This window comes from Arthrobacter sp. 10N43, from assembly GCF_056394525.1.
Genome location: NZ_JBFTIA010000003.1, coordinates 284,181 through 397,089, shown reverse-complemented (window position 1 = coordinate 397,089; position 112,909 = coordinate 284,181). Strand labels below are relative to the sequence as shown.

The window sequence follows — 112,909 nt, the reverse complement described above, 5'->3', positions numbered from 1 at the left end:
ACTGTCTGACACCAGGGCAATCAGCAGGAAGACCACGCCCAGGGTTCCGAGCTGGACAGGAATCGCGCCGGCGGAATAGTCCACAAACTGCGGAAGCACGGCCACGAAGAACACAATCGACTTGGGGTTGGTCGCACCCACAATGAAGCCCTCCCGCAGCACCCGCGCGGTCGAGGACGGCCCGGCGGAGGACGCCCCCGCCGTCCCGTTGCCACGGTGCCGGATTGCCTGGATTCCGAGGTAGACAAGGTAGGCGGCGCCGGCGAATTTCACCACGCTGAACAGCAGCAGGGACTGGGCCAGCACCACCCCGACGCCCAGGGCCACCGCGGCGATCTGCACCAGCTCGCCTGCCGCATTCCCCGCAACGCTCAACAGGCCGCCCCGGCGGCCCAGGGCAAGGGTCCGTCCGATCACGAACAGCACGCTGGGCCCCGGGATGGCGATCAGGACGAAGGCGGCAAGGGCAAAGGCCAGGAGGTTGGCGACTGGAACCATGCCTGATCTTAACCCCGCGGGGCCGCTCGCGGCAGGCGCGCCGGGGGATCTCCCGGCAGACCGCCCGGCAGACCGCCCGGCAGGCTGCCGGGCAGCGTGCCGGGCGGCCGTGCTACCGCCCGGCGGGGACCTGCGGCAGCTGGGCCGTTTCGTCGGTGAGTTCCGCCCGCACCCGGCCGTGGCCGCGGACCCAGAGCCGGTAGGCAACCACCAGGACGCCCAGCCACACGGCGCCCACATACAGCGCCACCCGCGTGTCCTCGAAGGCGCCAAGGATCACGATCACCAGGGCCATGAACGCGATGGTCAGCACCGAAGCGGCCGGCCACCACGGTGAGGGGAACTCCGACGCCGGGAGGCCCTTGCGGGCGATCTCGCGTTTCATGGCGACATGGGAGGCGAGGATCATGGCCCAGACCCACACAGTGGCGAAGGTCGCGATCGAGGCGATCAGCAAGAAGACATCCTCCGGGATCACGGCGTTCAGGACCACGCCCACCAGCAGGATGCCCGTCATCATCACCACGGTCATCCACGGCACCCCGTGGCGGGAAACCTTGCCGAAGCTCGCCGGGGCGTGGCCCTGCCGGGCCAGGCCGAAAAGGATCCTGCCGGCACCGAAGATATCGCTGTTGACGGCCGAGAGCGCCGCTGTGATCACCACGGCGTTGAGGATGTGGGGCGCGGCCGGGATGCCCAGGCCGCTGAAGATCTGCACGAACGGGCTGCCGTTGCTGCCAATTTCGTCCCACGGGAACAGGCTCATCAGCACGCCGAGGGTCAAGACGTAGAACAGCAGGACCCGCACGGGCACGGTGTTGACGGCCTTGGGGATTACCTTTTTGGGATCGGCGGCCTCACCGGCGGTGATGCCGAGGGTTTCCACGCCGCCAAAAGCGAACATGACCACCGCGAAGGAGGCGAGGAGCCCTTCGAACCCGTTGGGGAACAGGCCCCCGTGCTCCACGAGGTTGCCCAGCCCGGGCGCCACCGTCGCGCCGCCGGCCTGGAAGCCGAAAACGATGATCGCCGCGCCGCCCGCGATCATCGCGATGATGGCCGCCACTTTGATGATGGAGAACCAGAATTCGAGTTCGCCAAAGACCTTGACGCTGAGCAGGTTCAGGGCCGCCAGGAAGAAGATGATGGCCAGGATCCAGACCCAGCGCTCCACGCCGGGGAACCAGAACCCCATGTAGATGCTGAATGCCGTGACATCCGCGATGGCCACGATTGCCATCTCGAAGACATAGGTCCAGCCGGTCACGAACCCGGCCAGCGGGCCCAGGTAGCGGCTCGCGTACTGGCCGAAGGAGCCTGACACCGGATGCCGCACCGCCATTTCACCCAGGGCGCGCATCACCATGAAAACTGCGGCGCCACCGATCATGTAGGCAAGCAGGACGGCGGGCCCGGCCTTCTGGATGGCGGAGGCGGAGCCGTAGAACAGCCCCGTGCCGATCGCCGAGCCCAGCGCCATGAAGCGGATGTGGCGGACGTTCAGTCCCCGGCTGAGTACGGAGTCGACGGCGGCGCCGACGGCGGTGACGGCGCCCCCGGCGTTGCCGTTGCCTGCTGCGTCGGGTGCCGTCTTCGTGGCGGTTTGGGCTTGTTGCATGCGAATACCTTCTCGTCATTGGGAGGGGGATCGCTATCCAGCAGACCATGTCCGGCCGTGCTGTGATGAGGCTCACGAGGACTTCGTGTCTTTGATTTCAGACTGTGCAGTGCCACGGCACCCGCTGCACGGCACCGGCACCGGCGGCGCCGGCCGCCGTCGTCGCCGGACCCCACCGGAAGTGAGCCGAACCTCTTGACACCGCGTCAGGTTTTCCTTAGAGCTTGAAGCCGCCGCTCGACCACGTCCTCCGGTACCCGACCTTGAAGGAGAAGCACCATGAAAGCGATCGTTCAGGATGTCTACGGTTCCGTTGAGGTGCTGGAACTGCGCGACGTCGAGGTCCCCGTCCCTGGCGATGACGACGTGCTGATCCGGGTCCGGGCCGCCGGCGTGGACCAGGGCGTCTGGCACCTCATGACCGGCCTTCCGTATTTGACCCGCGTGGTGGGCTACGGGCTGAGGAAGCCGAAGACCCGCATCCGGGGACGGGCCGTGGCGGGCCTGGTGGAGGCCACGGGGCGGAACGTCGTCGGTTTTCGGGCGGGGGACGAGGTGTACGGCACCTGCGAGGGATCGTTTGCCGAGTACGTGTGCGCCAAGGAGGACCGGCTCGCGCAGAAGCCGAAGAACCTCAGCTTCGAGCAGGCCGCCGCCGTCCCGATCTCCGCTGTCACGGCCCTCCAGGCGCTGCGCGACTCCGGCAGGGTCCGGGCCGGGCAGGAGGTCCTGGTCATCGGCGCGGCCGGCGGCGTCGGGGCATACGCCGTGCAGCTCGCCAAGGCGTTCGGGGCACAGGTGACCGGGGTGTGCAGCACCGCCAAAACAGACCTGGTCCGCTCGATCGGCGCGGACCACGTCATCGACTACAAGCACGACGACTTCGCGGACGGGGCCCGGCAATTCGACCTGATTGTCGACACGGCCGGCAACCGCCCGCTCAGCGTCCTCCGGCGGGCGCTCAAGCCGAAGGGAACCCTCGCGATCGTCGGCGGGGAAGGCGGCGGACGCCTGGCTGGCGGTATTGGACGCTCGCTTGGCGCGGCAGCCCTGTCCGTGGGTGTCGGCCAGCGGCTGCTGGGCGTCATGTCCACGGAGCGCGCAGAGGACCTTCGGGTCCTGACCGGGCTCATCGAGGCGGGCGCCGTGACCCCGGTCATCGGCAAGGTCTACGCCCTGGCGGACGCACCCGCGGCCATCCGGGACCTGCGCGAGGGCAAGGTGCGGGGGAAGGCCGTCGTTACCGTGTGATCGTCTTTGGGTGTGACCGTCGTTGGGTGTGACCGTCATTTTGGTGGCCGCGACGGCTACGGCGTCCCCGCCCGGAACCGGGCGACGTACTGCCGCTGCCACGGAGTCTCCACCGTCCGGCGCCGGTACTGGCGGCGCACGTAGGACACCGCCTGGCCGGGAGGGACACCATCCAGGATGGCGATGCAGGCCAGTGCAGTGCCGGTCCTGCCGATGCCCCGCCAGCAGGCCACTTCGACGCGTTCGGCCTCGGCCCGGCGCCAGGCCTCCCGGAACGCCTCAAGGGCATCCGGATGGTCGGCCGGCAGACGAAGGTCCGGCCAGAGCACCCACCGGGACTCCCACCCCACGGGCGGCGGCTTCTTGCCCAGCAGGTACACGCCGAACTCGGGCGACGGCCCCGCCGGAACCGGGTCGTGCAGGCCGCGGCCACGGATGAGCCGGCCGGAGGGAAGGCTCATGACGCCGTCTGCGGAAGCTTCCCACGTCTGCTTCATGTTCCAGATCGTAGTCTTTCCCGCCTTGTGTTGTCCGTGGGCCGCACCTGCCGCACTCTGGCCGGCAGTCAGCGGTAGCCGGTGGCATCTGCGGCGAGTCCGGCTTCCTGGACTTCCACGAGGTATCGCCAGCAGTCCGGCTGCGAGCCGTCGGCGTCGGTGAAGCCGTACTCGCGTGCCAGGGCCCCGGAGGAATAGGAGCCGCCCGCGCGGCCTTGCACGTTGGGGTCCGCCGCGAGGGCCGCGACCGCGCGCCCGACAAACAGCGGGCTTTCCGAGATCGCCGCAAAGTGCGGTTGCGTGCCTGCCGCCTCCCGCCAGTTCGCCTCGGTGACGCCAAAGTGTTCGAGCATCATTTCGGAGCGCATCCAGCCGGGCGTGAGGGCCAGTGCCGTGCACCCGGAGGACTTCAGTTCCTCGGCCTGGCTGAACGCCAGGCGGAGCACCGCGGACTTGACGAGGTCGTAGAACACGGAGACCCGGTAGTGCCGCGCGTTGTATTCGCGCGTGCCGTCGGTCATCTCCACCACGAGGCCGCCGGGCACGCGGGCAAGGAGCGGAAGCGCGAAGTGGCTCGTTATGAGGTGGGTGTCCAGGCCAAGGTGGAGCATCTCCAAGCCGGCGTTCAGATCGTGGGCCCAGAGCGGAGTGTTCCATTCAATGAGGTCCTCCCCGCCCCAGATGTCGTTCACCAGGATGTCCAGCCGGCCCTGCTCGGCCTCGATCCGGCGCACGAGGGCTTCCACCTGGGCTGCCTCGCGGTGATCGACCCCGACGGCGATGCCCTTGCCGCCCGCGGCGCTGACGAGGCCAGCCGTTTCCTCGATCGTCTCGGGCCGGTTGTAGTCGGAGCGGTGGCGGGAGGTCGTGCGGCCGGTGCAGTACACCACCGCTCCCGCTTCGCCGAGGGCGACGGCGGTGCCGCGGCCCGCGCCGCGCGTGGCCCCGGCGACGAGCGCGACCCTGCCCGACAACGCTGAATCCATGAACTTCCCTTCCCTCCGGACTATCCCTCCGGACTATCCCTCCGGACCGTCCGGCGATGGAGCGAATGGACTGCCAAGGTACTGCCTTGACCCGTCTCCTGGCCCATCCGAACATCGAGAGCCGGGCGGCGCCAGAGGCAGAAGGCCCCTGCCCTGGCAACAGGAGCTTGTCCGGAATCCCAGACAATGGATCCCGTGCGGGACTGTCAGCGGACCGCGGTAGGGCGCATGCTTAAGTACGGGATACCGGACACCGCCCGAACCCTGAAGAAGGATCCATGCCAGCCACCAGCACCGCCGAGAGCACCGCCGCAGCGACACAGCCCGCGGCAATGCCCGTTTTCCAGCCCGCAGTTCAGCCGCCAGTTCAGCCCGCCGCTCAGGCGCCAGCTCAGCCCGCAGTTCACCCCGCTGGGCCCGAAGCGCTTGGGGCGCCTGAGGCGCCGGCTGAGTCCGCCGTCGTCGAAAAGCCTGCGCCCAAAGCCGTGCACAGGACCGCCGGGGCGAAGGTGGCGTCGAAGGTGCCGGCCGCCGAAAACACCCTGCGCATCCTGAAGCTGCTGGCTTCCAAGCGCGGCCCGATGGCGGCGTCGAACATCGCCACGGCACTGGGGCTGCCGCGCTCCAGCGTCTACCACCTGCTCGGCGTGATGGAGGCGAACGGCTTTGTCCTGCACCTGCACGAGGAGCAGCGCTACGGCCTGGGCATCAGCGCCTTCGAACTCAGCTCGGCCTATTCCCGGCAGGAGCCTCTGTCCCGGCTGGGCCGGCCAATGCTCGCCTCGCTTGTGGATGTGATTGGCGAAAGCGCCCACCTGGCCGTGCTGCACGGCCGCGACGTGCTCTACATCGTGGAGGAGCGGGCCAAGAACCGGCCGTCCCTGGTGACCGACGTCGGGGTCCGGCTGCCGAGCCACCTCACCGCGAGCGGCCGGGCGATTCTTGCCGCGCTGCCGAAGTCCCAGGTGCGGGCTCTGTACCCGAACGCGGCAGCGTTCTCGGCCCGGCACGAGACCGAGTCGCCCATCATGAAGTACTCCGCCCTGTCCTCCCACCTGGACCAGGTGCGGCAGCGCGGCTACGCCACCGAGCATGGCGAGGTGACGCCCGGGTTCGGCTCGATCGCCGCCGCCGTGACCGACCACGTGGGGTGGCCCACGGCCGCCGTCGCCGTGACCTTCCTGGAGGAGAAGCTGCCCGCGGACCAGTGGCCGGTCCTGGCCGCCCGGGTCCGGAAGGTCGCCGACGAGCTCTCGATCCGGATCCACGGCCGCCCCTCCTGACCCCACCCTCTGACCGCCACCCCAGGTTGCGCTATCACTTAGAGCTCCCATTCGCCCGTTTTAGCAACCGGAAGTGATAGCGCAACGGGGGAGAACGGGGGAGGGGGAGGGTCTGGGATCCCGGACAGCACCCCTGCGATCGGTCTGTTTCCAAGGCCGTGAAGGGGCTTTAGTTGATACAGAACCTCATTCCTCCCGATACACCCGGCACAGAAGCAAGCTGGCACAGACGCCAGCCATCCAGACACCATCCAGCACCATATCCAGCAACAAAGGAGACCCTCATGGCACCCGCCGATTTCACCACCGGTGCCCGCCCGGTCAAAGCTGCCCGCGGCACCGAGCTCACCGCCAAGAGCTGGCAGACGGAAGCCCCGCTGCGCATGCTCATGAACAACCTCGACCCCGAGGTCGCCGAACGCCCCGATGACCTGGTGGTCTACGGCGGCACCGGCCGCGCCGTCCGGTCCTGGGCCGCGTTCGACGCCATCACCCGCACCCTGGAAACCATGGAAAAGGACGAGACCCTCCTGGTCCAGTCCGGCAAGCCCGTCGGCGTCTTCCGCACCAACGAATGGGCCCCGCGTGTGCTGCTGGCCAACTCCAACCTCGTCGGCGACTGGGCGAACTGGCCGGAATTCCGCCGGCTCGAGGCCGAGGGCCTGATGATGTACGGCCAGATGACCGCCGGGTCCTGGATCTACATCGGCACCCAGGGCATCCTGCAGGGCACCTTCGAGACCTTCGCCGCGATCGCCCGCAAGCTCACCGGGGACGAGAACGGCACGCTCGCCGGCACCCTGACCCTCACCGGCGGCTGTGGCGGCATGGGCGGCGCCCAGCCGCTCGCCGTCACCCTTAACGAGGGCGCCTGCCTGATCGTCGACGTCGACGAGACCCGCCTGCGCCGCCGCGCCGGCAAGCGCTACCTCGACGAGGTCGAAACCGACCTCGACACCGCGATCGCCAAGGTCCTGGCGGCCAAGGAAGAGCGCCGCGGCTGGTCCGTGGGCTACGTCGGCAACGCCGCCGAAGTCTTCCCCGAGATCCTGCGCCGCCACAACGCCGGCGAGCTCACGGTGGACATCGTCACGGACCAGACCTCAGCCCACGATCCCCTGAGCTACCTCCCCGAGGGCATCACTGTCGAGGAATGGCACCGCGAAGCCGCGGCGGACCCGGAAGGCTTCACCAAGAAGGCCCAGGCCTCCATGGCCAAGCACGTGCAGGCCATGGTCGAGTTCCAGGACGCCGGTGCCGAGGTCTTCGACTACGGCAACTCCATCCGCGACGAGGCCCGCATTGGCGGCTACAACCGTGCGTTTGAGTTCCCCGGCTTCGTCCCGGCCTACATCCGCCCCTTGTTCTGCGAGGGACTCGGGCCGTTCCGCTGGGTTGCCCTCTCCGGTGACCCCGAGGACATCGCCGTCACGGATGCGGCCATCAAGGAACTCTTCCCCGAGAACAAGCACCTGCACCGCTGGATCGACGCGGCGCAGGAACGGGTCGAGTTTGAAGGCCTGCCCGCCCGCATCTGCTGGCTGGGCTACGGCGAACGCGCCAAGGCCGGCCTGCTGTTCAACCAGCTCGTCAAAGAAGGCAAGGTCAAGGCGCCCATCGTCATCGGCCGCGACCACCTCGACTCCGGCTCCGTCGCCTCCCCGTACCGCGAAACCGAGGCCATGGCCGACGGCTCCGACGCGATCGCCGACTGGCCGCTGCTGAACGCCCTGCTCAACACCGCCTCCGGCGCCACCTGGGTCTCCATCCACCATGGCGGCGGCGTCGGCATCGGCCGCTCCATCCACGCAGGCCAGGTCTCCGTCGCCGACGGCACCGACCTCGCCGCGGAAAAGCTGGAGCGCCTGCTCACCAATGACCCCGGCATGGGCGTCATCCGCCACGTCGACGCCGGCTACGACCGCGCCGTCGAGGTCGCCAAGGAACGCGGCGTCCGCATCCCCATGTCCGAGTCCCGCTAACAAAGCCCGCGAAACCTCGTCGATTGCTCCGTAAGTGCCGTTTTGAGCCTTGAAAAGGGCCATTACGGAGCAATCGGCGGGGGCGCCCGGCTCAACCATCAGATTTAGGTAGATAACAATGACCATCACCACCCACTCACCGCTCACCGTCACCCTCGGCTCCAGCGGCGTGACCCCCGAGGACGTCGTCGCCGTCGCCCGCCACGACGCCCAGGTGACCATCGCCCAGGACGCCCTCGATACGGTCGCCAAAGTACGCGCCCACATCGACGACCTCGCCCACAGCGAGGTCCCGGCCTACGGCATCTCCACCGGATTCGGGGCGCTGGCCAACCGGCACATCCCCAACGCGCTGCGCACCCAGCTCCAGAAGTCCCTCATCCGCAGCCACGCTGCCGGCATGGGCCCGGCCGTGGAACGCGAAGTGGTCCGCGGCATCATGTTCCTGCGCGCCAAGACCCTCGCCTCCGGCCGCACCGGCGTCCGCCCCGTGGTCCTGCAGACCATGGTGGATGTCCTCAACGCCGGCATCACCCCGGTGGTCCGCGAATTCGGATCGCTCGGCTGCTCCGGCGACCTCGCGCCGCTCTCGCACTGCGCCCTGGTCCTCATGGGCGAAGGCGAAGCGACCGGCCCCGACGGGGAACTGTACGGCGCCAAGGGCGGCCGCACCGTCGCGGAACTCCTCGCCGAACACGGGATCGAACCCGTCACCCTCGCCGAGAAGGAGGGCCTGGCCCTGGTCAACGGCACCGAGGGCATGCTGGGCATGCTCCTGATGGCCATCGCGGACATCCGCCAGCTGCTCACGACGGCGGACATCACCGCCGCGCTCAGCGTCGAGGCGCTGCTCGGCACGGACCAGGTGTTCCTGCCCGAACTGCACGCGGCGCTCCGCCCGCACCCGGGCCAGGCCGCCTCCGCGGACAACATGCTCCGGGTCCTGTCCGACTCCCCGATCGTGGCTTCACACCGGATCAACGACACCAAGGTCCAGGACGCCTACTCGCTGCGCTGCGCACCCCAGGTGGCCGGCGCCGTCCGCGACACCGTGGACCACGCCGCCCTGGTCGCCTCCCGCGAACTGGCCGCCGCGATCGACAACCCGGTGGTCCTGCCCGACGGCCGCGTCAGCTCCAACGGCAACTTCCACGGCGCCCCGGTGGCCTACGTGCTGGACTTCCTGGCGATCGCCGTCGCGGACCTCAGCTCCATCGCGGAGCGCCGGACCGACCGGATGCTGGACCCGGCCCGCTCGCACGGGCTGCCCGCCTTCCTGGCCTCGGACCCCGGCGTCGACTCGGGCCTCATGATCGCCCAGTACACCCAGGCCGGGCTGGTCTCGGACAACAAGCGGCTGGCCGTCCCGGCGTCGGTGGACTCGATCCCGAGCTCGGCGATGCAGGAGGACCACGTCTCCATGGGCTGGCACGCGGCCCGCAAGCTCCGCCGCGCGGTGGAGAACCTGCGGCGCGTCCTGGCGGTCGAACTGGTCACTTCGGCGCGGGCACTGGACATCCGCACCCAGCTCTCCGACGGCGAACTGACGCCGGGTCCCGCGGGCGCGGCAGTGATCGCGGCGCTGCGCGAGGTCGTCGACGGTCCGGGCACCGACAGGTTCCTGTCGCCGGAACTGGAGGCGGCGGACGCCCTGGTGGCGTCGGGCAAGGTCCGGGCGGCGGCCGAATCCGCCGTCGGAAATCTGGCCTGATAAGAAACAAAGTGCACGGCAGCTGAACAATTCCCGGCGTCCCCGAAATCTTTGGCGACACGGAAGGCGGGGGCCCGGGAACTGTAGTACAAATGGAAAGTCACACCAATGAAGTTGTGGCAAAGAACACATACAAAGGGGTAAAAGTTCTATGAAAGCACGCGGCACGGTTCTGTCCAGGCGCCTTGCATCCGCAGCGACGGTTTCCGACTGGAGCGGCCTCCGGGTCGGCGAACGGGTCGAAATCGTCAAGCACGCTCAGGTCATTGCGGCCGGCGAGGTCGAAGAAGTCTCACTGAGCGGAAATGTGCTCTGGCTGGTCCCCGCGGGGCCGTCCGAGACGCAGCTTTTCCTGCAGTCCGACGGCGTGCAGGTGCGCCGGGCGTAGCTTCAACACTTCAGCTTCAACACTTCAGCTTCAAAACTGCAGCAGGGAACCGGGGCTCGTTCGCCGTTCCGCACCAGGTGGTGCGGTCAGGCGAGTGGGCCCCGGTTTTCTCTGTGGGGCCTGCCTAGCGGCTGACCACGGCCCGCAGGGACAGGGAATGGGCCAGCAACCCCAGACGTGACGGCGGGATTCGAACCCGCGTGCGCTGCTTTGCAGGCAGCTCCCTGGCCGCTCGGGTACGCCACGTACATCGAGAGTAGGCAGGCCAAGGGGTCCACTCCAAGATTGGTTTCGCCCGGTTGCCCGCCATTGAGAACTGTGACCTTCCGCGACACCCGGCCGACCACGCTGGGCCGGACGCCGGCCGGCACCGGGCCGGTGCCTCCGGACCCCTGCGGGCCTAGCTCAGCAGCGTATTGACCAGCCGGGCGGCCACCTTGGCGGTGCGGCCGTCGATATCGAACTCCGGGTTCAGTTCAGCGATATCCAGGTGCAGGAGCTTCCCGCTCGCGGCCACCTGCCGGCACACGGCGCTGATCACCGGCAGCGGCACACCGTAGGCCGCCGGGGCGCTGACACCGGGGGCCACCGAGGCCGGCAGCACGTCCAGGTCGATGGTCAGGTACAGCGCGTCCACTTGCGCCAGGAACTCCGCGACAAACGTCTGTGCGGCCTCCGCCGAGCAGTCCTCGTCCAGCAGGTAGTCGACGCCGAGCTCCTCCGCCGTTCCGAACAGCGCCCGGGTGTTGTTCGGCTCGGAAATTCCGACGACGGCGTACCGCAGTTCGCGGCCGGCCGCGGCTTCCGCCCGGGCCATCTGGAGGAACGGCGTGCCGGAGCTGGGCACGGCTTCGTCGCGGAGGTCGAAGTGCGCGTCGAGGTTCAGCACCCCGACCGTGAGGCCTTCCCGGACTGCGGCGGACCCGGCCACGCCGAGGTAGCTCGCAAAGGCGGTCTCGTGCCCGCCGCCCAGCACCACGGGGAGCCTGCCGGCGTCCAGCAGCCTGGTGATGGCCAGCCCGGCACGTGCCTGGCCAGCCTCCAGCGCGTCGCCGGCCACGGTGACGTCACCGGCGTCGAGCACGTCCCGGGACAGGTGGAAGGCCAGCGGGCCGAGCGCGGCGCGGATGGCGGCGGGGGCGGACGCGGCGCCGGTCCGGCCCTTGTTGCGCCGCACGCCGGCGTCGCTGCCGAAGCCGAGGATGACTGCAGGCCGCCGGCCTGTGCCGGCCGCCGCCGGATCCGCCGGGGGAGTGAGCGTTGGGGGAGTGAAGGGTGTGACGGCCTGCCACCAGCGCCGGTGCTCGTCGCCGTCGCCGTCGAACCGGCCCGTCCAGGGCTGCGGCGGGACATCAACGGGGAGCGCGGGAGAAACCATGCCCCTAGCTCACCGCAGCCCGGGCCGGAAAACCAGCGGCGCCGCCGTCGGGCTGTCCGGAATCCCGGAAACTGCCCTTAAACGCCGCCGAGGGGGCCCATGCCCGCAGGGTTCCCTGACCGAGCTTGCGAGGTTAGGGCGCGGGTGGGGAGGCACTTCGCGGCAGTGTTTTCGATAAACGTCGAAAACGTTGCGCGCGAAGTGCCATCTCGGCGGGCGGAGGGGGCTGGCCGGCGAACGGACCCTAGTGGATGCCGAGGGCCGCCTCGATGGGACCGATCGCGAAGAATAGCAGGAACGCGCCCGCGACAGCCCACATGAGCGGGTGCACCTCGCGGGCCCGGCCCTGGAACAGGCGGATCAGCACGAAGGAGATGAAGCCCGCGCCCAGGCCGTTGGCGATCGAGTACGTGAACGGCATGAGGGTGAATGTCAGGAAGGCCGGGATCGCGATGCCCCAGTCCTGCCAGTCGATCTTGCCCACCTGGGAGACCATCATGAAGCCGACGATCACGAGCGCGGGGGCCACGGCCTCGAACGGCACGAGGTTGATCAGCGGGGTGAAGAACATGGCCACGAGGAACAGCAGGCCGGTCACGACAGAGGCCAGGCCGGTGCGGGCGCCTTCGCCGATGCCGGCGCCGGATTCGACGTAGATCTGGTTCGAGGACACGGAGGCTCCGCCGCCGATGATCGCGCCCAGGGCGTCGACCTGCAGTACACGGTCGACGTTGGGGATGTTGCCGTCCTTGTCGATGGTGCCGGCCTCGGTGGCCAGGCCCACCATGGTGCCCATGGCATCGAAGAAGATGCTGAGCAGGATTACGAACGCCAGCAGGGTCGCCGCGACGAAGCCGAGGTGCTCAAAGGCGCCAAACGGGTTGGCCTGGCCGAGCAGGGACAGGTCCGGGGCCGCCCATTCGGAGAATTTCGGCGCCACCAGGGACCAGCCCTGCGGGTTGTGGTTCGTGCCGTCAAAGCTGGGGCCGATGTGCAGGGTGGCTTCCAGGATCACGGACAGGATGGTCGAGGCGACGATGCCGATCAGGATTGCGCCCTTGACCTTGCGGACCACCAGCGCGATGGTCAGGACCAGGCCGAAGACGAACACGAAAGTGGGCCAGCCCAGGAGCTTGCCGTCGAAGCCCAGGCCGACCGGGACGGTGGTGCCGGCGACATCCGGGATGCGCCGCACGAAGCCCGCGTTGACGAGCCCGATCAGGGCGATGAAGAGGCCGATTCCGACCACGATCGCGGTCTTGAGCCCCTCGGGGACGGCCTTGAACACGGCGGTCCGGAAACCGGTGAGGACCAGGATCAGCATGGTGACGCCCGAGAGCATCACGAGGCCCATCATGTCCGGCCAGGACAGTCCGGGGTTCGTGGCCACGGTGACGGCGACGAACGCGTTGACGCCGAGCCCGGTGGCCATGGCGAAGGGATGCTTGGCCCACGCGCCCATGAGGATGGTGAGGATGCCTGCCACGAAGGCGGTGACGGCGGCGACAGCGGGGAAGCCCAGCGTTGCGCCCGTGGAGTCGGGCCCGGAGAGGATCAGCGGATTCAGCACCACGATGTAGCTCATGGCGAAGAACGTGGCGAACCCTCCGCGGATCTCGCGCGAGAAGTTCGACCCCCGTTCGGAGATCTTGAAATACCGGTCGAGTGCGGAGCCCTGCTTGAGCATTAGGTCTTGCATTAGTCCTCCGGGGGTGATGGGTGTTGCCTTAATCCTATTTGGAGCCCAACGGCCAACCCGGCGTTTTCGCCTAGTCTGTAAGGAAGCCAACACTAGGAGTAGCCTGCCCATGCGCCGTTTCCGCCAGCTTCGCAGTGCCCTGCTGGGCGCCGTCGTCCTCATGGCCGTCCTGTTGGGAGCAGTGAGCCCGGCGTCGGCGCACGACACCCTGGAGTCCTCCAGCCCGGCCGACGGAGCAACCCTAGCGGCGCCGCCGGAGCAGGTCGCGGTCACGTTCAACCACAATCCGCTGGCCCTGGGCTCGCAGATCCTGGTCAACGACGCCACGGGCGCCAACTGGGCGGACGGCCCGGTGGAGATCGTGGACAACGTCGCCGCGCAGAAGCTGAAGTCCGGCGCCCCGGCCGGGAAATACACCGTGCACTGGCGGGTCGCCAGTTCCGACGGCCACCCGATCGAGGGCAGCTTCACCTTCACCGCGACGGCGGCTGCGTCCAGTACGACGACGGCGGCCGCGGTCCCCACGATGGGAACCGCCCAGCCGGGCACCACGCCGGCGGCCGCCCCGGCGCCGGCCGGTTCACAGCCGTTCCCGTGGAGCGTCATGGTCTTCGTTGCCGTCGCGGTCGGCATCCTGGTGGCCCTGGGCCTGATGGCCAAGCGCCGGCTCACGCCGGGCAACGGCAGCGACGCAAGCGACACCGAGGTCTGACCCCGCGTTGGGGTAGGAAGCTGGAGTCAGGCCGGGGCCGCCAGGGCGAAGCCGCCCGGCAGCAGCGTGGGGACGCCGTGCGGGTGGACCTTGGCTGAGATCGCCTGGCCCACCACTTTGGCCTGGCGCAGGACTTCCTTGGGCGTGGGGGTAATGAGCTCACCAACCCCCACGAGGTACATCCCCAGGGCATGCATCGCGGCCATGAGGTTCGCCCCGGCGGCCATGCCCAGGTCCGAGAGCATGCGGCGCAGCTGGCTGTGCGCGCAGCGGGTCAGGACAAGGTGATCGGCCAGCAGGACGCCGCCCGGGGTCTGGACGGCCCATTTCTCGGTGGGTGCCCCGTCCGTGCCGGCCTCAAGCAGGTCCAGCTGCAGGGCCCGGATGTTGTTCCGCACGTCGAGCTTGTGGCTTGCGGCGTAGTTCCGAAGATGCCGCAGGATTTCATTGCGCTCCCGCAGGCTGGCGGCGTCCGCCGCGTCGCAGCGCTGGAGCGAGGAGGTGTTGGCGGGGTGGCCCGCACCCAGGAGGTCGAGACCGTCCACAATGATGGACGCGACACCGCGGCGCTGGAGCTCGCTGGCCACGGCCAGGCCAGAGAGCCCCGTCCCGATGACCACGGCGGTGGTCCGCTCAATCCCGCCGTACAAAGGCATGCTCGACACTGCAGGGTCCCTCCTCGAAATGGTGCCAGTCGCGGGGAAAACCCCGGACGCCAACCCAGGCCTGGTCAGGCAGCCTCAGCGGCTGCGTTCTGAAATACCAGTCTCGGTTCAGCAGTGCCTCGAAGGATACCTAAGATTCCCGCCCGTGGATAGAGGAGGTAGGACATTGGCCGTGGTGCCGAATTTCTGGGGTTTTCGGGCCCTGAATCCCGTCGAAACCGTCCCGAAAGCCCGGGATTCCCGGCCGCTGAACGGCGTGTTAACTCTGCGTAAATCCTTTTGCCGCCGCCCGGCGGGGACGCCCGGGGGCCGTCTTGAATGTTGGCAATTAACCGAGAATAGTGAGAAAAATCAGGGGTTCTAGCGCACAAATTCCGGGCCGCCTCGCCGGTGGACGCCGGGCGCCGGTACTTCTGGCAGAATAGCCGAAACATCAGGCAAGTATCGCGAGGAGGCGGACCCAATGGGCCGTGAACAGGTGCATCCGGACCCGGCATGGGAGGCCGGCGGCGAACCGGCGCCTCCCCGGGGAATCGTCGTGGGAGTGGATGGCTCGGACCACAGCCACTGCGCCCTCGTGTGGGCAGCCCGCGAGGCAGAGCGCCGCCGCCGCCCGCTGCACATAGTGACCGCCTACTCGGTTCCGATTTTCGCCGCTTCCGGGCTCGACGGCGGCTACGCCACCGTGGACGACTCCGTGATCCGGGAGGGCGCCGAAGCCATTCTCAAGCACGCCCTGGACAAAATCGCCGGCTACAACATCGACGTCGACGCGTCCGTCGAAAACGGGGACGCCTCAGGTGTGCTGCTGGAAATCAGCGAAACCGCCGAGCTGCTGGTCTTCGGAACCCGCGGCCGCGGCGGCTTTGTGGGCCGGCTGCTCGGTTCCGTCAGCAGCGCCCTGCCTGCCCACGCCAAGTGCCCCACGGTGACTGTGCCACTGATCTGCGCGGACCGGCTCGGCGAAACCACTGACGACAAACACGTCCTGGCCGAACGCGCGAAATCCGGCCGCCAGCCGGTCGAAAACGTTGTGGTGGTCGGCGTCGACGGTTCCGAACAGGCCCGGGTCGCAGTGCTGGAAGCGGCAGCCCAGACCGAACGGCTCGGGGCCCGGCTGCGGGTCGTGTGCGCCGTGCCGCAGTACACCGGCTCGCTGGCCTGGGTGCCCACGCCGATGGACCGCGACGCCCTGTTCGCCGACATCAAGGTCCAGCTCGACGCCGGCGTGGCCTGGCTGCGGAGCCACTTCCCCGCGCTGCAGGTGGAGACTCAGCTCGTGGACGGCTCTCCGGTCGACATCCTGGTCGAAGCCAGCCGGCACGTGGAGCTCGTGGTGGTCGGCACGCGCGGGCGCGGAGGCTTCGCCGGAATGCTGCTCGGATCCACGTCCGACGGCGTCCTCCACCACGCCAAGGGGCCGGTCATGGTGGTGCCGGACCGCGACGACCCGCGGCTGGCTGACAGAGCCAGCTTCGGCCCGATGCTCGGCGACTCCTAGGTCCCGGGCCCAGATCCGGCGTCGGAAGGACGGTTTGCAGATGGAGCACCGCGAGACGCCGGATCCGGGCGAGGTCGGCCCGGTCCTGGCCTTGGAGCGCCTGAGGCAGGACATGCTGGCCCAGGCCGGCGGCAAGGCGGCCAACCTGGGCGAGCTGACGCGGGCCGGACTCCCGGTTCCCCCCGGCTTCTGCCTGACCACCCGCGCGTACCTGGACGCCACGGCCTCCCCGGCGCTGGCCGACGTGCACCGCGCCCTCGCCGCGACGGCCCCCGATGACCTGGCGGGGCTGGCCGCACTCGCCGCGAAGGCCCGCGCGCTGGTGCTCGACGCCGACGTCCCCGCCGGCATCGACGCCGCCGTCCGTACCGCTTATGCCGCGCTGGGCACGGACACTCCGGTCGCGGTGCGGTCCTCCGCGACCGCCGAAGACCTGCCCTTTGCCAGTTTCGCCGGCCAGCAGGACACCTACCTGAACGTCGTCGGCGCGGACGCCGTACTGGCCGCCGTCCGCCAATGCTGGGCCTCCCTGTGGACGGACCGCGCCGTGACCTACCGGGCAGTGCAGGGGATCGATCCGTCCGCGGTGTCCCTCGCCGTCGTCGTCCAGCGCATGGTGGACGCGGCCGTGGCCGGAGTGCTGTTCACGGCCAACCCCGTGACCGGCCGGCGGCACGAGGCCGTCATCGACGCCAGCCCGGGGCTGGGGGAGGCCGTGGTCTCCGGGGCCGTCAACCCGGACCACTTTGTGCTCGACGGCGCCACCGGGCGGATCCTCGAGCGGCGGATAGGCGACAAGGGCCTGCTCATTCGCCCCCTGCCTGGGGGCGGCACCGAGCGTGTGGCACAACCCGACGCCGGATCGGTGCCCAGCCTGGACGATACCCAACTGGCGGCGCTGGAGCTCTTGGGCCGCCGCGCGGAACTGCACTTTGGCTCGCCGCAGGACCTCGAATGGGCCATCGGCCAGGACGGCGCCGTGTGGCTGACCCAGTCCAGGCCCATCACAACGCTCTATCCGATGCTGGACAAGCAGCCGTCCGGGCCCGGACCGCGGGTCTATCTGTGCTTCAGCCTCGCCCAGGGACTGACCCGGCCGCTGACGCCGATGGGTCTCGCCGGCATCCGGCTGATCGCCTCCTCCGTCGCGGAGGCGGCGCATTTCCCGGTGCCGGCGCGCCGGGAGGGGCCGGCTCCGTACCGCGAGGCCGGACAGCGCATCTTCTTCGACCTCACGCCCGTGGTCCGCAGCAGGGCCGGCCGGGCCATCGTCCCCCGGGTTTTCGACGTCATGGAGGCCCGCTCCGCGGCCGTGCTCCGCAACCTCTTCGCCGACCCCAGGTTCTCCGTCACCATCAAATCGCCCTGGCCGCTCCTGCGCCACGTCGCCCCGGTGGCGGCGCGGGCCAGAGTTCCGGAGACCCTGGTCCGCGCCCTCATCCGGCCCGAGGAGGCGCTGCGCCGGGCTGACCGGGTGGGCGAAGAACTCAGGGCCGCACTCGAGGTCCCGGCCGGCGCCACCGCCACGCAGCGCCTGGACCACGTGGAGCGGATCCTCAGCCGGAGCGTCTTTCGCGTGGTCCCCGCCGTCCTGCCGCTGCCCGCCCTGGGGTTCGCCCTGCTCGCGGCGGCCGGAAGACTCGCGGGGAGCCCGGGGAACGGGGCGCTGCAGGAGGTCCTGCGGGGCCTGCCCAACAACGTGACCACTGAAATGGACCTGGACCTCTGGTCGCTGGCCACGGCCATCCGGACGGACCCGGCGTCGGCGGCCGTGTTCGAGGAGGCCGAGCTGCACGAGATAGCCCGGCGTCACCGGGCAGCGGAGCTTCCCGGGGTCGTGCAGTCCGGGCTGGCGGACTTCCTGGGCCGGTACGGCCACCGCGCCGTGGCCGAGATCGACGTCGGCATGCCCCGCTGGTCTGACGACCCGACCCACATCCTCGGGGTCCTGGCCAACTATCTGCGCATGGACGATCCCGTGCTCGCCCCGGACCGGCAGTTCGCCAAAGCGGCTCGCGATGCCGAAGCGCAAGTGGGGCGGCTCGTGGCAGCGGCGGGGCAGCGCAGCCGCCTTCGTGGAGCACTTGCGAAGGCCGCGCTGCGGCGGACCCGGATGTTCGCCGGGCTGCGTGAACTGCCAAAGTTCTATCTCGTGGAAGCCCTGGGCGCCGTCCGGCAGCAGCTTGCGGCCGTCGGGGCCGAACTCGCCGCGGCGGGGGCCATCGATGCGGCGGACGATGTTTTCTTCCTTGACCTGACCGAGGCCCACGTGGGGCTGCGCGGCGCCATGCTGCAGGGTCTCGTGGCACAGCGCCGGGAGGCCTACGGGGCTGAACTTGGCCGGCGGCACATTCCCCGCGTGCTGCTCTCGGACGGCACCGAGCCCGAAGCGGTGCAGACCGGCGGCCGTGGCCCGGCGGACGCGGACGGTTCGGCAGGACGGCTCGCCGGGACGCCGGCCTCGGCCGGCATCGTCACGGCCCGGGCCCGGGTGATCCTGGACCCCCAGGGCGCGCACCTGGAGCCCGGCGAGATCCTCGTGGCTCCGTCCACGGATCCCGGCTGGACGCCGCTGTTCCTGACGGCCGGTGGCCTGGTGATGGAAATGGGCGGCCCCAACTCCCACGGCGCCGTCGTCGCCCGGGAATACGGGATCCCCGCGGTGGTGGGGGTTCCCGACGCAACCGCGCTGATCGCCACCGGCCACAACATCACGGTCGACGGCGCCGCCGGCACCGTTACGCCGGAAAGCTGACCCCGGAATGATGGAGCCGTAATGAAGGCGACGGGGCGGCCCGCCGGATCGCTACAGTGGGGCCATGAGCGAAGTGCGCGGTTCCGAGGGTAAGGATCCCGGAGCCACCGGACGTCCCGCCGCGGGCAGCCCGGAACCTGATGCCCGGCCGCCCGAAAACCCCGGTGCCGCGCCCGGACCGGCCGCGCCCGGACCTGGCGCTCCCGGATCGGGCACTCCCGTCGCCGCCGGGGCGGAAGAGCGGGACGCGTGGCTGCCGGCGTGGCTTGTGCAGCGTCCGCTCACGGCCGGGTGGGCCTGGACCGGGGCCTGGGCGGTACTGATCGTGGCCGATGAATTCCTGGATCTGGCCGGCTGGTCCTGGTACGTGCTGGTCGGCATGGCCGCGCTGCCCACTCTGCTGGCGAGCCTGGCCCTGCTGCACGCCACCCCTCGCCGGTACCTGAAGCCGAGCAGGGACACGGTCCTGGGCCACTTCTTTGTCCGCTTCCTGGCCCTGATCGCCGCCTTCCTCGTGTGGGGCGTATCCATTGTCATGAGCGCCTCGATCTCAACAACAGTCCAGTCGCTCGTTGGCGAGTCCGAACGCGAGGTCACGGCGGTGGGCTTCAACCTGCTGCTGGCCGGGATCCCGCTGGTGGTCTCCGTGCTGTGGCTGGCCTTCATCATCCGCTGCGCCTGGTTCCTGCGGCGCCTCCGGGGCTGGAAACAGACGCCGGAACTGGGGACCGTGCCCAAGAAGTTCCTGCGGGACAGGCCGCGGCTGAAACGGGTGGTGGTGGGCCTCGCCCATCCCGGCCTGCTGCTCGTGGCGGGCCTGGGCACCTCGGTGCTCGCGCTGGTGCTGGGCGCCGTGGAACTGACCATCAATGTGCTGAAGTAGGCCAACCGGGCCGGCCGGGCCAGGCGTACTGTTGACCTATGAGCTGCACTGAAGCGAGCACCCCTCAGGCACGCATTTTTCAGACACGGATATTTGGCCCATCTCTTCCTGGGGCGCGGTCACTATGACGCGCACATGGCTGCGCTGGCTGCCCGCCGTCGCCGTGCCGGCCGTGATAGCCGCCGGCGCCCTGGCCGGATCCCTGCCCGCCAGCGCCGGGGATCCGCTGCCGTCCAAGACACCGGAGCAAGTGCTGCAGCTGATCGCCCAGCACCGCGAACCGGCCCTCTCCGGAACACTCGAACAGTCCTCCGAGCTCGGTCTTCCGGAGCTGCCCAAGACCGGTGCCGGCACGGACTCTTCCAGCACCGCCTGGCTGGAACTGCTGACAGGTCCGCACACCGCACGGGTCTACCGAGACGGCCCGGACAACGCCCGCATCCAGATCATGGACCGGCTGGCCGAACGCAACGCCGTCCGCCACGGCAACGACGTGTGGTTCTACAATTCCAAGGACAACACCGCCTCCCACCTCCAGATCCCCGCTGACGCCGCCAGCCACACCGGCCGCCATGACGCCGGCAAGGAGGCCACGGCCACGCCCGACGAGCTCGCCGCGATGCTGCTGGCCAAGATCGATCCCAGCACGGACGTGACGGTGGGCGCCGACGTCCAGGTGGCAGGCCGGCCCGCCTACAACCTGGTGCTCACGCCGAAGACCGAAGCCACCTTGGTCGCGTCCATCGCGGTAGCCGTTGACGGCCAGACCGGGCTGCCGCTGGGCGTCGAAGTCAAGGCGCGCGGACAGTCCGAGCCGGCCTTCCGCGTCGCCTACACGAGCCTGGCCCTCGGCGCACCGGACGCGTCGGTCTTCACCTTCAGTCCGCCGCCCGGCGCCACCGTCAAGGAGATCCAGGTACCGCAGCACAAGCACGGTAACGACGCCGCGAACGCCACACCGCCGGCCGCCAAGGACAGCGCGGGCAAGCCCGCCGTCACCGGCTCCGGCTGGGACTCGATCGTGGAGTTCCCGGCGGGAACGGCAAGTCCGGCGTCGGACGCCACGGCCCTGCTCCAGCAGGCCACTGTTCCGGTCCAGGGCGGCAGGCTCCTGTCCACCGCGCTGGTGAACGTGTTGGTGCTCGACGACGGCCGGGTCTTCGCCGGCTCCGTCCCGCCGGAGCGGCTCCAGGCCGCCGCAGCGCAGAAGTGATTGCGGGCGCGGCATCGGGCCGCCATCCAGTGACGGCCGCGTGAGCGCCGCCGGGCCGGGTGCGGCGCCGGATGTCGAACCGGGTGCAGCGCCGGATGTCGAACCCGGTATCGAGCTGAGTATCGAGACCAGAGGCCTGACCAAACGGTTCGGCCAGCAATTGGCGGTCGACGGCGTCGATCTGGTCGTGCCGAAAGGCGCGGTCTTCGGCTTCCTGGGCCCGAACGGCTCGGGGAAGACCACCACCATCAGGCTCCTGCTCGGACTTGCCACGGCCACCGGCGGCTCCATGCGTGTCCTGGGCAAAGAGATGCCGAGAAAGCTGGATGACGTGCTTCCGCGGGTCGGAGCGCTCGTCGAGGGGCCGGCGTTCTACCCATTCCTCTCCGGCGCCGCCAACCTGCACCGGATGGACGCCGCGGATCCCTACGGTGCGGCCGCTACCCGGCGCGCCCGGGTCCACTCAGCCCTGGAACGGGTGGGCTTGACCCACGCCGCGGACAAGCTGGTCCGGGCCTACTCGCTGGGCATGAAGCAGCGCCTCGGGATCGCCAACGCCCTGCTGGCCCCGCGGGAGCTCCTGGTGCTCGACGAGCCCACCAACGGACTGGATCCCCAGGGCACCCGGGAGGTGCGGAACCTGGTGCGATCGCTTGCCGCGGACGGCGCCACGGTGTTCGTCTCCAGCCACTTGCTGGCCGAAGTGGAACAGATCTGCACGCATGCGGCCATCATGAGTGCCGGCCGGCTCGTGGCGCAGGGAACCCTGGCGGAACTGCGCGGGGCGGGCCAGGCAAGGATCCGCGTGCTGACGCCGGACCCCGGTACCGCGGTGCAGGTGCTGGCCGGCCTGGGCCTGGCCGCGACGATGACCCCCGACGGCGGCACTGCTGATGCAGGCGGCCCGGACGGCCGCGGCGGCCCGGGACGGGACGCTGTCCTGTTCGCGTCGCTGGTGGGGGCTCCGCCAGCCGGGCCGGACGGCGCGGGGCCTGGCCGGGACGTGGCACCGGAAGCCGTCGTTGCTGCCCTTGTGGCGGCGGGGGTCCGGGTCCGCGGCTTCGCGACCGAACAGGCCAGCCTCGAGGACCGCTTTGTGGCGTTGACGGGGGAGGGGTTCGACGTTGTCCAGTAGCAGCTCACCTTTGCACGATCCATCGGACGCACCCCCGGGCGGCGCGTCAGCCCGGCGCGGGTCCCAGACCGCCGGGCTGCTGGCGTCCGAGATCGGCGTGCTGTTCCGCCGCCGCAGGACCTGGGCCATGTTGTGTGCGCTGGCGGCGATCCCGGTCCTGATCGCCGTGGCCGTGCGTGTCTCCTCGGCCGTGCCGCCGGGCCGCGGGCCTGCCTTCCTGGACCGGATCGCCCAAAACGGCCTGTTCGTCGGCGTCACCGCCATGGTGGTCTCCGTTCCGCTGTTCCTGCCGCTCACCGTCGGCGTGGTGGCCGGTGACACGATCGCCGGCGAGGCCGGGCAGGGAACCCTGCGGTACCTGCTCGTGGCTCCGGCCGGGCGGATCCGGCTGTTGATCGTCAAATATGCCGGCACGGCCCTGTTCGTCGTCGTGGCGCCGCTCGTGGTGGCCCTGACGGGGGCGGGAATCGGCGCCGCGCTTTTCCCGGTGGGGCCGGTGACCCTGCTTTCCGGCGACACTATCGGCACCGGCGAGGCCATGATCAGGCTCCTGCTGATCGCCGCCTATCTGGCGGTATCGCTGCTCGGGTTGTCGGCGATCGGCCTGTTCATCTCCACCCTGACCGACGTTCCGGTGGGGGCCATGGCGGCCACCGTAGTGCTCTCAGTCGTCGCGCAGGTCCTGGACGCGCTGCCGCAGCTGGACTGGCTGCACCCGTGGCTGTTCAGCCATTACTGGCTGGACTTTGGCGATCTCCTCCGGCAGCCCGTTTCCTGGGACTCCTTTGCCGTCAACGCCCTCCTGCAGGGCGGCTATGTCGCCGTGTTCGGGGCGCTGGCCTACGGCAGGTTCATCACCAAGGACGTGCTCTCCTAGTCTCCGAAGAGAACGGCCACGGGCCGAGCTTTAGGAACGGCGCGCCGGGGACGGGGCTCAGTAGCGGGCCACGTAGCCGTAGAGCTGCATCCCTGACATGGCGGCAACATCGGTCACCGTAATGCCGGCGTCGGGATTGAGGGCCTGGACCACGCGGCCGCCGCCCAGGTAGATGGCCACATGGTAGAAGCCCGGTGCCGAACCCCAGACCAGCAGGTCGCCGGGGCGCGCCTGCGAGAGCGGGACGTGGACGGGGGCCTGGGCAAACTGCTGGGATGCGGTGCGGGGCAGGTACTTGCCGGCGGCGGCAAACGCGTTCTGCACCAGGCCTGAGCAGTCAAAGCCATAGGCTCCGGTTCCGCCGTACTGGTAGAAGAACGGCGATCCGGTCTTGCCGAGTGCGACTGAAATGGCGGTCTGGTTTGACCCGCCGGAAATCGGCGCGGGAACGGGAACCGGCGCGGGGACGGGAATGGGCGCAGGAACCGGAACCTGAATCGGGACAGGAGCAGGAGCAGGAGCCGGAGCAGGCGCAGGAGCGGGATCCGGCGCGGCGACGGGTGCCGGTTCGGGAGCGGGCGCCGGTGCTGCCGGCTGCTGCGCGGCCGAATCGTCACGCCCCGGTGATGCAGGAGCAGGCTCCGGGCCCGTGGCGGGCTGCGGCGCGGCGGCGGCCGCAGCGGTCAGCGCCGCCAGCCGGTCCTGCTGACGTTGACGGTCCAGGGCATCCACGCGGGCCGATTCCAGTGCCGCGGTGGTGTTTTTCAGGGTTGCCAGCTGGTCCACGAGCGCGCTCCGCTGGGCTTTGGCATCAGCCACGGCCTGGCGCTGGGCCGCGGTGGCGCGGTCGGCATCGGTCTTGCGCGCTTCCGCCATCGTGGCAGCTTCATCGGCGGCACGGTTGGCGTCCGCCGCTGCTTCGGTCAGCGACTTTGCGGCGGAGGCCGCGGTTTCTGCCGACTGGAAAGCCCGCGCGCGTCCGGCCGTCACGGCTTCGAGGGTCGCGGCGTCTTCGAGCGCATGCCCGGTGCCGCTGACAAAGCTGCTGAGGGCAGGATTCAGGCCGCCGTTGCGGTACAGATCGCCGGCCAGCTGGCCCACCTGCTTGCGGGTCTTGGCCTGGTCCGCCTCGGCGGCGGCAGCCCTGGCGGCCGCCACAGCCGCCGCGTCACGGCGCGTGGCCAGCTCCACGAGGGCCTCGCCATACGCGTTGTTCGCCTGCAGGGACGCGGCGAGGCTGGCTTCCTGGCCGGCCGACGCATCGGCCAGAAGCCCATCGATCCTGGTGACCTCCGCCGCCGTCGCGCTTTCACTGGATTTGGCCGCTGCGATCTCTTCCGGCGAGGGGATCTCCGGCGACGCCGGAACGCGGACTGCGGCCGCCAGCGGCGCGGAAGCAAGCGGTGCGGCCTTTGCCGGGAGCGCGAGCGTTCCAAGAAGGACGACGGCGGTGCAGAGCACAGCAGTCTTGCGACCGGATCCGATCCAGCTCATGGGCAAACCTCGAAGTCTCAGGCTGGAATGAGCGAGGTCGGAATTTGACACATGAAAAGCCCCTCTGCGGATCACCCAGCAGGCATGAGGCTACGTGCCAAAGACCACTTTGGCAACACGAGTCACATTAATAACATAAACAACACTGGTGTCATTTGGCCACGTCCGCGCGGGGTGTGTCTCGCGAGCGGCGCAGTGAAGTCTCCGCAGCCGGCCCCCGCAGATCGGCGCCGCCGCTCAGGCGTGCTGGTGGGCCTCGTGTTCCGAGTGGGTGGCCGGCTCGAGCTGGAAGGTGCAGTGCTCGGTGTCGAAATGGGAGCCCAGGCAGGTGGTGAGTTTGTCCAGGACCCGGTCGGCGCCGCGGGCTCCGAGGGCCGCATCCTCCACCACCACGTGCGCGGAGAACACGGGGACGCCCGAGGTGATGGTCCAGATGTGGATGTCGTGGACGGACACCACGCCGTCCACCGCGAGGATGTGCTCGCGGATCATCTGGACGTCCACGCCCTTGGGGGTGGCCTCGAGGAGCACGTCCACCACGTCGCGCAGCAGGTGCCAGGCCCTGGGCAGGATCATCAGGGCGATGAGGATCGACGCAATGGTGTCGGCCGCCTGGAACCCGGTGACCATGATGACCACCGCGGCCACGATGACGGCAAAGGAGCCCAGCAGATCGCCCAGGACCTCCAGGTAGGCGCCGCGGACGTTCAGGCTTTCCTTCTGGGCGCCGCGCAGGATCAGCAGGGACACCAGGTTGGCGACGGCGCCGAGGACCGCCGCGGCGAGCATGATGTCGGTGTGGACCTCCGGGGTGGAGCCGAGCCGGCGGATGGCTTCGGTGAAAATGACCACGGAGATGACGATCAGGACCAGGGCGTTTGCCAGCGCCGCCAGGACTTCTGCGCGCTGGTAGCCGTAGGTGCGCTGGTCGCTGGCCGGCCGGGCGGCGATCCACGCGGCCAGCAGGGCGATGAAGACGCCGGCGGCGTCGGAGAGCATGTGCCCGGCGTCGGCGAGCAGGGCCAGGGATCCCGAGACCACCGCGCCAATCGCCTGCACGAGCACCACGGCCAGCGTGATGGCCAGGACGGCGACCAGACGCTTCCGGTGTTTTGCTGTGCCAGTGCCAGAGGCGGAGATGCCGTGCGAGTGGCTGTGGTCGTGTCCCATGCCTACAAGGCTATCCCCAGCCGAGCTCGTGCAGGCGCGCGTCGCTGATGCCGAAGTGGTGGGCGATCTCGTGCACCACGGTGACGGTGACTTCCTCGATCACGTCCTCGCGGGAGGCACAGATGTCCAGGATGGGCTGGCGGAAGATGGTGATGCGGTCCGGCAGAGAACCGGCGTCCCACCAGGAATCCCGCTCGGTCAGCGGGACCCCCTCGTAGAGCCCCAGCAGCACGGTGTCCGGATCCTCCCCGGGCTGCGGGGTGTAGTCGTCCTCGATGAAGATCGCCACATTGCTCATGGTCTTCGCCAGCTCCGGCGGGATCCGGTCCAGGGCGTCGGTCACCGCGGCCTCGAAATCGGCGTCGGACATCGGAAAGGGTCCGTCGCCATCGGCATCGCCGCGTCCGTCGCCTTGACCCTCTCTTTGACCGTTGAAGGGCCCGTCGTCGCCATTTGGAACGATCGGCAGGCCAGGCGGGAGCGACGGGGACATAGGGAAACCCTAGCGGGACCGGCGCCGGGTCAGGGCCACGCCCACCAGGCAGATCACGCCGCCCACCAGACCCCAGATGGTCGGAATCTCGCCCAGCACCAGCCAGGAGATCAGGATGGTGGTGCCCGGGACCAGGTAGGTGGTGGCGGCGAGGCGCCCGGCGTCAATCAGCGAGAGCGCATAGGCCCAGGTGGTGAACGCGATCGCCGTCGGGAAGATGCCCAGGTAGACCAGGCCCAGCGTGGCCGGCAGTGGCGCGGCCTGCAGTTCGGCGATCAGCTGGCCGCTGAAGGGCAGGCAGCAAAGCGCCCCCACCATGATGCCGAACCAGGTGGCCTGGGCGGCCGGGAACTTGCGGAGCACCGGCTTTTGGACGATCACGCTCACCGCGGCAAGAGCTGCAGCAAGCAGGCACAACAGCACGCCGGCCACGTCCGCCGTCGACTTCTGGCCGGAACCCAGCGCAATCACGGCGACGCCGCCGAACGCTATCAGGCTGCCGATGATCAGCCAGCGGGGGAACCCCTCTTTGAGGATGATCCCGGCCATCACGGCGACAAGGATGGGGTTGACGTTGATCAGCAGGGCAGCGGTGCCGGCGTCCAGCATGTGCTCCGCCGCGTTGAGGGCCACGTTGTAGCCGCCGAACCACATGACGCCGTAGGCCAGGATGGGCCACCATTCGCGGCCCCGGGGCAGCCCCTTGAGCTTGGGCACCACCAGGAGGCCCAGCGCGACCGCGGCAACCGCCAGCCGGCCGAGGGTCAGCGGGCCGGGGGAGAAGCTCGGGCCCACGGCCCGGATGCCCACGAAGGCGGAAGCCCACAGGACCACAGTGACAACGACGGCGGCGATGCCGAGCCTGCTGATCGTGGCCGGCTGTCGGGGAGGGGTTGGTGCGGGTTGCGGGGCGGGAGCGGGGGCAGCGTGCGGAGACCCTTCGTGGGGGCCTGCGGACGGAGTGGGGCCGGATGCGGCGGTGGTAGCCATGCTGCCAATCTAGCCCGTGCCGCGCCCTCCCGGCTGGCGGGAATCGGCCACGTCTAGTCGAGATCCTGCCAACATGCCGGATTGCCTCAGCGCAGGAGCCGCGCCGCCGCGCGGACAGCGTCCGCGACCTCGGTCAGCGCTACCGATCCGCGACGCCATTGCTGCCAGTAGAGGGCAACGTCCACCTGAGCGCGGGGCGAGAGCCGCTCAAGCGTGCCGTTCGCGAGGTCTTCACCGATTTCGATCTCGGGCATCATGCCCCATCCCATGCCCCAGCGGATGGCATCGCCAAACTCCTGGGAGGCCGGAACGTAGTGCCGCGGCGGCTGAAGGGTCGCGCGGCGGAACCGGCGCAGCCAGCGGTCCTGCAGATCGTCTTTGCGGTCAAAGAGCACGACGGGTGCTGCGGCCAGGGTCGCGGCGGTGACCCCGGCCTCAAACCAGCGGGTGGCGAACTCCGGAGCGCATACCGGCAGATAGCGCATGACTCCCAGCCTGGTGGAGGAGCAGCCGGGCACAGGCTTGGCTGTCTCGGTGATGGCGGCGGCCGCGGCGCCCGCGCGCAGGAGGTCCAGCGAGTGTTCCTGGTCTTCGCGCAGGATCTCCAGCTGGATGTTGCTGCTGGCCGCCGCGAGGCCGGCCAGCGCCCAGGTGTGCAGTGAATCGCTGTTGATCACCAGCGTCAGGCGCGTCCCGCCCCGGGGTTCCGCCGGCTGCAGTTCCTCGGCCAGGTCCGCGGAGAGCAATTCCAGCTGCCGGGCGAACCGAACCACGGCCTGGCCGGACTCGGTGAGTCCGGGCGGACGCGCACGGGTCAGGACGGGCCGGCCGACGGCGGTCTCCAGGGCCCGGATCCGCTGGCTGATGGCCGACGGCGTGACGGACAGGTGGGCGGCTGCGGCGTCGAAGCTTCCGTGCGTGAGGATGGCGGCCAGGGTCCGGGCCTGCTCGGGGGCTATTTCCATCATTAGATCATCTTATGTATGACCAAGAACTTTAACTGGTTTCATCTCCGGCCGGAGCCTACCGTGGAGTGGTGATCCTCCCCCTGTTCTCCGGCCTTTCCGCCGGACTGTCCCTGATCGTTGCCATCGGCGCGCAGAACGCCTTCGTCCTGCGCCAGGGCATCCAGCGCTCGCACGTCGCCATGGTGGTGGCGGTCTGCGCCGTGTCGGACCTCGTGCTGATCCTGCTGGGCGTCGCCGGCATCGGAGTCCTTTTGGACCGGGCGCCCGCCGCGCTGGTGGTGATCAGGTGGGTCGGCGCCGCGTTCCTCCTCGCCTACGGGGCGCTCGCGGCTCGGCGTGCGGTCCGGGGGGAGCAGATGGAGCATCCGGGCGACAAGCCGCCAGGCAGCCGGGCGGCTGTGCTGGGCACCTGCCTGGCCTTCACGTGGCTGAACCCGCACGTCTACCTGGACACGGTGCTGCTGCTCGGATCCCTCGCTGCCGCCCAGGGCCCGTCCGGACGCTGGTGGTTCGCCGCCGGGGCCGGCCTGGGCAGCATTGCCTGGTTTGCCGCCCTCGGCGCCGGCGCGCGTTTGCTGACCACCCTGTTCCGGCGCCGGGCGGCCTGGCGCGTGCTCGACGCCGGCATCGCCGTCGTGATGTTCACGCTGGCAGTGCTGCTGCTCGCCTGAGTGCCCGTGTGCGGAACCGGTCCCGGACCATGGGCCGGCGGGCCCTTGTCCGCCCAGCGTGGCGGGTTCACGATGGGCGGTATGGCAATATCCCCAGCTTCGGCCCGCGAAAGACGGCGTGCGGCCATCGGTACCGCCGTCTTCGCTGTTGCCCCCGCAACGGCCGCCGGCGTGGTGCCGTGGCTTCTGACCCGCTGGGAAGTGGAGGACCCGGTCCCTGGAGGGGTTCCCGCACAGATCACGGGCGCCCTGCTGATCGGCGCGGGCGCCGCGGTGATCGCGAACTCCTTCGTGCATTTCGCCGTGGAGGGCATCGGGACTCCGGCGCCGTTCGCCCCACCCAGGAAGCTGGTGGTTGGCGGACTCTACCGGTACGTGCGGAATCCGATGTATGTGTCCATTGCCGCGGCCATCGCCGGGCAGGGACTCCTGCTCGGTCAGCCGAAGCTCTTCGTGGCCCTGGGCATCGGCGCCGTCCCGGTGGTGGCCTTCGTCCGGCTGTACGAGGAGCCGGCGCTGACCCGGAAGTTTGGTGCGGACTACGAGGAGTACCGCAGTAACGTCCCGCGCTGGCTGCCCCGGCTCACGCCGTGGCGGCCTGAGGATCCGGAACGGGCGCGGGGCTAGGCCGCTATTTGCCTCGTCCGGCCCACTCCAGCAGGCGATCCAGCGGCCAGGTGGTGACGATCCGCTCGGCGGGCACGCCGTTCGAGGCCGCCCGCTCGGCGCCATACTGCAGGAAATCCAGCTGGCCCGGTGCGTGGGCGTCACTGTCGATGCTGAAGAGGCAGCCGGCATCGAGGGCAAGCCGGATCAGCTCGTCCGGCGGATCCTGCCGTTCGGGGCGGGAATTAATTTCGACCGCTACGTCATTCTCGGCACACGCCGCGAACACCTGCGCAGCGTCGAACTCGGACTGCGGCCGGGTGCCCCTCGAGCCCTGCAGCAGCCGGCCTGTGCAGTGGCCGAGGACGTTCATCTGCGGATCCTTGATGGCGCCCAGCATCCGCTCGGTCATGGTGCGCCGGTCGGAGCGGAGCTTCGAATGGACACTTGCCACCACTATGTCCAGCCGCTCCAGCATGTCCGGGGACTGGTCCAGGGTCCCGTCCTCCAGGATGTCCACCTCGATCCCGGCCAGGAGCCGGAAGCCCCCGCCGTCCGCGTTGATGTCCGCGAGCACGTCCAGTTGTTCCAGGAGGCGTTCGGCGCTCAGTCCGTTGGCGATCTTGAGGCTGGGGGAGTGGTCCGTCAGGGCGAGATACTCCCGGCCCAGCGTCCGGGCGGCGTCAGCCATGAGCCCGATCGGGGACCCGCCGTCGGACCAGTCGCTGTGGCTGTGCAGGTCACCGCGGAGGGCGGAGTGCAGTTCCGCGCCGCCGTCCGCGAGGGGCTGCTGCCCGCGTTGCCGCAGGCCCTCAAGGTAGTCGGGCACGCCGCCGTCGACAGCCTGCCTGATGACTTCGAAGGTCCTGTCCCCGATCCCCTTCATGCTTTTCAGCCTGCCGTTGCGGGCCCGGGCCGCGACCTCGTCCGGTTCCAGGGCGCCGATAATCCCGGCCGCCTTCCGGAACGCCTGGATCTTGAACGTGGGGGCCAGTTCCCGTTCCAGCCAGAACGCAATCTCATTGAGGGCATCAACGGCATCCATCCGTCCATCTTGCACCCACCGTGCGCCCGCGCGTGGCCCGCGCGGGGGCGATTTTGGATAACCGGGGGTCTGCCCTTATAGTTTTATAGTCCCGTTCGGAGGAACCCGAGAGGACAAAAACGAAAGGCTTCGGCCCTTAATTTTTGCCCTGATGAGTTCAACCGGATGGCGTTCTGGCCCCCATCGTCTAGCGGCCTAGGACACCGCCCTTTCACGGCGGCGGCACGGGTTCGAATCCCGTTGGGGGTACGCAAGGAACTGGTCAAACCGGATCAAAAAGTCTGGTAGGCTAAAGGCCTTGAAAAATTGCGGAAGCGAAACCGCAGGCGGCAAGAAACGCAGTACAAGCAGTAACAAGCAAGGCCCTGTAGCGCAGTTGGTTAGCGCGCCGCCCTGTCACGGCGGAGGTCGCGGGTTCAAGTCCCGTCAGGGTCGCTCTGATTGCCGGAAGAAATTCCGGCCTTCAAGGTGACACGTCACCTAGGCTCTGTAGCTCAGTTGGTAGAGCGTTCGACTGAAAATCGAAAGGTCACCGGATCGACGCCGGTCGGAGCCACCAGCTAGAACCCCGCAGTTCCCAGTGTTTACAAGGGATCTGCGGGGTTTTTTGTTGTTGCGGAAAGCTGGCGATTCAGTCTGAATCAGGCGGAATCAGCCAAGATCGTGGGCAAACCTCTGGTATCCCTCTGGTAGATGCTCGCACTCTGTGTAGTACCGCTGGCGTAGACTCACGAGCGGCTCGTCTCATTACGTCTCGTGGCGTAGGTCCGTCCCTGCTGGAACGGGAGAGGGCGCGAACATGGCGACAGGCGCTCCCCCATCGACTATTGCCCTTCTAGAAGGCGAACCGACTCCGCAGCTCTCTTTTGCCTAGACCGGAGAGCCTTGGCGCAATCACCATGTCTATGTTGGCCCGGGCGGCTTCCGTCCATTCCGAGCCCGCAACGGCTGCCAGACGTTTGTCCAGCCGCACGAGGACGGAAAAGTGGGTGTACGGGAGCAGGACCGACTCGACGCCGAAGTGGCGCGGAATGCCAACCGTGACACCCAGGAACTGTTCATCGAAACCGGGACGGGCGGAAGGATCCTCCAAATTCAATGCGAGCTGGGCTTGCACCAGGTCATCCATCGCCAGACCGTACCCCTGCCCAGGGCAGAAGGAGGTACATGTCGCGATCACTTTCGGGGCTTCAGTGCTTCTTCTCGAAACTTGATTGGGTCTGGGGTGCCCCGTGCCCTGGAGCTCCGGTGGTGGGAGTCGCAGATAAGTGGATTCGCCGCCAACGGCGCTGCGGCCGATTCCCGATTCGGAGTGCGCTCCAAATTCCTTGGTTTGCGGCCGCCGCGGCGGCACGGACGAATGTATCGTCGGGGCCATAGTGCCTTGCTTTGGGCTACCAGAGACTACGACAATGACCAGCGAGCCGGGCCTCCGCCACCGTTCTGAAGGATTAGCACCCAGAGGACACGGGGCGGGAGCAGGCAGGGGAGATGAGGTTCGGGCCGGCGCTCAAGGGTTGCGATGTCCCAGGTCCTGAACCACTCAAGGTACGCAAGACACTCCAGCCCTCTACGGGGCTTGCAGTTGTATCGGGGATGACCATTTACGCAGGCCGACTATGAGGCTTCGGCCATCTCCAAAAGCGGGTGCCAGGAAAACCAGGTGCAACAGGAACCAATAGTGCACAGACAGTCCAGGCGCTGTGAGCAACAATAGGGCCCCTGCCAGGCAAGACGAGAAGGGGCCCACCAGAGAAATCAGAGCAACCTGCCAGCCGAACAGGGTTCCTACCGGGGAGAGCGAAAAGCGAAAGATGTTGACAGATACGTGGAGATCGACCACGCCCGGGCAGATCCGGGCGGTGACCGCGTGGCCAAGCTCATGGATGACGAAGCCGGCCAAAAGGCAACCGAAGTGCAATGCCAGCCACACACCCATCTCGAACAGATAGGAGTCGGCCGTTAGTAGTGCCGCCACAAGACAGGCGGACATCATTGCCGTGAGTCCCAGCAGGGGCCATTTACACCATGCCAGAACCTGCCGCAGTATCAACTGCGGCGAGGGCCTGACTGGCGCGATACTAGGCAGGATGTGAACTCTGCCGCTGTAGAGACTTTTTGTAGGATTTCAACCGATCGAGCATCACGGCAGTGGCTATTGAAAATACCGTGATGACTACAAAGAGGACAAGGATCGGCAGACCATTGGATACGCCGATTTCCAGTCCGGTGGCTCCGTTTTCCAGCTGATGTGGCTCAAAGAATAGTGCACCAAAAAGTCCGGTTTTTCTTACACCGATCTCGGTAGCAGAGAACATAGTCATGATGAAACTGACGACCACCACGGCCATGGTCAGAAAAAATGACACGGTAATGCCTGTCAGGGATCTAAACAGCCACTTCATTGCGTGAGATCAACTCCATTCTTTTCATTCCCAAAATACTGTAGAACACAACTGCGGCATTCAATAGAGCGAGAATCACAATATTGATGGTGATGCTCAGATTAAATATATTCAGACCCAGGGCGACAATCATGATGATAATTAATGCCAGGACAACACCGATGAGAACCGTGAAGGGATTTCCCTTCTCGGGAGGGAAGGCTATGCCGATTAGTGTCGATATAAGGATGTTGCTCAGGCAGAAACCCACAATGGTCAGGATCAGAGTAAATTCTATCCCTTGGAACAATGAGAGGGCCACTACAGGAATCGCTACCGCCATGAAAAGCACGGCTTGGGAGCCAATGAGGCACAAATAGTTATGGCTGAGTTTTCCGGTATGTACTGCCATGCGCCTCAATGGTTCGGAGTTTGAGTAGGCATATATCCCCTGAAAGGTAATCAGAGCCAGGACGAAGGGCGGGATGACAATGTTCTGCAACAGCGTAAACAGTGCGTAGATGATCAAGAATGACACAGCGACTGTGGTCTCGAAACTGCGGACGAGCACGAGCAGGTACGCGCCGAACCTATGCCGGGCCAACCCCGAGGGCAGCACCTTGAAGAACCGTCGGACGGCCACATAGCCCTTGGGGGCGGCGGCAACTATCAGCGCGAGAAAGGCTGTCGATGAGGTGAGGAAAACGAGAATCGCCAGCCAGATACCTTGGTGGGCCTGGAGCGCGGCGTAGACGAGAGGCGGGGCGAAGACGTCATTGTTGTACAAGTAGCTCTCAACGATCCGGTTGCTCAGCTCAGTCGAGTACGGGAAGAGCAGAACCAGCGCGAGTGCGAGAACCATCGGTACCAGAAGGCCGCGGAGACGCGCCAAGCCGGTGACCAGAAGTAGGCGTTCGAGCAGGAAGTAGCCCAAGCTTATGGCAAGGTATGTGGATACGGCCGGGAGCCATATGGATGCCAGGACCTTGGGTATGTAGCTGGCTCCTTCGAGGAGCACTGTTGATAGTGAGAACGCACCGAAGATGAATACCGTCAGACACAATACGATGGTGGATTCGAAGAGGGTGAACGCGAGCGTTCTTTCCTTATTTGTCACCGGCAGCGTGAATGTCAGGCGAAGAAGCTCGTCTGCTTTGAGGAAGAGCACGCGAATCAGTGTGTAGACGATGAGTACCCAGAACCCGACTGATGCGTTGGCTACCTGGAGGACCGGATCCAGCAGTCCTGTTCCGCCAAGATACTGCCGGATTATCACATAGCTCATGAGGCAGAAGCCGGCAAAGGCGAACACCACCAACAGTGCAGCAGACAGCCGGGCGGCCCGGCTTCTGAGCACTCCGCGTCCAAGAACCCGGCGCAGTATAAATTGCCAAAACATCTTAGATAGCAGCAGAACGCTTGTGATTCTCATCTAGGCGATGTCCATTGCTTGAATCAATTCGCGTGTCAGGGCGCCTAGGGATCCACTGGTCTCAAGAATCTCGCGGGTCGGGGACTTCGTGATCAGTGCCCCCATGTTCAGGACCATGACCTCGTCCGCCACATGCTCGAGCATGGCGAAGTCATGACTGCAGAGCAGGACGGACCTGCCGTCGCTCGCAAGGGCCTCAACGTCCTTTTCGAAAGTGTAGACCGCATCCAGATCCACGCCGTTGAGGGTCTCGTCGATCACTGTGAGTTTGCGTTTCAGCGCAAAGGCGCCGATCAACTGGACCTTCTTTCGCATGCCGTGCGAGTAGTCCTCGATGAGATCGTGCTGCCTTCCGTTCATCGAATAACGCTCGAACTGGTCCGCGATATCAGGAAGGTTCATCGGGACGCCGTAAAGGCCGTGGATGAAGCGCAGGTATTCTTCGCCGGTCAGGAACTCGGGGAGGTAGTCGTTGCTCGACAAGTAGATCGAAGCCATTTTTGCACCGCGGTCCTGGCTGCTGCCGGCGTCGATGGTGATCTTCCCATGCTGTATCTTCAGCAAGTCCAGAATGACCTTGATCAGTGTTGATTTGCCGGATCCGTTGGGCCCGATCAGTCCTACAATCTGGTTCTCACGGATATCGAAGGAGACGTCGTGCAGCACCTGCGTGCGGGAGTTATATGAATAGTCGAGATTCTTCACGCTGAGAAGCATTGATTTCCTTTGTTAGCCCACCGTGGTGGCACCCGTAATGCTGGCAGATGCCACCACGACGTTCAGGCTATGAGCGAGTTAGCGGCATTCAACTAGGACGGATACGCCCCACTGGCTCCACTGCCAGTTGCCAGTGAAGCGTCCCTTCCCCTGCGCCAGGCACCAAATTGCCATGGCTGCGAGCAGTACGAAGGCCAGGACCATGAGGACGGCGAGGAGGACGAGGAACCAGGCGTCATACCTCACAATCATGCCGTCAAGCTTAGCCCGCGCCATCGTCATTGTTGCGTCCAGATTGCCTGCAGTTGCTGCGAGCATTGTTCCCCCATTTTTCGGTTTTCATCAAATGCCACGCCATTGTTGATGTGGCAAAGAGGAGCATAGCACCTTTTAATAAATACGGTAGATTAACATTTTGCGAACAACTCTCATGAGTCGATAGCAAAGGTTGGAGACGGCATCGACCGCAGTTCCGGGGACGTGGGGCGGTATATCACTCTTTAACACAATGCCAGATTTATATTGGTCGTCACTGTCGATTCATCCGCCGTATGCCGCCAACATGTGATCTGACCGCACAGTCTAAGAGCAGGGAATACCTGAAAAAGGATTAGGGTTCGGCATCTGTGATCCGGGGCGACTTATTGCGCGTATTCGGGAAGCCGCAAAGGCGACCTGGTCCCGTCAGATATGGTCCGGGCTCACGGCGACGATCGCTTGCTTAAGATCCGGTTAGCTGAAATATCCATTTGTCCCCCAAAGAAAATGTTGCTCGAAATCTAGCCGAAGGGCCGAAGGGTGGTCAAGTCAAACAGACCGTTCCCTGCGCTTGAACGCGCACGGCCATGGAAGACCGTGATCCTTTCGCGGCCGCCTTGGTGCCGTTGCCCGGACCCTATCGATGCTTATGCCTAGCCGGGCGCGATGGTCCGGTTGTCGAGTCCGCGCTAGATTCTGGCGGATTTGTGACGGAACAGGTCGCCGACTTGACACTCCAGGACCTCGCAGAGTGCCGTCAATGTAGAGAACCGGATAGCCCGTGCCCGGTTGTTTTTCAGAACCGAGAGGTTCACCAAACTCACGCCGACCCTGCGGCTCAGCTCCGTCAGGCTCATATCGCGTTCGACAAGCAATTCGTCGAGTCGGCAGTGAATGGCGGAGTAGTCCTCGGCCGGCATCAGACAAGTCCCTCGGTATCCTCTTGCAGCCCACGACCGAACTGGAAGATTCCTGCGACAAGGACAAGGGCAATTCCGGCGAGGAAGGGTGCGACGTTGAAGTTGGACGCGAAGAGAAGAGTTTCGCCGGTGGCTACCTGGCTCGCACCAATGAGCTCTGCGATCCGGCTTCGAGCAGCCGCATCCAGCGTCTGAGCAGCGCTTGCCGAAACGGCGAGGACTATGCCGCTGGCCCCGACAATCCATGCCGACGCCGGGGTAAACAGATTCTCTCTGCGGAGCCGAAAAGCTAGGAGGAAAAGCAGGCCCGCGACAGCGATGAAACTTACCTGATGCAGAACGCCGGCCCAAGCCAAAAGCGCTGCTTCGCCCGATGGAACAAAAGGAAGGGTGGCTTCCATCGCGCTGAATCGTGCGACTGCGTCTGTTCCCAGCCCTGTCGGAAGTTGAGGGGAAGAACGTAGGGGCAGAGTCAACGTCACCGGACCGGTGAACGTTTCAATGATCCCGCAGACAGTCGTGACGGTCGTGACGACAGCTGCCGCGGCACTGGCGATCATGATCACAAGAGCCTCAATCCTGGAGACGATTTTCTTGCTTCTGGCACGCGGGCGCTTCTTGGTCAACTTCACGTCTCCCCCAGTTTTTATCGATGATCGTTAATAACGAATATCGATACCATAGCGGCTTTTTGATGCATGCGCCAGGCCGTGACCATGGGCGGCCTCCCGTCCGGGAAGCGCTCAAAGACCGGCCGTGAACAACTAGGCGCCAATATGAGCTAGGGGCCAAGTCGAAGATTCACCAGTGCTTAGCTCCGAGGGCGGCTCAATTCCGAGGACCAGGCGCATGGATTTCCAGCACTGCCCCATGGTGAGGTCTCGAGCAAGGGCTGGGCTGGTGCGCGCGGACTACCGGGGGCAGGGCGTGGGGCAACAACTGCTGAGAATACTCGGAGCATCGCTGGCGGGAACGGACCTCGAAGGAATCTACGCCTGGGGTAAAAACCCAGGGCTCACCGGCAACGCATGGGAACAGGGGAACGAGCTGACGCTGCGTCAGCTTCGTCTTGATGAATCGGAGATGTCGTCGCCCTATTCCGTCGATGCAAATGTTCCAGTCCTGGATTTCTGCAACATACAGCAGCAGCTGGCTGCAGAGGTCCCGGGTGGTCTGTTCTTGGATGCCACCTACTACGCCAGTCTTTGCTGCGGCCCAAGTTCGGAGATTACCAATTTCGTCGTCCGGTGCGATGGCTCAGTGATCGCCTGCGGATGGGGTATCTCGTCAATCACCGCTGGATCCATAACTGTCAGTGATATTTTTGTCGCTCCCGGGCATACGGTGCGCAGTGTCCTTCTAGCTGTGCACCGAAGCGGAAGCTACGTGACCATGCGCATTCTCGACGGCGGCAACTGGGGGCACCTTGACGATTACGAGACGGAACGGGTTTTTGTGGCATACCTATACAGTCACTTCACCCGAGACGAATCGGGTGTCCGGGGCATTCATCTGAGGACACCCTTCTACTTTTAAGGCTAGGGCTGAGGGGCTACGGTGCCGGGACGGGTACTACCGCTTCCGGGTTGTCTTGTGAGTGGACGTCGAGTGCCTCGGGAAATTTCGTCCAGGACCGAATCGGTGAGAGAAGGATGGGGGTGGCGGACGCGGCGGCAACCAGCGCCCATACCCAAAGCACGGGAATGACGCCGGTTGCGAGTGCCAGGACTCCGCCGCCGATACTGGCCACAGGCATGATACCTAGGGAGAAGAGCCGGTAGGTGGACATAACTCTTCCCATCAGGTGGTGCGGAACGAGCCGGGGAATGATGCCGGCCCCCGCCAACCCGGACAGAATGACGAAGAAGGACCAGCCAAATCCCGAGACACCAATCCACACGACCGGAGCCAGCCCCAGAAAGGGTGCCACAGGGACGAGGATGACGAATCCGGCGCTGGCCAGGCTCGCGGCGATCTTGGTTCTGCCGACGCCGAGACGTCGTGTGATGCGAGTGGCCGTCATGGAAGCGACCAGACCCCCTGCTGCTGACAGTGCGCCCAGCAATACGAATTGATCCATGGGGATGTTCAGGATTTGCAGGGCGAAAATGACTTTGGCAGCGGCGCCGAACATACTTGCGGCATTGACCAGCGCAACGGAGATCATCAAGGAGCGAATCAAGGGATGGCTCAATGTGTAGCCGAGGCCATCGCGTGCCTCGGTCCAGAACTTGTCGGGGGCTTCTGCTCGTGACGACCGATCTTGTGGGAGTCTGCCGGTCATGACCGCTGAGAACAAGTAGGCTGCGCCCGCAATGAAAAGCAGGGCAGGAGCGGACACGACTTTGACAATCAGTCCCACAATCCCAGGCGTGGCTATGGCCAAGCCGCTCTGCACGGACTGCACTTTTGCGTAGCCGTCTCCCAGTTCGCTTCCTTTCAGCAGCGTCGGCATCATAGCGGACTGCGCAGTCGTGAAAACGACGTCAGCTACGCTGACGACGGCAGCGACTGCAAAGAGGTGCCAAATGCTGAGCATTCCAAGGAAATAGGCGATCGGCACCGAGGCAACTGCAGCGGCACGGAAAACATTGACTATGACCAAAGTCGATTTCTTCGACCACCGGTCCACTAGAACGCCGGCCGGCACTCCGAGCAGCAAGAATGCCGCCATGCCCAGCGCGTTCAGAACACTGGTCTGGAACGCCCCGGCGCCAAGAACGCCAACGGCGATAACCGGCAACATCGAACGAAGCACGTCGTCGCCGATTCCGTCGCCGATGCTCGCCATGAACAACTTTCGAAAAGCCGCAGGCATAACGAATTTGGCCTGTCGATCATGCCCTCCCCAGGCGCTGCTTCGATTGGCCGTATTCTTGATGAAAGCTATGAGACGTAAGGTCATACCTGACTATAGTCAGGCTGAACCTGACATTCATGCCAGGAACCCGCTTGTTTGGAGAACGTGTCGATGCCCGGAAATAACCGTCCTCGCGATTTTTGCGCCTTCTGCGGGCTGACGCCGTCCGAGCACCAGCGCCTCGTGGCCGGACCGGGCGTCACCATATGCGAACCGTGCGTGGCCGCAGCCGTCAAGATCCTCAGCGACACCAGCACCCGACGGTTACCCCAATCGATAGGTCCCGTCTGGGAACAAATGTCCGACGGGGAAATACTGCAGCACTTGCCAGAAATTTCTCGGGTAAGCGTCAAAGTCGAAGAGCAACTGCGGATCTGGGTCCGAGCCGCCCGAGAACGAAAGATTACCTGGTCCCAAATAGGAGAGGCTCTGCACATCACTCGCCAATCGGCTTGGGAGCGATTCAAGGACCATCTATGATCGCCCGAAGCAGCAGAAGCGTCGCCCCGCCAATTGCGTCAACTCTGATTAGTACTATCCGGAAATTGCCCGTTTGAAGCTGTGTGCGAGTCAGTAGGAGTGTGTGCGGGTTTCGATGATGGTGCCATTCGGTCGGCCGGTTTCTTGCTTGAATATGGGGACATGGATTTCCGGCCGCCGGTGTTCCATGATCTGAGGCACACGGCCGTCAGCCTGTATCTGTCCGTGACCAAGAACGTCAAGCATGTGCAGCGTATAGCCGGTCACAAGGACGGTACGACGACGATCAACACCTACGGCGCACTGTTCGATGACGACTTCTTCAAGGCCGCGGCCGGGCTGGATTCGCTGATCAAATGACGAAAGCCGGGAAACCTCCTCTGGTAAACCTCTGGTAGGCCGAGGGCGTTCCTTTAACGCCATCGATTGCTCCGTAGGTGCCCTTCTGACGGGTCGAAAGGGCGCTTACGGAGCAGCCGATGATGAGGCGGGCGGCGAATTCCACGGCGGCCGCCGGTTGGGGGCCGGGCCGCCGGCCGGGCTAGACTCGCACGCTGGGGAAAGAACACCAAGGCCGCCGGCAGCCCGGTCCGGGCGGGCGGCGCAATCTCAACCGAAAAGTGATTCTGCAACGTGACTTCGAAGAAAATTGCCCGTCCTCTCACAGCAGCCGCCCTCCTCGCAGCCCTGGCCCTTGCCGGCTGCTCGGCCCCGCAGGCCGGCAGCGCGCCGTCGTCCGCCGCGGCAACGTCCAGTGCCTCGGCGTCCGCTACGCCGACCCCCAGCAAGACCTCCGGGCCGTTCGGCGGTTTCACCAGTGCCGCGGAGGCGTGCGCCAAGATCTCGGAGCAGGCCACCGGTGCCACGCTCCTTCCGATGTCGGCGGCCCAGGGCAAGACGGCGGAACTGGAACAGTCCAAGGCGGAACTGGCCCAGACCGCGGAGCTCGTCCCGGACAGCCTCAAGGCCGATTTCGCCAACCTCAAGGACGTGGCCATTGCCGGCGTCACCGACCAGACTGTCTTCTCCAGCGGCAAGCTCCAGACTGCAATGGCGCCCGTGACAACCTGGATCGCCACGAACTGCAAGTAGCCCGCCCGGGGCGTCGGCGCTGATCCGCCCCCGCTGCTGACAGGCGGACGCTGATCGTGCTCCCCGCCGCACACCGCCCGCTCCCACGGCCCTCACCTGCGACGGCTGTGGGGACGGGCGCTGCAAGATTCCCCCGCGCGGCCCAAGTCAGGGACTAGGGTTGTGTCAAAAGAGAAGGGGGAGTGCGTTATGGAATACCAGAATTCTCAACCCGGGGCCGGACCTGCGGCTCAACCCGGGGCCGGACCTGCGGCCGAACCCGTGGCCGGGCTGCCGGCTGCAGCCGGTGTCCACGTTGCCCGCGCCGAGGCCGAACCCGCGCCCGGGCTGCCCGTTCCGGTGGGCACCGGGCGCACCGTCATTTCAGAAGCCGCCGTCGCCAAGGTCGCGGGCATTGCCGCCCGATCGGTACCGGGCGTCTACTCGCTCGGATCGGGACCCTCTCGCGCCCTGGGCGCCATCCGCGACGCGGTCGGCAGCGCCGACCACGCAGCGGGCGTCCGCGTGGAAATCGGCGAAACCCAGGTGGCCGTGGACATCGACCTCGTCGCGGTGTACGGCACCCCCCTGCATTCCCTCGCCAACCAGATCCGCGCCGCCGTCTACTCCGCCGTGGAGGAACTGGTGGGGCTGGAGGTGATCGAGGTAAATATCGAGATCAATGACGTTTATGTGCCCGGCCCGGCCAAACCGGCCGCGCCCGCCGAGGTCCGGCCGGTCAGGGAGGCCATCCAATGAGTCTGACGGTAGTGGGAATCGCCATCGGGGCCTTCGTGGCTTTCATGTCCTTCCAGTTCGGTGTGTGGGGCTTCCTCGGCGCCCTGTTCTTCATGGGCATCGGCGCGCTCTTTGGCCGGGCGGCCGAGGGGAAGCTGGACCTGCGCAGTGTGCTCGACGCCCTCACGGGCCGGCGTTCCTCTTCATGAGCATCACGGCTGGGACGCCGACCCGCGGCGCCGCGTTGGCCGGGCATAACCGCATCAGCACCCAGGCCCTGACCAGCGTGGCGCGGGCGGCGGCGGGTGAGGCCCTGGGTGTACCGGCGCACGACGTGCGCGCCGCGTGGTCCGACGACGACGGGCTGCTCGCCCTGTCCCTGGTCATGCCCGTCGCCGTCCCGCCCCTCACAGTGGTCCTCCGGGATCCGGGCCGTGTCGCGGGCTTCGGCGGTTCCATTTGGGAGCGTGCCGTGGCCGCCAAGGCCGAAATCCTGAGTCGCGTGACCGAACTGACCGGAGCGCAGCTGAGCCGCGTGGACATCCGCATCAGCGGTGCAACTGTGCGCGGGGGAGGTCGGGTGCATTGAGCCAGGACACCCAGAACGCCGGCATCGGCTCCGGCCCGGACGGCGCCGGCGCGGCGCCGGAGAGCGGACCGTTGGGTTCCGGTGCCGCGGGCATGGACCGGGTGCTGAAACGGGAGATGCACTCCTCGCGGGCCGTCGTCTCCGTGATCGCGGCAGCCCTGGTCATGGCCGTCTGCGCTTATGCGCTGCTCGAGACGGCGGTCCGCGCGATCGGGCAGCCGCCGTGGCTTATCGATCCGCAAACGGCAGCCGAACGGGTGGTCGCCCTCCCGGCGGGTGTCCCGCCGCTTTTGCTCTTCGTCACCGGCGCGGTGATCGCGATGGTGGGATTGTTTTTCTTCCTCAACGCCGTGCTGCCGGGCCGGAAGGCACGGCACCTGCTCCCGGACCGCCGGGCCGCCGTCGTGGTGGACGATGAGGTGATCGCCGCCGCCCTGGCCCGCCGGGCCCGGCTGGCTGCCAACGTGGCACGGGAACAGGTGATGGTGACCGTGTCGCGGAACCGGGTCATGGTCAGCGTCCGGCCAACCTCCGGTGTGCCGCTGCGCCCGGACGCCGTCCTTGAGGCCGTGCGCCGGGAATTGCAGGAAATGGGGCCATGGCCCATGCCAGAAGTGCGGATCCAGGTATCCACCGCCGGGGTGGTGGGGGCATGAACAACACTCCCCGGGTCCTTAACCGCATCCTGATCGGCATCCTTGGCATCAAGGTTTTCGCCGTTGGCATCCTCCTGATTCTGCTTGTCAGCGTCCCCGCCGTCGCCGCGTGGTGGCACGTTTGGGCGGGCGGCGTCTTGATCTTCTGGTTCGATTTGTTTGAACGGACGCAGTTGCCCCGCAGCCAGGAGAGCTGGCTGTGGATTGCCATCTGCCTGGGGCTGGTGGTGGTGCTTGGCCTGATGGTGGCTTGGGTGGCCCAGCAGGGCAAAGGCCGGACCAGCCTGATCGTGGCCGAGGAGGACCCGGGATCCGTTCCTGGCAGCGTCGGAATCGGCGGCGGCGTAGCTGAGCAGGCGATCCGTGCGGCCCTCGCGGACCGGTCCGATCTGGCCGGCGTCACGGTGGGCGCCTACGAAATCCGGGGCGAGCCGGCCCTCAAAATTTGGGTGGAGCCACGCCAGGGGGTCGCCCCGCACGCGCTCGCCGCCGAACTCTCGGCCCTGGTGGAGGCGCTCGACGCCGTGATCGGCAAGCGCACCCCGGTCCTGATCCACATCGGATCCGGGGCGAGATCGCGGTTCGGCCGGGCCGAACGGGTCCGCTGAGGCGGGTCCCGACGGGTCCCACGCAATCTCCTTTGCATAAAGGTTTCATGTAAACGCTTGCATTCCTCGCCATCTGTTGATTACTGTGATGGTCGGCACACAGACTACACGGCCGTTTTTCACCGGTACTCAGCGAGGAGCACTCCAGTATGAAAACCCGCAATTTCCTACTTCCCGTCGCCACGGCAGGCATTTTGGCTATTACCCTCTCGGCATGTGGCGGCGGCGGTGGCGGCACTACTGGCGGCAGCGACGCCGCCTCGCAGGGCCTGGACGGACGCGGCCCCATCACCTACGTTCAGGGCAAGGACAACAGCAACGTTGTCCGTCCGCTGATCGACAAGTGGAACGCAGCCCACCCGAATGAGAAGGTCACCTTCAAGGAGCAGACGGACCAGGCCGACCAGCAGCACGACGACCTCGTCCAGCACTTCCAGGCCAAGGATGCCGGCTACGACGTCGCGAGCGTCGACGTCGTCTGGACTGCGGAATTCGCTGCCAAGGGCTGGCTGCAGCCGCTCAAGGACAAGATGGCGCTGGACACCTCGGCCATGCTGAAGCCGACCGTTGACGCCGCCTCCTACAAGGGCACGCTCTACGCGGCACCGGAATCCTCCGACGGCGGCATCCTGTACTACCGCAAGGACCTGGTCCCCACGCCCCCGAAGACCTGGGACGAGATGGTCAGCATGTGCTCAGTAGCCAAGGCCAACAACATTGGCTGCTACTCCGGCCAGTTCAAGAAGTACGAGGGACTGACCGTCAACGCCTCCGAGGCGATCAACTCCGCCGGCGGGTCCGTGCTGGACAAGGACGGCAAGCCCAGCCTGAACACCCCCGAGGCCAAGGCCGGCCTGGAAAACCTGACCAAGGCCTACGCCGACGGAGACATTCCGAAGGAAGCCATCACGTTCCAGGAAGAGGAAAGCCGCCAGGCATTCCAGGACGGCAAGCTGCTCTTCCTGCGCAACTGGCCCTACGTCTACAACCTGGCCACCACTGAAGGCTCCTCCAAGGTCAAGGACGTCCTGGGCATGACCGCCCTCCCGGGCAAGGCCGGCCCGGGCGCCTCGTCCCTCGGCGGCCACAGCGCCGCTGTCAGCGTCTACTCGAAGAACAAGGCCACGGCCCTGGACTTCCTGAAGTTCCTCACCACGGAAGAGACCCAGAAGTTCTTCGCCACGCAGGGTTCGCTCGCTCCGGTGCTCGGCAAGCTCTACGACGACAAGGAACTCGTCGCCAAGCTGCCGTACCTGCCGGTCCTGAAGACCTCGATCGAGAACGCCGTGCCGCGTCCGGTTACCCCGTTCTACCCGGCCGTTACCAAGGCCATCCAGGAAAACGCGTACTCGGCCATCAAGGGTGAGAAGACCGTAGACGCTGCCCTGTCCGACATGCAGAAGTCCATCGAGTCCGCTAGCGCGGGACAGTAGGTCCATCATGGCAACTGAATTAGGCCCGACGTCGGTCAAGGCACCGACGTCGGGCGGGGCCCCGATCCACCACGCACCCAAGGGTGTTGGGGAGGACAACCGCATCGCGACGCAGGGGCGCTGGGCAGCCTGGCTCCTGGCGCCGACCATCCTCGCACTGTCGGTCGTGATCGTCTACCCGATCATCACCGCCATTGTGATGTCATTCCAGAAGGATGCCGGCCTGGACCCCGCCACGGGTCTCTTCACCGAAGGCGGCCCGGCCGGCCTCTCGAACTACTACAACTGGATTTTCCAGCAGTGCCCGGCTCCTGGCGGCGGAACGGTTGACTGCCCGCCGGGTACCCTCGGCGCACAGTTCTGGTCCGCCACCGGCACCACGTTCTTCTTCACGATCGTCACGGTGGCACTGGAAACGGTGCTCGGCTTCTGGATGGCCGTCATCATGGCACGGGCCTTCAAGGGCCGCAGCCTGGTCCGTGCAGCCGTCCTGGTGCCGTGGGCCATCCCCACCGCCGTCACGGCCAAGCTGTGGCTGTTCATCTTCGCCTTCGAAGGCATCGGCAACAAGCTCTTCAACACCACAGTCCTGTGGACCGGCAGCGAATGGCCGGCCCGGTGGGCAGTGATCATCGCGGATGTCTGGAAGACCACCCCGTTCATGGCGCTGCTGATTCTCGCCGGCCTGCAGATGATTCCCGCGGAGGTGTACGAGGCAGCCAAGGTCGACGGCGCCTCAGCCTGGCAGCGGTTCCGGATGATCACCCTGCCGCTGGTGAAGCCGGCGCTCATGGTGGCCATATTGTTCCGCACCCTGGATGCACTGCGCATGTTCGACCTGCCGTACATCCTGACGGGCGGAGCCAACAACACCACCACTTTGTCCATCCTGGTGATCAACCAAATCAGGCAGGGCTTCAACGCGGCGGCGGCCTTGTCCACCATCACGTTCATCATCATCTTTCTGGTGGCTTTCATCTTCGTACGCTTCCTTGGAGCGAACGTGGTGGAGCAGCAGACCGGCGCAGGTAAGGGGAAGAAATGACCGCCGCGACGAGCGCCGCAACCGAGCTGCGCGCAGAGCAGGACCGGGGGCGGAAGGTCGCGCAGAACCGCGAGAAGTGGGCCCAATCACGGACCTATATCAGTGCGGTCGTGATCCTCTTCTGGTGCCTGGCTCCGGCCTACTGGATGGTGGTGACGGCGTTCCGCGATGTCGGCTACACATACGACACCTCGATCCTGCCGACCCACGTGACGCTGGACAACTTCAAGACGGCGTTCGACACCTCCTTCGGCAACCACTTCGGCCAGGCACTGCTCAACAGCCTCTTCATCGGTACCGTCGTCACCATCGTTTCGCTGGTGATCGGCGTGTTTGCCGCCTACGCCCTGGCCCGCCTGAACTTCAAGTTCAAGTACCTCGTGCTGGGCTTCATCCTGGGAGCGTCCATGTTCCCCGGCGTCGCCCTCATCACACCGCTGTTCCAGCTGTTCACGAACATCGGCTGGATGGGCACCTACCAGGCCCTGATCATCCCGAACATCTCGTTCGTGCTGCCGCTGACCGTCTACACCATGACCTCCTTCTTCCGGGAGATGCCCTGGGAGCTGGAAGAATCGGCGCGGGTCGACGGATGCACGCAGGGTCAGGCCTTCCGGAAGGTCATCATGCCGCTGGCCGCCCCGGCAATCTTCACGACGGCCATCCTGGCATTCATCTCCTCGTGGAATGAGTTCCTGATCGCCAGCCAGCTCTCCAGCGACGCAACGCAGCCGGTCACCGTGGCCATTGCCAGCTTCGCCGGTGCGCAGCCCAACCAGATCCCGTACACCGCCATCATGGCGGCGGGCACCATCGTGACCATTCCCTTGGTCATCCTGGTGCTCGTCTTCCAGCGTAAGATCGTCGCCGGTCTCACCGCCGGTGCGGTTAAATGACAGAGGCGACATGACGGACGAGCAGAACCAGGGCCACGTCCCGGCGACGCGCCGGAAGGTGCGTTCGGGCGAGGACTTCGACATCATCATCGGGTTCCTCGGCTTCTGGGCCGTCGTGCTGCTGGTGGTCACCGTCTGGATGGAGGTGACCGCCCAGCCGGCCCTCTTCTGGGCCCTGGGTCTGCTCGCCATGCTGCTGGCCCTCTACGGGATGATCCGGCTGCGCCGGCGCTTGCCGCGCCGGACGGCCAGCCGGCGCGGCTAGGCAGCCAAGAGCAGGGACTATCTAACTGCCGCGGGGCGGCAGGGCGCAGCACGTCTGCGGGCAGCCGCCAGGCTCCCGCGGACCGTCAATAAGGGGATAAAAGGTGGCACGGACAGAAAGGGCGCAGCGCGGCGGCCATTCCGGCGTCAGCATTGAGGATGTTGCCGCCGCTGCCGGCGTATCCACGGCCACCGTCTCCCGGGCCGTCCGCGGGCTGCCCCGCGTATCCCCGGCGACCCGGGAGAAGATCCTCGCCATTGCCGAGTCCCTGGGCTACGTCGCCTCGTCCTCGGCGTCCGGGCTGGCGACGGGGCGGACCAAAACGATCGGTGTGCTCGCCCCGTTCGTCAGCCGTTGGTTCTTCTCCAAGGCCATCGAGGGCGCAGACCGGGAACTGCACTCCCGCCAGTACAACCTCTCCCTCTTCAACCTCGGGGGCCACGGCAGCCACCGGGAGCGGCTGTTCAGCAAGACCATGGTCTACAAGCAGATCGACGCCCTGCTGGTCCTCTGTATGGCGCTTACCCATGAGGAAATCGATCATCTGCAGAAGATCGACATTCCGCTGGTGGTGGTCGGAGGCCACGTCGAGGAGTGCCCCTATATCGGCATAGACGACTACGCCGCGGCCGCCACCGCGGTCCGGCACCTGATCGGGCTGGGCCACACCGACATCGCGCTCCTGCACGGCGACGACGAAACCGACCTCAACTTCGACGTCCCCAGGGTGCGGATCCAGGCCTTCCACGACATCATGCGCGAGGCCCGGCTGCCCATCCGGCCCGAATGGGATGTGTGGGGGGACTTCACCGTCCGCAGCGGCCAGGAGGCGTTCCGGCGCCTCTGGACCGCCGCCGGGTCCAAGCCCACTGCAATCTTCTGCGCCTCGGACGAGATGGCCATGGGCGTCATTTTTGAGGCCAACAAAGCCGGTGTGCGGGTGCCGCATGATCTGTCGGTCATCGGGATTGATGACCACGACTTCGCCGAGGCCATGGGGCTGACCACGGTGGGGCAGCGCCCGGACCTGCAGGCCGAACTGGGCACCAAGATGCTGCTGGACGAGCTCGACGGCATTCCCGGGGCCGTGCAGTCCGCGGTGGCGCCGCACCAGCTGATCGTGCGGACCACGACGGCGCCGCCGCTGCGCCGGTCGGCCGGCGTGGCCTAGGGATCTGGCCCAAAGCGCGGTCTAGGAAGCGCGGGCCTAGGAAGAGCGGGCCCAGGAAGCGCGGGTCTAGGAAGCGCGGGCCAGCTGCCGGATCGGCACCCAGCGCGAGGCCAGCCGGCGGTAGGCCGCGGCGGCGCCGGTCATGTCGCCCTCCGCCAGGCATTCGATGCCGAGCCGGACGTCCAGCGGCGAATCGTCCGGATAGACCTTGTCCGCCACCCCGCCATAGTCCAGTTCCACCGCCGAATCCGGGTGGAAAAGCTCAAGCCATTCCGTGAGCTGGGTGAGGTCCTCGAGCATGTCCAGATCGGGCGCGGCCAGGGCCAGGTGTGCCACCGCGTAGCTCACCCGCTCCAGCGCCTTGCCGATGCCCGCGCGCATGCGGACGGTCACAATGTGGCCTTCGGATTCGACCACGTCGGTGGGATCCGATTCCTGGAAGAGGCAGAACCAGCTGAAGGGAATGCCCCACGTGGACGCCCGGGTGTGGACCCGGCTCAGGCCATCGTGGGCCCGGACCTCGTCGATGCGTTCCTGGTGTTTGTCCCGCTGTTCTTCCGGGATCAGGAGCTGCGCCAGGGGCCCGTGGATGCCTTCCATCAGGGCATTGGCGGCCAGTCCGGCGCGCAGGACCAGTTGGCTGGGGCAGTACAGCAGCTTGTCGGCCTGTCGCGGGGCAGCCCCCGGGCCGGGATCGGCGGCGTCGCGCGCTGCGCCCGAGGACGCCTGCCGCGCCGGGCCCGGGACGACGCGCACGAGGTCGGTCCGGCCGGTGGGAAAAGGGTCCCCGTCGGAACGGGTGATGCGGCCCAGGGAGGCCAGGAGCTCGGCATTCTCCACGGCGGCACGGGAGGCCTGGCCGGCGCCCGCGGCCCGCAGGGTGACCTGCTGCTGCTCGGGGAACGCCTCGAGGGGCTCGTAGATCCGGAGCGCTGAAGAGAACGGCAGACCGACCTGTCCGCGGTAGATGTTCCCGGTCATTGGATCACGACGCTTCCCTGGGCGGCAGCCACTAGCCCGCCAGTTCCGCAATCACCGGAGCATGGTCCGAGGCGCCCTTGCCCTTGCGCTCCTCGCGGTCGATCATCGCACCGGTGACCCGTGCCGCCAGGGCCGGGGAGCCGAGGATGAAGTCGATCCGCATGCCCTCCTTCTTCGGGAAGCGGAGCTGCGTGTAATCCCAGTAGGTGTAGACGCCAGGTCCCGGGGTGTGCGGGCGGACGACGTCCTGGAAGCCGGCCTCCTCAAAGGCGTGGAAGGCGGCGCGTTCGGGCTCGCTGACGTGGGTCATGGCGTTGGCGCGGAAGAAGTCGATGTCCCAGACGTCCTCGTCCTGCGGGGCGATATTGAAATCTCCCATCAGCGCGATCTGCGCCTGGGGATCTTCCTTCACCCAGGTCCCGGCGTGGGTTTTCAGGATGTCCAGCCAGTTGAGCTTGTAGGGCATGTGCTCGTCATCGAGGGAGCGGCCGTTGGGGACGTAGAGGCTCCAGACCCGGACGCCGCCGCAGGTGGCGCCGATCGCGCGGGCCTCCTGCACGGCGTCCTTGCCGTTCTTGCCGAACACGGGCTGGTCCAGGAACGTGCGTTCGACGTCGTCGAGCCCCACCCGGGAGGCGATCGCGACACCGTTCCACTGGCTCAGGCCAAAGTGCGCCACCTCGTAACCCATGCTCTCGAAAAGCTCCCACGGGAAGTTCTCGTCCTTGCACTTGGTTTCCTGGATGGCCAGGACGTCACAGTCCGTGCGCTGGAGCCAGGCCTCCACACGGTCGGCGCGGGCACGGAGGGAGTTCACATTCCAGGTAGCAATCTTCACAGTCCCTAACTTACCGAACTTGGCCCCCGGGCGAAGCAGCCGGCCGATTCTGTCCTCTGGAAATTAGTAGGAAGTCCGAGTATATTCGGCTTCAGAGATGATCTGGGTCACATGCAAAGGAGCAGTTGGTCATGGTTCGAGAGCTATCCCATTACATTGGCGGGCAGCGGGTGGAAGGCACCTCCGGCCGGTTCAGTGATGTGTACGATCCCTGTACGGGCGAGGTCCAGGCACGGTTGCCGCTGGCAAGCGCCGAGGAAGTGCGCAACGTGATTGCCAACGCGGAGAAGGGGCAGGTGGAATGGGCTGCGATGAATCCGCAGCGCCGCGGCCGGATCCTGCTCAAGTTCGTGGACCTGGTCAACGAGCACATCGATGAACTCGCCACCCTGCTCTCATCTGAGCACGGCAAGACCTTCCTCGATGCCAAGGGCGACATCCAGCGCGGCATCGAAGTCGTCGAATTCTCCGCCGGCGCCCCGCACCTGCTTAAGGGCGAGTTCACCGACAGCGCCGGAACGGGCATCGATGTCCATTCGATGCGCCAGCCGCTGGGCGTCGTTGCCGGCATCACGCCGTTCAACTTCCCGGCCATGATCCCGCTTTGGAAGTCCGGACCGGCGCTCGCCGCAGGCAATTCCTTCATCCTCAAGCCCTCCGAACGGGACCCGTCTGTTCCGCTGCGCCTGGCCGAGCTCTTCACCGAGGCAGGCCTTCCCGACGGCGTCTTCAACGTGGTCAACGGGGACAAGGAAGCCGTGGATGCACTCCTGGAGGACCCGCGGGTCCAGGCCATCGGTTTCGTCGGCTCCACGCCCATTGCGCAGTACATCTACGCGACCGCCGCAGCCAACGGCAAACGCGCCCAGTGCTTCGGCGGCGCCAAAAACCACATGGTGATCATGCCGGACGCGGACCTGGACATGGCCGCGGACGCCTTGATCGGCGCCGGCTTCGGCTCGGCCGGAGAACGTTGCATGGCCATTTCGGTTGCAGTGCCCGTCGGCCGGAAAACCGCCGACGTGCTGGTGGAGAAGCTGCAGGAACGGATCGCGGACCTCAAGGTCGGCCACAGCCTCGCCAAGGACTCGGACTTCGGCCCGGTGGTTGCGGCTTCCGCGAAGGAACGGATTGAAGGCTACATCGCCTCCGGCGTCGAGGAAGGCGCCAGCCTTGTGACCGATGGCCGCGGACTGAAAGTCGAAGGCTACGACGGCGGCTTCTGGATCGGCCCGACGCTCTTCGACAACGTCACCAAGGACATGAAGATCTACAAGGAAGAGATCTTCGGCCCGGTCCTCAGCGTGCTCCGCGCCGAAGACTACGACGAAGCACTCCGGCTTTGCAGCGAACACGAGTTCGGCAACGGCGTGGCCATCTTCACCCGCGACGGCGACGCCGCCCGCGACTTCGCCAGCCGGGTCCAGGTGGGCATGGTGGGCATCAACGTGCCCATTCCGGTGCCGATCGCCTACTACACCTTCGGCGGCTGGAAGGCGTCGGGCTTCGGGGACCTCAACCAGCACGGCGCGGACGCCTTCCGGTTCTACACGAAGACCAAGACCGTCACCACCCGCTGGCCCTCGGGCGTGCGCAGCGGCGCCAGCTTCGTCATGCCGGAAGGCAGCTGATGAGGGCGGAAGTTGCGCGGGGAGTGGCCAGTGGAGCAGCGGCCGCCGAACGCGTGCCCGGGGAAGCAGAGGAAGTCCTGTTTGAGCGGCGCGGCAGCCTCGGCGTCGTGACCCTGAACCGGCCCGCGGCCGTCAACGCCCTGACGGCCGGGATGGCTGCCGCCATGCTGGAGCAGCTCGCGCTTTGGGCCGACGACGACGCCATCGCCGCGGTGCTGGTCCGCGGCGCCGGCGACCGGGGCCTCTGCGCTGGCGGCGACATCGTCGCCATCTACCGGGACATGCTCGACGGCGGGGATGCCACCGCGGACTTCTGGGCGGTCGAGTACCGGCTGAACCTGCTGATCTCCGAATACCCCAAGCCGTACGTGGCGTTCATGGACGGGCTGGTGCTGGGCGGCGGCGTGGGGATCTCGGCGCACGGCTCGGTGCGGATCGTCACCGAACGTACCCGCATGGGCATGCCCGAAACGACCATCGGCTTCGTGCCCGACGTCGGCGGCACTCTGCTGCTCGCCGGCTCACCCGGAGAGACCGGCACGCATGCGGCCCTGACCGGCGACCACCTGAGCGGCGCGGACGCGCTGTTCCTGGGCCTTGCCGACACCTTCGTGCCCTCCGAGCGGTTGCAGGAACTGGCGGCAGCGCTCGAAAACGAAGATGCGGGGGCCGCCGTCGGCCGCTTCGCCGAGCCGGCTCCTGCGTCAGTGCTCGCCGCACAGCGTGAATGGATCGACCCCTGCTACTCCAGCGACGATGCTGAGGAGATCCTGGGCCGGCTGCGCACGGTAGGCGGAGAAGCCGCCGGGGCCGCCGACACGATCGAGGCGAAGTCGCCGACAGCGGTGAAGGTGGCGCTGGAGTCCCTGCGCCGCGTCCGCGGGCTGAGCCTGGCGCAGGCGCTCGAGCAGGAGTACCGCGTGGGCCTGCACTTCCTCGCCGGACCGGACTTCCGCGAGGGGATCCGCGCCCAGGTGGTGGACAAGGACCGTAACCCGCACTGGAAGCCCGCCGTCCTCGCGGAGGTCACTCCTGGCGACGTCGCTGCCTACTTCGCCCCGCTGGACGGGCGCGAACTGAAGCTCTCTCCGAAGGAGAAGAACACGGAGAAGAACAGGGAGAAGAACAATGTCTGACGCAGGAGCCCCTGGTACGGGGACCATCGCCTTCCTGGGCCTGGGGCACATGGGCGGGCCCATGGCCGTGAACCTGGTCAAGGCCGGCTACCGGGTGACCGGCTTCGACGTGGTTCCGGCGGCCCTGGACGCCGCCCGGGAGCACGGCATTCCCACCGTCGGGACCGCAGCCGAGGCCACCGCGGGCGCAGCTGTCGTGCTGACGATGTTGCCCAGTGGCAAGCACCTTCTGGACGCCTACCGCGGCACCGGCGGCGGGCCGGGCCTGCTTGAAGCCGCCGCCCCGGGCACTATGTTCCTGGACTGCTCCACCATCAACGTGGACGAGGCCCGCGAGGCCGCGGAACTCGCCGTCGCGGCCGGGCACCGGGCAGTGGACGCGCCCGTCTCCGGAGGCGTTGTGGGAGCCGAGGCCGGGACGCTGACGTTCATGGTCGGCGCCCTGCCCGAGGACTTCGAGGCCGTCAAACCGATGCTGGAAGTCATGGGCAAACGGGTGGTCCACTGCGGCGCGCACGGAGCGGGCCAGGCGGCCAAGATCTGCAACAACATGATCCTGGGCGTCTCGATGATCGCCGTCAGCGAGGCTTTTGTGTTGGGCGAAAAGCTCGGGCTGACCCACCAGGCGCTGTTCGACGTCGCTTCCGCCGCCTCCGGGCAGTGCTGGGCGCTGACCACCAATTGCCCGGTGCCGGGGCCGGTCCCGGCCAGCCCCGCCAACCGGGACTACCAGCCAGGCTTCGCCGGGGCGCTGATGGCCAAGGACCTGAACCTGGCCCTCAACGCGCTCCAGAGCACCGGCGTCGCGGCCCGGCTCGGTCCGCTCGCCGCCGAAATCTACGATACGTTTGCCGCGGAAGGCGGCGCCGGCCGGGATTTCTCCGGCATCATCACCGACATCCGAGAAAAGTCGGAAGCAGGCAAGTCCGAAGCAGGCGAACCGGGGTCCGGCACCGCCGGGCAGTAGCCTCCCGGCGTCGCGGGCTTAAGCCCGCCACCGAGAACAAGGGTCCGGCGCCGGGCCCGCAACCAGCACCACCGAAGGGGACCACTTTCATGACGGAACAGTACGCGAACATCCTGGTGGAGCGCCGCGGCCGGGTGGGCCTGGTGACGCTCAACCGTCCCGAAGCCCTCAATGCCCTGAACCAGGCCACCATGGTCGAGCTGGTGCGGGCCGTCACCGCCATGGATGCGGACCCGGGAGTTGGTGCCGTGGTGGTGACCGGTTCGGCGAAGGCGTTCGCCGCCGGCGCGGACATCAAGGAAATGCAGTCCAAGGGCTACATGGACATGTACGCGGCGGACTGGTTCCGCGGCTGGGAGGACTTTACCCGGCTCCGCATCCCGGTGGTGGCAGCCGTGTCCGGCTTTGCCCTGGGCGGCGGCTGCGAGCTGGCGATGATGTGCGATTTCATCATCGCGGGCGACAACGCCAAGTTCGGCCAGCCCGAAATCAACCTCGGCGTGCTCCCGGGCATGGGCGGCTCGCAGCGGCTGACCCGGGCGGTGGGCAAGTCCAAAGCCATGGACATGATCCTGACCGGACGCTTCATGGACGCCGAGGAAGCCGAACGCGCGGGCCTGGTCTCCCGCGTGGTCCCGGCCGCCGACGTCGTCGAGGAAGCGCTGAAGGCCGCCGAAGTCATCGCCTCCAAGTCCAAGCCCGTGGCGATGGTGGCCAAGGAAGCGGTGAACGCGGCCTTTGAGACCGGGCTGGCCCAGGGCGTGCTGTTTGAACGGCGGGTGTTCCACTCGCTGTTCGCCACCGAAGACCAGAAGGAAGGCATGGCCGCCTTCACCGAGAAGCGCCAGCCAGAGTTCAACCACCGCTAGCCCCACGTGCCCTTCGCTCCGGGGGGCCGCCGCGGGGCCGGCAGGAAGGCAGCCATGAACACCGGATTCCTGGGCGTCGCTGCGTCCCCGGCGGAGGTTAGCGCCTTAGTCCCGGGCGACGCGCTGGTCCCCGCCCCGGACGTGGTGATGGACCGCGGCTTCGACCTGCCCGGCCCGCCCGGCGCCGTCTGGCCCTGGATCATCCAGCTGGGCAAGGAGCGCTCCGGCTGGTACCTGCCCCGGTGGGTCGAAGCCCTGATCCCGGCCAGGCGCCGGGCCCTGCGGACCATTGACCCGGCGCTCCAGGACCTCAGCGCGGGTGACGTCATTGCGGACTGGGGCGGGCCCGGAGCCACCTTCGAGATCGTGGCGGTCGACCCGCCGCGGGCACTGGTGCACCGATCGCAGCGCGGCGCGCTGGCCGTCAGCTGGGCGATCATGCTGCGGCCGGCGCCGGACGGGGTGGCCGGAACCCGTGTTCACCTCCGGCTCCGGCTTGCCGGCGTCAAGCGCCGGCGCCTCGTGGAGCTCGGCGGCGGCCTGTTCGACCTCCTCACCATCGCAGGGCTCGCGGCCGGGCTGCGGGAGCGGCTGAGCCGCTAGCCGGATGCAACCGCCAGCCGGATACAACCGCTAGCCGGATACAACTGTGGGCGGGGCGGCGGCCCACAGGCCAAGGCGGCCGTCACGTGAAGATGTCTGCGACGTACCTGCCGTGCGTGCGTTCCACTTCGTCCATCCACGCCTCGGCGTCGGTCTTTGAGGCACCGGTCGCTTCCTGATAGATCAGGATGCACGTGTCCCGGACCTGCGGCGCCATGTGCTTGCCGTCGCCGCAGACGTAGACCGTGGCGCCCTGCCTGACCAGTTCGACGACGTCGGCGCGGTCCGCCCACAGCCGGTCCTGGACGTACTTCAGGCCGTCTTCGGGCGCTGTGGAGAAGACCGGCCGCAGGTCGAGGCTGGCCTGCTCGGCCCACGACGCCAGTTCCCCGCGGTACAGGAAGTCGGTGTCCGGTGCCCGGCAGCCGAAAAACAGCAGGGCGGGCGCCGGCGTCGTGTCCTCCGCCTCGGCCCGCAGCGCCCGGTCCTGGACGAAGCCACGGAACGGTGCCAGGCCGGTCCCCGCACAGACCATGATGAGCGGGACCTCCAGGGACGATGGCGGGTGGAAGGCCGCGTTCGAGGGGCGGACCGTCACCGCGACCCGTGACCCCGGCCTGGCCTGGGCCAGATAGGTGGAGGAGGCTCCCTCGAAGACGCCGCGGCCAGACCAGGCCGGAGCCTGGATGACGGCAAAGGTCAAGGTGGCGTGGTCGGGGCTCCACAGCGGGGACGAGGAAATGGAGTAACGCCGCGGGGTCAGCTGGGTCAGCAGTTGCAGGAACGAGGTGAACGACAGCTGGCAGGACGGATACGTTTCCAGCAGCTCCAGGAGTGAGACCCGTTTGTCGAGGATCTCCGCCGCGTACCGCGCGCGGTCCTGGGCCAGGGCCTCAAGTTCGGTGCGGTGTGCCGGATCCGCCGCGACATCCGCCAGGTCCTCAAGCTGGATCCGGGTGGCAGGAATTGCGAGCTCGACGTAGCTGCCGAGCAGTTCGCCCACGGCCACGGGGGCGCCCGTGGGCAGGAACGTGTCTCCCCGCTCCATGCTCAATTGGACGTGCGAGTCGTAGTCGAGGTTGAACCGGGCCAGGGCGCGCTGCACGAGGTCGCTGGGATTCAGCGGCAGCACGGCCAGGTAGTCCCCGGTCCGGTAGCTCATCCCCTCGGGCAGGGCGATCTCGACGTGCCGCTTGGACCGGGCGCCGGGTTTGGCCAGATCGACCAGTTCCCGGTTCGCCACGACGGTGCCCAGGGCCAGCCCGTTCTGGCGCAGCAGCGGGTCCCTGACGTTGCCGACGAACTGCAGTTCAAGCTGGGGCTGCGCGGTTGGGTTGCTGGTCCTCTGCCCGAGGGCGGCGTCCACGGCCGGCCAGAATCCGGCATACCACTCTTCAAAATCGCCGAAGAAGTCCCCGCGGGCGTTGGCTTCGCCCCGGGCATAGATCCGCGCGGCACCGGCCGCCTCGAGCCGGGCGTCGAGGGCTTTGGGCACTTCCTGGTACGTTCGCGCCCAGTCCTTGTTGCCGTTGCCGAAGACCGCATACCGCACACCGGCGAGGCTGCCCGGCTGCAGGCCCTCGGTCCAGGCCACGAATTTCCGCGCGTTGTCTGGCGGCTGCCCCTCGTAGGAGGACGTCACGATGGCGACGAGCCCCTCCGACGGCAGCCCGCCGGCCGCCTCGTCGAGCGGACCGATGGTGGGGCTGTAGCCGCGCCGTCCGGCGTCGTTGGCGATGCGCTGGGCGAAGTCCTTGGACGTGCCTGCATTGGAACCGTAGAGCACGCGGATGGGAACGCCGTTGGGCGTTGCGTCCACCGCTGCAGCTTCCGCCTGCGCGGCTTGTTCGACGGCGGCCTGCGGTCCGGCCGCGATGGCGATGTCCCGCCGGCGCACGTGGATGAACAGCCCTTCAGGCTTCATGGTCAGTGTGTGCTTGATGTGCAGTTCATAGCCCGGGTCCGCGGACGTGACCTCGAATCGCTGCAGGAGTTTGGCCAGGAACAGCATGGCCTCCTGCAGGGCAAATCCCCGGCCGATGCAGGAGCGCTGCCCGTTGCCGAAGGGTTTCCAGGCGTTGGCGGGGATTTCCGCGGCCCGTTCCGGGGAGAACCGGTCCGGGTCGAACATCTCGGCGTCCTCTCCCCACGCCACCTTGTCCCGGTGCAGCCGCGGAATCAGGACCAGGATGGGCTGGCCGGCCGGGAGGTCATAGCGGCCGCCAAGCGTGGTGTCCTGGAACGGCGCGAGGTTGAACGCCGGTGCGGTGGGCCACAGCCGCAGCGTCTCCTTGAGGATCTGGTCCAGGTATCCCAGCCGGGGGAGGTGCTCGAACCGGGCGCTCTCGGTGCCGAGCACCTCGTCCACCTGGGCGCGTGCCTTGGCCAGGACGGCGGGATGGCGGAGCATTTCGTAGAGGGCAAAGGAGAGCAGGCCGCTGGTGGTCTCATGCCCGGCCACGAGGAACGTGACCATCTGGTAGCGGATGTTTTCCTCGTCCAGCCGCTCGCCGGTCACCGGATCCGCGGCGTTGAGCATGGTGTCCAGGATGTCTTCGCTCCCCGCCGGGCTGGGGTTGCGCCGGCGTTCGCTGATCATCTGGTCGGCGACCTCGAACATGAGCGCATGGTCTTCTTCGAGCTGGTGGCGCCTGCGCAGCATGATCTTGTTCTGGACCGGGAGCCTACGCGCCCGGCTTCCGGATTCGACCAGGGACCGGACCATGGCCCCGACGAAGGGATGCAGCTCTTCGCGGTAGAGGCTGTTGAAGCGGTAGCTGAACGAGCACAGGGCAATGGTGTCCAGGGTCAGCCGGGTGGTGTTGTCCGGGACGTCGATCCGGGCCGTGGGGCCGAGCCGCTCCCACTTCAGGAGCAGCTGCTCGGCGATGTCGTCCATGCCGCTGAACATCCGCTTAAGCGCCGCGGGCCCGAACGCCGGCATCAGGATCCGGTGCGCCTTTTGCCAGTTCGGTTCTTCTGTCCTGGCGGTGAACAGGCCGTCGCCGATGAAATCCCGCACCTCCCGAAGGGACACGCCCAGCACCTTGCCGAAACGGGACTCGTCGCACACTTCGTTGACGAGCTCCTGGGAAGAGATGGCGATGACGCTGCGGTTGAAGAACTGGATGCGGACTATGGGGCCGTACCGCTCGGCCACCTCGACTATTCCCAGAATCCCCTTGCTGGAGTCGATGTCCGGCAAGTTGCCGACCACCGGCTTCGGGGGAGGCTGCGGTATGGGGACGCTGGGCGAAGTCATGGCCCCTCCTAGGCGATTGCCAATCGACGCTCCGTGAGCACTAATTGCTGCCTGGCCGGACGGCACTGTCCGGCTCCGAACCACGATACTCCCGTCGGATTCAGGGCAACATAGGCTCCCGCCGCAGTGTGGTCCTGGCGGCAGTCGCAAGGTTGTGACGGATGATTTCCCTGTGACAGATGATGCTCATGATTCCCTGCTAGCATCCGGTCGATGGGCAGAGGACAACTTCACCGGACAGTAGGACTGGTCATCGCAGTGATCGCCGGCACGGCCGCGGCGCTCCTGTGGGCCGCCGTCGCCGCGGGCGGCCACGCCCAAGTGGAGGGCCCGCCGCACGACGTCGTCCTCGGTGTGTGGAACCTGCTCTACAGCACGAACGCTCCTGAGGCCCGGATCCTTGGCGCGGCGGTTGCGCTGGCTGTGCTCCTGGCCGCCGGCGTCGCGCTGCTGGAGCGCCGGATCAGCACCCGGTCACGGAGGTCGGCGAATGTGCGGATCGCCCCGCTGGCCCCAAAGATCGTGATGGAGGCCACGCGCGGACTCTATGCGGGGCCGGTCACCGTCACGGTGCTAATCCCGGCCCACAACGAGGAAGTCTCGCTGCCTTCCACGATCGCCTCGCTGCGGGCGCAGTCCCACAGCCCCGAGCGGATCATCGTCGTGGCGGACAATTGCACCGACAGCACCGTGCAGATTGCCCGCGACGCCGGCGTCGAGCTCTATGAATCGGTCGGCAACACGAAGAAGAAGGCAGGCGCGCTCAACCAGGTGCTCACCCGGATTCTCCCCTCCCTCGGGGCCAATGACGTGGTGATGGTCATGGACGCCGACACCGCGCTCGACGACGGCTTCCTCGACGCCGCCGTGAGGCGCTTCGTGGATGACCGGGCCCTGATGGCGGTGGGCGGCCTGTTCTACGGCGAGGAGGGCCATGGTGTCCTCGGCCAGTTCCAGCGCAACGAATACCTCCGCTATGGCAGGGAGATCAAGCGCCGGCGGGGGAGGGTGTTCGTGCTGACCGGTACCGCGTCGCTCTTCCGGCCGGTGGCCCTGCGCACCATCGCGGAGCAGCGCGGCGAGTCGATTCCCGGGACGAAGGGCGACGTTTACGACACAGCGGCGCTGACCGAGGACAACGAGCTGACCATCGCGCTCAAGTCCCTCGGCGCCCTGATGATCTCCCCGACGGCGTGCACCGTGGTTACCGAACTCATGCCCACTTGGTCCACGCTGTGGTCCCAGCGGCTGCGGTGGCAGCGGGGGGCGCTGGAGAACATCGGCGCCTACGGCGTCACGGCCCAGACCACGCGCTATTGGGTGCAGCAGCTGGGAATCGGCTACGGCGTGATCGCCCTCAGCGCCTACCTGCTGCTGATCTTCCTCATGGTCTTCTCCCTGGACGTGTGGGTCTGGTTCCCGTTCTGGCTGGGCCTTGGCGGGGTGTTCATGATCGAACGCGTTGCCACGGTCTGGAAGGGCGGCTGGCGGGCCCGGATCCTGGCCCTGACCCTCTTCCCCGAACTTTTCTTCGACATGTTCCTGAACATGGTCTACGTCAAGGGCATCATCGACATTTCGCTGGGCCGGACCGCGAACTGGAAACACGTCACCCACACCCCTGCCGCCGACACTGTCAAGGAGTCAGCATGAGCCTCACCGGCGTGCCCGTCCCCACGGGCCTTCTCTTCCCGCAGACCCTCCTGAACACGGAGTGGTTCGCCATCCTGGCGACCTTCGTCGCGATCAATACCGTCATGTACGCGGCCCTGGCCGCGGCGAAGGTGCTGCCGAAGATCTACCGCCCCAGTTGGCTGCGCTCCCGGCATGAGCGCGGCGAAACCCGCAGCATCCACCCCGACGCCCCGCGCTGACACACCGGCAACCCGGTGGTCCCAGCCGGGCGGCTGCCGCAGTACGGGCCATTCGTTGGCCTCGACGAGGGCCAGCACGGGACGTTGTCCGGCCGGCCTGATACCTGCATGCGGCCTTGACGTTCCGCGGTGCCATGGCGGCCAGACTCTGGGCACCGGACACGGATTTTCTGTCTAGGTTTTTTCAACCCATTGGGCACGCCACTCTGGTGGGTCGAATGCCTCGCTCCAGTAGGCCGTCTCCTTGGCTATTTTGCCCTCGCGAAATTCAAAGATGAACACCGTTTCGTACTGTGGGCCGCCGTAGTCCAACAACGCCTCGGCGACTACCAGCTCCCCGCCGCTGGTCAGCCGGCGCGGGGTGATGGTTGGCAGCTGTGGGAAGGCATTGTAGATTCCCCTCCGGTTCTCGGCGCCGCGCACGAGTTCTCCGGATTGTGGCCAGTGCATGACCGCGTCGTCATGAAACAACTCGTCCATGACCGCAACCTGACGGTCATTGATACAACTGATCAGCCGGTTGACTACCTTCTCGTTTGCATTCGTTTCATCCACAGTCTTGACCTGATTTCTGGGGGAGCATCAGTTTCTGCATTGGGCTCGTGTCATGGAGGGGCGGATGTGGCCCCTGTATGAATCCTGTCGTCTTCATGGTCGGAGGATCAGCCGATGGCGGCCAGTGCCCAAAGTCCCCCCGTCCCCGGACCTGCCGTGTCCAGGGGGCACTTCGGCGCCGATGCCGTAGCTCCAGCCAGAGTCGAGGGCGCTCGAGCCCGTCGAGCTGGCCGGGCTCGAGCGCCCTCCGGACCTGAGGGCCGATTGTCTGGGGCGGCCTCAGCCGCTGAAATCCCCGGCGTTCTGGCGGAACGTGCCCAGGATCCGGATCAGCTGGTCCACGTCCTGGTCGCCGAAGCCGGACTGGCCGAAGACCTCGGAGTTGAGCACCGCCGTCGCCCGCTTGGCCAGGGCGCGCCCGTCCGGCGTGAGCTCGATCAGGGTGGTCCGGCCGTCCGTGGGATGCGGCGAGCGGACCACCAGCCCGGCGTCCTGGAGCCGGTCCACGGCATTGGTGACCGAGGTGGGGTGGACCTGGAGCAGTGCGCTCGCCTTGTTCATGGGCAGTGCCCCGCTGCGGGCGAAGCTGAGCAATGCCAGCAGCTCGTACCGGGCAAAGGTCAGCCCAAAGGGCTTGAGGACGGCCTCGATCCGGCCCAGCAGTATCTGCTGGGTCCGCATGATGGCAGTGATGGCGGCCATCGGGGCAGCGACGTCGGACCAGCCGTGGCGCTCCCAGTTCAGCCGGGCGTCGGCGATCGGATCCCGCGGGAGAGGTGTTCCCATGCTCAACCCTGAGCCTTGAGCCCGGGGAAATCGGAGTCGGAGTACTCGACGCCGAAGCCCTCGGGAACGGGTCCGCCGCCGTGCCGCAGTTCCTCGCTGTGCCGCAGCTCCACGCGCCGGATCTTGCCGGAGATCGTCTTGGGAAGCTCGGCAAACTCCAGCCGTCGGATGCGCTTGAACGGTGCCAGGTGCTCCCGGCAGTACCGCAGGATGTCCTCGGCCAGCTCCGGGCCGGGCTGGTGCCCGGCCGCCAGGACCACAAACGCCTTCGGCACTGACAGCTTCAGCGGGTCGGGGGAGGGGACGACGGCGGCCTCCGCCACCGCCGGGTGTTCAATCAGCACGCTCTCCAGCTCGAAGGGGGAGAGGCGGTAGTCGGAGGACTTGAAGACGTCGTCGCCGCGGCCCACATACGTGATGATGCCGCGCTCGTCCCGGCTCGCCATGTCCCCCGTGTGGTAATAGCCGTCGCGGAAAGCCTCCGCCGTCTTGTCCGGGTCGCCGTAGTACGCCTTCATGAGCCCCACGGGGCGGGGGTCCAGGCGCAGGCAGAGCTCGCCGTCGTCGGCCTCCTCGCCGGTGGCGGGATCCACGAGCACCACGTCATAGCCGGGCAGCGGCTTGCCCATGGCGCCGATCTTGATCGGCTGGCCCGGGGTGTTGGCGATCTGCACGGTTGATTCGGTCTGGCCGAAGCCGTCGCGGATGGTCTGGCCCCAGGCGCGGTGGACCTGGTCGATCACCTCGGCGTTGAGCGGTTCGCCGGCGGACACCACCTTGGTGGGCGGGTTCTTTAGCAGGGTGAGATCGGCCTGGATGAGCATCCGCCAGACCGTGGGCGGGGCGCAGAAGCTGGTCACGGATTCGCGGTCCATCTGTTCCATGAGCGCCCGTGCGTCGAAGCGTTCGTAGTTGTAGATGAACACGCAGGCCTCGGCGATCCAGGGCGTGAACACGTTGGACCAGGCGTGCTTGGCCCAGCCCGGCGATGCCACGTTCAGGTGCACGTCGCCCGGTTCCATCCCGATCCAGAACATGGTGGAGAGGTGCCCCACCGGGTAGGAGGTGTGCGTGTGTTCCACGAGTTTGGCCTTGGACGTGGTGCCGGAGGTGAAGTAGAGCAGGAGGGTCTCATCGGCCAGGGTGGGGGCGTCCGGGGTGAAGTCCACGCCGGCGGCGGCAGCGGCCGCATACTGCAGCGAGTCCGGGGCCCCTGCGGGATTCCCGGCCGGATTGGCCGCGCCCGTGCCGATTTCAATCAGCCTGTAGTCACCCGCGACGTCGGCGAACTTGGCGATGTTGGCACTTCCGACGGCGGCCCAGGCCGCGCTGCCGCGCTCCACCCGGTCCTGGAGGTCGGCGGGGCCCATCAGGGTGGTGGTGGGGATCATGACGATGCCCAGCTTGATGCCGGCCAGCATGAGTTCCCAGAGCTCCACCTGGTTGCCGAGCATGATGATCATCCGGTCCCCGCGCCGCACGCCCTGGCCGCGCAGCCAGTTGGCCACCTGGGAGGAGCGCCGGGAAAGGTCCGCGAAGCTGCGCCGGGTGGCGGATCCGTCCTGTTCGACGATCACCAGCGCCGGCTTGTCCGCCTTGGCCGGGTCTGCCGCGAGCTGGTCGAACCAGTCCAGCGCAAAGTTGAATTCCTCGAAGCGCGGCCACTGGAACTCGCTGCGGGCGGCCTCGTAATCCCCACGGAGGGCCAGCAGCCGGTCCCGCGCGGCCCGGAATTCTTCAGTCACGGTCATGGTGCACCTTTCGAAGTCCTCTGGCGCAGCCCTTCCGGAAAATCCGGCGCCGGCGCCGTTGCCTGGGATCCCGCCGGCCCGGCGGGCGCCTGCCTAGTGATCCCCGTCACTGTGCAATATACTAGGACATCCAAGGGTTTGGAAGAGCGGCGCTGCTCTGCGGACAGCGCATGAGGAAGGGATACGTGCCCGTGCAGCCACAAGGACGTGCCGGCGGAGCGCCAGTGCTAACGGAATCAAACACAGCCGTAGCAGACACCGCATCAGCTGCAACACCGGCGGACCCGGCGCCGCCGCCGTTTCCGGACGCCGACCTCATGTACATCGTGGACCTGCTGCCGCCGGAGGAACAGCTCCGCTACCAGGAGGTCCGGGAGTTCCTGCAGTCCCGGGTCCGGGCCGCGTCGATCGACTACTGGAACCGCGAGGAATTTCCCTTCGGCCTGCTCGCGGAACTCGGCAAATACGGCCTGGGCGGGCTGCAGACCGACGGCACGTCCAAGCTCTTCAAGGGGCTCATGTACGTCGAGGTGGCCCGCGCCGACGTATCCCTCTCGGCGCTCGTGGGCATCCACAACGAGCTGATCGTCGGCATGATCGATGAGCTGGGCTCGGAGGAGCAGAAGGCACGCTGGCTCCCGGGCCTCACCGCGTTCACCCAGCTCGGAGCCTTCGCGTTGACTGAGCCGGACCACGGCTCGGACATCGCAGGCGGCCTGGAAACCACCGCCCGGCTGGAGGACGGCGAATGGGTCATCAACGGTGCCAAGCGGTGGATCGGCGCCGGCACCATCGCGGACTTTGCCCTCGTGTGGGCCCGGGACGTCGCCGACCAGCACATCAAGGGCTTCATCGTCGAGACCGACCGTCCCGGCTACACAGCAACGAAGATCGCCAATAAGATCGGCCTGCGCATCATGCAGAACGCCGACATTGTCCTCGACGAGGTCCGCATCCCGGCGGCCAACCTGCTGCCCGGCGCCACCGACTTCTCCAAGGCCAACGAGCTCCTGCGCGACTCGCGGGCCTGGGTGGGCTGGCAGGGCGCCGGCATCCAGCTGGCCGCGTTCGACGTCGCGCGCGCCTATTCGCTGCGGCGCCGCCAGTTCGGCAAGGAACTGGCACGCTTCCAGCTCATCCAGCAGCAGCTCGCCGAGATCCTGGGCAACGCGACCGCGTCCCTGGCCCTGATGGCCCAGCTGGCGAGAATCCAGGAGGACGGCAAGCTCGAGATGGTCCAGGCCGCCATGGCCAAATCCACCACCACGCGGCTGGCGCGCGCCTCGGTGGCGATGGGCCGGTCCCTCATGGGCGGCAACGGCATCAGCAGCGACTACGAGATGGGCAAGCTCTTCGGCGACGCCGAAATCCTCTACACCTACGAGGGCAGCTACGAAATCAATTCACTGATCGTGGCCCGGGCCGTGACGGGAAAGTCCGCCTTCGTCTAGGCTCCCCGCGTGGTCTGGGCTTCCCGCGCGTCAGCGGCGCCGGGCGCCTGTTCCCGGGCGGCGGCGGTGGGGTGGCCGTACCGGGACGTGCGGTTGCGGCCACCGTTTTTGGCCTCGTACAGGGCCCGGTCCGCACAGTCCAGGAGGGAGCCGGCCTCGGCGTCGCGCTGCTCGCAGACCCCGGCCGAGATCGTCAGGTAACCGACCTCGCCGAACGGCTCGGACGCGATGGCCTTCCGGGCACGTTCGGCGGCGAGCAGGGCCTCGGCGCCGTCGGTCCCCGGGAGCAGCCACACGAACTCCTCGCCGCCAAACCGGGCCACGATCTCCTTCGTGCGGGCGACCGTCCGGAGCCGCGCGGCGACCTCCGCCAGGACGACGTCGCCCATCAGGTGGCCGTAAGTGTCGTTGATCCGCTTGAAGTGGTCGATATCCAGGACGATCGCGCTCAGGTAAGTCCCGCGGCTACCGGCCAGCGCAATCTGTTCGGCGAGGTGCCGTTCCAGGGACCGCCGGTTGGGCAGGCCGCTCAGGGCATCGGTCGTGGCCTGCTGCTCCAGGTCCGTCCGGGCCTCCGTGTTGCCGATGGCGATTTCGACGAGCTCCGCGAACTGGGCCAACCGCTCCATCATGGCTTCCGTGACCCCGGTGCGCGACTTCGAGGTCAGGGTCACCGCGCCCCACAGGCCGCCGCGGACGCGGATCGGCGCCGCCGCGGCGGACTGGAAGCCGCCGGCGCGCATCTGCTCCGCTGCCGGTCCGCCCTCCGCCCCGTAAACGACGAGGGCCGGTTTGCCGGTCACGGCCACCCGGACGGTGGCGGATTCGTCTGTCGGGGCGAAGATCTGCCGCCGGCTCAGCGTCGGCGGGAGCGTCGGGGCCATCGCAACGATTTCCGCCGAGGACGCGCCGGTGAAACGAACGACGGCGGCCGAATCGACGTTGAACAGCTCCCGGACGATCGCGGCGACCCGCTCCGAGATGGCCTCGGGGGCTGCGTTGCGGGCGACTTCGGTCGCCAATTCGTGCAGGGCCTGCCACACCTGCTGTTGCTGCAGGCGCTCGGTGACGTCGACCGCCACCACCATGCCGGCCGCGGCGCCGTCGTCGTCGGAATAGACCGGGCCGGCCTTCAGCCGGTATGTGCGGTGGCCGATCTGCCGGCTCCAGGAGACCTCGCGGCCGGCCAGGGCCGCACGGTAGCGGGGCTCGAGCTCGCTGGCGAGGTCGCCCTTGAGCACGTCCTGGATGCGCTGGCCTTCGAGCTCTTCCCTGCGGTAGCCGAAGGTCTCCAGCTCCTGGCCCTCGGCGATCAGGTAGCGCAGCTCGGCGTCGAAGAGGAGTACGAAGACGCCGGGAACGCTGCGCGCCAGCGCCCGGTACCGGTCCATGTCCCGTTGCCGGCGCCGGTCGGCCAGCACCCGTTCGGTGATGTCGGTGATCACGACGAAGTAGCCCTGTACCGCGCCATCGCGGGCATCGGGGGTGTACGTGACCTGGGTGTGGCGCGACTCGCCTTCAGAATCCACGAGGGTCCGCTCAAACTGCTGCGCCTCTCCGGCGAGCACCCGCTCGATGAGCGGCCGGGTCGTTTCGAAGGCCACATCCCCGATCACGTCCCGGACATGCAAGCCATTGAGCTGCTGGGGTTCGAACCCGAACCACTCGCAGTAGGCGTCGTTGGCCAGGCGGTTGCGCAGTTCGTTGTCCCAGTAGCCCACGAGGGCCGGTATCCCGTTGAGGACGGCCCGCAGCTGCGCCGGGATCTCAGGCAGTGGCGACGGATCGGCATCGTCCCTGCTGAGCGGGCTGCAATTAGTCATTGCCCCAGTATCCATTGCCGGTCACGGCATCGGAAAACCAACAGGCGAAGCTGCCGGAAAAACTGTCAGGGCATGAACCGGTAGCCGATTCCGGCCTCGGTGAGCAGGTGGCGGGGGTTGGCCGTGTCCGGTTCCAGCTTGCGCCTCAGCTGGGCCATGTAGACCCGCAGGTAGTTCGTCTCCTTCGCGTACGCCGGCCCCCAGACCTCGGAGAGCAACCGCTGCTGCGTGATCAGCTTTTCCGGATTCCGGACCAGCACGTCCAACATTTTCCACTCCGTGGGGGTCAGCCGGACGTCGTGTCCGTCCCGGACCACCCGGCGCTTTCCCAGATCCACCGTGAAGTTCTCCGTGCTGACCACGGCCTCGTGTTCCGGTTCCGTGGTGCGGCGCAGCAGCGCGCGGAGCCGGGCCAGGAGTTCATCCAGGCCAAAGGGTTTGGTGATGTAGTCGTCCGCGCCGGCGTCGAGGGCCTGGACTTTGTCCTCGGAGCCGTGGCGGGCGGACAGCACCAGGACGGGAACGCTGCTGAATGCGCGCAGCTCCCGGATCACCGCCGTGCCGTCCAGATCCGGCAAGCCCAGGTCCAGGATCACCACCGACGGCGGCTCCTGCCTGGCCTTGAGCAGCGCGGACCGGCCGTCCGCCGCCGCGGAAACGTCGTAGCCGTGGCCCTGCAGAGTGATGCGCAGTGCCCGCAACAGATGCGGATCGTCGTCGACCACCAGGACGGCGGTCATGGCGCGTCCCGCCCGGCCGCCGACGGCGACGGTGCCGGGGACGATGCTGGGGACGGCGGCAGCGGGCGTCCATGGTGGCGGCCGGTCAGTGCCGATTGCGGTTCCAGCGGGGCCTGGCCCGTTTGGGCGTCGAAGGGTTCGCCGCTGGAGAGCGGGAGCGTGATGACCATGGTCAGGCCGCCGCCCGGCGTCGGCTCAGCCGTCAGGCGTCCGCCCATCGCCTCGGTGAAACCCTTCGCCACCGCAAGGCCGAGCCCGACGCCGGCGGCCTGGGCGGCGTCGTCGAGGCGCTGGAACGGGCGGAACATGTCCAGCACCCGCTCCGCCGGGACGCCGCGGCCGTGGTCGATGATGCGCAGCTCGCCGGCCGGGCGCCCGGCGAGCGTCGCCTGGCTCAGCCCGCCGGCGGTTCCCGCCACCACGATGTCGGAGTCGGGTGCGTACTTGACTGCGTTTTCGACAATGTTCGCGACGACCCGCTCCAGCATGCCCTGGTCGGCGTCGATCTCGGGCATGTTGGCGGGAAGCTCCACGCGCACCCGGCCCGGCGGGACGCCGTGCAGGGCGCCCGGGATGACTTCGTACCAGCGGAGGGGACGCAGCTGGGGGCTGGCCGAGTCCGAGGTGATGCGGGACATGTCCAGCAGGTTGCCGACCAACAGGTCGAGCCGGTCGGAGCATTCCTCGATCGTGGCCAGCAGCTCCTGCTCCTCCTGTGGGGAATAGCGGGCCCCGGGCTGCCGGAGGCCGCCGACGGCGAGCTTGATCCCGGCCAGCGGGGTCCGGAGATCGTGGGAGACCGCGCGGAGGATGGAGGTGCGCATGGTGTTGCTCTCGGCCAGGCGCATCATTTCGCGCCGGCTGGCCACGAGCTGCTGGCGCTCCAGCTGTGCGGCCACGTGCACGCCGAACGCGGCGAGGAGCCGCCGGTCGCTGGCCGGCAGGATCCGGCCGTAGAGGACCAGCCGGGTGGTGGAGTCGATGTCCTCGATGTTCTCGCCGTCGGGACCTTGACCATCTTGACCTTGACCATCTTGACCTTGACCATCTTGGCGTTGGCCGTCCGGGCGGTGGCCGTCGGCCGGGACCTCGCCGGCGGAGGCCAGGAGCCGCCAGTCTCCCTCGCCGTCGGCCGCCTGGCCGAACAGGGCCGTCCCGCGGACCTGGAAGACTGTCCTGGCCTGCTCGAGCAACGCCTGGACAGTATCGTCCGAGCCGGCCGCCCCACGGGTGAGGTCACTGAGGGTGGTGGCCTCGGCCCTGGCCCGGGCGGCCTCCTTCGAACGGCGGGCGGACAGGTCCACCACCACGGCCACGGCCGCCGACACCCCGAGGAAGACGAACAGCGCCAGGAAGTTCTGCGCGTCGCTGATGGTCAGGTTGCCCAGCGGGGGAGTGGAGAAGTAGTTCACCAGCAGGCTGCTCCACAGAGCGGCCAGGACTGCAGGCCACAGGCCGCCCACCAGGGCGACGGCCACGGAGCCGCTGAGCTGGACCAGCATGGCGGTGGCCAGGCTGTGGTCCGGATTCACGATGGAGAGCAGCAGTTGCAGGACCGCAGGCACGAGCACGGCCAGGATGAAACCCACGGCAACCCTGGCCCTGCCCAGATCGCGGGGGCGCGGCACGCCCGTGCCCTGGCCGCCGAGCGGATGCGAGACCATGTGGACATCGATGTCCCCGGAGCCGCGCACCACCCGGGTGCCAACACCGCCGCCCAGGAGGCCGCCCAGCAGGCTGCCCAGCAGGCTGACGATGTTTTTGTGCCGGGAGATGCCGACCACGATTTGGGTGGCGTTGACGCTGCGGGCGAAGTCCAGCAGGGCGGTGGCCGGGTCCTCTCCGGCCACGACGTGGTAGCTGCCGCCCAGGTCCTGGACCAGCCGCCGTTGCCGTTCCAGCGCCTGCGGCGACTCCGAGGCGACACCATCGGCGGCGCGCACATGCACTGCCAGGAGGTCCCCGCCGCTGACGCGGGTCAGGATGCGCGCCCCGCGCCGGATGAGCGCCTCGCCCTCAGGTCCGCCGGTCAGGCCCACGACGATGCGCTCGCGGGCGGGCCAGCTGTCCTGGATCCCGTGCTCGGCCCGGTACTTCGCCAGGCCCTCGTCCACCCGGTCGGCCAGCCACAGCAAGGCGAGCTCGCGCAGCGCGCTGAGGTTGCCGAGCCGGAAGTAGTTGGAGAGGGCCGCGTCGATCTTGTCCGCGGCGTAGATTTTTCCGTCGCTGAGCCGTTGGCGCAACAGCTCGGGCGGGATATCGACCAGATCGATCTGGTCGGCGCGCCGCACGACCTCGTCCGGGACCGTCTCTGCCTGCCGGACATCTGTGATGGCGCTGACGACGTCGCCGAGGGACGCCAGATGCTGGATATTGACAGTGGAGAGGACATTGATCCCGGCGGTGAGGAGTTCGTCCACGTCCTGCCAGCGCTTCTGGTTGCGGCTGCCCGGGACGTTCGAGTGGGCGTATTCGTCCACCACCGCGGTTTCGGGGGCGCGGGCCAGGACTGCGTCCACGTCCATTTCCTCGAAGTCCGCGCCCCGGTAGCTCAGCGCCCGGGGCGCAATGACCTCCAGGCCCGCCATGAGGGCCCTCGTGTCGGCACGGCCGTGGTCCAGCGCGAAGGCGACGGCAACGTCCTCGCCCCGCTCACCGAGTCTGTGGGCTTCCTCCAGCATCTCGTAGGTTTTGCCCACTCCGGGCGCGGCCCCCAGGAAGATCCGCAGCGTTCCACGTGCCATGTCGTCATTCTGTCACTTGGAGGCGGACACGGGCGACGCGGCGGCAACTGCCAGGTTCAGCGCGGTCACGTTCACGGCGGGCTGCCCCAGGAATGCCGCGGGGCCGGTACTGGTTTGCCGCGCCACGAGCTCTGCCACGGCCTCGGTGCTGAGGCCGTGTGCGGCGGCCACACGTGGGACCTGGAGGCGGGCGTAGGCCGGGGAGATGTCCGGGTCCAGTCCGGAACCGCTGGCGGTGACGGCGTCGGCCGGGACCTCTGCTTCGGGGACAGATTCTGCCTGTGCGACGGCTGCGCGGTTGGCCGCGATCGCCTCCGCCAGTTTGGAGTCGTTGGGGCCAAGGTTGCTGGCCGAGGACGACGCAGGGTCCCACTTTACGGCGGAGGGCCGGGCATGGAACCAGCGCGGGTCCTGGGCGCCGGCGTCGTCGGCCGGCGCCTGGGCGATCAGGGAGGACGCGGCGGGGTGTCCGGCCGGGTCCTTGATGATGGAGCCGTTGGCCTGCGCCGGAGCGATCAGCTGGCCCGCGCCGAAGACGGCCAGGGGATAGCAGAGGCCAAGGACCACGGTGGCGAGCGCGAGGAACCGCAGCGCAGTCCCGGCCTGCCGGAGATAGCCGGTGAGTGTATTCATGGGGAGTTCCTAGCCGATTCCGGGGATGAGGGCGATGACGAGGTCAATGATCTTGATGCCGATGAACGGCGCCACAAGGCCGCCCAGGCCGTAGATCAGCAGGTTCCGGCCGAGGGCTTTGTTGGCCGAAACCGGGCGGTATTTCACGCCGCGGAGCGCCAGGGGCACCAGCGCGATGATGATGAGGGCGTTGAAGACCACGGCGGAGAGGATCGCCGAGGACGGCGAGGCCAGGCCCATGATGTTCAGCAGCCCCAGCCCGGGGAATACCCCCGTGAACAGGGCCGGGACAATGGCGAAGTACTTCGCGACGTCGTTCGCCACCGAAAAAGTGGTGAGGGCACCGCGGGTGATGAGCAGCTGCTTGCCGATCCCGACGACGTCGATCAGTTTGGTCGGATCGGAGTCGAGGTCCACCATGTTGGCTGCTTCCTTGGCCGCGGGGGTGCCGGAGTTCATCGCGACGCCGACGTCCGCCGCCGCGAGGGCGGGGGCATCGTTGGTGCCGTCACCGGTCATTGCGACCAGGCGGCCCTGGGACTGTTCCCGTTTGATGACCGCGAGCTTGTCTTCCGGCGTCGCCTCGGCCAGGAAATCGTCCACCCCGGCCTCGGCGGCGATTGTGGCGGCCGTAATGGCGTTGTCTCCGGTAATCATGACGGTCCGGATCCCCATCTTCCGCAGCTCGGCGAAACGTGCGTGCATGCCTGGCTTGACGACGTCGGCCAGGTGGATCGCGCCAAGGACTTCCGCGCCGTCGGAGCCGGCCCGGGCCACAAGCAGCGGGGTGCCGCCCTGTGCGGCGATGGCGTCGACGTGCCGGAGCATGTCGGCCGGCGTGGATCCGCCGCGGTCTGCCACGAAGGCCGACACCGCCGACGCAGCGCCCTTGCGGATCTGCCGGGCATCGGTGTCCAGCCCGCTCATGCGGGTGCTCGCGCTGAACTCGACCACTTCGAAGACTCCCGCGCGCGCCTGCAGCTGCGCGAGGCTGGGTCCGGCCAGCCCGCGGCTGGCGGCGAGGTCGGTGATCGACCGGCCCTCCGGTGTTTCATCGGCCAGGCTGGACAGCCACGCCGCCTCGGCAAGGGCAGCGGGTTCCGTGCCGTCCGCCGGGAGGAAGTCAACGGCCCGGCGGTTGCCGAAGGTGATGGTCCCGGTCTTGTCGAGCAGGAGGGTGGTGATGTCGCCGGCAGTTTCCACCGCCCTGCCTGAGGTTGCCAGCACGTTGTGCTGCACCAGGCGGTCCATGCCGGCGATGCCGATGGCCGGGACCAGGGCCCCGATGGTGGTCGGGATCAGGCAGACGAGAAGAGCGACCAGCACGATCGGCGACGGCGTGGCCCCGGCGAGGGACGCGAATGGCGCGAGCGACATGGTCACGGCCAGGAAGACGATGGTGAGAGAGACCAGCAACACGTGCAGGGCGATCTCATTCGGGGTCTTCTGGCGTACCGCGCCTTCCACGAGCTTGATCATCCGGTCCACGAATGTCTCGCCGGGGGCGGCGGTGATCCGGATGAGGATCCGGTCCGAGAGGACCCTGGTTCCGCCGGTCACGGACGACCTGTCGCCGCCGGATTCGCGGATCACGGGCGCGGATTCGCCCGTGATCGTGGATTCGTCCACACTGGCGACGCCGTCGATGATTTCACCGTCGGAGGGGATGACGTCGCCCGCCTCGCAGACCACCACGTCACCGACGCGCAGCTCCGTGCCCGGGACATCCTTGAAGGACCTGTCGGCCTGCCGGAGCCGCGCCATGACGCCTTCCCGGCTGGCGCGCAGGCTGTCGGCCTGTGCCTTGCCGCGGCCTTCGGCGATGGCCTCGGACAGCGTGCCGAACAGCACCGTGAGCCACAGCCAGACAGTGACGGCGACGCTGAAAACGGAGGGACGGAACACGCAGATGATGGTGCAGAGCAGCGCCCCGGCTTCGACGACGAACATGACCGGGGAGTGGACCATCTGCCGCGGGGCAAGCTTCTTCAGGGCCAGCGGCAGGGCCGTGGCCACGCTGGCAGCGGTCAGTTTCGCGGGGGCCTTGGTGTGGTGCTTGTGCTCGCCCGGGGTGCCGAGCAGGTTGCCGTCAACCAACGTGGCGGCGGTTTTCGAAGGGGTCGGGGTCATTGGAGGAGTCCTTCTGCGAGGGGGCCAAGTGCCAGCGCCGGGAAGTAGCTCAGTGCTGTCAGGATGACGGTGACGCCGAGCAACAGGGCCGCGAACAGCGGTCCGTGGGTTGGCACGGTGCCGGAGGAAACGGGGACTTTGCCCTGCCGGGCCAGCGAGCCGGCAAGGGCCAGGACCAGCGCGATCGGCAGGAAGCGGCCCAGCAGCATGGCCACGCCCAGCAGGGATGAAAGGTATGGGCCGGAGCTGGTGATCCCGCCGAACGCGGAGCCGTTGTTGTTGGCCCCCGATGTGAAGGCGTACAGCACTTCGCTGAACTGATGCGGTCCGGAGGCCGGGGCATTGGCCATGACGTCAGGCAGCAGCACCGTGACTCCGGCGAGGGCGAGCACCAGCACCGGGGTGACCAGGATGTACATGGCGGCAAGCGTCATTTCCGTGGGCCCGATCTTCTTGCCCAGGTATTCGGGGGTGCGCCCCACCATCAGGCCCGCGATGAACACCGAAATGATCGCGAGGACCAGGATGCCGTACAGCCCCGAGCCGGTCCCGCCGGGGGCAACTTCGCCAAGCATCATGTTCACCATGGCCATACCGCCGGCCAGCGGGGGCAACGAATCGTGGGCGACGTTGACGGCGCCGGTGGAGGTCAGGGTGGTCGACGCTGCGAAGATCGCGCTCGGAGCGCCGCCGAAACGCTGTTCGAAGCCTTCGCCCAGCCCGCCCGCGGCAGCGGTGGCGGCACCCTGTGCGCCGGCGACCGCCCAGCCGGTCATCGTCGTCGACATGAGCCACAGCGTGCCCATGACGGCGACCACCGTGAAGCCCTGGCGGCGGTCGCCGACCATGCGGCCGAAGGTGTACGGCAGCGCCGACGGGATGAGCAGGAGCAGGAACACCTGGAACAGGCTGATGACGGCGTTGGGGTTTTCAAAGGGGTGGGCGGAGTTGGCGTTGAAGTAGCCGCCGCCGTTGGTTCCCAGGATCTTGATGGCTTCCTGGGAGGCCACGGGGCCGCCGGGAATGAGCTGGGAGACACCGGTGGCCTGGTTGGTGACCTCGGTTGGCCAGAAGTTCTGGACCACGCCGCCGAGGACCATCAGGATGGCCGCCACGAATGCCAGGGGCAGCAGGACCCGGAAAGTGGTCCGGGCGAGGTCCACCCAGAAGTTCCCCAGCCGGTCGGTGCGGGTCCTGGCGATGCCGCGGATCAGGGCGACCGCGACGACCATGCCGACGGCGGCGGAGAGGAAGTTCTGCACGGCCAGCAGCGCCATCTGCACGAAAATGCCGACGGTCGTTTCGGGGACGTACGCCTGCCAGTTGGTGTTGGTGACAAAGGAGATGGCGGTGTTCATGGCCACCCACGGGTCGACGCCGGGCAGGGCCCCGGCCCCGGGCAGGACGGCCTGGGCGCGCTGGAGCCCGAAGACGGCCAGGATCGACACAGCCGAAAAGACCAGGACGCTGCGCAGGTACACGGACCACGTCTGTTCGGTGCCTGCGTCGACACCGGACAGGCGGTAAAGGATCCGCTCCGCCCGGGTGGACGTGGTGGATTCATAGACGCGGGCAAGGTAGAGGCCCAGCGGTTTGTGGACGGCGGCGAGGGCAAGGACCAGGGCCCCGAGCTGGAGGAGGAAGGAGGCGGTGTTGAACGTCATGCCCGGCTCACCACTTCCCGGGTTGGATCAGGGCTGCCACCAGATAGCCGAGCAGGCCCAGCCCGGCGAGCAGCAGTGCCAGCCACATGAGTGCGTCGGCGTTCACTGCCTTCCCTCCCGACGTTCGCCGGTCCCGCCGACCATTCGGGGGAGCAGTTGCCCTATCCACATCACGAACCCCATGGAAGCCATGAAGATCCCGATCACAGCCATGTCGGCCATTGCGCGTTCCTTTCCTCGGTACCCCGCTGCGGGGGACAGCACCAGTCAAACCCCGCCAAAGGCGCGAAGCGCCGGTTTTAACGCTTCTTTGATGGTTATGGCCCGGATCTTGACGCGGCCTTAGCGCTGCCCCGCCGCGGGCTGGGGCATACCCGAACCCCGGCCCGGACGGGCCCCGCGCAGCCGCGTTAAGCAGCCGCGTTAAGGAAGCATCAGGATTGCCCGCCGGAGGGCTGCAGAGGTTGCGGGCGCTGGTACTGTCCCGGATGGAAGCGGTGCTGTGCGCCGCGTGGAAAGGACATCATGACCACCCTCAGCCGGCCCCCGGCAGACCCGTCGGCGCCGAGGCCCGGCGCAGGAGAGCACTTCAGGAACTGGCTGCTGTTCGGCCTCCAGGATGCCAAGGGAGTCCATCAGGGCCCCGGGGCCGTGAGTGACAGCCACCTGAAAAAGCACACGTGGTGGCAGGTCATGTGCCTCACCGGCGTGGACTACTTCTCCACCCTCGGCTACCAGCCCGCCATCGCCGCGCTCGCGGCCGGCGTGATCTCCCCGCTGGCCACCCTGGTGCTGGTTGCCGTGACCCTGCTGGGCGCGCTGCCGGTGTACCGCCGGGTGGCCGGGGAAAGTCCGCGCGGCGAAGGCTCCATCGCCATGCTGGAGCGGCTGTTGCCGCGCTGGGGCGGGAAACTGCTGGTCCTGGTGCTCCTCGGGTTCGCCGCCACGGACTTCATGATCACCATGACGCTTTCCGCCGCCGACGCGACGGCGCACGCGATTGAGAACCCGTTCGCCCCCGCCTGGATGCAGGGCCAGAACGTCGCGGTGACGTTGTTCCTGCTGGCGCTGCTGGCAGCGGTGTTCCTGCGCGGCTTCAAGGAAGCGATCGGCGTCGCGGTCGTCCTAGTCGGCATCTACCTGGGCCTGAATGTCGTTGTCGTGATCACGACCCTCTTCGAAACGTTCACCCATCCCGTTGCCGTGGATGACTGGTGGGTGGCCTTGACCACCCAACACGGCAGCCCGCTGATGGTCGTGGGGATCGCGCTGCTGGTGTTCCCGAAACTGGCCCTGGGCCTCTCGGGGTTCGAGACCGGCGTCGCCGTCATGCCGCAAATCCGCGGCCGCGCCACGGACACCGAGGAGAACCCCGCGGGCCGGATCCAGGGCGCCCGCCGCCTGCTGACCACGGCCGCCGTCATCATGAGCGCATTCCTTGTCACCACGAGCTTCACCACGGTGGTGCTCATCCCGGCGCAGGACTTCCAGCCCGGCGGCCCGGCGAACGGGCGTGCCCTGGCATACCTCGCCCACGAATACCTCGGCAACGGCTTCGGCACCGTCTATGACCTGAGCACCATTGCGATCCTGTGGTTCGCCGGCGCTTCCGCCATGGCCGGGCTCCTGAACCTCGTGCCGCGCTACCTGCCCAGGTACGGCATGGCCCCTTCATGGGCCCGCGCCGTGCGGCCGCTGGTCCTGGTCTTCACACTCGTGGGGTTCATGATCACCTGGCTGTTCGACGCCGACGTCGACGCCCAGGGCGGCGCCTATGCCACCGGCGTCCTGGTCCTGATGACCTCGGCGGCGGTCGCGGTGACCTTGTCCGCGCGGAGCCGGCGGCAGCGCAAGCGCAGCATCGGGTTCGGCGTCATCGCCGTCGTGTTCATCTACACCACGGTGGCCAACATCTTCGAGCGGCCCGAAGGCATCCGGATCGCGGCGTTCTTCATCCTCGGGATCATCGTGATCTCGCTGCTTTCGCGCCTCCGGCGCTCCTTCGAGCTCCACGCCACGCACGTGCGGATGGATACGCCGGCCCTGGAATTCCTGGCCGCGAACGAGACCGGACCCATCGCGATCATCGCCCACGAGCCGCTGTGGCTCACCGCCGAGGCGTACCGGGACAAGCTCACTTCCGCCATCGAGGTCAGCCATCTCCCGGTGGATTTCCAGGCGCTGTTCCTCGAAGTCGTGGTGGATGATTCCTCGGACTTCGAGACCGCACTCGAGGTCCGCGGGGTGGTCCGGCACGGGTATCAGGTCCTGGAGGTCCACGGGCCCGTGGTGCCGAACACGATCGCCTCCGTGCTGCTGCACATCCGCGACGTCACCGGCCTGATGCCGCACATCTACTTCCGCTGGACCGAGGGAAACCCGTTCACCAACCTCCTGCGGTTCCTGGCCTTCGGCGAGGGCGAGATCGCCCCGGTGACCCGGGAAGTCCTGCGCGAGGCCGAACCGGACGTCACACGCCGCCCCTGGGTCCACGTCGGCTGACCCTGCCGGGAACGCGCAGGCCATGGAACACCAGCGCCCGGGAACACCAGCGCCCGGGAACACAAACGCCCCTCCGGAGGAGTCCTCCGGAGGGGCGTTGTGGTCTTCGGGGAAAGTGTCCCGGCCGGGCGGCCGGGGCAAATCCTGAGTACTTAGAGCGGGCGGATGTTCTCAGCCTGCGGGCCCTTCGGGCCCTGCGTGACGTCGAATTCAACCTTCTGGTTCTCGTCCAGCGAGCGGTAGCCGCTGGTGGCGATTGCCGAGTAGTGGGCGAAAACGTCGGCCGACCCGTCATCCGGGGCAATGAAGCCAAAACCCTTTTCGGCGTTGAACCATTTAACTGTGCCTGTAGCCATGCCTTTATCCTTCTGAAATGCTGCTGATCTCCGGCGGCCATGAGGCCAACGGCTGCGGAGACATTCGTCCGCTGTCCCCAACGTACGGTGCGACGGGCCGCGGTGCAAGGGTCTAATGCGGGTCTTCGTCTCGGTAGTTTGCATTCGTCATGCCGAAGCCGAGGCTTCGAACAGCGCAATCAGGTCCCGGCTGATCTGGTATGGCGACGTCTCGCTGGGGCTGTGGCCGCCGCGGTAGACCGCTATCCGTGCCCCGATCGACTGCGCGAAGTGGCGGTGCAGTGGCAGGGGCCAGAGGTCATGTTCGCCGACGGCGACGAACTTCGGCACCGTCGCCGCGGCCAGGACCCGGCGCAGATCCGGGGTGTGCTTCATGAGGCCGATGATGTCCACCACCGAGGAGCGGCGCGTGAACGCGAACCGGCTTCTCACAAACCGCAGCCGCTGGGGCGCCACCCTGGCCACGTTGCTCCGGATGCCCCAAATCATCAGGGCGGTGCCGACCCTGCTGTTGACCAAGCCGCTGAACCAGCCGATGAACCGTAGCCCGCGGAAACACTGCCCGGGCTCCGGCGGGCAACTGATCAGGGTCAGGCTCAGGAACTTCTCCGGCCGTTGCCTGAAGGCCAGTTGGGCGACGGTTGCGGCGAAGGAGTAGCCCACGACGTGCGCCGAGCCTTCCGCGGCGTCCAGCATGGCCAGGAGGTCGTCGCGGAAGAGCTCGTAGTCGTAGCGGCACCGCGGTGGAACGAGGTTTTCGGGCCCGGCCCGGGCGGATTCATACTGTCCGGCAATGTCGCAGCTGAGCGCAAAATATCCGGCCGCGGCGAGTTCGGGCAGCATCAGGACGAAGTCTTCCTTGGAACCGGTGGCGCCCGGGATGAGCACGACGCGCGGATTCCCGGGATCTCCGGTGGCAATGGTCGCCAGGGTGCCGCTGGGCGCCTCGAACTCCCCCCGCACCACGCCGTCGGGGAGGAGGGACCAGTCGAAGTCGGGCAATGCGGCGTCCCGGCGGGCGGCGCCATCCACCAGCCCCGAACCGAAACGCTCTGGCTCTGGGTGGGGCGTGCCGTGTGGGTTGCTGCCAGCAGACACCATGAACTTAACATAGCCCCTTCGTCGGGTCAGCCGGCCAGGCTGCCGGCGGTTGCCGCAGGGAGCGGGGCGTCCACGTGCCGCACCGTTCCGGCGGATCCGTCCACGGTCACCCGCTGGCCGGTCCGCAGCCGGGTGGTCGCGTCCGGCACGCCCACGACGGCCGGGATGCCGTATTCGCGGGCCACCACGGCGCCGTGCGAGATCACCCCGCCCATTTCCATCACCAGGGCGCCGGCGGTCATGAACAGCGGTGTCCAGCCCGGGTCGGTGGAGGGTGCCACAAGGATTTCCCCGGGCTCGAGGCGGGCTCCCACCGGATCCAGGATGACCCGGACCGTTCCGGTGGCGGTGCCTGCCGACGCCGGTGTCCCGGTGAGGGCGCCTGAAGCGGGGGACTTGGCCATGACGGCGGCCTCCACGTCCGTTCCGTCGGAGAGCAGGAGCCGGGGAATCCGGCGTCGGCGCAGTTCGACGTCGTAGAGCCGGCGGCGGTCCGTGACGATGCCCTGGAGATTGGCGCCCCGCAAACCCACGCGGACCTCGTCGGCTTCCAGGAAATACACATCGTCCGCAGCGGCGATCGCACCGGAGCGGGCCAGTTCGGTGCCGATCGCGTTGAATTGGCGGTGCATCTCCGCCAGCGCGAGGACGATGTAGAACTTGGGCAGTTCGCGCAGCCCGGACAACTGCCGGGTCCGGTGCAGGCAGAATTCCACCAGCCGGGCGCGGAAATGGCTCCGGGCCCGGGTCCGTTCCACCAGGGTGCGGATCCTGGCCTCGGCATGTTCCTCGGCGCGGGCGAACTGCCGGTCGGGGGCCTGCTCGGGGTCCTCCACGTGCAGATAGTTCGAGAGCATGCCGAGGATGTGGTCCGGTTTCTCCGACCACCGCGGCATGCCGAGGTCGATCTCCGCCACGGCGCGGTGGCCATAGCGCTCCAGGAACCCGTGCAGGCCAGTCTGTGCCACCCCGGGCAGCGTGCCGGCCGCGTACATGCCGGCGAGCTCTTTCGGGCCGTGGGCCAGGAACGCCTCACGGGACGCATCATTCGAGCGGATCGTGACGGCCAGCTGCCAGAGTTCAAGGTCCATCTCGGTGGTGACGTTGTTGGGCAGCCCCCGCAGAACAGCCTCGAGTTCCCTCGGTTCGGCGATGCCGCGCAGCAGCCTGCGGGCCCCGGCCAGCAGGAGGTAGCCCACGGACGGCCCGGGCAGTGTCGCCGTGATCAGCCCGTCCACGGTTTGGTCCAGGATGCGCTGGGTATGGTCGAGCCGGCCGAAGGCGGTGGCCGGCTCGGGAAGGGCGAGCTCGGCTTCGAGCTGCTTTCCGTAGTCGAAGGCGTGGCGCAGTTCGGCGGCCGGCCGCACGGCGGCCCTCACCATGGATGGAACCAGCCGGACCGTCAGGCCCAGGCCTCCCAGTGCGCTGGGTCCGCGCGCTGCGGGCTTCCGTGCCGCGGGGCTGTCCGCTCCCGGCTTTCGGAGTGTCCTGCTCGCGGCTGCGCCGGGTCGTGCCCGCCTCGGCCGCCGCTCGCGCACGCCGAACCGCGGATCCTCCAGGAGCGCCGGGAAAACCGCGCCCGACCTCCCGTCAGCGAGCGGGAGTATCCGCAGCAGGTAGCGGCGGCCGTACTTGCTGCGCACCATGGCCGTCACGTCCACGTACATGCGCAGTCCCGGGTTGACGTACTGCCATGGCCCGTTGCGGTTTCGCATGGAGCCCAGCGCGGAGAGCCCCATGGGGGTCAGCGGCCGGGTCAGGCCCTGGAGCAGGCTGCCGCACAGGTACACGCGGGGTTCGACGGCGGCCCCCGACTCGGCGCCGAGGGGTTCCGCGGCTGCCGGGTCCGGCAGCGGATACAGCGTGGTGATGGGCCGCGATTGTGTCACCCAGATCTTGCCCGCGCCGTCGATCACCCATTCCACATCCTGGGGTGCGCCGAACAGCCGCTGGATGGTCTCGCCCAGGGCCGTGAGTTCGCGGATCCGGGCGTCGTCCAGGCTCGGACGCCGCCTTCCTGCGGTCCCATGCAGTGAGCGGAGCAGGACGCGTCCGGTGGCCGTGTCCGCGACGAAATGGTCCGGGTTGACGCTGCCGGAGACCACTGCCAGGCCCGGACCGGCGCTCGCATCGATGACCGTTTCGGTCCGCGTGCCCGTCACGGGGTTGGCCGTGAACAGCACGCCGGCTGTGGTGGCGCCGATGTAGTCCTGGACGACGACGGCGAGCCCGGCGTCGCCGTGGCTGATCCCGTTCGCGGAGCGGTAAGCCACGGCCCGTTCGGTCCACAGTGAGGCCCAGCAGCGCCGGGCCGACTCGACCACGGCGTCGGCCCCGGAGATGTTGAGGAAGGAATCCTGTTGCCCGGCGAAGCTGGCGAAGGGCAGGTCCTCGGCAGTGGCGGAGGACCTGACCGCCACGGTGGCCCTGCGGCCCAGCCCGGCATACGCGGCGCGGAGCGCGGCGTCGACATCGGCGGGAATAGGCGCGGTCACGATCATTTCCCGAGCCTGCCTGGCCAGTTCGCCCAGATCGGTTCCGGGGTCCAAGCCCGTGTGGCCTGGGCTGCCATTTTCTGGTGATTGCGGTGCTTCCTGCTGTGCGGCGTCCAGACGTGCGGCCAGTGCGTTCAGTTCTGCCGGGGCAGCCTTCCGGTAGGCGGCCGTGGTGAGGCAGAAGCCGCGCGGCACCGGGAATCCGGCCGCCGTGAGCCTGCCGAGGTTCAGGGCCTTGCCGCCCACGAGCGGCAGGGGAGCGGATCCCAGTTCGCTAAGATCCACGACGAGGCTTTCCGGTGCCCTGCCCTCTGCAGAACCCATATCCCTGCTCCCACGTCCCGTCCGCATGCCTAGGCCGCGTATTCAAGCCACGTCAATCAGCCAAGTTAGCCAAGATTCCAAGCCGCGGCCGGTCCGGTCCCCGGTCGCGTGTCCGGTGCGGCGCCTGTTCGGCTTCCGGGCCGGCGCGGCCACCTGTACCGGGCGATACTGCAGGCCTACTGGCCGGCGTCGTCCCCGCCGGTGTCCTCCCACATGACATCGAGGTTGCGGAAGACCGGCGGCCCGTCGCACAGGGCGGCCATCTTCGCGGCGAACTCGGAGGTCTCGGGCCGGTTGGAGTTCTCCATGGCCGACTCGTAGGACTCGAATTCAACGATCGTGAGGTAGGTGCCGGGGCGGTCGCGGTCCGCGGTAGCAAAGATGCGGCCGAACGTGGGGGCCGTGCTTCCCTCCGTTCTGGAGGGCCGGCCGAGTTCTTCAATCTCCTCGATGCGGGAGGTCTGAAATTCGATGATCTGCACAAACCTGGCCATGACGGCTCCTCGACGGCGGCGGATGCTGATGCGCTTCACGCTAGACCCTCGTCCTTGACCGTGCAAGGGCGGGCGCAAGGGCAGGTGGAAGAGGCACCTGTAAGGCAGGGACAAGCGGCGGCGCAGCAACCGGCGCCGCCGCCGTCGAGGGTCCTGCTACGGGGTCAGCAGGACCTTGATGGCGCGCCTCTCGTCCATGGCGCGGTAGGCCTCGGGCGCCTCTTCAAGGGGCATGACCGAGTCGAATACCCGGCCCGGATTGATGGTGCCGTCCAGCACGTCCGCCAGCAGTTCCGGGATGTAGGTCCGGGCCGGGGCCATGCCGCCGCCGATCGAGATGTTCGTGTCGAACAGGAAGCGCAGCGGGGCCTCGGCGCCGCCGGTGGGGACGCCCACAAAACCCAGGGCGCCGCCGGGACGGACACTGTGGAGGGCCTGCTCCATGGATTCCTTGGTCCCCACGCACTCCAGCACCGAGTCGGCCAGGACGCCGCCGAGCAGTTCGCGGACCTTGGCGACGCCTTCGTCCCCGCGTTCGGCGACGATGTCCGTTGCCCCGAATTCGCGGGCGATCGCCTGGCGGTCGGCGTGCCGCGACATGGCGATGATCCGCTCCGCGCCGAGGCGCTTGGCGGCCAGCACGCCGCAGAGCCCGACGGCGCCGTCGCCCACCACGACCACCGTGCGGCCGGGGCCGGCCTTGGCCGCGAGGGCCGCGTGGTGGCCGGTGGCCATGACGTCGGAGAGCGTGAGCAGGCTGGCGCGGAGGGCGTCGTCCGGGTCGGTGACGCCCGGGACCTTGACCAGCGTGGACTCGGCGAGCGGCACGCGGACGGCCTGGCCCTGGCCGCCGTCGATAGCCAGGCCGGTGTCATCCTTACCGCCCCAGCCGGCCAGGTGGTCGCAGGCGACCGTAACGCCGTCCAGGCACTGGGGGCACGCGCCGCAGCTGACCACGAACGGAGCGATCACGAGGTCGCCCACGGCAAGGTCTGTGATGTCCTCGCCGATGCTTTCAACGGTACCGATGAACTCGTGCCCGATCGCCGACGGCTTGTGGGTCGGCTTGACCCCGCGGTACGGCCACAGATCCGAGCCGCAGACGCAGGCGGCGGTGACCTTCACGACGACGTCGGTGGGCAGCTGGATGGTGGGGTAGTCGCGGTCTTCGACTCGGATGTCGCCGGGACCGTGGATGATGGTGGCGCGCATGGGTGCTCCTCGCATTGTGGTGGATGGGCTGGGAACGAGTTTAGTCCTCCCTGCCCGGCTGGCCATGTCGAGCCCTGCCTGCGTCCCTGGCCGAGGACGGCGCTAGCGCATGCCCTCTCGGCGGATCGCGGTGGCGATCGCCGCGGCCCGGGTTTCCACTCCGAGCTTGGCGTAAATGTGCGCCAGGTGCGTCTTCACGGTGGCCTCGGAGATAAACAGCCGCTGGCCGAGCTCACGGTTGCTGAGGCCTTCGATCAGCAGGCTCAGCAGCTCCGCTTCGCGCGGCGTCAGGATCTCGTCCGGGTTCCGCAACTGCTGGAAGAGCCGCGATGCCACCGGGGCGCTCATCACACTTTTGCCCTGGACCGCCCCGCGGATCGCGGCGAAGATCTCCTCCGGCGCGGCATCCTTGAGCAGGTAGCCCATGGCGCCGGCGTCGACGGCGCGGACAATGTCAGCGTCCGAATCGTAAGTGGTGAACACCAGCACGGCCTGCGTGCTGTTGCGGCGGCGCAGATGCTTGATGGCCTCGATGCCGTCCATGCCCGGCCCCATGGCGAGGTCCATCACCACCACGGCCGGGCCGAGCTGGTCCACCTGGACCAGCGCCTCCTCGCCGGAAGCCGCCTCGGCCACCACCTGGATATCGGGCTGCGTTCCCAGCAGTGCCCTGAGCCCGCTGCGGACTACCAGATGGTCGTCCACCAACAGCACGGTAATCGGACTCACTGTTCCTCCGCTGCAGGCAGTTGCGCGGCCACGATTGTCCCAACGCCTGGGGTGCTTTCCACCGAGAATACGCCGCCCAGTTGCTCCACCCGCTGGCGCATGGCCCGGAGCCCGTAGCCTCCGGCATCCGACGGCGGTGCCAGCGACTGCGGGTCGAAGCCGGCGCCGTCGTCGTAAACATCCAGGGTGACGGCGCCGGGCAGGAAGCCCAGCGTCACTGTGGCGCTGGCCGCCGCCGCGTGGAGCTTGGTGTTGGCCGCGGCGCTCTGGACCACGCGGAGCAGCGCGTGCCGGACGTCCGCGGGAACAGGGCGCGGCTCGCCCGTGACCAGCAGGCGCGCGCCCGGGACGTACTGGGACGCCGCCTGAAGCAGGGCATCGGGCAGCGGTGCCGTGTCCAGCCCGGGGGAGGCGAGCTCGTGGACCAGGCTGCGGGTGTCCGCCAGGTTCCGGCGCAGCATTCCGCTGGCATTCAGGACGTCCGAGCGGGCCGCCGGGCTGGGCCACGACCTGTTCGCGGCTTCCAACAGGAGGAGGCTGCTGGCCAGGCCCTGCGTCACGGTGTCGTGGATTTCCCGGGACACTCGCTCGCGCTCCTCGATGGTGCCGGCCCGGCGCTCGCTGGCGGCCAGCCGGCCCTGGGCCAGCGACACCTCGGCGTGCAGCCGGCGCTGCTCGGCGGTGTCCTGCTCGATCCGGTCGTAGATCAGCGTCAGCATGACGCCGACGGCCAGCGGCCCCAGGAGCATGGCAATATCGCTGCCGCCGCTGAGCCGGAACAGCCCCACTGCGGTGGCCGCCGCCGTCGCGCCGCCCGCCAGATAGGCGACGGTGCCGCTGAAGGCGGTCCGGCACAGGAAGAACAGCGCGAACGAGCACCATGCGAAGCTTGGCGCCGCGATCACCAGCACCGCCCACAGCGCCACCAGGACGAACATCCACACCGCCCACGGCCGGCGCCGCTGCGAGAGTACGGCGATCACGGCGTACAGCGAACACACCGCCGCGGCGAGGGCCAGCACCCACAGGTTGTCCGCGGGGCTGTGCCGCATCACGTAACGGACCGCCGACGCCACCAGCAGGACGGCAAAACCAAGATGGACGACGGCGTCAATCCGGCCCAGCGGCCCGCTTCCGGCAGCGGTGTTGTGCGGGACGGGCGCGGGGTCCGGTGCGGGGAGGGCTGGTGGAGAGGAGGGCGTGGGGAGGGCTGGCGGAGTGGAAGTCATGGGGTCCGGTTCGGGTGGGGGAGTGCTACCCACCATGCTAGGCGGGCCTGCCGTTCCTGGTCTCTCATCCATTCGGCTGATACGCCCAGCCCGATGGGGGAGGCTGCGGCAGACTAACGCCCGATGCCCTGCCAGGGTCCCGGGCGGAAGCATGGATTTCAGGCCCGGGGCACGAATCCGGGCAGTCCCCAGAACCTGATTCCAAGGAGTACCCGTGAAGATGTCCAAGAAAATCGCCGCATCCGCTGCTGTGGGAGCGCTGCTCCTGACGGGCGGGCTGACGGCCGCGGCCAACGCCGGCACCTCAGCCGTTGCTCCTGCGGAGGCGGCCGCTCCCGCCGCCGCTCCCGCCGTCGACATCCAGCCGGTTCCCGAAACCGTGGTTGCCCAGAACCGGATCAGCGTCGGCGCCTCCGCGGACGCGGTCAAGGCCGCGCTGGCCAAGTGCCAGGCGGACAAGCTGCCGTTCGTCACGGTGGCCGTGGTGGACAGGTTCGGGACCGTGCAGGCTTTGCTCCGCGGCGACAACGCTGCCGAGCACACCATTGAAGCGGCGCAGCAGAAGGCCTACACGGCTGCAGCCTTTGGCACGCCCACCAGCGAACTTGCCAAGCGCATTAACGGCAACGGTCCCAGCATCGCGGACCTCCCCGGCACACTCTTCCTGGCCGGCGGAGTCCCGCTCAAGGTCAACGGGGTCTCCGTGGCCGGGATCGGCGTGGGCGGCGCCCCGGACGGCATGCTGGACGAAGCGTGCGCAACGGCCGGCGCCCAGGCGATCGCTGCCGGGACCTCGAAGTAGGCTCCGGGTTCATGAAGCGGTTCCGGACATGGCGGCGGGTGCGGAAGGCATCCGTGGCATTCATCGCACCGGCAGTCCTGGCCGCCTGCCTGGCATCGTGCCGGGCCGGCGGAGATCCCGGCCCGCTGGAGTCACCGCCGTCGTCAGGTCCTTCAACGGTGACGGCGCCTTCAACGGTGGCGGCGCCGGCCGCCAGTACGCGTCCCGCCCTGTCACCAGAGGCGCAGGCTGACCTCGACCAGCGACTGATCCGGGCCGCAAAGTCCAATGATGCCGGGGCCGTGGCGGAGCTCATCCGGGCCGGGGGCAACGTCAACGCCAAGGACGCCATCCAGGACTCGGCGTTCCTCTACGCCGGGGCGGAGGGGTTCAACGAGGTGCTCCGGCTGACGTTGGCCGCCGGCGCGGACGTGCGGAGCACCAACCGCTACGGGGGAACGGCACTGATTCCGGCGAGTGAACACGGGCACGCTGACACCGTACGGATCCTGATCGCTGCGGGCGTGCCCGTGAACCACGTCAACAATCTGGGCTGGACGGCCGTGCAGGAAGCCATCCTGCTCAACAATGGCGGGCCACCCCAGCAGGAAGTCGTGCGCCAGCTCCTCGATGCCGGCGCGGACCCCGGCATCCGCGACCCCCAAGGCCGCACAGCCCTGGACAACGCGGAACGGCTGGGGTTCCGGGCCATCGCGAAGCTGATCCGGGAACGGAGCCAGCCGCGGTGAGTGCGGAATCTCCCCACCTTCGCGGCTCCGGTCCGCCCGGCGACGCGGAACACGCCGGTGGAGTGCGTCAAAAGGTGGGGATATTCGGCGGCGCCTTGGTGTCCGCGGCCCAGTCCCTTAGGCGGCCGAGTCCTTAGACGGCTTCGAGGACGCTGACGTAGTTCGCGATGCCCACACCGCCCATGTTCTGCACCGCGGCCCGGCGCGGGTTGGCCAGTTGCATGGCTCCGGCGGTGCCGGTGAGCTGCATGGCGGCGATGACGTGCTGGGAGACGCCGGTCGCGCCGACGGGGTGGCCTTTGGCCTTGAGCCCGCCGGAGACGTTGACCGGCAGCTTGCCGTCCTTGAAGACCCAGCCTTCCTCGAGCGCCCGGGCGCCCTGGCCGCGTTCGGTCAGGCCCATGGCCTCGTACATCAGCAGTTCGGCGATGGTGAAGCAGTCGTGGACCTCGGCGAAGTCGAGGTCATCCAGCCCGACGCCGGCCATCGCCAGGGCGCGCTGCCAGGAGGCGCGCGTGGCGGCGAATTCGGTCGGGTCCCGGCGCTCGGCCGGGAAGAAGTCGTTCGCCTGGCCGAAGCCGGCGAGCCGCACCGGGGCGGTGGTGCCGCCGGTGGGGGCAACGCTGAGGACGACGGCGGCGGCGCCGTCGGACACGGGGGAGCAGTCGGTGCGGCGCAGCGGGTCTGCCACCATCGGGTTCTTGTCCGAGACGGTGCGGCAGAATTCCTCACCGAGGTCCTTGCGGAGCTGGGCGTAGGGGTTGTCGACGCCGTTGCGGTGGTTCTTCGCCGCGATGGTGCCCAGGACGTCGCCGAGGGAGCCGTCGCCGAGACTTCCGTCGCCGTAGCGTTTCCCGTAGTGCTTGGCGACCTCGGCGAAGAGTCCGGTGAACCCCGTGGTGGAGGCCTTGCCGGCCATGTCGTAGTCCGCGCCGAGCAACGCCGCGCCCACGACGTCGGCCCCGGCCTGGGTCATCTTTTCGGCACCGATGACGAGCAGGGTCTTGGCGGTGCCGGCCAGCAGGGACTTGGTGCCCTGCTGGAACGCGGCGGAGCCGGAGGCGCAGGCGTTCTCGACCCGGGTGGACGGGACGTTGGCCAGCTGCTCCGAGACCTGGAGCGCGAGGGAGGAGGGGAAGGCCAGCGGCATCATGCCGGAGTTGAACTGGCCCAGGTAGATTTCGTCGATCTGGCCCGGCTCGATCCCGGCGTTGCCGATCGCCTCCGTGGCCACCTGCACGATCAGGGATTCCAGGGTCTCGTCCGTGAGTTTGCCGAAGCGGCTGTGTCCCCAGCCGGTGAGCAGGACGTCCTTGCCGAACTGTTCCTTCAGGCTCATGCCGTGGCTCCTTCGAATGCTGTTGTCTCTTCGGTTACTTCAAGTGCTTCGAGGGCGACATCGAACGCCGCCTCGGTCTTTTCGCGGATCTCTTCGACGGTGACGCCGGGCGCGAGGCGGGTGAGCGTGAGCTGCCGGCCGCCGCCTGTTTCGTTTTCAGGCTTGTCCAGGTCGAAGACCGCGAGGTCGCTGATGATGCGGTCCACGCAGCTCAGGCCGGTGAGCGGCAGCGTGCATTCGGTGACGATCTTGGCGGTGCCGTCCTTGGCGTTGTGCTCGGTGAGCACCACGACGCGCGGGGTGCCGGCCACCAGGTCCATGGCGCCGCCCATGCCCTTGACCATCTTGCCGGGGATGGTCCAGTTGGCGAGGTCGCCGTTCCCGGAGACCTGCATGGCGCCCAGGATCGCGACCTTCACGTGGCCGCCGCGGATCATACCGAACGAGGTTGCGGAGTCGAAGATGCTGCCGCCGGGCAGGACCGTGACGGTCTGTTTGCCGGCGTTGATCAGGTCCGCGTCTTCCTCGCCCTCATAGGGGAACGGGCCCATGCCGAGCAGCCCGTTCTCGCTCTGCAGGACAACGCGGACGCCGTCGGGCAGGTTGTTGGCCACCAGCGTGGGGATGCCGATGCCAAGGTTGACGTAGTCGCCGTCGTTCAGTTCTGCGGCCGCGATTGCAGCCATTTCATCTCGGGTCCAAGCCATGGTGGTTCTCCTAAAACGTGGGGTTGGGGGCGGCGCTCAGGCCCGGTTAGACGGCGACGGCGGATGCGGCGTGCGCCGCTTCCGCTGCCGCTTCAGGGCGGGCGCGGACGGTCCGCTGCTCGATGTCCTTGACCCGGGCGCTGGCCTGGACCAGGCGCTGGACGAACACGCCGGGGGTGATGATGTGGTTCGGGTCCAGCTGGCCGGGCTCGAGAATCACCTCGGCCTCGGCGACCGTCACCGCGCCGGCCGTCGCCACCACCGGGTTGAAGTTCTGCGCGGTGTAGCGGTAGATCAGGTTGCCGTCGGTGTCGGCCGTGTGTGCGTGGACCAGCGCGACGTCGGCCTTGATTGCGCGCTCCAGGACGAACGTCTCGCCGTCGAACTCCGCGAGCGGCTTGCCTTCGGCGACGAGGGTGCCCACGCCGGTCTTGGTGTAGAAGGCCGGGATGCCGGCACCGCCGGCGCGCAGCCGCTCGGCCAGGGTGCCCTGCGGGGTGAACTCCACCTCCAGCTGGCCGGCGAGGTACTGCTCCGCGAAAAGCTTGTTTTCCCCGACATAGGACGCGATCACCTTGCGGACCTGGCCGCCTTCGATCAGTACGCCGAGGCCCTTGCCGTCCACGCCCATGTTGTTGGATACCACCGTCAGGTCCTTCACCCCGGAGTCCCGCACGGCCTCGATCAGGTCAGCGGGGATCCCGCTGAGGCCGAAACCGCCGACGGCGAGCGTCATACCGTCCCGCAACACGTCCTGCAGCGCGGCCGCCGCCCCGGATTTCACCTTTGACATTGCATCTCCTCATTGAGCTCTTCTTGATTCCACTTGGTCCCACGTTGCAATCCACTTTGTGGACTCCATGTCTGATGAAGGAGCCTATGGTGTGTCGCGGACCACTGTCAATGCGAAAAATTCCCGCAAAATGGCGGAGTTTTACAGTGTGGACGCTATGCTTGCGAGTATCCACTATGTGGATATTCGCACGATGAGTTCCCGAAATGACGTGAGGTCAGAAATGAATGCGACACCGATCCAGGGCGCCCAGGTGGTCAGCCGGGCAGCCAGCCTGCTGCGCCTGGTCGGCCGGAAACCCGAGGGCTGTCCGCTGGTGGAGCTCGTGCGCGAATCTGGACTGACCCGCCCCACGGTGCACCGCCTGCTGAGCTCCCTGGCAGCCGAGGGCCTGCTGGACCAGGATCCGGGCAGCGGCAACTGGGTCCTGGGCCCGGAGATCCTGCTGCTGGGGTCCGTGGCCTCGGCGCGTTTCCCCCTGGAAGAGATCGCAAGGCCGAGTCTTCGCCGCCTCGCCGAAGAGACCGGCGAGAGCGCGTTTTTCTCCATCCGCCGCGGCAACGAGACGGTGTGCCTGCTGCGGGAGGAAGGCAGCTTCCCGGTCCGATCGTTCGTGCTGCACGAGGGCGTCCGGTTTCCGCTGGGCGTGGCCTCCGCGGGCACCGCCATTATGGCGTTCCTGCCGGACGAAGAGCAGGAAGAACTGCTCGGGAACTGGGCAGTCCACGCCGGCAGCTTTGCGGCCGCGCACACCGAAGCGCTCGTCAGGGAGAACCTGGAAGCGACGCGGCAGGCCGGCTATTCGGTCAACCCCGGACTGGTCCTGGAAGGCAGCTGGGGGATGGCCGCGGCGGTCTTCAACCAGCGCGGGCTTCCGGCCTGGGCGCTCTCGCTGACCGGCATCGAGCCGCGCTTCCGGGAAGACCGGCGCCCGCAGCTGGGGCGGCTGCTCATGGACGAGGCCCACCGCATCTCGACGCTGCTGCAGGCCTAGCGGTCAGCAGGAGCCCGGCGTCGCGGGTCACAAGCCGTCCCGGGGCACATTGGCGCGGACACGCCAGAGTGGGGCGCTTCAGCAGGTTATCCGGGGCTCAAAGTGCCCCCGGATCGCCGCCGCGCCACGAGGCTCTGGCTCAAAGTGCCCCTGGAACGACGGCTATTTCCACCAGGTGTCGAAAATCGTCACCGGGACGGTGCGCTTGTGGCGGGTCCGCAGGTACATCGCCTCGATCCGTTCGGCAGCGGCGTCGGGTACGTCGCGGCCCTCGAGGTAGTCATCGATCGTGTCGTAGCCCAGGCCGAGCTCGTCCTCGTCGGTGCGGCCGGGCTTGCCGTCCAGCAGGTCCGCGGTGGGGATCTTTTCCCAGATCCGGGCCGGAGCGCCGAGATCGGCCAGCAGCGCACGGTTCTGCCGCTTGTTCAGTCCGAACAGCGGCAGGATGTCTGCTCCGCCGTCGCCGAACTTGGTGAAGAAGCCGGTCACGGATTCGGCGCCGTGGTCCGTGCCGATCACCAGGTAGTTGTGCTCGCCGGCCAGGGCATACTGGGCGATCATCCGGGTCCGGGCCTTGGTGTTGCCCTTGTGGAAATCGGAGATCTCCGCGCCTACGGTCTTCTGGAACTCGTCCTCGAAGCCGTCCACGGCCGCGGAGATGTTGAACGTCCATTCGGTCTTTGCGCGCACGAAGTCCAGGGCAGCCTGGGCGTCGTCCTCGTCGTGCTGGACACCGTAGGGGAGCCGTACCGCCACGAAGTTGGCCTCGACGCCCTCGGCCTCCAGCTCCTCGACTGCCAGCTGGGCCAGCCGTCCGGCCAGGGAAGAGTCCAGGCCACCGGAGATGCCCAGGACGAAGCCCTTGGTGTGGGTGGCCTTCAGGTATTCCTTGAGGAACGCCACGCGTTTGCGCACCTCCCCGGCGGGGTCGATCCGGGGCTGCACGCCCATTTCCTCGATGATCTTCGCCTGGAGTTCACGCATGCCTCACAGCCTAGCCAGCGCTGTCAACAACCCTCAACTGTTGCGGCCGGCTCGGCGCGGGCTGCGGATCCGGGTGGCCGCTACGTTTTCGGACACGCGCTGCCCGGGTCCCCTGCGCAGCGGTCCGAAGCCGGCGCACCTGGCCGGAACCGCCGTGAAAACGGGGCCCCGCCGAGCCCGCCCACTCGAATCGGACTAGCGCTCGTCCTGCCGCGCCGGCCCAGTCGAGCCGCGGACCGTCAGGTGGGTGGGCATCACGGACCGGTTCCGGATGCCGCCGCCGGCGAGCGGGTTCAGCTGGGCCAGCAGCATGGAGACCGCCACGCGGCCGGCCTGTTCGATCGGGGAGGCCATGGTGGACAGCGGCGGATTGCAGAAGTCCGCGCCAAAGATGTCGTCGCAGCCCACGATGCTCATGTCCTCGGGTACGCGGATGCCGCGCTCGCGCAGGCGCTGGAGCATGCCGATGGCGATCAGGTCGTTGAACGCGATGCATGCCGTGACGCCACTGTGCACCGCGGCGTCCGCTGCCGCCGCGCCGGACTGTGTCTTGGGGGCGAACGGGCCGAGCCGGCGGACCTGCACGCCGCGCTCCTCGGCCGCCTCGGACAGCGCAGTCCACCGCCGTTCGCTGGATTGCGATGTCAGCGGGCCCGCCACATAGGCCACGTGGGTGTGTCCGAGTGAGATCAGGTGGTCCAGGGCCTGGCCGGTGGCGGACGGAGTGTCGATCAGAACCGCGGGAACGCCGGGAACGTCACGGTTGATGGCGACCATGGGCATCTTGGCCGCCGCGTCCAGGAGGGCGTCGTCGGTGAGCCGGGATGCGGCGACGATGATGCCGTCGGCGCTCTTGCGCAGCTGCTCCACGGTGCTGGCCTCGACCTCGTCGGATTCCTCGGTGTCCACCAGCAGCTGGGTGTACCCGGCCGCCTTGAGCTGGAGCTGGGTGCCCCGGATGAGGTCGAAGTAGAACGGGTTGGTGATATCCGGGACCAGGACCCCCACCGCGCCGGTGCGGCCGGAACTGAGCGCTTTCGCCTGGCTGTTGGGCGTGTAGTGCAGCTGGGCCGCGGCCGCCTCGATCCGCTGCCGCGTCCTGATGTTGACGCGGTCCGGGGTGGAAAGCGCCCGGGAAACGGTGGAGGCCGCCACACCACAGAGCGCGGCGATGTCATGGATGGTGGCCGGGCGGTCCACTGCTGCTGGTTGCGTCGTAGCCACGGCGCTCCTCTCTGAACGTGGTGGCCGGGCCGTGATGGCCGGGTCGGATGGGCGCTCCTGTGACTGTCGCCACAGAGCCGCTCAGCCAAGAATGCCACAGATTGTCAAAGTTTGGCAATCGGTTGTCAATCAATGGCGGCCCTAGCTAGACTGGGCCTTACACCGTTTGTGAACTGCGTCACCGCGCTGGAGCCGGCTGGAGCCGGAAGCTGCCCGCGGCGGCCGCGAAACCCAGGAGATCCGCGTGAGCAAAACCCCAACAGTCTGGCCACTCTCAGGCTTCGGCGACGAAATAGATCCGGATCCGGCAGTTCAGGCCGCCGTGCTGCTGGCACTGGGCGCCAGCCACATCGAGGTGCGCAGCGCGTGGGGCACCAACGTCTCCGAACTGGAGCCAGAACAGGTTGCCCGGCTCAAGGAAATCCTCGATGAGAAGGGCCTGAAGGTCTCGGCCGTGGCCAGCCCCATCGGCAAAGTGGACATCAGCTTGCCGGTGGAGCACGAACTCGAACGGCTCCGCCAGATCATTTCCGTGGCCAGGGGGCTGGAGACCAAGTACGTCCGCATCTTCTCCTTCTTCCGGGCGGAAGACCGCAGCGCTGAAGACATCCGCGGGGACGTCCTGGTCCGCATGGGCGCCCTTGCGGCGCTCGCCGAGGAATCCGGCGTCGTCCTGCTGCATGAAAATGAAAAGGGCATCTACGGCGATACCCCGCAGCGCGTTCTGGACATCATGGAGTCGGTGAACTCACCCGCGCTGCGTATCGCATGGGACAACGCCAACTTCGTCCAGGTGGGCGTTAAGCCCTTCACCGAGGGCTACGCCATGCTCCGTCCCTACCTCGAGTACTTCCAGGTCAAGGACGCGCTCGCCACCACCGGTGAAGTGGTGCCCTCCGGCCAGGGCGACGGCGAGCTCGACGCCACCATCGCCGCCCTCGCGGCGGACGGGTACTCCGGCTTCGCCTCGCTGGAACCGCACCTGGCCAGCGCGCACGAGCTGGGCGGCTTCTCGGGTCCGGTGGCGTTCGGCGTCGCGGCGCGCGCCTTCGCGGCGCTCGCGGCAAAAAACGGGGTTGAACTCTCTTGAATAAGACGGCGGCGGTCATCGGCTGCGGCGATGTTTCCGCAGTGCACTTCGAGGCGGTGGCAAAGCTCGACGGCGCCACGCTGGTTGCTGTCTGCGACTCGGATCCGCAGCGGCTGGCCGCCGCGGAGGCCGCGTACGGGGTCCCCGGATTCGCCGACCACCTGAGCCTGGTTGAGGCGGTTCGGCCGGACGTGGTGCACATCTGCACCCCGCATGACCAGCACGCCTCGGTGGCGGCGGACTGCCTGGAACGCGGCGTCAACGTCATCGTCGAGAAGCCGCTGGCGCATACCCTGGCGGAGGGCAGGCGGCTGGTTGAGGCAGCCTCGGCAGACCGGGCGAAAATCGCGGTGTGCTTCCAGAACCGCTACAACGCGACGGCGCAGGCCATGCACGCCCTGCTGTCCTCGGGCGAGTTGGGGGCCGTGGTGGGGGCGTCCGCAACGGTGATGTGGCAGCGCTCCGCCGAGTACTACCAAACCCGGCCGTGGCGGGGGACCTGGGCCGGCGGTGGCGGCGGGCTGATGATGAACCAGGCCATCCACACCGTGGACCTGCTGCAATGGCTGGTGGGCGACGTGGTCACCGTGACGGGCAATACGTCCACGCGGTTCCTGGGCGGCACCATCGAGGTCGAAGACACCGCTGAATTCGTTGCGGAGCACGCCAACGGTGCCCGCAGCGCGTTCTATGCCACCCTGGCCAATGCCTTCAACGCGCCGGTGACACTCGATGTGGTGACCGAGAATGCCGTGCTGAGCCTGCGGGGAGACCTCACGGTGACGCATGCGGACGGGCGGGTGGACCTCATCCCGGAGCGCCAGAGCGAATCCGGCGGCCGGTCCTATTGGGGTGTCTCGCACGAGCTGCTGATCAACGACTTCTATGGCCGGCTGGACGAGGCGGAGCCCTTCTGGATCAGCCCGGCAGAGGCCGAGAAGTCGCTGCGGATCATCAAGGATGTCTACCGGCAGAGCTACCCGGAGTCCGTGGCGCAGGTTTCCTGAGCCTTCAAATACAACCGGTTGCGCTTCCCTTGTGCCCCATTTGAGCTGTCCCTTTGCACATTTTCAAAAGTAATGTTGCAACTCCTTTGACAATCGGTTGCCAAGATCGGCAACACTGCGTACTCTGAATCTCACAAGGCCGGTGTGGCCCACGCCACACCGGCCTGATTCGTAAACATCAGGTCCCACAGATTCAAAGGAGCCAACAATGAAGTTAGGTCCCAAGGCGGCAGCGTCCGCCCTCATCCTCAGCGCGGCGATGGCGTTGACCGCGTGCGGTGGCACCGCCAATTCCGGCGCGGCCTCAGGCACTGCGGCAACAGCCCTGACGATCGGCACCATCCAGGACGTCCGGTCCTGGGACCCCGCCCAGGCACACGTCGGACACGTCCTCCAGCCCTACCAGGCCGTCTATGACACCCTGATCCTGCGCCAGCCGGACGGAAAGCTCAGCCCGATGCTGGCCACGGCGTGGAAGTACAACGCCGCCAACACCAAGCTGACCGTGGATCTGCGCACCGATGTCACCTTCAGTGACGGGGCCAAGTTCGACGCAGCGGCCGCCAAGGCCAACATGGACCACTTCAAGAAGGCCAACGGCCCGCAGATGGCCCAGCTTGCCTCCGTCCAGGACGTCGCTGTTGTGGACGCGGACACCATTGACATCAACCTCACTGCCCCGGACCCGGCCCTGGAATACTTCCTCAGCCAGGCCGCGGGCCTGATGGGCAGCCCCAAGGCGCTCGGCACCGAGGGCATCAAGACCGAACCGGTCGGATCCGGCCCCTACGTGATGGACAAGGCAGCGTCCGTCAAGGACTCCCAGACGGTGTTCACGGCCCGCAAGGACTACTGGAATAAGGACCTGCAGAAGTACCAGAAACTCACGTTCAAGATCCTGACCGACCTGACTGCCCGCACCAACGCCCTGGTCTCCGGCCAGGTGGACGCCACCATCCTGGACCCGAAGACCGGCAAGCAGGCCGAGGGCGCCAAGATGCAGCTGGCCGCCAACGAGGTCGACTGGCAGGGCCTGCTCCTCCTGGACCGGGACGGTGCCAAGAACCCCGCACTGCAGAACGTCAAGGTCCGCCAGGCCATCAACTACGCCTTTGACCGCAAGACCATCCTGGACCAGGTCATGCTGGGCCAGGGAACCCCGACGTCCCAGCCGTTCGGCAAGGCCAGCGGTGCCTGGACCGAAGCGCTGGAGAACTACTACACCTACGACCCGGCCAAGGCCAAGCAGCTGCTGAAGGAAGCCGGCTACGAAAGCGGCGTAACCCTGGAAATCCCGAGTGTTCCCGGCTTCGAAACCCAGATTTCGGTGGTCCAGCAGCAGCTCGCAGACGTTGGCATCACCCTGAAGGTGGGCGCCGCGCTGACCAACACCTTCACCTCCGATGTTGCCGCGCAGAAGTTCACCACCATGTACTTCTCCCTCTTCCAGGGCCAGCCGACGGTTGCCGTCAACCAGATCATCTCCACCAAAGCGCTCTACAACCCGTTCAAGAACGCGACGCCGGAGCTGGACGCCAAGATTGAGGCCGTGCGCGCCGGCGGTGCCGACGCGGGCAAGCTGGCCCAGGAGGTCAACAAGTACGTGGTGGAGCAGGCATGGTTCGCGCCCCTCTTCCGGGTGAACCAGATGTATTACCACAACGCCAAGGTGAACGTAACGCCGCAGATCCAGCAGGCGGTCCCGTCCATCTACAACTACTCACCGGCCAAGTAGGACCCCATGATTAGGTTCATTGCGAAAAGGCTGGGCAGCGGGCTGGTGGTGCTGGTTGTTGTCTCGGCACTCACCTTCTTCCTGCTGTATACCTCCAGCGGGAGCATCGGCCGGAACATCCTGGGCGACCAGGCCACCGCTGAGCAGGTGGCGCTGAAAGAACACGAGTTGGGGCTGGACCAGCCACTGCTGGTCCGCTACCTCGCCTGGGTTCTCGACGCCTTGAGCGGCAACCTTGGTGCTTCCTGGTTCACCTCGGAACCGGTGGCCAACTCCCTGGCCAGCCGGATCCCGGTGACCATGACCATGGTCTTCGCCGCAATGATCCTGATCGCCATTTGTGCGGCACTGATCGGTGTTGCCGCAGCGGTCAAGCGCGGCTGGGTGGACAGGGTGGTCCAGGTTGGCGCCATCATCGGCGACTCCATTCCAGGGTTCGTCATCGGCGTCATCCTGGTCACCATCCTGGCCATCCAGCTGGGCCTCTTCCCGGCCACCAGCACCATCTCCCCGGACGCGGGGGCCGACGCGTGGGTCTATTCCATGTCGCTTCCGGTGATTGCCCTGCTCATCAACGGCGTCACCGGCGGCGCGCAGCAGATCCGCAGCGCCGTCATCAAGCAACTCGAGCGTGACTACGTCCGCACCCTGCGCAGCCGCGGGATCGGCGAGCGCGAAATCCTGTTCAAGCACGTCCTGCGCAGCGCCGCCCCGGCCGGCCTGACCGTCCTGAGCCTGCAGCTGATCGGCATGCTTGGCGGCGTGGTGATCATCGAGCAGATCTTCGCCCTTCCCGGCATGGGCCCGCTGGCAGTCGCCGCTACCGGCCAGTCGGACCTCCCGGTGGTGATGGGCGTCGTGATGTACACGGTCGTCGTCGTCATTGTCGTGAACCTGTTGGTCGACATCCTCAATGGCTGGCTCAACCCGAAGGTACGTGTGTCATGAGCGATTCTGTAGAAACCGCGGCCACCGCCGCCGCACCCCAAGCCCCGATTCATGCAGGGCAGAGCGGAACGGTGGTCCGTTCCACCGTCATCCGGCGCCTGTTCAAGAACCCCCTGGGCATCGTGGCCACGACCATCCTGCTGGTGGTCGCGCTCCTGGCCATCCTGGCTCCGGTCCTGGCGCCCTTCGACCAGAACTACGCCAACATTGCCAAGACGCTCGCCGCCCCGGATTCGGTCAACATCCTGGGCACGGACAGCGCCGGGCGCGATGTCTGGAGCCGCCTGTTGTTCGGTGCGCAGCTGACCCTGCTCTCCGCCCTGCTCTGCGCCGGAGTGGCCATTGGCATCGGCCTGCCGGCCGGCTTGATCGCCGGCTACTACGCCGGCAAGTTCGAGGCCGTCTCCAACTGGGTGGTCAGCATCCTGATGAGCCTTCCCGGGCTGATCGTGCTGTTGACCATCCGGGCAGCCTTTGGCCCCTCGGTGTGGATCTCCATGATCGCCTTCGGCATCCTCATCAGCCCGTCCTACTTCCGGCTGACCCGCACGGCCGTCCAGTCGGTCCGCAACGAGCTGTACGTGGACGCCGCCCGGGTCTCCGGACTTTCGGACCTGAGCATCATCGCGCGGCACATCTTCTCCGTGGTGCGGGCCCCCATCATCATCCAGACCGCGGCCATCGCCGGGGTGGCCATCGCCATCCAGTCCGGCCTGGAATTCCTCGGCCTGGGCGATCCCACCAGGGCAACCTGGGGCGTCATGCTCTCCGAGGGCTTCAAGAACGTCTACCTGAACCCGACCCTGCTGTTCTGGCCGGCGCTTGCCATGGCACTGACCATCGGAGCCCTCGTCCTGCTGGGCAACGCCGTCCGCGACGCCCTCGAGGACGGCGAAAAGATCAGGCACCGCAAGAAAAAGGCAACGCTGGAAGGCTCGACGGCGGCGCCCGCCGCCGCGCGCACAGTACGTGCCGCTGGCGGGAGGCCCGCGGTCGCCGTCGAAACCGGAACCGAGCACCACCTGGTCAAGGTGACCAATCTCGGCGTCGGCTATCCCCAGGCGGACGGTTCCATCAAGAAGGTAGTGGACGACGTCTCCTTCCACGTGGACCGCGGCGAGATCCTGGGCATCGTGGGCGAATCCGGCTCGGGTAAGTCCCAGACCGCCTTCTCCATCCTCGGGCTGCTCCCGGACAATGCCCGCATTGTGGCCGGCTCCATCCAGTTCGACGGCAACTACACCGTGGTCCCGGGCGAAGAACGGGTCAGCCAGGAACGCCTGTCCAAACTGCGCGGCAAGCGGATTTCCTACATTCCGCAAGAGCCCATGAGCAACCTGGACCCCGCCTTCACCATCGGCTACCAGCTGGTGACGCCCATGGTGCGCGTCCTCGGGATCTCCAAGGCCGAGGCGAGGAAGCGGGCACTGAAACTGCTCACGGACGTCGGCATCGCCAACCCGGAACGGACCTTCGCCGCCTACCCGCACGAAGTCTCCGGGGGCATGGCCCAGCGTGTGCTGATCGCAGGAGCCATCAGCTGCGAGCCGGACCTGGTGATCGCCGATGAGCCCACCACGGCCTTGGACGTCACGGTGCAGGCCGACGTGCTGGACCTCCTGCGCGAGCTCCAGCAGCGCCTGAACATCGGCGTGATCCTGGTGACCCACAACTTCGGCGTGGTCGCTGACCTCTGCGACCGTGTGGCGGTCATGCAGAACGGCCGGCTCGTGGAGGAAGGATCCGTGCGCGACATCCTCCGCAATCCGCAGGAACCCTACACACAAACGCTCCTGGCATCGATGCTTGAAGGCAAGGAACCCATGTCCATGCTCGTTTCAACCCGGCAGAAAGAGTCAGTCGCATGAGCACCACGGATAGCGCGCCGCTGCTCGCGGTGGACCAGCTGGTGGTGGAGTACCCCAGCAAACACTTCCGGGCCAAGCCCTTCCGCGCCCTGACGGACATCAACATCACCATCGGCCGGGGCGAAACCCTGGGCCTGGTGGGGGAGTCCGGTTCCGGCAAGACCACCCTGGGCCGGGCCATCCTGGGACTGGCACCGGTGACCGGCGGGAAGATCAGTTTCGACGGCAAGGACATCAGCCACGCCACCCGCAAGGACCGGCGGGTCCTCAGCCGGGATCTGCAGGTGGTGTTCCAGGACCCGTACACCTCGCTGAACCCCGCCCTGGAGATCGGCGACATCCTCGCCGAACCCCTCGGCGTGCAGGGCATGGAGGCCGCGGCAGCCAAAAAGCGCGTGAAGGAACTGCTGGACCAGGTGGGCCTGCCCTCGGATGCCATCAACCGGCTGCCGCGCGAATTCAGCGGCGGGCAGCGCCAGCGGGTGGCGATCGCCCGCGCCCTGGCGCTCTCGCCCAAGCTGATCGTCTGCGATGAGCCGGTCAGCGCACTGGACCTCTCTACCCAGGCCCGCGTGCTGGACCTGTTCCTGCAGATCCAGAAGGACACCGGAGTGTCCTACCTGTTCGTCTCGCACGACCTCGACGTCGTCCGGCACATCAGCCACCGCGTCGCCGTGATGTACCACGGCGAGATCGTCGAACAAGGCCCGGCCGGCGTCGTCACCACCGATCCGGACCACCCCTACACCCAGCGGCTCCTGCTGGCGTCCCCAGTACCCGATCCGGACCGGCAGGAAGAACGCCGGGCGGATCGCCACCGGCTGCTGGAAATCCAGCGGCAACAGAGAGAACAGGCAGGTGCCCTCGCCTAGCGCTGCGCGCATGCACCAAGGAGAGGCATCAACTGACTGACAAGGCGGCCCTGAGGGGCCCGGAAGACCACGGAGGAATACAGTGTCCACAATTGGCGTACAAGCGATGATGCTCAAAGACAGCTTCACCGAACTCGGAGCGTTTGAAACGCTCCGCAAGGTCAGCGCAATCGGCTACAACGCCGTCGAGATCTCCCAGATCCCGATGACGCCGGAGAACGTCGCTGAACTGGACCGTTCCCGCAGCGAACTGGGCATGGACATCGCCGCCTTGTCCGTGGCCATGGAGATCCCCCAGGGCCGCCCCGGGGATTCGCTGGCCGAGCACTTCGAGAAGATCGTGGAGGACGCCAAGCGCCTGGACACGAAGCTGCTGCGGATCGGCATGCTGCCGTTCCCGGCGATGAAGTCGATCGGCGCAGTCATCGACTTCGCCAAGCAGGCCAACGAATACGCCGAACGCCTGCAGGAACAGGGCCTGGGCCTGTATTACCACAACCACCACATCGAGTTCGCGAAGTTCGACGGAAAGTTCATGCTGGACGTCATCGCCGAGAACTCCCCGGCCATGGGCATGGAAATCGATGTCCACTGGGTGCAGCGCGGCGGCCTGGACCCGGTACGCACGCTGGAAAAGTATGCCGGCCGCACGGCCATGGTCCACCTGAAGGACTACCGGATCGGCGAATTGCCGGAATCCTCCTTCGGGCTGCTGGATTCCGGGGACTTCATGGGCTTCATGGACCAGTTCAAGAACGTGGTCCAGTTCGCCGAAGTGGGCGAAGGCAACCTGGACTTCCCGTCCATCATTCCCGCCGCGCAGGCCGCCGGTGCCCGCTACCTGCTGGTGGAGCAGGACGAGCTCTACGGGCGCACCGTGTGGGACGCCCTGCAGACCTCCTACGACAACCTCGTGGCCATGGGCCACTCGAACCTTTTCTAGACCACCCCCAATGACTACGGAGAATCACCACATGAGCAAGAAAGTACGCCTCGGCATCATCGGCCTGGGCCAGCAGGGCGGCCTGTACGCCAAGTTGATCACCGAAGGAAAAGTCCCGAACATGGTGATCGGCGCGATCTGCGACACCGATCCCGCCAAGAAGGAACTGGCCGCGTCCCAGTACCCGGACGCGCCCTTCTACGAGGACTACATCGCCATGCTGGAAAGCGGCGACGTCGACGCCGTCGTGACGTGCGTGCCGCACTTCCTGCACCCGGAAATGGGCATCGAGACCCTCAAGCGCAACATCCACGCCCTCGTGGAGAAGCCGGCCGGCGTGTACACCAAGCAGGTCAAGGAGCTCAACGAGTTCGCCGCCAGCAAGCCGGAGCTGTCCTTCGCCATCATGTTCAACCAGCGCAACAACCCGCTGTACCAGAAGCTCAAGGAGATCGTTGACAACGGCGAGATCGGCGCCATCCGCCGCACCAACTGGATCATCACCAACTGGTGGCGCCCCCAGGGTTACTACAACTCCAGCGAATGGCGCGCCACGTGGGGCGGCGAGGGCGGCGGCGTGCTGGTCAACCAGGCGCCGCACCAGCTGGATCTCTGGCAGTGGATCTGCGGCGTGCCGAAGTCCGTCTACTCCAAGGTTGCCTACGGCTTCCGCCGCGACATCGCCGTGGAGGACGAGGTCACCGCCGTCGTGGACTACGGCAACGGCGCCACGGGCGTCTTCGTGACGGCCACGCACGACCTCGTGGGCACCGACCGCTTCGAGATCCTGGGCGACCAGGGCAAGATCGTGGTCGAGAACTCCAAGACCGCCACGGTGACCCGCCTGCACAAGCCCGAGCGCGAACTCAGTGAGAGCCTGGACATGGGCGATGTCCTCAAGCTCTTCATGGGCCAGATGGACACGGAGGAGTTCTACACCACCGAAGTCCTCGAGTTCGAGTCCGCCTGGGGGGCGCAGCACGCCGGTGTCCTGGAGAACTTCGCCGCCAACATCCTGGACGGCACACCGCTGCTGGCCCCGGGATCGGACGGCATCAAGGGTGTCCGCCTGGCCAACGCCATCCACCTCTCCAGCTGGACCGGCACGGAGGTAGCGCTGGACTTCGACGAGGACGTCTTCCTCGCCGAGCTGAACAAGCGCATCGTGGACGAAGGCAAGTTCCCCGAACGCGCCTAGGCACACCCCGCCCAACTGACTGGCAGCTGCGGCCGTTTTGAGCGCTCAAAACGGCTCCTGCTGCCAGTTAGTTGGGCTGATGCTCGTTAGGATGGGGCGGTGACTGAACCCAAGACCCCGGACGCGGCCGCATCGGCAGCTCCGGCCAAAAAGCCCTCCCGTGCGGGAAAGTCCAGCGCCACCATCTACGACATCGCCAAGGTTGCCGGCGTCAATCCCTCCACCGTCTCCCGGGCGCTCAGCAAGCCCGGCCGGGTCAGCGCCAAGACCCAGAAACTCATCGAGGACGCCGCCGCCGAGCTGAACTACCAGGTCAACCCGTTCGCCCGCGCCCTGCCCACCGGCCGCACCAACACCTTCGGCCTGATCGTCGCGGACATCACCAACCCCACTTTTTTCGACATCATCCGCGGGGCGGAAACGACCGCCACGCTGCGGGACTACACGCTGGTCCTGGCCGAGTCCGCCGAGTCCGCGGACACCGAGCTGACGGCGGCACGCCGGATGATGGCCACCGTGGACGGGCTCATCCTTGCCAGCCCCCGCATGGACGACGACCACATCCGGGCCATCGCCCGGGACAAGCCCGTGGTGGTCATCAACCGCGAGGTCGACGGCGTGCCGTGCGTGGTCCCGGACGTGAACAAGGGCATCAGCGAGGCTGTCCGCAGCCTGGCCGCCAACGGGCACCACAAGGTTGCCTTTGTTGCTGGGCCGCCGCAGTCCTGGATGTCCGCGCGCCGCTGGGAAGGCGTGCAGGCCGCCTGCGAATGGTCCCGGCTCGAGGCCGTGCGGCTGGAATCCAGCAAACCCACCGTCGACGGCGGCCGCCAGGTGGCGCGCGACGTCCGCGCCAGCGGCGCCACAGCGGTGCTGACCTACAACGACCTCCTGGCCATCGGCCTCATGCAGGAACTCCAGGCCGCCGGCCTGGTAATCCCGGACCAGATCAGCATCGTGGGCTTCGACGACATCTTCGGGGCCGATTTCACCACGCCGCCGCTCACCACCGTGCGCTCGCCGCTGGGGGAGTGCGGCTCGGGCGCCGCTACCTTGCTGCTGGATCGCCTGCACGGCGAACACCCGCACGGTACGGCAGCGCCTGCGCCCACGCTGCGCGTCGAGACCGAGCTGGTGCTCCGGGGCTCGAGCGGACGGCTGCTGCCCGCGGGCTAGACCCACCGCCGCAGTCACTCGCAACTTGGTGGCAATTTATGGCAACCGGTTGACAAATGCTCGGGGTGGGCCGGACCATTGAGCTATGTCACAGTCGATTGCCGCCAACCCAGACCGGCTCCTGCCCGCGGATCCCGGAACGCGCAGCATTGCGCGGGACCTCCTGCAGCGCGTCCAGGACCTCCCCATCATTTCCCCGCACGGGCACGTTGACGCCGCCGTCATCGAGCACAACACCCCCTTCCCGGACCCGGCAGCGCTGCTGGTCAGCCCGGACCACTACGTCACCCGGCTAATCCACGCCAGCGGCGTCCCGCTGGACCGACTGAGGGGTTCGGCCGCCGCGGAAGCGGACTCCCGCACGGTCTGGCGCGAGTTCTGCAAGGCCTGGCCGCTGTTCGACGGGACGGCCTCAGGCTACTGGCTCCGCACCCAGTTCGACAGCGTCTTCGGCCTCCGGCAGGAGATCAGCGCCGAGACCGCCGACGCCAGCTACGACGCGATCTCCGCCAAGCTGCTGGAACCCGGCTTCCGGCCCCGCCAGCTGTTCAAGGACTTCAACATCGAGGTGCTGGCCACCACGGATGACCCCCTGGACAGCCTCGCCAGCCACCGGGCGATCGCCGAGGATCCCACGTTCCATGGCCGCGTCCTGCCCACCTTCCGCCCGGACGCCTACCTGAACATCGCGCACCCCACATGGTCCGCGAACGTGGACCGGCTCATCGCGGCAGCGGGCGACGGCGCCACCGGCTATGCCGGCTACATCACCGCCCTGGAGAACCGGCGTCGTTACTTCGTGGAGCACGGCGGGGTCTCGGCCGACCACGGCGTCCGCACTCCCGCGACGCTCAAGCTCGACGCCGCCGACGCCGCCAGGCTGTTCGACCGCGCCCGCGCCGGCCAGGCCACGGCGCAGGACCGCGAGGACTTCGAGGCCCACATGATGTACCAGATGGCACGGATGTCTGTGGAGGACGGCCTGGTCATGACCATCCACCCGGGCTCGTTCCGCAACCACCACGAGCCCACGTTCGAGAAGTTCGGCCCGGACACCGGCCACGACATCCCGTTTGCCGTGAACTACACCGAGGCCGTCCGCCCGGTGCTGCAGGACTTCGGCACCGCCAAGGACTTCCACCTGGTGCTCTTCACCATGGACGAGACCGTGTTCTCCCGCGAACTCGCGCCGCTGGCCGGCTTCTACCCCTCGGTCTACCTCGGCGCCCCGTGGTGGTTCCTGGACGCACCGGACGCCATGCTGCGCTTCCGCTCCGCCGTGACCGAGACCGCCGGTTTCTCCCGCTCGTCCGGCTTCATCGACGACACCCGCGCGTTCTGCTCCATCCCCGCCCGCCACGACGCCTCCCGCCGGATCGAGGCCTCCTTCCTGGCCAGGCTGGTCGCCGAACACCGCGTCAGCGAGGACCGCGCCCATGAACTGATTGTCGACATCGTGGACGGCTCGCCGCGGAGGGTCTTCAAGCTGTGAGTACCGATCTGACATCCGCACCCGAATCCGAGGTGGATCCCGCCATGGACCTTCCCCAACTGAACCGCAGCCTGCGCCCCTCCGCCAAGGCACCCGTGCGGATCATCCACCTGGGACTGGGCGCCTTCCACCGCTCGCACCAGGCCTGGTACACCCACCAGGCGTCCGACGCCGCGGACTGGGGCATCGCGGCCTTCACCGGCCGCCGCCCCGACGCCGCGCTGACGCTGGCCGAACAGGACGGGCTGTACACGGTGGTGAACCGCGCCGACGATGGCGACTCCTTCGCCGTGGTCAGCAGCATCGTCGAGGCCGTGGACGGCGCCAACGTGCAGCGCCTCGCGGACCTGGTCGCCGCCCCGGCCACCGCCGTTATCACCTTGACCATCACCGAGGCGGCGTACCGGCTCCGCGCCGACGGGCAGCTTGACCGCACCGCACCCGACGTCGCCGGGGACCTTGCGCTGCTGGCTTCCGGCGGCAACCCGACGACGCCGCTGGGCCGGCTGGTGCTGGCACTGGCCTCCCGCCGGTCGGCAGCCGCCGGACCGCTCGCCGTCGTCTGCTGCGACAACCTGTCCAACAACGGCACTGTGGCGCACAACGCCGTGGTGGGCATGGCCGGGGCGTGGGACGCAGACCTGGCCGGATGGATCGACGCCAACATCAGCTTCGTCAGCACCTCGGTGGACCGCATCACACCGCGGACCACCGCCGCGGACATAGCCGCCGTCCAGTCCGCCTGCGGCTACCGCGACACCTCGCCCGTGGTGGCCGAGCCCTTCTCCAACTGGGTGCTCAGCGGGGATTTCCCCGCCGGACGGCCGCGCTGGGAAGACGCCGGTGCCGTCTTCGTGGCCGAGATCGAGCCGTACGAGAACCGCAAGCTGTGGCTCCTGAACGGCGCGCACTCGCTGCTGGCCTACGCCGGCCAGCTCCGCGGCCACACCACCGTGGCCGAGGCCCTGGCGGACCCGCTGTGCCTGCGGGCTGTCGAAAAGTTCTGGGACGAGGCGGAGGCAAACCTGTCCGGGACCGAAGCCATGGCCGCGGAACTGCAGCTCCCCGCCTACCGCGCCGCCCTGCTGCAGCGATTCAGCAACGCCAGGATTGCCCACCACCTCGCACAGATCGCGATGGACGGCAGCACCAAGCTACGGATGCGCGCGGTTCCCGTCCTGCGGGCCGAGCGGGCCGCGGGCAGGACCGGCGCGGCCGCCGCGCTGATGATCGCCGCCTGGATGGACTACGGTGCCGCCTCCGACGCCTTCCAGGACCCCCTGGCCGAGGAGGTGGCCGCGGCCAACCGGCTCGCCGGCACCGAGCGGATCCGGGCCCTGCTTGCCCTGGTGGATCCGGCCCTGGCCGCTGACGGCGCCGTCGTGGACCTCATTGAAGACCTGTGCGGAACGTTCGGGGAGCGGGCTGTCTCCCTGTAGCGCCCTCCGTGCATGCACTACTGCCCGGCTCCCGGTCACGGGGAGCCGGGCAGCAGTGTTTCCAAAACTTTCAACTAAATTTATGGCAACCGCTTGCCAACTGATTGCCAAGTGACTAGGATTACATCCAGACGAATGGGGCCACCGGATGGCTCGCCGGCACCGCTGGCCCAACCGGAAGGCCCGCCCCCGCAACGATGCGTAAGGAACTCCCACGATGCTCAAGCCCCAGGCCAGTGAAACCCGCGAGATCGTCAACCTCGACGGCCTGTACCGCTTCAAGGTGGACTTTGACCGCTCCGGCCACCGGGACGAATGGTTCAAGGCGCCGCTGGACTCGGCCCTGGAAATGGGTGTCCCGGCCAGCTACAACGACGTCTTCCCCGACAAGGCCGTCCGCGACCACGTGGGCTACGTCTGGTACCAGCGCGAGGTCCGCGTCCCGCGCGGCTGGGCCGGGGAGCGCATCCACGTCCGCCTCGACTCGGCAACGCACGAGGGCATGGTGTGGGTTGACGACACTCTGGTGGCCCAGCACGCCGGCGGCTACATGCCGTTCAGCGCGGACATCACCGAGCACGTCACCTCCGGCCAGGTCTTCCGCCTGACGATCTCCGTCAACAACGAGCTCACACAGGCCACCATCCCGCCGGGCACCATCACCGTCACCGAGGACGGCCGCCGCCAGCAGAGCTACCTCCACGATTTCTACAACTACGCCGGCCTGCACCGCAGCATCTGGCTCTTCAGCACCCCGGCGGTAACGGTCGATGACATCACCGTCGTCACCGGCTTCGAAGGCACCACTGGCAGCGTCGACTACACGATCGGCACCGCCGGTGGAACCGGCAGCGAATCGGTCACCGTATCGCTCCGGGACGCCGACGGCGCCGAGGTCGCCCGCGCCGACGGCGCCACCGGCACCCTGAACATCGCCGACGTCGTGCTGTGGAAGCCCGGCGCCGCCTACCTGTACAGCCTCACCGCGGAAATCCGCGACGCCGGCCAGCTGCTGGACAGCTACACCCTGCCGGTCGGCGTCCGCACCGTCGAAATCAGCGGCAAGGAATTCCTCATCAACGGCGAACCGTTCTACTTCACCGGCTTCGGCATGCACGAGGACCACGTGGCCATTGGCAAGGGCCACAGCAACGCCCAGATGGTCAACGATTTCCAGCTCCTGGACTGGGTGGGCGCCAACTCCTTCCGCACCTCGCACTACCCGTACGCCGAGGAAGTCATGGAGTTTGCCGACCGGCACGGCATCGTGGTGATCGACGAGACCGCCGCCGTGGGGCTGCACCTGGGCTTCGGCGCCGTCTTTGGCGGCATCGCCAAGAAGACCTACGTCGACGGCGGAGTGGACGCCAACACCGCCGCCAACCACCGGCAGGCGATCTCAGAACTCGTCGCCCGCGACAAGAACCACCCCTCCGTGGTGATCTGGTCGATCGCCAACGAACCCAACGGTTCCGAAGAGGGAGCCCGCGAATACTTCGCACCCCTCGTGGAACTGACCCGCAGCCTGGACCCCACCCGGCCCGTCGGCTACGTCAACGTCATGTTCGACACCCCGGACAAGGAACTGCTCGGGGACCTCTTCGACGTCATCATGCTCAACCGCTACTACGGCTGGTACCTCAACAACGGCGACCTCGAAACGGCCGAACAGAGCCTCGAGAAGGAACTGCGGGAGTGGGAAGCCAAGTACGGCAAGCCCATGATCATGACCGAGTACGGGCCGGACACCATGCCCGGCTTCCACTCCATCTATGAACAGCCCTGGAGCGAGGAATACCAGGCCGCGTTCCTGGCCATGTACCACCGGGTCTTCGACCGCGTGGACGCCATGGTGGGCGAACAGGTCTGGAACTTCGCGGACTTCCAGACCTCCAACGGCATCATGCGCGTGGACGGCAACAAGAAGGGCGTCTTCACCCGGGACAGGCGGCCCAAGCCCGCCGCCTATGCCCTGCGCCAACGGTGGACGGCACTGGCCGGCACCAAGAACACCACCCCCGAGGCGTAGGCCTTAACGCACATTTTTTGGCCGGACCCAGGTCCGGCACCGGGTAAAGGAGCCCAATCACATGAAAAAGCTTTCCAAGCTCAGCATCGTCGGCTATGGCGCCGGCGATGCCGCCAACAACCTCGCCTTCACCACCGCCACGATGTTCCTCCTCGTCTACTACACGGACGTGGCCGGGATCTCGGCCGCGGCCGCCGGAACACTGCTGCTGGTGGTGCGGATCTTCGACGCCTTCGCCGACGTCTTCGCCGGCCGCGTCGTGGACCGGACCTACAGCAAACGGTTCGGCAAGTTCCGCCCGTTCATCATGTTCGGCTCCATCCCGCTGCTCCTGCTGAGCGTCGCCACCTTCTCCGTTCCCCAGCTCGGGGAATCCGGCACCCTGCTCTACGCCTACGTCACGTACGCCGCCCTGGGCCTGGCCTACAGCCTGGTCAACATCCCCTACGGCTCGCTGGCCGGCGCCATGACCCAGGACCCGGGGGAGCGCGCCAAGCTGGGCTCCGCCCGGATGATCGGCGGGCTGCTGGTCGGCTCCGCCCTAGGCATCTTTGTGGCTCCGCTGATCAAGCCCGGCGCGGACCTGCAGGGCACGTTCACCGCCATCACCATCGCCTTCGTCGTTATCGGGGCGGGCCTGTACCTTTTCACCTTCCTGACCGCCAAGGAACGCGTCCACCGCGCAGTTCCCAACGTCACGTTCAAGCAGAGCATGGAGACCCTCAAGGGCAACCGGCCGTTGCTCATGCTGTGCGTGAGCTCCTTCTTCTTCCTGACCGGCTACCTGGCCCTCACCTCCGTGCAGTTGTACTACCTCCGCGATGTCCTGGGTCGGCTGGACCTGTACCCGGTGCTGTCCATCATCCAGCTCGGCCTGACCTTCGTGCTGGCCGGCTTCATGCCCAAGCTGGTCCGGACCATCGGCAAGAAGCGGGTCTACATCTTCTCCTCGCTGTTCACGGTGGTTGGCGGAGCCATCATCTTCTTCACCCCCGCAAGCCAGGCCTTGGTCGGCTTCAGCGGCCTGGTGATCAGCCTGGTGGGCGTGCTCGCGGTCAACATCGTGGTGTGGGCACTGGAAGCCGACACCGTCGAGTACGGAGAGTGGAAGACCGGGGTCCGGACCGAGGGCATCACCTACGCACTGTTCTCCTTCACCCGCAAGACCGGTCAGGCCGTCGGCGGTGCCCTCGCCGCCTACGCGCTGGCCCTGGGCGGCTACAAGTCCGGCGCCGTCCAGACCGCCGACGCCGTCTTCGGCATCCAGATCGCGGCCGGCGCGCTGCCGGCGGTCATGACCATCCTGGCCGTGATCGTGATGGCCAAGTACACGCTCACCGACGCCATGCACGCCCGGATCCTCACCGAGATCCAGGCCCGCCGCGGCGACGGCACCGTTTCGGCCGACGCCGACGCCGACGCGGACGCCGACGCCCACGCCGGCACCGTCACCGGTTCCGCCGATGCCGCTCCGCTGACGTCCAGCAAATAAGACACCCGGCGATTAAGACACCCCGAAAGACCAGAAAAGGACCTGTTGTGAAAATCATTGCTGCTGAAGTCTTCGTGACCAGCCCCTCCCGGAACTTCGTGACCCTGCGGATCACCACCGAGGACGGTGTGACCGGGATCGGCGACGCGACCCTGAACGGGCGGGAGCTCGCGGTCGCCGCGTACCTGAAGGAGCACGTCGCGCAGCTGCTGATCGGCAAGGACCCGCACCGGATCGAGGACACCTGGCAGTTCCTGTACCGGTCCTCGTACTGGCGCCGCGGCCCGGTCACCATGGCCGCGATCGCCGCCGTCGACATGGCGCTGTGGGACATCAAGGGCAAGGTCGCCGGGATGCCGGTCTACCAGCTCCTGGGCGGGGCGTCCCGCAACGGACTGCGCGCCTACGGCCACGCCTCCGGCGCGGACCTGCCCAGTCTCTTCGACTCCGTCCGGGAGCACCTGGAACTGGGCTACAAGTCCATCCGGATCCAGACCGCGGTCCCGGGCATCAAGGCCGTCTACGGCGTCGCTGCCCAGGCCCAGGCCTCCGGTGAACGCTACGACTACGAACCCGCCGGCCGCGGGGCGTTCCCGCAGGAAGAGGACTGGGACACCCGCGCCTACCTCCGCCACCTGCCCTCCGTATTCGAGGCCGTGCGCAACGAGTTCGGTCCGGAAATCCCGCTCCTGCACGACGGACACCACCGGATGACTCCGATCCAGGCCGCCAAGCTCGGCAAGGCGCTGGAACCCTATGACCTGTTCTGGCTCGAGGACTGCACCCCGGCGGAGAACCAGGAAGCGCTGCGGCTGGTCCGCCAGCACACCACCACCCCGCTGGCCATCGGTGAAATCTTCAACACCGTCTACGACTACCAGACCATCATCAAGGAACAGCTGATCGACTACGTCCGGGCCGCCTCCACCCACTTCGGCGGCATCAGCCCGCTGAAGAAGGTGATGGACTTCGCCGCGCAGTACCAGATCAAGTCCGGCTTCCACGGCCCCACCGACATCTCCCCGGTCGGGTTCGCCGCGCAGCTGCACGTCGGCCTGGCGATCCACAACTACGGCATCCAGGAATACATGCAGCACTCGGACAAGACCAACGAGGTCTTCGAGCAGTCCATGACCTTCAAGGACGGCTACCTGCACCCGGGCGACAAGCCCGGCATCGGCGTGGAATTCAACGCCGAAGCCGCCGCCGCCTTCCCGTACCAGCAGGCCTACCTGCCCTACAACCGCCTCGTCGACGGCACCGTCCATGACTGGTAAACCGGGCATGACGACTGACGAGACCACGACAGGCCACCAGAAGCCCGCCGTTGCCGGCCGCCACATTGTGGTGATGGGTGTCTCCGGCTGCGGAAAGACCACCATCGGCGACCTCGTGGCCCGCGAACTCGGCGTCCGCTTTCTCGACGGCGACTCCCTCCACCCCGTGGAGAACGTCGCCAAGATGGCAGCCGGAACGCCACTGACGGACGAGGACCGCTGGCCGTGGCTTGCCACCGTAGGCGCCGAACTCGCCGCCGCCGGGCCGGCCGGCCTGGTGCTCGCCTGCTCCGCGCTCAAGCGCAGCTACCGCGACGCGATCCGAGCCCAGGCGCCCGAGACCGTCTTCCTGCACCTGCACGGCAGCAGGGACGTGCTCGGCGGCAGGATCGAGGGCCGCACCGGCCACTTCATGCCGGCCGCGCTGCTCGACTCCCAGCTCGCCACGCTCGAGCCGCTCGAAGCTGACGAGGCCGGGACCCTCGTGGACATCGCAGGCCCGGTGGAACACGTCGTCGCCGCCGCCCTCGCCGGCGTCGCGGACCGGACCGGGGCGACTGCTGGGGCCCCGGCACCGGCAGCGGTTCCCGCCGCCGGCACGTTCGCCGTCGACCTTCAGTCCGCGCCGTTCAACCTCGACGACGACGCCATCGCGTGGGTGGAGTCCACCATCGCCGGCATGTCGCTCGAGGAAAAGATCGGCCAGCTGTTCATCAACCACAACAACGACTACGCCCCGGAGTACCTCGACGGGATCCTGGAGCAGTACCACGTGGGCGGCATGCGGTATCGGCCGGGGCCGTCGGCCGCCGTGCAGGAACACATCCGCTACGCGCAGTCCAAGACCCGGGTGCCGCTGCTGATCGCGTCGAACCCCGAAATGGGCGGAGCCGGCAGCTGCGATGACGGGACTTTCGTCTCGACCCACCTGCAGGCAGGCTCCCACCCGGACAAGAACATCGCCCGCCAGATGGGTCGTGTCGCAGGTGTGGAGACCGCCGCGCTGGGCTGCAACTGGGCCTTCGCGCCGATCGTGGACATCCACTACAACTGGCGCAACACCGTGGTCTCCACCCGGTCCTTCGGCAACACCCCGGAGATCGTGGTGGAACGGGCCAAGGAATACTTCGACGGCATCAGCGAATCGCCCACCGTGTGCGCCATGAAGCACTTCCCCGGCGATGGCATGGACGAGCGCGACCAGCACGTAGTCACCTCCTACAACACCCTCGGCTACGAGGAGTGGAACAAGACCTACGGTCACGTGTACCGGGAGATGATCGGCCACGGCGTGCAGTCGATCATGATCGGGCACATCGGTGCACCGGACTTGTCACGGCATTTCCGGCCCGGGATGGCGGCGGAGGACATCCTGCCCGCCACCCTGGCGCCGGAACTGCTCCAGGACCTGCTCCGCGGCGAGCTCGGCTTCAACGGGCTCATCCTCACCGATGCGTCCCAGATGATCGGCCTCACGCAGGCCATGAAGCGCAGCGAGCTCGTCCCGGCCACCATCGCGGCCGGCTGCGACATGTTCCTGTTCTTCCGGAATCCGGCCGAGGACTTCGGGTACATGCTGGAAGGTTACAAATCCGGGGTCATCACGGAGGCCCGCCTGCTTGACGCCCTGCGACGGATCCTGGGACTGAAAGCCTCGCTCGGGCTGCACAGGATCGCGCGGGAATCCCTCGTCCCGCCGGGCGAAGCCCTGCGGCTGATCGGGAGCCCGGCCCACCGGGAGGTTGCCGCGCAGATCGCCGACAAGACCGTCACCCTGGTCAAGGACACCGCCGGCAACCTGCCCGTCACGCCGCAGACCCACAAGCGCATCCGGCTCTACGGCATCTCCGGCGGGTCGGACTTCACCCGGGCGGATCCGCTGGCCTACCTGGACGTTGTC

General features: G+C 67.4%; 102 protein-coding genes and 4 tRNA genes (2 of these 106 only partly in view). 58 read left to right on the top strand and 48 right to left on the bottom strand.

Going from position 1 to position 112,909, the window contains the following annotated elements:
* Positions 1 to 498, bottom strand: partial view of a LysE family translocator gene (locus tag AC1DDO_RS06685; protein ID WP_476866961.1) — the 5' portion only. It extends 138 nt beyond the left edge of the window; the window shows 498 of its 636 coding nt (coding positions 1-498); its start codon is at positions 496 to 498; the stop codon falls past the left edge of the window.
* Between the two features lie 112 nt (positions 499 to 610).
* Entirely contained in the window at positions 611 to 2,116 is a 1,506-nt protein-coding gene (locus tag AC1DDO_RS06680) for an amino acid permease (RefSeq protein WP_476866962.1), read from the bottom strand.
* A 279-nt stretch (positions 2,117 to 2,395) separates the two neighbouring features.
* On the opposite strand from AC1DDO_RS06680, the gene AC1DDO_RS06675 reads away from it, so the two are divergent.
* Positions 2,396 to 3,367, top strand: coding sequence for an NAD(P)-dependent alcohol dehydrogenase (locus tag AC1DDO_RS06675; protein WP_476866963.1), 972 nt, complete (start codon positions 2,396 to 2,398; stop codon positions 3,365 to 3,367).
* Between the two features lie 56 nt (positions 3,368 to 3,423).
* Here AC1DDO_RS06675 and AC1DDO_RS06670 read toward each other — a convergent pair whose 3' ends face one another.
* Both AC1DDO_RS06670 and AC1DDO_RS06665 read right to left on the bottom strand, forming a co-directional pair.
* A complete protein-coding gene (locus tag AC1DDO_RS06670; RefSeq protein WP_441408154.1) occupies positions 3,424 to 3,864 on the bottom strand; it encodes a protein-tyrosine phosphatase family protein in 441 nt (146 codons plus the stop codon).
* Between the two features lie 68 nt (positions 3,865 to 3,932).
* Positions 3,933 to 4,850 (bottom strand): SDR family oxidoreductase, encoded by a 918-nt coding sequence (locus tag AC1DDO_RS06665; RefSeq protein WP_476866964.1) that lies wholly within the window; start codon positions 4,848 to 4,850, stop codon positions 3,933 to 3,935.
* 278 nt (positions 4,851 to 5,128) lie between these two features.
* On the opposite strand from AC1DDO_RS06665, the gene AC1DDO_RS06660 reads away from it, so the two are divergent.
* The 4 genes from AC1DDO_RS06660 (at position 5,129) to AC1DDO_RS06645 (ending at position 10,214) form a co-directional block, all read left to right on the top strand.
* Positions 5,129 to 6,133 carry an IclR family transcriptional regulator gene (locus AC1DDO_RS06660; protein ID WP_476866965.1) on the top strand — a complete coding sequence of 335 codons (1,005 nt, stop codon included), beginning with the start codon at positions 5,129 to 5,131 and terminating at the stop codon, positions 6,131 to 6,133.
* Positions 6,134 to 6,417: 284 nt separating this feature from the next.
* Positions 6,418 to 8,115, top strand: a complete 1,698-nt coding sequence (hutU, locus tag AC1DDO_RS06655) for a urocanate hydratase (RefSeq protein ID WP_476866966.1) — start codon at positions 6,418 to 6,420, stop codon at positions 8,113 to 8,115.
* A 118-nt stretch (positions 8,116 to 8,233) separates the two neighbouring features.
* Positions 8,234 to 9,826, top strand: coding sequence for a histidine ammonia-lyase (gene hutH, locus AC1DDO_RS06650; RefSeq protein WP_476866967.1), 1,593 nt, complete (start codon positions 8,234 to 8,236; stop codon positions 9,824 to 9,826).
* Between the two features lie 151 nt (positions 9,827 to 9,977).
* Positions 9,978 to 10,214, top strand: coding sequence for a hypothetical protein (locus AC1DDO_RS06645; RefSeq protein WP_090579075.1), 237 nt, complete (start codon positions 9,978 to 9,980; stop codon positions 10,212 to 10,214).
* 175 nt (positions 10,215 to 10,389) lie between these two features.
* Here AC1DDO_RS06645 and AC1DDO_RS06640 read toward each other — a convergent pair.
* The 3 genes from AC1DDO_RS06640 to AC1DDO_RS06630 all read right to left on the bottom strand — a co-directional run bounded on the left by AC1DDO_RS06640 (position 10,390) and on the right by AC1DDO_RS06630 (position 13,279).
* Positions 10,390 to 10,460 (bottom strand) — tRNA-Cys (locus tag AC1DDO_RS06640).
* A 154-nt stretch (positions 10,461 to 10,614) separates the two neighbouring features.
* A complete protein-coding gene (gene hutG, locus AC1DDO_RS06635; RefSeq protein WP_476866968.1) occupies positions 10,615 to 11,592 on the bottom strand; it encodes a formimidoylglutamase in 978 nt (325 codons plus the stop codon).
* Between the two features lie 244 nt (positions 11,593 to 11,836).
* The gene (locus AC1DDO_RS06630) at positions 11,837 to 13,279 is read right to left on the bottom strand and encodes an NCS2 family permease (protein WP_441408369.1); all 1,443 of its coding nucleotides are present in this window, start codon (positions 13,277 to 13,279) and stop codon (positions 11,837 to 11,839) included.
* A gap of 121 nt (positions 13,280 to 13,400) precedes the next feature.
* Between AC1DDO_RS06630 and AC1DDO_RS06625 the strand changes: the two genes are divergently transcribed.
* Positions 13,401 to 14,003, top strand: a complete 603-nt coding sequence (locus AC1DDO_RS06625; RefSeq protein ID WP_476866969.1) for a copper resistance CopC family protein — start codon at positions 13,401 to 13,403, stop codon at positions 14,001 to 14,003.
* 26 nt (positions 14,004 to 14,029) lie between these two features.
* Here AC1DDO_RS06625 and AC1DDO_RS06620 read toward each other — a convergent pair whose 3' ends face one another.
* Positions 14,030 to 14,659, bottom strand: coding sequence for an FAD-binding protein (locus tag AC1DDO_RS06620; RefSeq protein WP_476866970.1), 630 nt, complete (start codon positions 14,657 to 14,659; stop codon positions 14,030 to 14,032).
* Positions 14,660 to 15,131: 472 nt separating this feature from the next.
* Here AC1DDO_RS06620 and AC1DDO_RS06615 point away from each other — a divergent pair, with 472 nt between their 5' ends.
* From AC1DDO_RS06615 to AC1DDO_RS06590, 6 genes are all read left to right on the top strand, one after another.
* A complete protein-coding gene (locus AC1DDO_RS06615; RefSeq protein WP_476866971.1) occupies positions 15,132 to 16,169 on the top strand; it encodes a universal stress protein in 1,038 nt (345 codons plus the stop codon).
* Between the two features lie 40 nt (positions 16,170 to 16,209).
* Entirely contained in the window at positions 16,210 to 18,924 is a 2,715-nt protein-coding gene (locus tag AC1DDO_RS06610) for a PEP/pyruvate-binding domain-containing protein (RefSeq protein ID WP_476866972.1), read from the top strand.
* A 64-nt stretch (positions 18,925 to 18,988) separates the two neighbouring features.
* Positions 18,989 to 19,807 (top strand): hypothetical protein, encoded by an 819-nt coding sequence (locus tag AC1DDO_RS06605; RefSeq protein ID WP_476866973.1) that lies wholly within the window; start codon positions 18,989 to 18,991, stop codon positions 19,805 to 19,807.
* 124 nt (positions 19,808 to 19,931) lie between these two features.
* Positions 19,932 to 21,020 (top strand): LolA family protein, encoded by a 1,089-nt coding sequence (locus tag AC1DDO_RS06600; protein ID WP_476866974.1) that lies wholly within the window; start codon positions 19,932 to 19,934, stop codon positions 21,018 to 21,020.
* Between the two features lie 115 nt (positions 21,021 to 21,135).
* A complete protein-coding gene (locus AC1DDO_RS06595) occupies positions 21,136 to 22,155 on the top strand; it encodes an ABC transporter ATP-binding protein (protein WP_476867080.1) in 1,020 nt (339 codons plus the stop codon).
* A gap of 76 nt (positions 22,156 to 22,231) precedes the next feature.
* On the top strand, positions 22,232 to 23,032 hold the full coding sequence (locus AC1DDO_RS06590) for an ABC transporter permease (RefSeq protein ID WP_476867081.1): 801 nt from the start codon (positions 22,232 to 22,234) through the stop codon (positions 23,030 to 23,032).
* Between the two features lie 57 nt (positions 23,033 to 23,089).
* Here the strand turns inward: AC1DDO_RS06590 and AC1DDO_RS06585 are convergent, their stop codons facing one another.
* From AC1DDO_RS06585 to AC1DDO_RS06565, 5 genes are all read right to left on the bottom strand, one after another.
* Entirely contained in the window at positions 23,090 to 24,526 is a 1,437-nt protein-coding gene (locus tag AC1DDO_RS06585; RefSeq protein ID WP_476866975.1) for a C40 family peptidase, read from the bottom strand.
* 237 nt (positions 24,527 to 24,763) lie between these two features.
* Positions 24,764 to 25,696 carry a cation diffusion facilitator family transporter gene (locus tag AC1DDO_RS06580; protein ID WP_476866976.1) on the bottom strand — a complete coding sequence of 311 codons (933 nt, stop codon included), beginning with the start codon at positions 25,694 to 25,696 and terminating at the stop codon, positions 24,764 to 24,766.
* Between the two features lie 10 nt (positions 25,697 to 25,706).
* Positions 25,707 to 26,066 (bottom strand): metallopeptidase family protein, encoded by a 360-nt coding sequence (locus AC1DDO_RS06575; RefSeq protein WP_476866977.1) that lies wholly within the window; start codon positions 26,064 to 26,066, stop codon positions 25,707 to 25,709.
* 132 nt (positions 26,067 to 26,198) lie between these two features.
* Positions 26,199 to 27,179 carry a DMT family transporter gene (locus AC1DDO_RS06570; protein WP_476866978.1) on the bottom strand — a complete coding sequence of 327 codons (981 nt, stop codon included), beginning with the start codon at positions 27,177 to 27,179 and terminating at the stop codon, positions 26,199 to 26,201.
* Positions 27,180 to 27,265: 86 nt separating this feature from the next.
* Positions 27,266 to 28,147: an ArgP/LysG family DNA-binding transcriptional regulator gene (locus AC1DDO_RS06565; RefSeq protein WP_476866979.1), complete on the bottom strand. Its 882-nt coding sequence runs from the start codon at positions 28,145 to 28,147 to the stop codon at positions 27,266 to 27,268.
* Positions 28,148 to 28,215: 68 nt separating this feature from the next.
* Here AC1DDO_RS06565 and AC1DDO_RS06560 point away from each other — a divergent pair, with 68 nt between their 5' ends.
* Complete coding sequence (locus AC1DDO_RS06560; protein WP_476866980.1) at positions 28,216 to 28,818, top strand: LysE/ArgO family amino acid transporter; 603 nt, start codon at positions 28,216 to 28,218, stop codon at positions 28,816 to 28,818.
* 81 nt (positions 28,819 to 28,899) lie between these two features.
* The gene (locus AC1DDO_RS06555; protein ID WP_476866981.1) at positions 28,900 to 29,445 is read left to right on the top strand and encodes a methyltransferase family protein; all 546 of its coding nucleotides are present in this window, start codon (positions 28,900 to 28,902) and stop codon (positions 29,443 to 29,445) included.
* Positions 29,446 to 29,449: 4 nt separating this feature from the next.
* Here AC1DDO_RS06555 and AC1DDO_RS06550 read toward each other — a convergent pair whose 3' ends face one another.
* A complete protein-coding gene (locus AC1DDO_RS06550; RefSeq protein ID WP_476866982.1) occupies positions 29,450 to 30,469 on the bottom strand; it encodes a PHP domain-containing protein in 1,020 nt (339 codons plus the stop codon).
* Positions 30,470 to 30,645: 176 nt separating this feature from the next.
* Here AC1DDO_RS06550 and AC1DDO_RS06545 point away from each other — a divergent pair.
* From AC1DDO_RS06545 to AC1DDO_RS06535, 3 genes are all read left to right on the top strand, one after another.
* Positions 30,646 to 30,718, top strand: a tRNA-Glu gene (locus tag AC1DDO_RS06545).
* A gap of 112 nt (positions 30,719 to 30,830) precedes the next feature.
* Positions 30,831 to 30,904, top strand: a tRNA-Asp gene (locus tag AC1DDO_RS06540).
* A gap of 48 nt (positions 30,905 to 30,952) precedes the next feature.
* Positions 30,953 to 31,028, top strand: a tRNA-Phe gene (locus tag AC1DDO_RS06535).
* 276 nt (positions 31,029 to 31,304) lie between these two features.
* Here AC1DDO_RS06535 and AC1DDO_RS06530 read toward each other — a convergent pair.
* From AC1DDO_RS06530 to AC1DDO_RS06495, 8 genes are all read right to left on the bottom strand, one after another.
* Complete coding sequence (locus AC1DDO_RS06530) at positions 31,305 to 31,598, bottom strand: hypothetical protein (protein WP_476866983.1); 294 nt, start codon at positions 31,596 to 31,598, stop codon at positions 31,305 to 31,307.
* Between the two features lie 441 nt (positions 31,599 to 32,039).
* A complete protein-coding gene (locus tag AC1DDO_RS06525; RefSeq protein ID WP_476866984.1) occupies positions 32,040 to 32,465 on the bottom strand; it encodes a hypothetical protein in 426 nt (141 codons plus the stop codon).
* A gap of 85 nt (positions 32,466 to 32,550) precedes the next feature.
* Complete coding sequence (locus AC1DDO_RS06520) at positions 32,551 to 32,874, bottom strand: hypothetical protein (protein ID WP_476866985.1); 324 nt, start codon at positions 32,872 to 32,874, stop codon at positions 32,551 to 32,553.
* Positions 32,858 to 34,285: a hypothetical protein gene (locus AC1DDO_RS06515; protein WP_476971629.1), complete on the bottom strand. Its 1,428-nt coding sequence runs from the start codon at positions 34,283 to 34,285 to the stop codon at positions 32,858 to 32,860. The genes AC1DDO_RS06520 and AC1DDO_RS06515 overlap by 17 nt, the downstream gene beginning before the upstream one ends.
* Positions 34,286 to 35,002: an ATP-binding cassette domain-containing protein gene (locus AC1DDO_RS06510; RefSeq protein WP_476866987.1), complete on the bottom strand. Its 717-nt coding sequence runs from the start codon at positions 35,000 to 35,002 to the stop codon at positions 34,286 to 34,288.
* Positions 35,003 to 35,080: 78 nt separating this feature from the next.
* The gene (locus tag AC1DDO_RS06505; protein ID WP_476866988.1) at positions 35,081 to 35,320 is read right to left on the bottom strand and encodes a hypothetical protein; all 240 of its coding nucleotides are present in this window, start codon (positions 35,318 to 35,320) and stop codon (positions 35,081 to 35,083) included.
* A 629-nt stretch (positions 35,321 to 35,949) separates the two neighbouring features.
* Positions 35,950 to 36,180 (bottom strand): helix-turn-helix domain-containing protein, encoded by a 231-nt coding sequence (locus tag AC1DDO_RS06500; protein WP_476866989.1) that lies wholly within the window; start codon positions 36,178 to 36,180, stop codon positions 35,950 to 35,952.
* Positions 36,180 to 36,812 (bottom strand): hypothetical protein, encoded by a 633-nt coding sequence (locus AC1DDO_RS06495; protein WP_476866990.1) that lies wholly within the window; start codon positions 36,810 to 36,812, stop codon positions 36,180 to 36,182. Before AC1DDO_RS06495 ends, AC1DDO_RS06500 begins: the two co-directional genes overlap by 1 nt.
* A 217-nt stretch (positions 36,813 to 37,029) precedes the next feature.
* On the opposite strand from AC1DDO_RS06495, the gene AC1DDO_RS06490 reads away from it, so the two are divergent.
* Positions 37,030 to 37,716: a hypothetical protein gene (locus AC1DDO_RS06490; RefSeq protein WP_476866991.1), complete on the top strand. Its 687-nt coding sequence runs from the start codon at positions 37,030 to 37,032 to the stop codon at positions 37,714 to 37,716.
* Positions 37,717 to 37,732: 16 nt separating this feature from the next.
* Here AC1DDO_RS06490 and AC1DDO_RS06485 read toward each other — a convergent pair whose 3' ends face one another.
* A complete protein-coding gene (locus tag AC1DDO_RS06485; RefSeq protein ID WP_476866992.1) occupies positions 37,733 to 39,085 on the bottom strand; it encodes an MFS transporter in 1,353 nt (450 codons plus the stop codon).
* A gap of 66 nt (positions 39,086 to 39,151) precedes the next feature.
* Here AC1DDO_RS06485 and AC1DDO_RS06480 point away from each other — a divergent pair, with 66 nt between their 5' ends.
* From AC1DDO_RS06480 to AC1DDO_RS06420, 13 genes are all read left to right on the top strand, one after another.
* Complete coding sequence (locus AC1DDO_RS06480) at positions 39,152 to 39,520, top strand: ClpX C4-type zinc finger protein (protein WP_476867082.1); 369 nt, start codon at positions 39,152 to 39,154, stop codon at positions 39,518 to 39,520.
* 162 nt (positions 39,521 to 39,682) lie between these two features.
* On the top strand, positions 39,683 to 39,880 hold the full coding sequence (locus tag AC1DDO_RS06475) for a tyrosine-type recombinase/integrase (protein ID WP_476866993.1): 198 nt from the start codon (positions 39,683 to 39,685) through the stop codon (positions 39,878 to 39,880).
* 273 nt (positions 39,881 to 40,153) lie between these two features.
* Complete coding sequence (locus AC1DDO_RS06470) at positions 40,154 to 40,612, top strand: hypothetical protein (RefSeq protein ID WP_476866994.1); 459 nt, start codon at positions 40,154 to 40,156, stop codon at positions 40,610 to 40,612.
* A gap of 189 nt (positions 40,613 to 40,801) precedes the next feature.
* Entirely contained in the window at positions 40,802 to 41,350 is a 549-nt protein-coding gene (locus AC1DDO_RS06465; protein WP_476866995.1) for an Asp23/Gls24 family envelope stress response protein, read from the top strand.
* A complete protein-coding gene (locus tag AC1DDO_RS06460; RefSeq protein WP_390201824.1) occupies positions 41,347 to 41,538 on the top strand; it encodes a hypothetical protein in 192 nt (63 codons plus the stop codon). Before AC1DDO_RS06465 ends, AC1DDO_RS06460 begins: the two co-directional genes overlap by 4 nt.
* On the top strand, positions 41,535 to 41,918 hold the full coding sequence (locus tag AC1DDO_RS06455) for a hypothetical protein (protein WP_476866996.1): 384 nt from the start codon (positions 41,535 to 41,537) through the stop codon (positions 41,916 to 41,918). The genes AC1DDO_RS06460 and AC1DDO_RS06455 overlap by 4 nt, the downstream gene beginning before the upstream one ends.
* Positions 41,915 to 42,574 carry a hypothetical protein gene (locus AC1DDO_RS06450; RefSeq protein WP_476866997.1) on the top strand — a complete coding sequence of 220 codons (660 nt, stop codon included), beginning with the start codon at positions 41,915 to 41,917 and terminating at the stop codon, positions 42,572 to 42,574. The genes AC1DDO_RS06455 and AC1DDO_RS06450 overlap by 4 nt, the downstream gene beginning before the upstream one ends.
* Positions 42,571 to 43,182, top strand: coding sequence for a hypothetical protein (locus AC1DDO_RS06445; protein ID WP_476866998.1), 612 nt, complete (start codon positions 42,571 to 42,573; stop codon positions 43,180 to 43,182). Before AC1DDO_RS06450 ends, AC1DDO_RS06445 begins: the two co-directional genes overlap by 4 nt.
* A gap of 149 nt (positions 43,183 to 43,331) precedes the next feature.
* Complete coding sequence (locus AC1DDO_RS06440; protein WP_476866999.1) at positions 43,332 to 44,615, top strand: ABC transporter substrate-binding protein; 1,284 nt, start codon at positions 43,332 to 43,334, stop codon at positions 44,613 to 44,615.
* A gap of 7 nt (positions 44,616 to 44,622) precedes the next feature.
* Positions 44,623 to 45,660, top strand: coding sequence for a carbohydrate ABC transporter permease (locus tag AC1DDO_RS06435; protein WP_476867000.1), 1,038 nt, complete (start codon positions 44,623 to 44,625; stop codon positions 45,658 to 45,660).
* Positions 45,657 to 46,556: a carbohydrate ABC transporter permease gene (locus tag AC1DDO_RS06430; protein ID WP_441408132.1), complete on the top strand. Its 900-nt coding sequence runs from the start codon at positions 45,657 to 45,659 to the stop codon at positions 46,554 to 46,556. Before AC1DDO_RS06435 ends, AC1DDO_RS06430 begins: the two co-directional genes overlap by 4 nt.
* Positions 46,557 to 46,566: 10 nt before the next feature.
* A complete protein-coding gene (locus AC1DDO_RS06425) occupies positions 46,567 to 46,821 on the top strand; it encodes a hypothetical protein (RefSeq protein ID WP_243181375.1) in 255 nt (84 codons plus the stop codon).
* A gap of 103 nt (positions 46,822 to 46,924) precedes the next feature.
* Positions 46,925 to 47,992: a LacI family DNA-binding transcriptional regulator gene (locus AC1DDO_RS06420; protein WP_476867001.1), complete on the top strand. Its 1,068-nt coding sequence runs from the start codon at positions 46,925 to 46,927 to the stop codon at positions 47,990 to 47,992.
* 66 nt (positions 47,993 to 48,058) lie between these two features.
* Here AC1DDO_RS06420 and AC1DDO_RS06415 read toward each other — a convergent pair whose 3' ends face one another.
* Both AC1DDO_RS06415 and AC1DDO_RS06410 read right to left on the bottom strand, forming a co-directional pair.
* Positions 48,059 to 48,973 (bottom strand): DUF8083 family protein, encoded by a 915-nt coding sequence (locus AC1DDO_RS06415; RefSeq protein WP_476867002.1) that lies wholly within the window; start codon positions 48,971 to 48,973, stop codon positions 48,059 to 48,061.
* 31 nt (positions 48,974 to 49,004) lie between these two features.
* Positions 49,005 to 49,811 carry an exodeoxyribonuclease III gene (locus AC1DDO_RS06410; protein ID WP_476867003.1) on the bottom strand — a complete coding sequence of 269 codons (807 nt, stop codon included), beginning with the start codon at positions 49,809 to 49,811 and terminating at the stop codon, positions 49,005 to 49,007.
* Positions 49,812 to 49,942: 131 nt separating this feature from the next.
* Between AC1DDO_RS06410 and AC1DDO_RS06405 the strand changes: the two genes are divergently transcribed.
* The 5 genes from AC1DDO_RS06405 to AC1DDO_RS06385 all read left to right on the top strand — a co-directional run bounded on the left by AC1DDO_RS06405 (position 49,943) and on the right by AC1DDO_RS06385 (position 55,017).
* Entirely contained in the window at positions 49,943 to 51,442 is a 1,500-nt protein-coding gene (locus tag AC1DDO_RS06405) for a CoA-acylating methylmalonate-semialdehyde dehydrogenase (RefSeq protein ID WP_476867004.1), read from the top strand.
* Positions 51,442 to 52,578 (top strand): enoyl-CoA hydratase/isomerase family protein, encoded by a 1,137-nt coding sequence (locus AC1DDO_RS06400; protein ID WP_476867005.1) that lies wholly within the window; start codon positions 51,442 to 51,444, stop codon positions 52,576 to 52,578. The genes AC1DDO_RS06405 and AC1DDO_RS06400 overlap by 1 nt, the downstream gene beginning before the upstream one ends.
* Positions 52,571 to 53,545 carry a 3-hydroxyisobutyrate dehydrogenase gene (mmsB, locus tag AC1DDO_RS06395; protein ID WP_476867006.1) on the top strand — a complete coding sequence of 325 codons (975 nt, stop codon included), beginning with the start codon at positions 52,571 to 52,573 and terminating at the stop codon, positions 53,543 to 53,545. Before AC1DDO_RS06400 ends, mmsB begins: the two co-directional genes overlap by 8 nt.
* Positions 53,546 to 53,634: 89 nt before the next feature.
* Complete coding sequence (locus AC1DDO_RS06390; RefSeq protein WP_476867007.1) at positions 53,635 to 54,414, top strand: enoyl-CoA hydratase; 780 nt, start codon at positions 53,635 to 53,637, stop codon at positions 54,412 to 54,414.
* A gap of 54 nt (positions 54,415 to 54,468) precedes the next feature.
* Complete coding sequence (locus tag AC1DDO_RS06385) at positions 54,469 to 55,017, top strand: hypothetical protein (protein ID WP_476867008.1); 549 nt, start codon at positions 54,469 to 54,471, stop codon at positions 55,015 to 55,017.
* An 82-nt stretch (positions 55,018 to 55,099) separates the two neighbouring features.
* On the opposite strand, the gene AC1DDO_RS06380 is transcribed toward AC1DDO_RS06385, so the two are convergent.
* Positions 55,100 to 58,279, bottom strand: coding sequence for a bifunctional cytochrome P450/NADPH--P450 reductase (locus AC1DDO_RS06380; protein ID WP_476867009.1), 3,180 nt, complete (start codon positions 58,277 to 58,279; stop codon positions 55,100 to 55,102).
* A gap of 213 nt (positions 58,280 to 58,492) precedes the next feature.
* Here AC1DDO_RS06380 and AC1DDO_RS06375 point away from each other — a divergent pair, with 213 nt between their 5' ends.
* A complete protein-coding gene (locus tag AC1DDO_RS06375) occupies positions 58,493 to 59,932 on the top strand; it encodes a glycosyltransferase family 2 protein (protein WP_476867010.1) in 1,440 nt (479 codons plus the stop codon).
* Positions 59,929 to 60,153, top strand: a complete 225-nt coding sequence (locus AC1DDO_RS06370) for a hypothetical protein (RefSeq protein ID WP_476867011.1) — start codon at positions 59,929 to 59,931, stop codon at positions 60,151 to 60,153. Before AC1DDO_RS06375 ends, AC1DDO_RS06370 begins: the two co-directional genes overlap by 4 nt.
* 174 nt (positions 60,154 to 60,327) lie before the next feature.
* Here AC1DDO_RS06370 and AC1DDO_RS06365 read toward each other — a convergent pair whose 3' ends face one another.
* The 3 genes from AC1DDO_RS06365 to AC1DDO_RS06355 form a co-directional block, all read right to left on the bottom strand.
* Positions 60,328 to 60,708, bottom strand: a complete 381-nt coding sequence (locus tag AC1DDO_RS06365; protein WP_476867012.1) for a nuclear transport factor 2 family protein — start codon at positions 60,706 to 60,708, stop codon at positions 60,328 to 60,330.
* Between the two features lie 279 nt (positions 60,709 to 60,987).
* Positions 60,988 to 61,494, bottom strand: a complete 507-nt coding sequence (locus AC1DDO_RS06360) for a MarR family winged helix-turn-helix transcriptional regulator (protein WP_476971628.1) — start codon at positions 61,492 to 61,494, stop codon at positions 60,988 to 60,990.
* Positions 61,495 to 61,496: 2 nt separating this feature from the next.
* Positions 61,497 to 63,245, bottom strand: a complete 1,749-nt coding sequence (locus AC1DDO_RS06355; protein WP_476867014.1) for an AMP-binding protein — start codon at positions 63,243 to 63,245, stop codon at positions 61,497 to 61,499.
* Positions 63,246 to 63,562: 317 nt separating this feature from the next.
* On the opposite strand from AC1DDO_RS06355, the gene AC1DDO_RS06350 reads away from it, so the two are divergent.
* A complete protein-coding gene (locus tag AC1DDO_RS06350) occupies positions 63,563 to 64,696 on the top strand; it encodes an acyl-CoA dehydrogenase family protein (RefSeq protein ID WP_476867083.1) in 1,134 nt (377 codons plus the stop codon).
* On the opposite strand, the gene AC1DDO_RS06345 is transcribed toward AC1DDO_RS06350, so the two are convergent.
* From AC1DDO_RS06345 to AC1DDO_RS06315, 7 genes are all read right to left on the bottom strand, one after another.
* On the bottom strand, positions 64,693 to 66,519 hold the full coding sequence (locus AC1DDO_RS06345) for a sensor domain-containing diguanylate cyclase (RefSeq protein WP_476867015.1): 1,827 nt from the start codon (positions 66,517 to 66,519) through the stop codon (positions 64,693 to 64,695). The genes AC1DDO_RS06350 and AC1DDO_RS06345 overlap by 4 nt on opposite strands.
* Before the next feature lie 65 nt (positions 66,520 to 66,584).
* On the bottom strand, positions 66,585 to 67,259 hold the full coding sequence (locus AC1DDO_RS06340) for a response regulator (protein ID WP_441408117.1): 675 nt from the start codon (positions 67,257 to 67,259) through the stop codon (positions 66,585 to 66,587).
* Positions 67,256 to 70,003 carry a DUF4118 domain-containing protein gene (locus AC1DDO_RS06335; RefSeq protein WP_476971627.1) on the bottom strand — a complete coding sequence of 916 codons (2,748 nt, stop codon included), beginning with the start codon at positions 70,001 to 70,003 and terminating at the stop codon, positions 67,256 to 67,258. The genes AC1DDO_RS06340 and AC1DDO_RS06335 overlap by 4 nt, the downstream gene beginning before the upstream one ends.
* Positions 70,004 to 70,015: 12 nt before the next feature.
* Positions 70,016 to 70,636 carry a K(+)-transporting ATPase subunit C gene (kdpC, locus tag AC1DDO_RS06330; protein WP_476867017.1) on the bottom strand — a complete coding sequence of 207 codons (621 nt, stop codon included), beginning with the start codon at positions 70,634 to 70,636 and terminating at the stop codon, positions 70,016 to 70,018.
* A gap of 9 nt (positions 70,637 to 70,645) precedes the next feature.
* A complete protein-coding gene (gene kdpB / locus AC1DDO_RS06325) occupies positions 70,646 to 72,766 on the bottom strand; it encodes a potassium-transporting ATPase subunit KdpB (protein ID WP_476867018.1) in 2,121 nt (706 codons plus the stop codon).
* Positions 72,763 to 74,430, bottom strand: coding sequence for a potassium-transporting ATPase subunit KdpA (gene kdpA, locus AC1DDO_RS06320; RefSeq protein WP_476867019.1), 1,668 nt, complete (start codon positions 74,428 to 74,430; stop codon positions 72,763 to 72,765). Before kdpA ends, kdpB begins: the two co-directional genes overlap by 4 nt.
* 7 nt (positions 74,431 to 74,437) lie before the next feature.
* Positions 74,438 to 74,536: a potassium-transporting ATPase subunit F gene (locus AC1DDO_RS06315; protein ID WP_441408112.1), complete on the bottom strand. Its 99-nt coding sequence runs from the start codon at positions 74,534 to 74,536 to the stop codon at positions 74,438 to 74,440.
* Between the two features lie 419 nt (positions 74,537 to 74,955).
* On the opposite strand from AC1DDO_RS06315, the gene AC1DDO_RS06310 reads away from it, so the two are divergent.
* Positions 74,956 to 76,932, top strand: a complete 1,977-nt coding sequence (locus AC1DDO_RS06310) for an APC family permease (protein WP_476971626.1) — start codon at positions 74,956 to 74,958, stop codon at positions 76,930 to 76,932.
* Positions 76,933 to 77,084: 152 nt separating this feature from the next.
* On the opposite strand, the gene AC1DDO_RS06305 is transcribed toward AC1DDO_RS06310, so the two are convergent.
* The 7 genes from AC1DDO_RS06305 to AC1DDO_RS06275 all read right to left on the bottom strand — a co-directional run bounded on the left by AC1DDO_RS06305 (position 77,085) and on the right by AC1DDO_RS06275 (position 84,872).
* Positions 77,085 to 77,288 (bottom strand): cold-shock protein, encoded by a 204-nt coding sequence (locus AC1DDO_RS06305; RefSeq protein ID WP_009357211.1) that lies wholly within the window; start codon positions 77,286 to 77,288, stop codon positions 77,085 to 77,087.
* Positions 77,289 to 77,435: 147 nt separating this feature from the next.
* Positions 77,436 to 78,389: an alpha/beta fold hydrolase gene (locus AC1DDO_RS06300; RefSeq protein ID WP_476867021.1), complete on the bottom strand. Its 954-nt coding sequence runs from the start codon at positions 78,387 to 78,389 to the stop codon at positions 77,436 to 77,438.
* A 26-nt stretch (positions 78,390 to 78,415) separates the two neighbouring features.
* Positions 78,416 to 81,208 (bottom strand): PEP/pyruvate-binding domain-containing protein, encoded by a 2,793-nt coding sequence (locus tag AC1DDO_RS06295; RefSeq protein ID WP_476867022.1) that lies wholly within the window; start codon positions 81,206 to 81,208, stop codon positions 78,416 to 78,418.
* 176 nt (positions 81,209 to 81,384) lie between these two features.
* The gene (locus tag AC1DDO_RS06290; protein ID WP_441408108.1) at positions 81,385 to 81,741 is read right to left on the bottom strand and encodes a hypothetical protein; all 357 of its coding nucleotides are present in this window, start codon (positions 81,739 to 81,741) and stop codon (positions 81,385 to 81,387) included.
* Positions 81,742 to 81,858: 117 nt separating this feature from the next.
* Complete coding sequence (locus AC1DDO_RS06285) at positions 81,859 to 82,914, bottom strand: zinc-dependent alcohol dehydrogenase family protein (RefSeq protein ID WP_476867023.1); 1,056 nt, start codon at positions 82,912 to 82,914, stop codon at positions 81,859 to 81,861.
* A gap of 102 nt (positions 82,915 to 83,016) precedes the next feature.
* A complete protein-coding gene (locus tag AC1DDO_RS06280; RefSeq protein ID WP_476867024.1) occupies positions 83,017 to 83,643 on the bottom strand; it encodes a response regulator in 627 nt (208 codons plus the stop codon).
* Positions 83,640 to 84,872 (bottom strand): sensor histidine kinase, encoded by a 1,233-nt coding sequence (locus AC1DDO_RS06275; protein WP_476867025.1) that lies wholly within the window; start codon positions 84,870 to 84,872, stop codon positions 83,640 to 83,642. The genes AC1DDO_RS06280 and AC1DDO_RS06275 overlap by 4 nt, the downstream gene beginning before the upstream one ends.
* A gap of 220 nt (positions 84,873 to 85,092) precedes the next feature.
* Here AC1DDO_RS06275 and AC1DDO_RS06270 point away from each other — a divergent pair, with 220 nt between their 5' ends.
* Entirely contained in the window at positions 85,093 to 85,674 is a 582-nt protein-coding gene (locus AC1DDO_RS06270; protein WP_476867084.1) for a GlcG/HbpS family heme-binding protein, read from the top strand.
* A 53-nt stretch (positions 85,675 to 85,727) separates the two neighbouring features.
* Entirely contained in the window at positions 85,728 to 86,402 is a 675-nt protein-coding gene (locus AC1DDO_RS06265; protein ID WP_476867026.1) for an ankyrin repeat domain-containing protein, read from the top strand.
* Between the two features lie 133 nt (positions 86,403 to 86,535).
* On the opposite strand, the gene AC1DDO_RS06260 is transcribed toward AC1DDO_RS06265, so the two are convergent.
* The 3 genes from AC1DDO_RS06260 to AC1DDO_RS06250 are packed head-to-tail and all read right to left on the bottom strand — an operon-like array spanning position 86,536 to position 89,241.
* Positions 86,536 to 87,741: an acetyl-CoA acetyltransferase gene (locus tag AC1DDO_RS06260; RefSeq protein ID WP_476867027.1), complete on the bottom strand. Its 1,206-nt coding sequence runs from the start codon at positions 87,739 to 87,741 to the stop codon at positions 86,536 to 86,538.
* Positions 87,738 to 88,448 (bottom strand): CoA transferase subunit B, encoded by a 711-nt coding sequence (locus AC1DDO_RS06255; protein ID WP_476867028.1) that lies wholly within the window; start codon positions 88,446 to 88,448, stop codon positions 87,738 to 87,740. The genes AC1DDO_RS06260 and AC1DDO_RS06255 overlap by 4 nt, the downstream gene beginning before the upstream one ends.
* 46 nt (positions 88,449 to 88,494) lie before the next feature.
* Positions 88,495 to 89,241 (bottom strand): CoA transferase subunit A, encoded by a 747-nt coding sequence (locus AC1DDO_RS06250; protein WP_476867029.1) that lies wholly within the window; start codon positions 89,239 to 89,241, stop codon positions 88,495 to 88,497.
* Between the two features lie 223 nt (positions 89,242 to 89,464).
* Here AC1DDO_RS06250 and AC1DDO_RS06245 point away from each other — a divergent pair, with 223 nt between their 5' ends.
* The gene (locus AC1DDO_RS06245) at positions 89,465 to 90,235 is read left to right on the top strand and encodes an IclR family transcriptional regulator (protein WP_476867030.1); all 771 of its coding nucleotides are present in this window, start codon (positions 89,465 to 89,467) and stop codon (positions 90,233 to 90,235) included.
* 162 nt (positions 90,236 to 90,397) lie between these two features.
* On the opposite strand, the gene nadE is transcribed toward AC1DDO_RS06245, so the two are convergent.
* Positions 90,398 to 91,219 carry an ammonia-dependent NAD(+) synthetase gene (gene nadE / locus AC1DDO_RS06240; RefSeq protein WP_476867031.1) on the bottom strand — a complete coding sequence of 274 codons (822 nt, stop codon included), beginning with the start codon at positions 91,217 to 91,219 and terminating at the stop codon, positions 90,398 to 90,400.
* Positions 91,220 to 91,414: 195 nt separating this feature from the next.
* On the bottom strand, positions 91,415 to 92,443 hold the full coding sequence (locus tag AC1DDO_RS06235; protein ID WP_476867032.1) for a LacI family DNA-binding transcriptional regulator: 1,029 nt from the start codon (positions 92,441 to 92,443) through the stop codon (positions 91,415 to 91,417).
* A gap of 244 nt (positions 92,444 to 92,687) precedes the next feature.
* Here AC1DDO_RS06235 and AC1DDO_RS06230 point away from each other — a divergent pair, with 244 nt between their 5' ends.
* From AC1DDO_RS06230 to AC1DDO_RS06160, 15 genes are all read left to right on the top strand, one after another.
* Positions 92,688 to 93,533, top strand: coding sequence for a sugar phosphate isomerase/epimerase family protein (locus AC1DDO_RS06230; RefSeq protein ID WP_476867033.1), 846 nt, complete (start codon positions 92,688 to 92,690; stop codon positions 93,531 to 93,533).
* Complete coding sequence (locus tag AC1DDO_RS06225; protein ID WP_476867034.1) at positions 93,530 to 94,540, top strand: Gfo/Idh/MocA family protein; 1,011 nt, start codon at positions 93,530 to 93,532, stop codon at positions 94,538 to 94,540. Before AC1DDO_RS06230 ends, AC1DDO_RS06225 begins: the two co-directional genes overlap by 4 nt.
* Before the next feature lie 208 nt (positions 94,541 to 94,748).
* Entirely contained in the window at positions 94,749 to 96,275 is a 1,527-nt protein-coding gene (locus AC1DDO_RS06220; RefSeq protein WP_476867035.1) for an ABC transporter substrate-binding protein, read from the top strand.
* A 6-nt stretch (positions 96,276 to 96,281) separates the two neighbouring features.
* Positions 96,282 to 97,223, top strand: coding sequence for an ABC transporter permease (locus AC1DDO_RS06215; protein WP_476867036.1), 942 nt, complete (start codon positions 96,282 to 96,284; stop codon positions 97,221 to 97,223).
* On the top strand, positions 97,220 to 99,091 hold the full coding sequence (locus tag AC1DDO_RS06210) for a dipeptide/oligopeptide/nickel ABC transporter permease/ATP-binding protein (protein WP_476867037.1): 1,872 nt from the start codon (positions 97,220 to 97,222) through the stop codon (positions 99,089 to 99,091). Before AC1DDO_RS06215 ends, AC1DDO_RS06210 begins: the two co-directional genes overlap by 4 nt.
* Positions 99,088 to 99,963: an ATP-binding cassette domain-containing protein gene (locus tag AC1DDO_RS06205; RefSeq protein WP_476867038.1), complete on the top strand. Its 876-nt coding sequence runs from the start codon at positions 99,088 to 99,090 to the stop codon at positions 99,961 to 99,963. The genes AC1DDO_RS06210 and AC1DDO_RS06205 overlap by 4 nt, the downstream gene beginning before the upstream one ends.
* A gap of 82 nt (positions 99,964 to 100,045) precedes the next feature.
* Positions 100,046 to 100,906, top strand: a complete 861-nt coding sequence (locus tag AC1DDO_RS06200) for a sugar phosphate isomerase/epimerase family protein (RefSeq protein ID WP_476867039.1) — start codon at positions 100,046 to 100,048, stop codon at positions 100,904 to 100,906.
* 31 nt (positions 100,907 to 100,937) lie between these two features.
* The gene (locus AC1DDO_RS06195) at positions 100,938 to 102,104 is read left to right on the top strand and encodes a Gfo/Idh/MocA family protein (protein ID WP_476867040.1); all 1,167 of its coding nucleotides are present in this window, start codon (positions 100,938 to 100,940) and stop codon (positions 102,102 to 102,104) included.
* A gap of 99 nt (positions 102,105 to 102,203) precedes the next feature.
* Positions 102,204 to 103,280, top strand: coding sequence for a LacI family DNA-binding transcriptional regulator (locus tag AC1DDO_RS06190; RefSeq protein ID WP_476867041.1), 1,077 nt, complete (start codon positions 102,204 to 102,206; stop codon positions 103,278 to 103,280).
* Between the two features lie 85 nt (positions 103,281 to 103,365).
* Positions 103,366 to 104,772 (top strand): glucuronate isomerase, encoded by a 1,407-nt coding sequence (uxaC, locus tag AC1DDO_RS06185; protein ID WP_476867042.1) that lies wholly within the window; start codon positions 103,366 to 103,368, stop codon positions 104,770 to 104,772.
* 44 nt (positions 104,773 to 104,816) lie between these two features.
* Positions 104,817 to 106,211, top strand: a complete 1,395-nt coding sequence (locus AC1DDO_RS06180) for a mannitol dehydrogenase family protein (RefSeq protein WP_476867085.1) — start codon at positions 104,817 to 104,819, stop codon at positions 106,209 to 106,211.
* 217 nt (positions 106,212 to 106,428) lie between these two features.
* A complete protein-coding gene (gene uidA / locus AC1DDO_RS06175) occupies positions 106,429 to 108,240 on the top strand; it encodes a beta-glucuronidase (protein WP_476867043.1) in 1,812 nt (603 codons plus the stop codon).
* Between the two features lie 61 nt (positions 108,241 to 108,301).
* Positions 108,302 to 109,732 carry a glucuronide transporter gene (uidB, locus tag AC1DDO_RS06170; protein WP_476867044.1) on the top strand — a complete coding sequence of 477 codons (1,431 nt, stop codon included), beginning with the start codon at positions 108,302 to 108,304 and terminating at the stop codon, positions 109,730 to 109,732.
* A 47-nt stretch (positions 109,733 to 109,779) separates the two neighbouring features.
* Positions 109,780 to 111,009 (top strand): D-mannonate dehydratase ManD, encoded by a 1,230-nt coding sequence (gene manD / locus AC1DDO_RS06165; RefSeq protein WP_476867045.1) that lies wholly within the window; start codon positions 109,780 to 109,782, stop codon positions 111,007 to 111,009.
* A gap of 7 nt (positions 111,010 to 111,016) precedes the next feature.
* Positions 111,017 to 112,909, top strand: partial view of a gluconokinase, GntK/IdnK-type gene (locus AC1DDO_RS06160; protein WP_476971732.1) — the 5' portion only. Its footprint extends 441 nt past the window's final position; only the first 1,893 of its 2,334 coding nucleotides appear in the window; it begins with the start codon at positions 111,017 to 111,019; its stop codon lies off the right edge, out of view.

Coding starts and splice junctions, on each gene's coding strand:
- AC1DDO_RS06500 (WP_476866989.1), bottom strand. CDS start 36,180: ATGCCGGCCGAGGACTACTCCGCCATTCACTGCCGACTCGACGAATTG.
- hutU (WP_476866966.1), top strand. CDS start 6,418: ATGGCACCCGCCGATTTCACCACCGGTGCCCGCCCGGTCAAAGCTGCC.
- AC1DDO_RS06555 (WP_476866981.1), top strand. CDS start 28,900: ATGGCAATATCCCCAGCTTCGGCCCGCGAAAGACGGCGTGCGGCCATC.
- hutH (WP_476866967.1), top strand. CDS start 8,234: ATGACCATCACCACCCACTCACCGCTCACCGTCACCCTCGGCTCCAGC.
- AC1DDO_RS06415 (WP_476867002.1), bottom strand. CDS start 48,973: ATGACCGGGAACATCTACCGCGGACAGGTCGGTCTGCCGTTCTCTTCA.
- AC1DDO_RS06505 (WP_476866988.1), bottom strand. CDS start 35,320: ATGCTCGCAGCAACTGCAGGCAATCTGGACGCAACAATGACGATGGCG.
- AC1DDO_RS06215 (WP_476867036.1), top strand. CDS start 96,282: ATGATTAGGTTCATTGCGAAAAGGCTGGGCAGCGGGCTGGTGGTGCTG.
- kdpB (WP_476867018.1), bottom strand. CDS start 72,766: ATGACCCCGACCCCTTCGAAAACCGCCGCCACGTTGGTTGACGGCAAC.
- AC1DDO_RS06355 (WP_476867014.1), bottom strand. CDS start 63,245: ATGACCGTGACTGAAGAATTCCGGGCCGCGCGGGACCGGCTGCTGGCC.
- AC1DDO_RS06445 (WP_476866998.1), top strand. CDS start 42,571: ATGAACAACACTCCCCGGGTCCTTAACCGCATCCTGATCGGCATCCTT.
- AC1DDO_RS06455 (WP_476866996.1), top strand. CDS start 41,535: ATGAGCATCACGGCTGGGACGCCGACCCGCGGCGCCGCGTTGGCCGGG.
- AC1DDO_RS06575 (WP_476866977.1), bottom strand. CDS start 26,066: ATGTCCGACGCCGATTTCGAGGCCGCGGTGACCGACGCCCTGGACCGG.
- AC1DDO_RS06300 (WP_476867021.1), bottom strand. CDS start 78,389: ATGGTGTCTGCTGGCAGCAACCCACACGGCACGCCCCACCCAGAGCCA.
- AC1DDO_RS06390 (WP_476867007.1), top strand. CDS start 53,635: ATGACGGAACAGTACGCGAACATCCTGGTGGAGCGCCGCGGCCGGGTG.
- AC1DDO_RS06375 (WP_476867010.1), top strand. CDS start 58,493: ATGGGCAGAGGACAACTTCACCGGACAGTAGGACTGGTCATCGCAGTG.
- AC1DDO_RS06425 (WP_243181375.1), top strand. CDS start 46,567: ATGACGGACGAGCAGAACCAGGGCCACGTCCCGGCGACGCGCCGGAAG.
- AC1DDO_RS06510 (WP_476866987.1), bottom strand. CDS start 35,002: ATGCTTCTCAGCGTGAAGAATCTCGACTATTCATATAACTCCCGCACG.
- AC1DDO_RS06305 (WP_009357211.1), bottom strand. CDS start 77,288: ATGGCTACAGGCACAGTTAAATGGTTCAACGCCGAAAAGGGTTTTGGC.
- AC1DDO_RS06600 (WP_476866974.1), top strand. CDS start 19,932: ATGACGCGCACATGGCTGCGCTGGCTGCCCGCCGTCGCCGTGCCGGCC.
- AC1DDO_RS06460 (WP_390201824.1), top strand. CDS start 41,347: ATGAGTCTGACGGTAGTGGGAATCGCCATCGGGGCCTTCGTGGCTTTC.
- AC1DDO_RS06550 (WP_476866982.1), bottom strand. CDS start 30,469: ATGGATGCCGTTGATGCCCTCAATGAGATTGCGTTCTGGCTGGAACGG.
- AC1DDO_RS06670 (WP_441408154.1), bottom strand. CDS start 3,864: ATGAAGCAGACGTGGGAAGCTTCCGCAGACGGCGTCATGAGCCTTCCC.
- AC1DDO_RS06270 (WP_476867084.1), top strand. CDS start 85,093: ATGTCCAAGAAAATCGCCGCATCCGCTGCTGTGGGAGCGCTGCTCCTG.
- AC1DDO_RS06350 (WP_476867083.1), top strand. CDS start 63,563: ATGTACATCGTGGACCTGCTGCCGCCGGAGGAACAGCTCCGCTACCAG.
- AC1DDO_RS06380 (WP_476867009.1), bottom strand. CDS start 58,279: ATGACTTCGCCCAGCGTCCCCATACCGCAGCCTCCCCCGAAGCCGGTG.
- AC1DDO_RS06250 (WP_476867029.1), bottom strand. CDS start 89,241: ATGTCAAAGGTGAAATCCGGGGCGGCGGCCGCGCTGCAGGACGTGTTG.
- kdpC (WP_476867017.1), bottom strand. CDS start 70,636: ATGAATACACTCACCGGCTATCTCCGGCAGGCCGGGACTGCGCTGCGG.
- kdpA (WP_476867019.1), bottom strand. CDS start 74,430: ATGACGTTCAACACCGCCTCCTTCCTCCTCCAGCTCGGGGCCCTGGTC.
- AC1DDO_RS06285 (WP_476867023.1), bottom strand. CDS start 82,914: ATGCGCGCCACCATCATCCACGGTCCCGGCGACATCCGAGTCGAAGAC.
- AC1DDO_RS06515 (WP_476971629.1), bottom strand. CDS start 34,285: ATGAGAATCACAAGCGTTCTGCTGCTATCTAAGATGTTTTGGCAATTT.
- AC1DDO_RS06385 (WP_476867008.1), top strand. CDS start 54,469: ATGAACACCGGATTCCTGGGCGTCGCTGCGTCCCCGGCGGAGGTTAGC.
- AC1DDO_RS06565 (WP_476866979.1), bottom strand. CDS start 28,147: ATGATGGAAATAGCCCCCGAGCAGGCCCGGACCCTGGCCGCCATCCTC.
- AC1DDO_RS06525 (WP_476866984.1), bottom strand. CDS start 32,465: ATGATGTCCGCCTGTCTTGTGGCGGCACTACTAACGGCCGACTCCTAT.
- AC1DDO_RS06435 (WP_476867000.1), top strand. CDS start 44,623: ATGGCAACTGAATTAGGCCCGACGTCGGTCAAGGCACCGACGTCGGGC.
- AC1DDO_RS06675 (WP_476866963.1), top strand. CDS start 2,396: ATGAAAGCGATCGTTCAGGATGTCTACGGTTCCGTTGAGGTGCTGGAA.
- AC1DDO_RS06620 (WP_476866970.1), bottom strand. CDS start 14,659: ATGCCTTTGTACGGCGGGATTGAGCGGACCACCGCCGTGGTCATCGGG.
- AC1DDO_RS06310 (WP_476971626.1), top strand. CDS start 74,956: ATGACCACCCTCAGCCGGCCCCCGGCAGACCCGTCGGCGCCGAGGCCC.
- AC1DDO_RS06490 (WP_476866991.1), top strand. CDS start 37,030: ATGGATTTCCAGCACTGCCCCATGGTGAGGTCTCGAGCAAGGGCTGGG.
- AC1DDO_RS06580 (WP_476866976.1), bottom strand. CDS start 25,696: ATGGGACACGACCACAGCCACTCGCACGGCATCTCCGCCTCTGGCACT.
- AC1DDO_RS06570 (WP_476866978.1), bottom strand. CDS start 27,179: ATGGCTACCACCGCCGCATCCGGCCCCACTCCGTCCGCAGGCCCCCAC.
- AC1DDO_RS06295 (WP_476867022.1), bottom strand. CDS start 81,208: ATGGGTTCTGCAGAGGGCAGGGCACCGGAAAGCCTCGTCGTGGATCTT.
- AC1DDO_RS06260 (WP_476867027.1), bottom strand. CDS start 87,741: ATGAGCCTGAAGGAACAGTTCGGCAAGGACGTCCTGCTCACCGGCTGG.
- AC1DDO_RS06585 (WP_476866975.1), bottom strand. CDS start 24,526: ATGAGCTGGATCGGATCCGGTCGCAAGACTGCTGTGCTCTGCACCGCC.
- uidA (WP_476867043.1), top strand. CDS start 106,429: ATGCTCAAGCCCCAGGCCAGTGAAACCCGCGAGATCGTCAACCTCGAC.
- uxaC (WP_476867042.1), top strand. CDS start 103,366: ATGTCACAGTCGATTGCCGCCAACCCAGACCGGCTCCTGCCCGCGGAT.
- AC1DDO_RS06475 (WP_476866993.1), top strand. CDS start 39,683: ATGGATTTCCGGCCGCCGGTGTTCCATGATCTGAGGCACACGGCCGTC.
- AC1DDO_RS06220 (WP_476867035.1), top strand. CDS start 94,749: ATGAAGTTAGGTCCCAAGGCGGCAGCGTCCGCCCTCATCCTCAGCGCG.
- AC1DDO_RS06335 (WP_476971627.1), bottom strand. CDS start 70,003: ATGGCACGTGGAACGCTGCGGATCTTCCTGGGGGCCGCGCCCGGAGTG.
- uidB (WP_476867044.1), top strand. CDS start 108,302: ATGAAAAAGCTTTCCAAGCTCAGCATCGTCGGCTATGGCGCCGGCGAT.
- AC1DDO_RS06345 (WP_476867015.1), bottom strand. CDS start 66,519: ATGACTAATTGCAGCCCGCTCAGCAGGGACGATGCCGATCCGTCGCCA.
- AC1DDO_RS06485 (WP_476866992.1), bottom strand. CDS start 39,085: ATGACCTTACGTCTCATAGCTTTCATCAAGAATACGGCCAATCGAAGC.
- AC1DDO_RS06205 (WP_476867038.1), top strand. CDS start 99,088: ATGAGCACCACGGATAGCGCGCCGCTGCTCGCGGTGGACCAGCTGGTG.
- mmsB (WP_476867006.1), top strand. CDS start 52,571: ATGTCTGACGCAGGAGCCCCTGGTACGGGGACCATCGCCTTCCTGGGC.
- AC1DDO_RS06195 (WP_476867040.1), top strand. CDS start 100,938: ATGAGCAAGAAAGTACGCCTCGGCATCATCGGCCTGGGCCAGCAGGGC.
- AC1DDO_RS06605 (WP_476866973.1), top strand. CDS start 18,989: ATGAGCGAAGTGCGCGGTTCCGAGGGTAAGGATCCCGGAGCCACCGGA.
- AC1DDO_RS06615 (WP_476866971.1), top strand. CDS start 15,132: ATGGGCCGTGAACAGGTGCATCCGGACCCGGCATGGGAGGCCGGCGGC.
- AC1DDO_RS06340 (WP_441408117.1), bottom strand. CDS start 67,259: ATGACCGCCGTCCTGGTGGTCGACGACGATCCGCATCTGTTGCGGGCA.
- AC1DDO_RS06630 (WP_441408369.1), bottom strand. CDS start 13,279: ATGCTCAAGCAGGGCTCCGCACTCGACCGGTATTTCAAGATCTCCGAA.
- AC1DDO_RS06440 (WP_476866999.1), top strand. CDS start 43,332: ATGAAAACCCGCAATTTCCTACTTCCCGTCGCCACGGCAGGCATTTTG.
- AC1DDO_RS06660 (WP_476866965.1), top strand. CDS start 5,129: ATGCCAGCCACCAGCACCGCCGAGAGCACCGCCGCAGCGACACAGCCC.
- AC1DDO_RS06275 (WP_476867025.1), bottom strand. CDS start 84,872: ATGACTTCCACTCCGCCAGCCCTCCCCACGCCCTCCTCTCCACCAGCC.
- AC1DDO_RS06245 (WP_476867030.1), top strand. CDS start 89,465: ATGAATGCGACACCGATCCAGGGCGCCCAGGTGGTCAGCCGGGCAGCC.
- hutG (WP_476866968.1), bottom strand. CDS start 11,592: ATGGTTTCTCCCGCGCTCCCCGTTGATGTCCCGCCGCAGCCCTGGACG.
- AC1DDO_RS06520 (WP_476866985.1), bottom strand. CDS start 32,874: ATGAAGTGGCTGTTTAGATCCCTGACAGGCATTACCGTGTCATTTTTT.
- AC1DDO_RS06255 (WP_476867028.1), bottom strand. CDS start 88,448: ATGGCTTGGACCCGAGATGAAATGGCTGCAATCGCGGCCGCAGAACTG.
- AC1DDO_RS06405 (WP_476867004.1), top strand. CDS start 49,943: ATGGTTCGAGAGCTATCCCATTACATTGGCGGGCAGCGGGTGGAAGGC.
- AC1DDO_RS06480 (WP_476867082.1), top strand. CDS start 39,152: ATGCCCGGAAATAACCGTCCTCGCGATTTTTGCGCCTTCTGCGGGCTG.
- AC1DDO_RS06625 (WP_476866969.1), top strand. CDS start 13,401: ATGCGCCGTTTCCGCCAGCTTCGCAGTGCCCTGCTGGGCGCCGTCGTC.
- AC1DDO_RS06430 (WP_441408132.1), top strand. CDS start 45,657: ATGACCGCCGCGACGAGCGCCGCAACCGAGCTGCGCGCAGAGCAGGAC.
- AC1DDO_RS06465 (WP_476866995.1), top strand. CDS start 40,802: ATGGAATACCAGAATTCTCAACCCGGGGCCGGACCTGCGGCTCAACCC.
- AC1DDO_RS06645 (WP_090579075.1), top strand. CDS start 9,978: ATGAAAGCACGCGGCACGGTTCTGTCCAGGCGCCTTGCATCCGCAGCG.
- AC1DDO_RS06665 (WP_476866964.1), bottom strand. CDS start 4,850: ATGGATTCAGCGTTGTCGGGCAGGGTCGCGCTCGTCGCCGGGGCCACG.
- AC1DDO_RS06210 (WP_476867037.1), top strand. CDS start 97,220: ATGAGCGATTCTGTAGAAACCGCGGCCACCGCCGCCGCACCCCAAGCC.
- AC1DDO_RS06180 (WP_476867085.1), top strand. CDS start 104,817: ATGGACCTTCCCCAACTGAACCGCAGCCTGCGCCCCTCCGCCAAGGCA.
- AC1DDO_RS06370 (WP_476867011.1), top strand. CDS start 59,929: ATGAGCCTCACCGGCGTGCCCGTCCCCACGGGCCTTCTCTTCCCGCAG.
- AC1DDO_RS06610 (WP_476866972.1), top strand. CDS start 16,210: ATGGAGCACCGCGAGACGCCGGATCCGGGCGAGGTCGGCCCGGTCCTG.
- AC1DDO_RS06530 (WP_476866983.1), bottom strand. CDS start 31,598: ATGGATGACCTGGTGCAAGCCCAGCTCGCATTGAATTTGGAGGATCCT.
- nadE (WP_476867031.1), bottom strand. CDS start 91,219: ATGCGTGAACTCCAGGCGAAGATCATCGAGGAAATGGGCGTGCAGCCC.
- AC1DDO_RS06360 (WP_476971628.1), bottom strand. CDS start 61,494: ATGGGAACACCTCTCCCGCGGGATCCGATCGCCGACGCCCGGCTGAAC.
- AC1DDO_RS06400 (WP_476867005.1), top strand. CDS start 51,442: ATGAGGGCGGAAGTTGCGCGGGGAGTGGCCAGTGGAGCAGCGGCCGCC.
- AC1DDO_RS06680 (WP_476866962.1), bottom strand. CDS start 2,116: ATGCAACAAGCCCAAACCGCCACGAAGACGGCACCCGACGCAGCAGGC.